Raw genomic sequence first — 115,343 nt, forward strand, 5'->3', positions numbered from 1 at the left:
CCTCATCGCAATCACCCACATCGACAGCGCCGGCCACCTCACCCAAACACAATCCAGCACAGGAACACCCAACTGGTCCCACCTCGTCGCCGTCGGCAACAACCTCGTGTTCTACCGCGACAACGACGGCCTCATCGCAATCACCCACATCGACAGCGCCGGCCACCTCACCCAAACACAATCCAGCACAGGAACACCCAACTGGTCCCACCTCGTCGCCGTCGGATAAGCGCGGGCCTGACCCAACACCCGTCACTCGGATTCTCAGAACCATCCTGTCGCTGAAGCAGAGGCAATGATTACGGCACCGAGCGACCGCCTGAGATTCGGTCCGATTCGGGTAGCGATCGACCTCTGTTCTGAATCCTGACCTGCGGTCTGATGATGTCGACAGCATTATCGGCGGAGCGACGTGCGATATGTGGGTAGCGAAATCAGCGACGATGATGGGCGCCGCCGCCCGGTTCGAGCTGCGGAGGCCGGGCGGAAGGTGCTTCCGCTGCATGCACGACGGGTGCTCGCCTACCCATCGCGGAGGCCGCGGGACTGCTGCTTCGCGAACCTGGGTTGTCCCACCGGCGGAAGGTCGGGACCAGACCGGGCGCCTACCGGTCAGTACCCGGTCAGCGGTATTTCCGGGTGCGCGTCGCAAAAAATGCCCGGCCGCAAGGCACGTCGGCCACGCAGGCTCACGACGGTGCCCTGGGATCCCGAGACCGAGCGGATGGGCACAGCGGCCTGGTCGAGCGCGGCATCATCACCCGCACATGGTTGACGCACAACGATATTCCGCGCCGATTCGGCTGGGGTCGCTGGCCGAAGCATCCGCGAACTTGCGTGGCTGAATCGTCGCCCGCGAAGTCGCCGCGGCCCACTACGCCACCGAGCCCAACTATGCCGCGACCCTGACCAGCGTGATGAGACTGATCGAGAAGGTTCCGTAGGCCGATCGGTCAACAGAAGGCGCTCGGGGGGTTGACAAAGCGCTTGCGGCACGTCACCTTTGGTCGATGGTAACGTTACCAGACCCCGACCGCGACGGTCCGGCGGCGCCGGGTGAGCGGCGTCGGTGGCCGACGATGGCGGATGTGGCTCGCCGCTCCGGCGCCTCGCTGATGACCGTGTCGCGCGTGGTGAACGGTGAGCCCGGGGTTCGGGAGGAAACAGCGCAACGGGTTCGGTCGGCCATCGACGATCTGGGTTTTCGCCGGAACGACGGGGCGCGAATTCTGCGGCAGGGCAACGCGACCGCGAGTATCGGCCTGGTGATGGAGGACCTGACCGGTCCCCTCTACAGCACCATCATGGCCGCCGTCGAGCAGGTGGCACGGCAACGGGACTACTTGTTGCTGGCCGGCTCTGCGCAGGGTGATTCCGCGCGCGCCGCGAAACTCACGAGCGCGTTCCTCGCCCGCCGGGTGGACGGGCTGATCGTCGCGGCCAGTCTGGCCGGTGAGGTAGCGCTGGAAGCCGAGCTGGCACCGGAAACCAAGTGCGTCTTCGTCGACCGGCCGAGTTCGAGTGCGAAGTTCGATTCGGTGGTCGCCGACAACGAAGGCGGCGTGGGTCTGGCCGTGGCGCATCTCGCCGCCGCGGGCCATCGCAGGATCGCCTACCTCGGCGACGACGAGCAGTTCTGGACGGCCGGCCGTCGTCGAGACGGTTTTCTCGCCGCCATCCGTGAACACGGGCTGGACGCGACGAACCTCGTTGGCATGGGCTTGCACAAACCGAGCAGTCAGGCCGAGATCTGGCAGCGGTGGGCCGGCGGGCCCGAACCGGTCACGGCCGTGGTCACCGGAAACAACCGCGCCACCCTCGCCCTCATCCGGCATCTGCGTTCCGCTCCCGAATTGTCGGTCGCCTACGTCGGATTCGACGATTTCGACCTCGCCGACCTGCTGAGCCCGGCCGTCACCACGGTCGCCCAGGACGCCGAGCAGATGGGGGCGCGCGCGGCCGAGATGCTTTTCGACCGCATCGGCGGGCGGACCGAGAGTCCGCGTCAGGTCGTCGTCCCGACTCGACTGATCGTCAGGGAGTCGGGGCACCTCAGATCAAAGGAGATCCCGTGACCCACCCCACGGCGCGCCTGCGCCGCTACTCAACCCTGGTCGTGCTGGCCGGCATTCTGTTGACCACGGGCTGCCGCGGCGGCGAGTCCACCGCGGGCTCGGCGGGTGGCGGATCGGCGATCCCGGACAACTCCGCGATCGTGAACGCGGTGCTGAGCGATCCGATCCTGGCCGGCGAGGTGCCCGCGGCGATCAAGGGCAAGGGCACGCTCTCGGTCGGCTCGAATGTGCAGTCGCCGCCGAACAACTTCTACGGCGCGGACGGCAAGAAGGCCGTCGGGTTCGAGGTCGACCTCATCACGGCCGCCGCGAAGAAGCTCGGCCTCGACGTCGCCTACAGCGACATGTCCTTCGATTCGCTGATCACCAGTCTGCAGACCGGGCGCATCGACGCGACCATCGCGGGCATGAACGACACGAAGGAACGCCAGCAGAAGATCGACTTCGTGGACTACTTCACCTCGGGCATCACCATGATGGTGGCCAAGGGCAACCCCGAGAAGATTCGCACGGTGGATGACCTGTGCGGCAAGGCTATTGCGGTGGTTACCGGAACAAGCCAGCAGGAGTTCGCCAAGTCGCAGAGTGCGAAATGCACGGCAGCGGGCAAGCCGGCCCTCACCATCACCGACACCAGCAGCGATTCGCAGAACCAGCAGCAGTTGCGGTCCGGCCGCATCGCGGTGATCCTCAACGACCTGCCTTCCGCGGCGTACATCTCCCGTACCGCCGGCGACGGAAAGTTCTTCGAGACGGTCGATCAGGCGCCGCTCAACGGCGGTCCGTACGGGATCGGCCTGGCCAAGGACAACAAGGCGCTGACCCAGGCCTTGCAGAAGGCGCTGCAATCCCTCGTCGATGACGGGACCTACACCAAGATCCTCGCGGCCTGGCAGATCAGCTCGGGCGCGCTCCAGCAGGTCACGGTCAATGCAGGCTGATATCCCTACGGCCCGCCACGATCCGCCCGCGGTCGCCCTGCTGCCGAAGGTTCCCCTGCGGCACTGGGGCCGCTGGATATCCGGCGTGCTCATCCTGGTCCTGCTCGGCGCGCTCGGATATGCGATGTCGCAAGGCCAGATCGACTATGCGTCCATACCCTCACTGCTGACCGAGCCCATCATCCTGGAGGGCCTGGTCAATACGATCCTCCTGGCGGTCGTCGCGCAGGCGGGGGCAATCGTGCTCGGCGTGGTCATCGCGCTGATGCGGGCCTCCCGCAATCCGGTGGCCCGCTGGTTTGCCAGCGGCTACATCTGGCTGTTCCGCGGATTGCCCGTGCTGCTGCAGATCCTGCTCTGGTTCAATCTCGCGTTCATCTTCCCGCGCATCACGATCATGATCCCGTTCGTCGACGTCACCGTGCTCGACCAGTCGTCGAATGTCCTGATGACGGTGTTCGTCGCCGCGCTGCTCGGGCTCGGGCTGAACGAAAGCGCCTACATGGCCGAGATCGTCCGGGCCGGGCTGAACAGCGTCGACAAAGGGCAGGTCGAGGCCGCCCAGTCGATCGGCATGCCGCCCGCCACCGTGCTGCGCCGGGTGATCCTGCCGCAGGCGATGCGCGTGATCATCCCGCCGACCGGCAACGACTTCATCAACATGCTCAAGGGGACCTCGATGGCGTCGGTCATCGGCTACGTGGAGTTGATCAAGGCGGCGCAGAACCTGACCTCGCACAGCCTGAATCCGATGGAGACGCTGTTCACGGTCGCGATCTGGTACATGGTCGTGGTCAGCGTGGCCAGTGTCGGGCAGTACTTCCTCGAACGGAGGTACTCGGCTTCGGACCGATCGAACGGCAGCCGAACACCGTGGCGGCGGATCGGGCGATCCCTCGGCACCCCTCCGATGGTCAGGACCACTCCATGAGCGAACGAACTACGGGCACAACAGATCTGACATCGAGCGCAGCCACACAAGAAGACCCCGACGTTCTGGTCAGAGCTGTGTCGGTGCACAAGCGGTTCGGCGACGTCGACGTACTCGAGGGCATCGATCTTGTCGTCCGGCGCGGTCAGGTCGTGGTACTGCTCGGTCCGTCCGGTGCGGGCAAGAGCACGTTTCTGCGCTGCATCAACCATCTGGAATCGATGGATTCCGGGGAGATCTGGGTCGATGGCGACCCGATCGGGTTTCGGTTGCGCGACGGCCGGCTGCACGAGCTCCGCGAGCGCGAGATCGCCAAGCAACGCGCCCAGATCGCCATGGTGTTCCAGCGGTTCAATCTGTTCCCGAATCGCACGGCATTGGAGAACGTGATCGAGGGGCCGGTCAAGGTCAAGGGCATGCCGCAGGCACAGGCCCGGCAGCAGGGGAAAGACCTGCTCGAACGGGTGGGCCTGGCCGACAAGGTCGATGAATACCCTGGCCGCCTGTCCGGCGGACAGCAGCAGCGGGTGGCGATCGCCCGGGCCTTGGCCATGCAGCCCAAGCTGATCCTGTTCGACGAGCCGACGAGCGCGCTCGATCCGGAACTCGTCGGCGAGGTCCTCAGCGTGATGACCGAACTCGCCAAGGCGGGCATGACCATGATCGTCGTGACCCATGAGATGTCCTTCGCGCGGGAGGTGGCGGACCAGGTGGTTTTCATCGACCAAGGGGTCGTCGTCGAACTCGGCCCGCCGGAGCAGGTCATCGGCAATCCGACACACAGCCGGACCCGCCAATTCCTGGCGCGGGTGCACCAATGACCGATCCGCGGGCCGCGTATCTGGCCCAATTCTGCGAAACCACCGGCTATCTCGATTTCGCGCGCTACGGTCCCCCGTCGCGGGCCGTGGTGGCCGCGAGCGCCGCGGCGATGCAGTCCGGTGCGATGGCGGGCCCGGACACGGTCGACGATCTGATGGACGCGACCGACCGGGCCGTCCGGGCCGTGGCGCGGCTGTCCGGCTTCGCGACCTCGTCCGTGGTGCTGGTGCCGAACACCTCGACCGGGCTGTTCCAGGCGGCCTTCGCCATCCCGCCCGGGCCGTCGGCCGGCGAGGTTCTGGTGAGCGGCAACGACTTTCCGGCCAACCACTATCCGTTGGCGCGCGCCGATCAAGCCGGTCGGATCCGGCTGCGCGTGCTCACCCCACCCGGCGGCCGGATGACGCCGGACGTGATCGCTGCGGAATTGCGGCCGGAGACCGCGGCGGTGTCGGTCAGCGCCGTCGACTTCGCCACCGGCTATCGAGCCGACCTCGCCGGTATCCGGGAGGTCATCGGCGATCGGCTGCTGATCGTCGACGGCATCCAGGGCTTCGGGGTGACCACCCAACCGTGGGAGGTGTGCGACATTCTGGTGGTCGGTGGACAGAAATGGCTGCGCGCCGGCTGGGGCACCGGATTTCTCGCGCTGTCGGATCGAGCGCTGGAACGAGTCGATCCGCTGTTGTCGGGATGGACCGGCGCCGTGGATCCCACGCACTATGACGGGCTGATCCACCCGCACGCGCACGGTGCCGCGCGATTTTCGCTCACCAATCTCAGCCCGGTCGACCATGCCGCCTTCGCCGCCGCGCTCGAACTGGTCGAATCCGTCGGCCCGGCCTGGATCGAGCACCGCGTCGGCGAACGCCTCGACGCGCTACACGAAGCGCTACTCCCCTTCGACCCGATGATCCGTTCCGCCCTCGACCCCGCGAACCGGGCCGGAATCCTCTCCTTCGCACTGCCCGATCACCCACCGGCGCAACTGGGCAAGCGTCTGGCCGCCGGGGGCGTCACCGCCACCGTGCACGCCGGCGCCGTGCGGCTGTCGGTCCACGCGACAACCACCGACGCCGCCATCGACGCGGTCACCGCCACGATCCGGGAGTCACGGGCGGTGGGGACACCGGACGTGCGGTGACCGGCTGACGGCAGCGCGAAGAACAAGACTGTTTCTTCGTGAATTGCCGCTGCATGCTGGGGCTGTCTACGCAGCCGAACGGGAGCAGCCGATGTCGTCCACGCACAACGCCGAGGTGCCGTTGCATCTCGCGGGAAACAACGCACCGGTCACCGAAGAGGTGACGGTGGCACCGACCGCGGTGATCGGTGCGATTCCCGCCGAGCTGGACGGGATGTACCTGCGCAACGGTCCCAATCCGCAGACGGGTTGGTCGCCGCACTACTTCGCCGGCGACGGGATGGTGCACGCGGTGGCGCTGCAAGACGGGCGGGCGCGCTGGTACCGCAACCGATACGTCCGGACTCCCCTGTTCGCGCAGCCGGGGAGGTCCCGGTTCGATCTGGCTTTCGACCCGCACACCGGGAAACTGGATTACCGGGTCACCACGGCGAATACCCACGTGGTCGCGCATGCGGGGCGGCTACTGGCGCTCGAGGAAGGCGGCTTCCCGTACGAGATCACCGCCGAACTGGCGACGGTAGGGCCGTTCACCTTCGCCGACGCCCTGGCTACCCCCATGACCGCCCACCCGAAGATCTGCCCGAAGACCGGCGAGCTGCTGTTCTTCGGCACCCGCCTACGCCCGCCCTACCTGACCTACTACCGCGCCGCGGCGACCGGGGAGCTGCTCCAGGCACACGTGGTGCCCATCCCCCGCGCGACGATGATGCACGACTTCGCCATCACCGAGCATTACGCGATCTTCATGGACCTTCCGGTCGTCTTCGATCCGGTCCGGGCAGTATCCGGGATGCCGTGGCGATGGGACGACGACCACGGTGCCCGCTTCGGCGTAATGCCCAGGGACGGTGGACAAGTGCGCTGGTTCGACGTCGAGCCCGGCTACGTGTGGCACACCATGAACGCCTTCGAGGTCGGCCACGCGATCACGGTCACCGGCCCTCGGGTACGCACCCTGTGGCGGGACGGTACCGAGGACATCGGCGGCGGGTTGCCGCATCTGCACCGCTGGCGGCTGGATCTGGAGACCGGCACCGCCACCGAGGAGGCCCTCGATGACGCGGCGATCGAGTATCCCCGAGTCGCCGACGCCGAGATCGGGCAACGGCACCGCTTCGGGTATGTCGCGAGCTTCTCGCTCGAGGCCGAACCGGACCACTCGGCGATCTACAAATACGATCTCGCCGAAGGGATTTCGCGTCAGACCCATCGCCTGCCGCCCGGACACACCTGCGGCGAGGCAACTTTCGTCCCGCGCGAGCGCGCAACCGCGAGCGACGACGGCTATCTCATGACCTTCGTGCACAACCGCGCCACCGCCACCAGCTACCTGGCGATCCTCGACGCCGCCGATCCGTCCGCCGACCCGCTCGCCGAGATACATCTGCCGGTTCGCATCCCCACCGGTTTCCACGGCAACTGGATCCCCCACCACTGACCCCCGATCGCCGGTTCGCGCGGCGATCGGCGGTGCAAGTTCGCCGCATACCCGCGACGATCGCCTGCTCGACTCGGCACTTCCAGCGGCCCCCACTTCCTGGGGCACGGTTCGCGCGGCCTGGCGTTAACACTTCGACCGGAGGCACCGGGAGCAGGGAGTATCGGGCAACTAGACGGCGAACTTCGTTGATCGGCAGCCGATTTCCCAAATCCTTGCCGACGGGTGCCGTAACGGCGACTGCCGCACATCGATGTGCAGCTTGCACACCGAAATGGTGGCAGTATCGAACTCGAGGGGATCTCATGCGAATCAAATCACTGCTTGTCGCCGGCTTCGCGGCCGGCGTCGCCATCACCGCCAGCGGTTGCGACTCGCCGACAACCCCTCAAGCGACCCGAACCCCGCTGCCTTCGGCACAAACCGAGCAGACCACCCAACCGGGGCGACCGAGCGAGCCCGGCGGCAGCGTTCCCGAGCCCGGCGGCGTCCCAGCAACCACCGCCGTCCCTGAGCCCCCAGCCGTGCCCGCGACCAGAACCGCCGCACCGGACCCGGCGACTCCCGCCGACACCGCGCCGCCGAAATGCGTGACCGCCCAACTCCGCCTGGACAAGGGAATCGGCGGCCAGGTGGGCGGGACCTGGTTCCTGAGGTTCATCAACTCCACCTCGCGAACCTGTGTCCTGCAAGGGTTCCCGGGTATCTCGCAAACCAACGGACCCACCGGTGACCCGGTGGGCGAGCCCGCCGTTCGGGACCAGGGCGCAGGGGCGCCGCAGCCCGCCCCGGTCACGCTCGCGCCGGGCGGTGCGGCGCAATTCGAGTTCATCTCCTACCCCAAGCAGATCAACGAATGCGCCGCCGTGCGCACCAACACCCTGCGCGTCTACCCGCCCGACAACACCGAATCACTCTGGCTGCCTTGGGACAGCCTGATCTGCCCGAGCCCCCAGCGCATGCTCGTCGTCCGGGCGATCACGCCGCTGTAGGCGCAGCGCGCGGAATTCCGCGGCGAGGGCGTCAAGGGTGTAGTGGGCGTTGAGGCCGCTGGGGTTGGGCAGCACCCAGAGCGCGGTGTCGGCGATCCGCTCGGGTTGGGGGCCGATCGTGGTGCGCGGGCGACCGAAGGCTGTGCGATAGGCGCCGATACCGAGTACGGCCAGAACTCGGGGTTGGTAGTGCTCGACCCGCTCGACCAGGGCGCGTCCGCCGGCGCGCAGTTCGTCGGCGGTCAGTTGCTCGGCCTTGGCGGTCGTGCGGGCGGCCACATTCGTGATGCCCAAGCCCAGCCCGAGTAGTTCGTGCTGTTCGTCCGGCCGGAAGAGGCGCGGGGTGAAGCCGGATCGATGCAAGGCCGGCCAGAACCGATTGCCCGGACGAGCGAAGTGCTGCCCGGTCGCCCCGGACCACAGGCCCGGATTGATTCCGCAGAACAGCACCCGCAAACCGGGCCCGATCACATCGGGAATCGTCTTGTCCTGCGCCGCGGCCAGGTCCGCAGGCGACGGCCGAGCTGACGAAGCAGAACCCATTCCCCCACCCTCCCACAGCCCAGGTGATGGCCGAGCACGCCCTCGTCCGCGAGGCCCATGCCGAACCGCCTTGCCCCTTAAACCTTGGCTATGGACGGGCACCGGAGGTCCGTTATGATGTCGAAACCAGTGCGGACGAGGTCGGGTGGGGAGTTCTATCGGTGTGGCGTTCACCAAGTTCGGTCGAGTATCGAACCTCCATGCCCACAGCTGCATGTGCCCGCGGCGCTGTGCCGACGCCCTGTTTCCATGTGTTCCGTCATAGAAGGACCAATCGATGGCAGACCCCAGCGAATTCGACCGCCTGACCAAGGCCGCCAAGGACAACTACATCCGGCTGGAGCCGCAGGCCGCGCAGGACTGCGCCAAGATGTGCAGTCAGATGATCACCGAGCTCGACAAGGCGATCAACGATGCCGACCACCTCGCCACCGTCCAGGGCTTCGGCACCAACCTGCAGAACGCGACGGACCTCGCCAAGCGCTACAACGACCGCGCGAACAATGGTGACTCCTCGCTGAAGTACGCGCTGACGAAGCACCGCGAGGTCGTCAACGATATGCTGGAGACCTTCATCGCAGCCGGTCGGGCCTATCTGCGGAATGAAGACGCCACCACCGCTGAGATTTCCCAATACGATTCGGCGGTGGACGTTTTCCGGCCGAAGAAGTCGTAGGATTCCAGCCGTCCATGGAGGTAGCCAATGGGTGACTCGCCACCGCCGAGGAAGCCGAAGTCGTACAACCTGAACGAGTTCAAGCCGAAGGACGGGAACGTACCCAAGAGTACGGTGCTGGGCACCGACGACAAGGTCGGGACCGAGACCGGCGAGATCGCCTGGGAAACCTACGGCAAGACCCTGGAAACCCTTGTCGCCTACCGTGATTCGATCAACTCCACCTCGGTGCGCGGAATGGCGACGAATTGGCGCAATCATGGCAACGCGCTGCAAGCACTCGCCGGTAAATTCTCCAACGAGGTGAAGTCGAAGATCCACGACTCGTGGGATTCCGGCGGCGGTCGCAGCGCATCGGCGGCGGTACAGCGCTACGCCGATCAACTCTCGACCCTGCCCACGGTCATCAACGCGGTCGCGCACAGCCTGGACTACTCGGCGGAGGTCCTGGACAACACGCGAAACAACATTCCGGACGCCAAGGGCAACCTGGTCAACGGGCAGTCGATCATCAAGACCTCCGGCGACTACGAGAACGACCAGACGCGCGCGCAGATGAAGCAGTTGCTCACGCAGCGGGCCAACGACGTCATGAATCAGATCTTCGTTCCCGGCGGGAAATCCGCGGACGGGGCGATGCCGACTTTCCCGCTGCCGCAACCGGTGACGACCGGGCTGCCGGACCCCAGGTCACCGCAGCAGACCCCGGGACCGCCCGGGCCCCCTGGACCGCCCGGACCTCCCGGACTGCAGAAGAGCCAGCTCCAGGACCAGCAGAAGCTCCAGGAGCAGGCGGAAAAGCAGCGCCAGCAGGCCGAATTGCAGCGCAAGGCCCTCGAAGACCAGATGACGAAGGCGCGCGCGGACCAGGAGCAGCGCGCCCTGGAACAGCAGAAGCAGGCCCAGCAACAAGCCGCGCAGCAGGCCGCTCAGCAGGCTGCCCAGCAAGCGGGGCAGGTGGCGTCGCAGATCGGCCAGCAGCTCTCGCAGGCCGCCCAGCAGATCGGGTCGCAACTGGCCAGTGCGGCGCAGCAAGCCGCGCAGCAGGCGAGCCTGGCCGGCCTACCCGGTATCCCGAGCCTGAAGGACCTGGAAGAGCAGGCGAAGAAGGCGATGGGTACCGCCGGGTCCAAGGGCGCGGGCCCCGGTCCCGGTGGCGCACCGAAAACCACTGGTATCAACCAGAATCTGGACAAGGCGTCCAAGCTGTTCCCGCGCGCCGAGGCCACGACGACCGGCGCCGCCACCGGCGCACGGGCCGGTCTCGCGTCCAATGCGGGAATGGGCATGGGCCCCGGCCCCGGCCCTGGCGCCCAGGGGCAGCAGAAGGAGCACAAGCGCGCCGACTACCTCGATTCGACCGAGCACATCGAGGAGGCGATCGGTGACGCTCCGGTGACGTCGAAGCCGGTCGTCGAGCGGTGACCGTCCACCGGGGGCGGCTGACGTCGCTCGAGCTCGTCGTGCTGTGGGAGCTGATGTCGGATGACAGCCTGCCGTTTCCGCTGACGCACTGGCCGACGCACCAGTACGAGCATGACTACTACGAGGCGAAAAGGGCGACCGCAGAACGGCTTCTGGCGATTCTTCCGGAGGACGCGCAACAGCTGTGGGAGGCCGTGGTCAAGCCCGACATCGTCATCTGGGCGGCGGGCGAGGCGCCCGACGACGAGACGGACACGGCGGCGGTGACGCGCGTGGTCGGGCTGCGGCGCGAAGGGTTCGCCGTGGTCCTGGTCCAGGAGCCCGGCGAGACCGTCGAGCGCGGCGGGGACATCCATGTCTACGAGACCGATGTCCCCGGACTGGCGAAGGCCGTGATCGACCAGCTGCCCAAGGTCGGACCCGGTAGGCGCGGCGAAATCCCGATCCTCTCGGAGAAGCCGGACGGCATGGACTACAGCTACGGCTCCTCGCAGGTGCTCGAGGCGGCCGACTCGACGGAGCAGCGCTCCGACCGCTGGCGCAACGCGAAGGCGAGCCAGCTCGGCGAGCTGAAGGTCGAGCCGGGCAGCGCGGTGCACTGGATCCAAGACCGCCGTGGCTATCTGCTGCGCTGGCGCGACCTCGTCGACGACGGCCGCTACGTCATCGAGCCGAGGCCGAATCCGGTCGCGATACCGGTGGACGACAACGCGTTCGAGCGGCTGGTCAACCAGCGAGTCGTCGAACTGGTCCGGCGGATCCGGGAGAACCGGCCTACCGAACGCGAATTCCGAGTCGTCTGAGCATGCTGGACGAGATGGCCTGTGACACACTCGATTTCGTCCTCGAGACGCAGTTCTACGAGCACCGGCTGCCGGGGCTCGGGGCGGTCGTCGAAGTGGGTGATCAGCGGTGGGAGCTGGCGCTCGGCGTCTCGGACCTGAGCACCGGCGAGCCGTTCCGGATCGGCGACCACTATCGCATCGGGTGCGTCACGAAGTCGTTCACCGCGACGGCTGTTCTGCGCCAGATCGACCGGGGGCGACTCGGTTTCGACGACACGCTCGAATCGTTCGTCCCCGGGATCCCGAACGGTGAGCGCATCACGATCGAGCAGCTGCTCAATATGTCCTCCGGCGTCGCCAACTTCGTCGGCCTGCCGGACTGGCTGCCGACGCGCGACGAGCTGTCCTTCGACACCGCCGACGCGGACTGGCCGCAGGAGCGCAAGGTCGACCTGATGCGCAGCGGGCCTGCGACTTTCGCGCCGGGGGCGAAGGCCGACTACTGCGACAGCAACTACATTCTGCTCGGCCTCGTGCTCGAGCAGGTGACCGGCGAACGCGCCGCCGACGTGCTCAACGGCGATGTGGTCGCCGCGCTGCCCGGCTTGACCGCCACCGAATTCCCCTCGGCCGCAGCACTTCCCGATCCGCGTCCGACGATCTACACCCGCCTGCCCGACGGCCGCACGCTGCGCGAGCTCGGCGACATGAACCCCAATGTCCTGTGGACGACCGGCGGGATGATCTCCACGGTCGACGACCTGCTGATCTGGGTGCGCGAGCTGGCCGAGGGCACGCTGCTGTCCCCCGAGTCGCAGCGTGCGCGATTGACGCCGATCCACCTGGACCGCCGCCGCGCCTTTCATCGATACGGGCTCGGGGTGCAGCGCCTCGGCGCGCTGCTCGGCCACAACAGCGTCATGCCCGGTTCGTCGTGCGCGGTGTACCGCTATCCCGCCGAGGACGCGTCGATCGCGGTCGTCACCAACATGTCCGCGAACGTGGACGCGATCAGCATGGAGATCGCGCTCGAGCTGATGCGGACGCTGTATCCGAGATTCGTCGATGGCTGAGCCGGTCCCCGCCGCCGACCCGATCGCGATCGTCGGCATCGGTTGCCGATATCCGGGCGGCATCGCCTCGTCGGCCGATCTCTGGCGCTTCGCGGCCGAAGGCCGCAGCGCCACTTCGGAATTCCCGGCCGACCGGGGTTGGGATCGGAGCAGACTCCCGGCCTCGCTCACCTCGCGGCACGGAAACTTTCTCGACGCGGCGGACGCGTTCGACGCGGGATTGTTCGGCATCGGCCCGAGCGAGGCGCTGGCGATGGAACCACAGCAGCGGCTGCTGCTCGAAACTTCGTGGGAAGCCCTGGAACGCAGCGGCATCGATCCGTTGTCGCTCGCCGGCTCCGAAACCGGGGTCTATTTCGGCGTCGCCGCACTGGATTACGGCGGTCGGGTCGCCGCCGAGGGCATGGGATTGGCGGGCCACCTCACCACGGGCACCGCGCCCGCCGTCGCGTCCGGGCGGATCGCGTACGCCCTCGGGCTGTCGGGTCCGGCGATCAGCATGGACACGGCGTGCTCCTCCTCGCTGGTCGCGATACACCTTGCGGCACAAGGCTTGCGGACCGGCGACTGCACGCTCGCGCTGGCCGGCGGGGCGACGGTGCTGAGCTCGCCGAGTGCCATCATCGAGCTGGCCGAGCTCGGCGCGCTCGCCGAAGACGGCCGGTGCAAGCCGTTCTCGGCCGCGGCCGACGGCTTCGGGATCGGCGAGGGCGTGGGCGTGCTTGTCCTGGAACGACTTTCCGACGCTCGTCGGCACGATCATCCGGTGCTCGCGCTGCTGCGCGGATCGGCGATCAATCAGGACGGCACGTCGAGCGGGCTGACGGTGCCGAGCGGCCCCGCGCAGGAACGGGTCATTCGCAAGGCGCTGGCCGATGCCGGGCTCACGCCCGCCGACATCGACGTCGTGGAGGCGCACGGCACCGGAACGACGGTCGGCGACCCGATCGAGGCGGCCGCCCTGATCGCGACCTACGGCGAAACACGCACGGCCGCAACGCCGTTGCTGGTCGGGTCGGTGAAGTCGAACATCGGTCACGCGCAGACCGCGGCGGGCGTCGCCGGGGTGATCAAGATGGTCGAGGCCATGCGGCACGGGACGGTTCCGCCGACGCTGCTTGCCGATCGGTTGACCAGCGCGGTGGACTGGTCGACCGGAACGGTGCGGGTCGTCGCCGAGCCGACCGAATGGCCGTCGGACTCCCCCGTTCGGCGCGCGGGTGTCTCGGCGTTCGGCATCAGCGGCACCAACGCTCATGTGATCCTCGAACAGGCGCCGGCCGGACCCGCGACCGCGAAGCGGCAAGGCCCGCCCGTCGTGGTTCCGCTCGCGCTGTCGGCGAAGACCGGAAAGGCGTTGGCGGAGCAGGCTTCCCGGTTGTTGACGGTGCTGGATCACGAGCCGGTGGATCTAGCGTGGTCGCTGACGACCGGCCGGGCAAGCCTCGACCGCCGGGCCGTCGTCGTCGGCGCGGGCGGCGACGAACTGCGCTCGGGGCTGACCGCGCTCGCCGAGGGGCGCGCCGCCGAGAACGTCGTCACCACCGGCGGGCCGAGCGGGAGCGCCGTGTTCGTGTTCCCCGGTCAAGGGTCGCAGTGGGTGGGGATGGCGACCGAATTGCTGGACACCGCACCGGCTTTCGCCGAGCACATCGACGACTGCGCCGCCGTGTTCGCCGACCTGGTCGACTGGTCACTGCTCGACGTGCTGCGGGGTCGACCGGGTGCACCCGGCCTCGATCGCGTCGATGTGGTGCAGCCGGTGCTGTTCGCCGTGATGACCTCGCTGGCCCGCCTGTGGCGGTCGATCGGCGTCGAACCGGCCGCGGTGGTCGGTCATTCACAGGGCGAGATCGCGGCCGCCTACCTCGCCGGGGTGCTGTCGCTGGCCGACGCCGCACGGGTCGTCGTCGTCCGCAGCCGCGCGCTCGTCGCGATCGCGGGCCGCGGCGGCATGGTCTCGATTCCGCAACCGGTCGACGACGTCGGCATCCTGCTCGAAAAGTGGCCCGGCCGCCTGAGTGTCGCGGCGTTCAACGGACCGCGGGCGACCGTGGTGTCCGGCGAGGCGGCCGCGATCGCGGAACTGATCGAGCACGGCGAGGCCAATGACCTTCGGATCAAACGGATTCCGGTGAACTACGCCGCGCACTCCGCCCAGGTCGATGTGATCGGCGCCGAGTTGCGGTCGACCCTCGCCGGAATCGGCCCGGCCGCCGCGGAACAGGTGCCGGTACCGTTCTTCTCGACGGTCACCGGCGGCCCGCTCGAGCCGGCCGCGATCGACGCCGGGTACTGGTTCGAAAACCTCAGGCAGCCGGTGCGATTCGAGGCGGCGGTGCGCTCCGCCTACCAGCACGGGTACCGCACCTTCGTCGAGGTGAGCCCGCACCCGGTGCTGACCGTCGGCATCGAGGAAACGCTCGACACCGACCAGGTGACGGTCGTCGAGACCCTGCGGCGCGACCAGGGTGGTCTGCGCCGCTTCCTGCTCTCCGCGGCGCACGTGGTCCCCTCGTGGCGGACCTATCTCCAAGGGCTGCAACCACAACGAGTCGACCTGCCGGTGTATCCGTTCCAGCACCAGCGATTCTGGCTCGCGCCCGACGACGGCGGGGCCGGCGCCGTGCACCCGTTCATCGATGCGGTAGTCGAGCACCCGGAGTCGGGCGAGGTGACGTTCGCCGGTGCGGTGTCCGTCGACCGCCAGCCCTGGCTCGCCGAGCACACCGTCGCCGGAACGGTCCTGTTCCCGGGTGTGGCGATGGTCGAGCTCGTCCTGTCGGTCGGCGCGCGGGTCGGCTGCCCACGGCTTTCCGAGCTGGTTCTGCACGCGCCGCTCGCCATCGCCGAAACCGATGCGGTGCAACTCCAAACAATCGTCGGCCTGCCCGAATCCTCAGGCAGGCGGGCGGTCCGGTGCTACACGCGCACCGACGATTCGGCGCGGTGGACGCTGCACGCCGCCGGCGCAGTGTCGCCCCGCCCTCGCTCGGTTTCACCGGCGGTTGTCCCGGCCTGGCCGCCGACGGACGCGACGCCGGTCGACATCGCCGAGTTCTACGAACGCTGCGCGGCCCACGGCTACGAATACGGCCCGGCGTTTCGCGGGCTGCGTGCCGCGTGGGTGCGGGACGCGGAGTTCTTCGCCGACGTCGTGGTGCCGCTCCCGTCCGGCACGGCGGGCTTCGGCCTGCATCCGGCGCTGCTCGATGCCGCGTTGCACATGTTGATCGAACCGTTCGCCACCCGCGAAACCGGCAGGGTGACAGTGCCGTTCGCCTGGGAGGGCGTCGAGCTGTATGCGGTCGGCGCGACCGCGCTGCGGGCGCACGTGGCGATGCAGGCCGACGATCGCGCGACGGTGACGCTGTTCGACACCGCCGGATCCGTGGTCGCCGCGATCGATACGCTCACGTTCCGGTCGATCGATCGACGGCAGCTGGCAGGTGCGCCGGTGTATGGGATCGATTGGGTTCCGGTCGCGCTCCCGGAATCCGGTTCGGCACGAATCGGCCAGTCGGCCAAGGTGTTACGCTGCCGGACGACGCCGGTGACCGACGGTGATCTCCCCCGGGTCGTGCACGCGCGGCTCGCCGAGGTGCTCGAGCAGATCCAGCGGTGGCTGGCCCGCGAGGACGACACCACGCTCGTCGTTGTCACCTGCCGGGCGGTCGCGGTGCACAGCGGCGAGGACGTGGAAGATCTGGTGCACGCGCCGGTGTGGGGGCTGCTGCGGGCGGCGCAGAACGAGCACCCGGGGCGCATCGTGCTCGTGGATGTCGACGATTGGGTCCACCGCCGCGCGGCGATCGCGGCGGCGTTGGCCGGCGACGAACCACAGCTCGCGTACCGACGCGGAAACACTTACGCGCCCAGGCTGGTTCGCGCCCGTGTCGACATGGTCGACGAACCCGAATTGCTCGAGGCCGGGCCGTGGCAGTTGCGGACCGCCGGTACCGGCACGCTGCAGTCGGCCAACCTGCGCCTGGATGCACCGGAAGAGGCGGACCGGGCGCTGCGGGACGGCGAGGTCCGGATCGCGGTGCGCGCGGCGGGGCTGAACTTCCGCGACGTCGTGATCGCGCTCGGCATGTACGACGAGGCCCGCGCCGACGTCCACGCCGAGATCGGCGCCGACGGAGCCGGTGTCGTGGTCGAGGTCGCCGCCGACGTCACGACGCTCGCGCCGGGCGACCGGGTGATGGGACTGCTGGGTCCGATCGCCTCGACCGCGATCGTCGATCACCGGCTGGTGGTGCCGATTCCGGCGGGCCTGTCGTTCGCCGAGGCCGCCACCACGCCCGCGGTGTTCCTCACCGTCTATCTCGCCCTGCGTGACCTGGCGCGACTGGTGCCGGGCGAGCGGTTACTGGTGCATGCGGCGACCGGCGGGGTCGGCCTCGCCGCGATCGCGCTGGCGCGGCATTGGGGCGCGGAACTCTTCGTCACGGCGAGCCCGGGCAAGCAGCACGCGTTGCGGGCGCTCGGATTCGACGACGCCCACATCGGCGACTCGCGCACGCTCGAGTTCGAGCACGCCTTCCTCGCGACCACCGCCGGGGCCGGCGTGGATGTCGTACTCGACTCGCTCGCAGGCGATTTCGTCGACGCGTCACTGCGATTGCTGCCCCGCGGCGGCCGGTTCATCGAGCTGGGCAAGACCGACCTCCGCGACGCGGCGGCCGTCGCGGCGACGCACCCCGGCGTGACATACCAGGCCTTCGACGTGCTCGACGTCGGCGTCGAGCGGATCCAGCAGGCGCTGGCCGATATCGCCGCGATGTTCGAATCCGGGGTCTTGCGGCCGTTGCCGGTCGGCAGCTGGGACATCCGCCGTGCGCCGGAAGCGCTGCGCTACCTCGGTCACGCGCGGCACATCGGCAAGCTGGCGCTCACGATCCCGGCCGAACCGCCGCGGACGGGCACCGTGCTGATCACCGGCGGCACCGGTGCCATCGGCGCGCTGCTCGCGCGGCACCTGGTGAGCCGGCACGGGGTCCGAAACCTCGTGCTGCTCAGCCGCCGTGGCCTCGAGACCCCCGGCGCGGCACAACTGCACGGTGAGCTCAGCGCGCTCGGGGCGGCCGTGCAGATCGTGGCATGCGATGTCGCGCAGCGTGATTCGTTGCGGGCGGCGATCGCGCAGATCGACCCGCCGTTGACCGGCGTGATCCACGCCGCGGGCGTCCTCGACGACGCGGTGCTCGACACGGTGACCCCGCAGCAGCTCGAGACCGTGCTCCGGCCGAAGGTCGACGCTGCCTGGAATCTGCACGAGGCGACCGCCGCGGCGGAGCTGTCGATGTTCGTCCTGTGCTCCTCGATCGCGGGCGTCATCGGCCCGGCCGGTCAGGCGAACTATGCCGCGGCCAACACGTTCCTCGACGCGCTCGCCGCGCACCGAGGCCAGCTCGGCCTGCCCGCCGTCTCGCTCGGCTTCGGCTTCTGGGCCGCGGCGACCGGCATGACCGGGCATCTCCGCGAGCAGGATCGGACGCGGGTGACCCGCGGCGGGCTCGTCGCGATGTCGTCGGCCGAGGCCCTCGACCTGTTCGACGAGGCCATCGGGCTCGGCCGCCCCTTCGTGCTGCCCGCCCGGCTGAACATCGCCGCCATGCAGTCGGGCGAGATCCTGCCCGCGCTGGCTCGCGGCCTGGTGCGGGCCGCGCCGAAGGCAGGCGGCACGCCGGGCGTGCCCACCCTCGGCCGCCTCGCCGGACTCGATCCCACCCAACGCCGCGAGCAGGTGCTCGCCCTCGTCCGCTCCACCGCCGCCGCGGTGCTCGGCTACGACGGCCCCGCCGCCATCGGCATCGACCAGTCCTTCAAAGACCTCGGCTTCGACTCCCTCGGCGCCGTAGAGTTCCGCAACCGCCTACGCGCCGCCCTCGGCATCTCCCTACCCACCACGATCGTCTTCGAATACCCCACCGCCGCAACCCTGACCGATCACCTCTACACGGCACTGGAATGATCAGCGCGGGTCGAGCAGTCGTACCTGCGGCCGTGGTTCCGGCTACCCCGCGATAAACGCCTTCGGGGGTAGCCGGAACCAGTGTGGCGGTGAGTTACGTGCGGGGAATGAAGGGCAGCAGGACGTATGGGCGCTGGTCGGCTGTTCCGGTGAGGGTTGTCTGACCGGCGAAGGCCGGGTTGTCGCGGTCGCCCGGCAGTTCGTGCCAGTACGCGCCGCTGCCGAGGAGTTCGCGGCCGTAGGCGGACTCTTGTTTGCCGGGTAGGCCGTGGGTGTAGTCCTGGCCGCGCACCGATAGTCCGATCTGGTAGCCGGCCGGGGCGACGATCGAGAAGGGCCAGATTTCGACGTCGGCTTCGTACGCGGTTCCTGGATTCACTTGGGCCGCTTCGGTATGCGCGTGCCACGGGCGGTACGGCAGGGAACGGTCGGCATCGAGGGTGCGCTGTGACAGGCGCAGCCATCCCTGGGCGAGGGGTCCGTGCGGTTCGAAGGCCGTGGGGAACAGGACCTCGGTGCCGGTGGGATCGAAGAGATGCAGGGTGACGAACAGGTCCGCGTCGGTGGTCGTCGACGAGACGAACAACTTCAGCGCGGCCGGTCCGGTGAGTTCCAGTTCTTCTTCGAGGACCGGCAGTTTGAACATGACCCCGGCCGAGCGTGCCTCGAACGTCACGCGCTGATCCGTCGAGGGGACGTCGGGGGTGATCGACCCGGAATCGATATCGAGGTAGCAGCGCGTCCATTCGGTCCGGGCCAGCGGCCACTCGTTCTCCGCGCGGACGAAGAAGTCGTCCGGGGTGCGCACCTTGAGCTGGACCGGGGGCTTGGCGTCCCAGCCGTTGTCCTCCCCCTTGAGGAAATGGTCGAAGAACTGCCGTTGCAGGTCGAGTCCGTAATTCGTGTAGAACTCGGTCCAGTGCTCCAACCCGTGCACTTCCAGCCACTTCTGTTCGGAACCGACTCGGGTGAAGGCCTCGAAGTTTCCGCGTGAATGCAGCCCCATCCCGCCCCAGTTCGACGCGGACAGGACCGGAACGGTGATCTTCTCCAGCACCGCGGAACGATCCTGGTAGTAACTGTTGACCGTCGGGTTCTCCCGAATCACGTCACCGATGGCGATCGCGTTCTCCGCGAGTTCTTCGTCCGTTCGGATCGGCAGCCCGGAGACGCGGCGACCGGTGTGCGGGTTGATTTCGGCGTCGGCGCGGCCGTGCTGGACGCTCTTGACCTGGTACGGCATCCAGCTGGGCAGGAATTCGGAGGGGATGCCGCCGTGGTGGGTGTACTCGCGGTAGTAGTCGGAGGCGCCTTCCCACGGGCAGATCGCGGCCAGATGCGGCGGCGCGAGTTCGGCCACCTGCCACTGATTGCTGGCCAGGTACGAGATGCCGAGCAGGCCGATCTTGCCGGTGCTCCACGGCTGCGCGGCCGCCCACTCGATGCATTCGTAGAGGTCCTGCGTTTCCTGCGGCGAGAAGAAGTCGATAGCGCCTTCGCTGCCGCCGGCGCCGCGGGTGTCGATGCGAACGCAGACATAGCCCGCGGGCACCCAGCGTTCGGGGTCCGGATATTCCCATACCTGGTAGGCGTTGGTGGAATGCTCGGCGACCTCCGGATGCTCGTCGAGCAGGCTCTTCAGCTGACTGGCATAGCCCACCGCGAACGGCAGTCCCTTGCCGTAGGGGCTGGCGGCGAGCAGCACAGGGTGTGGCTGGTCGTCGTCTGGGCGGAAGATGTCCGCGGCCAGGGTGAGGCCGTCGCCCATCGTGATCCGCACGTCCCAATCGACGCGCATGCCGTCGCGCAGCTCACTTTTCGGTGCGTATTGTTCGGTCATGACAAACCTTTCTGTGAAAACACAATGGGTGTCCGGCCCATCGCCGCCATGGCGGCCAAGCCGATGACGGGAATTACCGTCAGTTGGATTATCCCGGCGGTCTGCCAGCCGAAACTGTCCCGCATATGGGCGAAGAAATATCCGGACGCGGCGGCGGGAATATACATCGCCGCGACGAAAAGTCCGCTCACCCGTCCGAGGTATCTGACGTCCACCGAGCGTTGCATCAGCGCGCTGGTATTCGTGTAGACGATGCCGGTGAAGGAAATGCCGAGGAGCAAGGAGAGCACCATTTGCACCGGGAGCGGAGTGGCGAAGCCGAAGATGGCGACGCCCAAGATCATGATGCCGAGAAAACCGCCCACATTGAGCAGGCGCTGATCGACACGGTCCGCGACCGCGCCGCCGACGAGCGCGCCCAGTGCGCCGATGCCGAACATGCTGGCCGCCCAGCCCGCCTGCGCAGCCGTGAACCCGTGCGCCTCACGCAGATACGTCGGGTACAGGCCGAGGTATCCGTAGATGGTGAAACCACCGGCCGCAGCGCCGATTCCGGCACACACCACGCGACGATTCAGAAAGCGCACGGCGTCACCGGCGATCGTCGGCGCGACACTCGGTTGCTGCTTGCGTCCGACCTCGGTAACCGACTCGGGTACCAGCAGCAGAACCAGAATGATGATGACCACGCCGATTCCGCCGAAGACGATCAAGGGTGTCCGCCAGTCGCCGGTCGCGGACAACAGGGCGCCGCCGAGCAGCGGCCCGGTGAACGCGCCCAGGCCGAATGCCGCGTTGATCGAACCGATCGCGAACCCGCGGTGCCGGCTGAAATAGGCGCCGACCGCGGCGAAGAGCGCGGCATTCTGCATTCCTTCGCCGACTCCGGAAAGCACGCGCCACAGGGTCATGTCGGCGATACCGACGGCCACCGCTTGCAGAGCGCAGCTGACCGAGAAGATGACCAGACTGCCGAGGATGATGCGTTTGCGGCCGAATCGGTCCGCGAGATATCCGGCCGGAATGCCGGCCAGCCCCATGCCGAGGGTGAAGATGGTCGCGATGACGCCGGCCTGCCCGCCGGTGAGACCGTAGGTCGCCTTGATGTCCGGCAGCAGGATCGCGAAGACCTGCCGGTCCATCGCGTTGATGAAGTAGGAGAGATCCAGGATGAGCAGGAGAAAGAGCACTCGGCCGCTCAGTGTGGCCGGAATCGGTTGGCCGGTCGGCGCCCGCGTGGCCGAGGCCTCGGCATGGTCGAAGGGGGACATAGGAAACTCCTGAAGCAAAATGATCATGGGTAGTGCTGGTGCGTTTTCTGCGCGGCCGACCGGTCGTCGGATTCAGAAAAGCGTCAATAATTTGATGCCGAATTCCACTTCCCGCAATCTTTGTGCTCGGAGTTTTCTGGCTGCCATCGCTTCGCTCAGGGAAATCTGCACGAAACGAATGGCGTCGGGCGCCTTCATCTGCGCGATGAGGTCTAGATCGCCGTTGATGACGGTGCCGATGGTCGCGTAACCTCCCCCGGTCACCGCGTCACGGAGCAGGCAGATCGGTTCTTCGCCATTGGGCACTTGGATCGATCCCATGGGATATCCGAGATCCACCACATTGCTCGGATTGTCGCCCGCGCCGAACGGGGGTTCGCGCGCGACGAAACTCAGCGCCGGACCGGTCAATCGGTAGCCGGTGCGGTCCGATACCGGCGACACGGTGTACGTCGACGAAAAGAATCGGTCGACGCTGTCCTGATCGAACCGGTAGTGGCACAGGCCGGCCACCACGCGAATCCGATAAGCGTCGGCGAGCCGCGGACGCAGGCGTTTCTCGACGGTGCTGCCCGGGCCCGGGCACTCGCGCGACTCCGCAGGACCGATCGGGAGCTCGTCGCCGACCCTGACCGGCGAACCGCGCAGGCCGCCGATCGCCGAGCTGACATAGGTCGATCGGCTACCGAGGAAGGGCGGTGTGTCGATGCCGCCGCGGATCGCGATATACGCACGACACCCGGTGCTCAGGGTCCCCACGGTCAGCGTCCGGCCGGCGGCAATGTGCACGGTCGTCCAGCTGTCGTGGCGCACGTCATCGATCCAGATCGGCACCTCACCGCCGGTCACGGCGACATAGGCCGGCGAATCGAAGCGCAGTTTCGGACCGACCATCGTCACTTCCAGCGTTGCCGCCGAATGAGGATTGCCGACCAGCAGATTGGCGCAGCGATGGGAGAACTGATCGAGCGCGCCGGACGGCGGCAGGCCCATGGCGTAATGGCCGTTCCGGCCCAAATCTTGTACCAGCGTATGGGCGCCGGCGTATTCGACGGTCACCATCGGAGTTCTCCCGTCAGCTCCGCGGCGTACCCGAGCGGATCGTCGAGGAACCGAGACAGCACGAAGGTGACCGGGTGCCGGTTGTATCGGTACGTTCCCTTTTTCGACGAGGCCCGCATATCGCGGTACTCGTCGCCATCGATCGAGCGGAACAGAATCAAGCTCGAGACCGTCGTGAGCACCTTCGAATCCTCGAATCCAGGAATGGTCTGGTCGAGATCGACGACGGGCACCGGCGACCGGCCCAGCAGCTGATACCCGCCGACCCCGCTGGTCGGATAGACAACGGTGAACGCGCCGCCGTGCGCCACCGCCCGCGCGGGGGTCTCCGTCCGTGGGCGCAGATACTTCGGTGCCTGGATCTGCCGGTTCCGCGGCACCAGCTGCATGCTCTCGGTGTTTCCCGGTTTGAAGCACGGGAACGTGACGATGAACGGCGCGGACGAATGCGCGGCGACGAGTTCGTCGACGGACGACAAGTTGTTCACCCGCGCGGTGTACTGGATATCGGTCTCGGTCGATGATTGATGCCGGTCGCGAAACTTCATGCACGTCTCGGCCGACCAGGGGTCGTCGTACCAGACGGGTATCTCGACGATGTCGGTGTCGAGGGTTACGGCATAGGAGTCGGCGAACTGTTGGTGCAATCCGTCGAGAATGCGGATCAGGTGCCGCGGGTCGAGGACGTCCGGGTCGAGCCGAATCATGTAGCTAGCGTTCGCCGGTGCGATGTCGAGGATCCCGGCCAGCGCGATCCGGGTGAGCCCGGCGGTGATCGCCTGAATGCGCAATGCTTCCGCGAGATCCATCGCCTCGCCGAATTCGACGAAGACGAACTCGTCGCCGCCGAAACTCACCCGCGACTCGTCACACAGGAACTGGTAGGGCGTCGGCGTCATTGCTCGTGCGCCTGCCGGAAAGGCGAGCGAACACCAACGCCTGCCTCGGCCAACCGGGTGCGGACCGTTGCGGCGATGTCGACCGCGTTCGGCCGATCGCCGTGCACGCAGATCGACTCGACGGGCATGGCGATCGTCGTCCCGGCCGTGGTTCGCACGGAACCGAAAGCCAGCTCGACCGCGCGCGCGGCCACCGTTTCGGGATCCTTCCACTGCGGCCGCGGCTCGACGATGTTGATGCCGTCCGGGTCGAAGTCCAGGTCCGCGGCGTTCTCCGGGATGGCGGGCAGCCCCTCGTTGCGGACCGCGGCGAAGGCGGCGGTCGGGGCGAACATCAGCGGAATCCCGGGCCGGATGCCCTGCAACTGCGCCGCGATGGCGACGGCGAGTTCGGGCGAGCGGCAGATCCGGCCCATCAGCGCACCGTGCGGCTTGACGTGGGTGAGCTCGACGCCCTCGGTGGCGGCTATGCCGTGCAGCGCACCGACCTGGTACGCGATGTAGTCGACGACGTCGGAGTCGGTAGCCGGAAGCGCGCGGCGGCCGAACCCGAGCAGGTCCGGATAGCCAGGGTGGGCGCCGACGGCGATACCGGCATCGCGCGCCAGCGCGACGGCGGTCCGCATGGTGGCGGGGTCGCCGGCGTGATACCCGCAGGCGATGTTGGTGGTCGTGACGAACTCGAACAATCTGGCGTCGTCCCCCAGCGACCATCGTCCGAAACTTTCACCGGCGTCGGCGTTGATGTCGATTACTCGCGCACTCATCTGCTTACCTTCTGACTGGACCTGAACCCCGCGGCGCGGATTTCATTGCGGCCGGAGCCGCTCGAATGACCTGGACAATGTGTCGAGCAAGCGATCCGCGTCCGCCCGCTGGAAGACGAGCGGTGGCCTGATCTTCAGCACGTTGGCGTCCGGCCCCGAGGCGGAGATCAGGACGAAATTGCGGCGCATGTCGTCGACGATCGCCTTCGCCAGCACACCGTCGGGTAGCCCGGAATCGGGATCTACCAGGTCGATTCCGAGGAACATCCCCGCTCCGCGCACCTCGAACACCTCGGGCCGGGCGGCGGTGATCCGGCGCAACTCGTCGAACAGGTAGGTGCCGACGAGGTGCGCGTTGTCGATCAGGTGCTCGTCTCGAACAACGTCGAAAACGGCGCGGGCCGCGGCGATCGGCACCGTGCTGCCGCCGAAGGTATTGAAATAGCGGACGTTCTCGCCGAAGGCTCTGCCGATCTCGTTCTTCAGCACCGCGGCCGCGACCGGAATGCCGTTTCCCATCGGCTTTCCCATGGTCACGAGGTCGGGGACGACCTGATGCCGCTGGAACCCCCACCAGGCGTCGCCGGTGCGGCCGAAACCGGATTGCACCTCGTCCGCGATGTAGACCCCGCCGGCCCGGTGGACCTCCTCGGCGAGAGCGCCGAGCACGGTCGTCGGGTGGGCGAACACCCCGTCGGAGGAGAAGATGCTGTCGGCGATGAACGCAGAGAGTCCGTACCCGTGCCGGTTCAAGTCGGCGATCGCGGCGCGGATCTGTCTCCGCATGAACTCGGTGAAGTCGCCCGGACCACCATGACGGGAACTGTCCGGCGCGGCGATGACGCGCACCTGCGGTCCGAGGGGTGAGGTCTTCCCCAAGGACGGGGAGCAGGCGGCGACCGCCTCGGTGACCCCGTGATACGCGTTCGCGGTCACGATGATTCCGGCGTTGCCGGTGTGCGCGTGGGCAATTCGAATCGCGAGGTCGTTCGCTTCCGAGCCGGTGCAGGTGTAGGTCACCCGGTTCAGCTCGGCGGGGAACGTCGACAGCAGGTCTTCGGAGTAGTCGAGGATCTGGTCCTGGAGGTACCGCGTGTTCGTGTTGAGGATGCCGAGTTGCCGCGCGACGGCGTCGGTCACGGTGGGATGACAGTGTCCGATCGACGCGACGTTGTTGTAGGCATCGAGGTACTGGTTGCCTTCGTCGTCGTACAGATGGACACCCTGGCCGCGGACGACGTCCACCGGGTCGGTGTAGAACAGCTGATACCCGGGTCCCAGCAAGCCTTTTCGGCGTTCGATCCGCGCGCGGTTGTGCGGTGGCTGGCGTTGGAGGTCGTCGTCGGAGAAGCCGTTCACCATCTCCGGTTTCCGGGTCACGGCGGCCGGCCGTTCCGTGGCGATCGAATGGATGCGATCGACCACCGGCGACCATTCGGTTCCGATGGCGCGCAAGGCAATCCAGTCGTGTGCGGCATGGGACAGGACGTAGTCGGCGCGGGCCGGGTCGCGCTGTGCGCGCCATTGCGCGATCAGTGCGCGTTGCAAGCTGCGGGCCGCCGCCGCGATCGGCAGCATCGCGAGTTCGTCGCCGTCGACGGCGCGCGCGGTGAGATACCCGGTCAGCAGGTCGAGTCCGCGGCGCCAGGGGTCGTCGGCGCCGCCATCGAGCTGATTCGACACCGCGATGGCGATATCGAAGATCTCGGCGGTGCGACCGGTATCGCCGAAATCGATGATCCCGCAGACGTATTCCGGCCGACGGCGGTCGACGAGCACGTTGTGCGCGCTGAAGTCTCCGTGCACCACCTGGTGCCGCAGCTGCGGGATCCGATCCTGCACGCGTTCGGCGTAGGCGTCGAAGACCCGCGTGCCCAACCGGCGGTTGTCGGCATCGGCGACCTCGTCGAGCAGCGAACGGAGAGCGGGGAAATACCGTAGATCCCACACCAATGCCCGGTCCTGTCGCGGATGGGTGAATCCGGCCAGTGCCGTGGAGATGGCCGCCTGCGCACGGCCGACCGCGGCGAGTTGTGCTGTGGTGGGCTGGTTTTCGCTCAGTGCGGATCCGGGTAGGAACTTCATCACCCGCAGTACGCGTGCGGCGGAGGCGTCCTCGCTCGCCAGTTCGTACTCATATCCTCCGTCGACTCCGGGCCGGACCGTGGGGATCGGTAAGGCCGGAGCCGCCTCGGCGAGATGGAGCAGCACAGCGGTCTGCAAGTTCACCACATCCGGCTCTTCCTGCGCCCCACTGACTTTGACCAGGAGACGCTCCCGGTTTCCGTCGAGGACGAAGGTGTCGTCCTTCTCGGTCGGAATCCGGGTGAGCGTGCCGGTGAGCCCGAAGTACTCGCGCAGCGCCGCGCGAACGGATTGCTCAGGCAGTGCCCGCGTGCCTGCGCTGAGCCCGCTGGCCGCCATGAGGGCGTCGAACGGGGACCGCGCCGATGTCTCGTCGGATGACGTCGGAGCGGGAATCCGGTTGGTGCTCACCATGTTTCACTCCTCGGAGAAGACTGGATCGGTTCCGCTGAACGGCCACGGCGGCTAGGACGCGACCCAGCCGCCGTCGATCAGCAGGCTCGAGCCATGGATGTACGCGGCCGCCGGCGAGGCCAGGAAGGCGACCGCGGGCGCGATATCGCCGACCTCGCCGACGCGACCGGCCGGCGTCGAGTCGAGCATGCTTTTCTCGTATTCCGCGTCGGCGAGGAGATGGGCGTTGATGCTGGTCCGCACGTTGCCCGGCGCGACCGCATTCACCCGGACTCCCCTGGGCGCGAACTCCGCGGAAAGCGACTTCACCAGGAGTTCGACCGCGCCCTTGGTGGCGCAGTAGGCGGTCGAGTTGGGGAATCCGACGTAGCCGCAGATCGACGAGACGAAGATGACCGCGCTGCCGTCGTGCAGGTGTTCCGCGACGGCTCGGGTGAGGCGGAACGGGGCCCGCACATTGACCGCCAATTGAAGATCGAGTTCGGCGTCCGGCGTCTCGACGAAGGGCGTCGGCAGGAAGACGCCGGCGGCATGGACCAGGATGTCGATCGATCCGAAGCGCGCGAGGGCCTTGGCGACGATCTGCTCGGGAGCCTCGTCCGCGGTGAGTTCGATGCTCAGCCGGTCGGTTTCCGCGCCCGCGTCCGCGAGTTCGGCGCCGACGGCATCCAGGCGCTGTTCGTCCCGGCCGACCAGGAGCACCGAGGCGCCCCACCGGCTGAGTTCGCGCGCGATTTCCGCGCCGATGCCCGAACTGGCGCCGGTGACCACCGCGACCTTGCCCGCGAGTGAGGTGTTTGTCGGGGTCATTCTGAATCCTCTTCTGTGCGCCGGTAGTTGCGAAAACATATGCAGGAGTTGATGATCCGATCTAAATCGGGGCAGGCACGGACCGCGAAGGAGGGTTGCCGCGGACTTGCCCTGCATCCTTAATGTAATGATTCCTGCATTAACAGAAGTATGGCCCGCGACACTCACTAATGCAAGAGTTCTTGCAAAACTCGCTGCGACGGATGAACACTGTGGTGCGGCCAGGCGGACAAATCGGCCGCACCGGGCTTCGCGACCTCACGTCCGAAGCCCCCGGTCAGCACCCCTCAGAGGAAGGTCGGTCCCCATGACGGCAACAGAGAACACCAGCGCGTTTCCCCACAGTGCCGATGCCGCGCCGACGGTGTATCCGCCGAGCCCCGAGTTCGCCGCGGCCGCCAACGCCGGTCCCGAGCTTCAGGTCGCCGCGGACGCGGACCGTCTCGCGTTCTGGGCGAAGCAAGCCGAACGCCTGCACTGGCACGCACCCTTCACCGACGTGCTCGACTGGTCCGACGCTCCGGTCGCGAACTGGTTTGCGCACGGACAACTCAACGTCGCCTACAACTGCGTCGACCGCCACGTCCTGGCCGGCCACGGCGACCGTGTCGCCATCCACTTCGAAGGCGAACCGGGCGACACCCGCGACCTCACCTACCGCGACCTGCTCACCGCAATCAGCAAGGCCGCCAACACCTTTGCCGACCTCGGACTCGTCGCCGGCGACCGGGTCGCGATCTACCTGCCGATGATCCCGGAGGCGATCGTCACGATGCTGGCCTGTGCCCGGCTCGGCCTGACCCACTCGGTGGTGTTCGCCGGGTTCTCCGCCGACGCGCTGCGCTCGCGCATCGAGGATGCCGAGGCCGAGCTGGTCGTCACCGCCGACGGGCAGTGGCGTCGCGGCCAGGCCGCTCCCCTCAAAGCGGCCGTGGACGAGGCGCTCGCCGGAGCCACCTCAGTGCGGCACGTCCTCATCGTCCAGCGAACCGGCATCGACGTCGATGTCGTCGACGGCCGCGACCTGTGGTGGCACGAGACCGTCGAGCGGGCGTCGGCCACCCACGAGCCGCAACCGTTCGACGCCGAGCATCCGCTGTTCATCCTCTACACCTCCGGCACCACCGGAAAGCCCAAGGGCATCTTGCACACCTCCGCCGGGTACCTCACCCAGGCGTCGTACACCCACCACAACGTCTTCGATCACAAAGCGGGACAAGACGTTTACTGGTGCACGGCCGACATCGGCTGGATCACCGGGCACAGCTACATCGTCTACGGACCGCTCAGCAACGGCGCCACCCAGGTGCTCTATGAGGGCACGCCCAACTCCCCCGACGAGCACCGCCATTTCCAGATCATCGAAAAGTACGGCGTCAGCATCTATTACACCGCCCCCACGCTGGTCCGCACCTTCATGAAGTGGGGCAGGCAGATTCCCGACGGACACGACCTGTCCTCGATTCGACTCCTCGGCTCGGTCGGCGAACCGATCAATCCCGAGGCCTGGCAGTGGTTTCGCGAGGTGATCGGCGGAAATACGGCGCCGATCGTCGACACCTGGTGGCAGACCGAGACCGGGGCGATCATGATCTCCCCGCTCCCCGGAATCACCTCGACCAAGCCGGGTTCGGCAATGGCCCCGCTGCCCGGTATCTCCGCGAAGATCGTCGACGACGACGCGAACCAGCGCGACGCCGGCGCCGTCGGCTACCTCGTGCTCGACCAGCCCTGGCCGGCCATGCTGCGCGGCATCTGGGGCGACATGGACCGGTACCGCGAAACCTACTGGTCCCGCTACGCCGAGCAGGGCTGGTACTTCGCCGGCGACGGAGCCAGGTACGACGAGGACGGGGCGGTGTGGGTGCTCGGCCGGGTCGACGACGTCATGAATGTCTCCGGGCACCGCATCTCCACCGCCGAGGTCGAATCGGCGCTCGCCGGGCATCCCGATGTCGCCGAGGCCGCGGTGGTCGGCGCCGCGGACGCGACCACCGGGCAGCGCATCGTCGCGTTCGTCATCCTGCGGCAGGGCGTCGAGGACACCGGCGACACCCTGCTCGCCGACCTCGCGGACGCGGTGTCCCGGCAGATCAGCCCGATCGCCAAGCCGCGCCGGATCACGATCGTGCCCGAACTACCCAAGACGCGCTCGGGCAAAATCATGCGCCGCCTGCTCCGCGACATTGCCGAAGGCCGCGACCTCGGCGATATGTCGACGCTGGTCGACCCGCACGTTTTCGAGGCGATCCGCAAGCGCAGTTCCCCACGGCGACAAGGGTATTCGGTCAGCTGCCCGCGGTGAACGCACGGTCGACGAGGGCCTCGAGTTCGACGTCGGCGGCCGCGTACCCGAAGATCGCGCGGAGGTAGATCGGCGCGAGGACGATGTCGAAGATCCGCTCCACCGTGGGCGGATTTCCGCCCTTCTCGGCGCGGTGATGGTCGATCGCCTGCTGGATCTGCGCCATCCGCCTACCGAGGTAGGCGGCCGCATCAACCGTGGAATCGCCCTCGCCCTCGATGAACAGCGGCGATCGAGCCATGGCCAAGGCGCGATAGAAGGCGAAACCCTCCCGCGTCTGCACCTGTTTCGCCACCGCGTTCGCCCAGTCCAGCAGATCGCGCCGCAGATCGCCCGAGTCGGGAAACGGCGACTCCTCGATGAGCTGAGTGACCGCGACGTCCAGCACGAGCGACTCGATCGTGCCCCAGCGACGATAGAGGGTGACTTCATGCACGCCGGACCGCTCGGAGACCTCTCGGACCGACAGGGCGTCGCGGCCCTCACTGAACAGCGACCGCACGGCCTCGTGCACCTTCTGGCGGGTCTTCGCGGTGCGCCCCCCTGGACGAGCCTGACCGGCCGGTATCTGGGTCATATTCGAAGATTAGACCAGATTTGCAAGTTTAGCTGCATTAAGCTCGGGGGCAGCTGCCTACATCAGGACAGTTTTGCTGTGGGGGCGAAGGCGGGCAGTTTGTCGAGGCTGCTCTGCACGGCTTCGGTGCCGTAGTCGAACATCTGTCGTTCGTAGTCGTCGACCGCGGTGTGCAGGTCTTGGCGGCCTTGGTCGGTTTCGATCAGGCATCGGCGTAGCAGGTCGGCGTCGCGCAGCGCGGTGTTGGCGCCGTTGCCGCCGGTCGGGGAGGTGGCGTGGATCGCGTCGCCGAGCAGCGTGACCGGGCCTGGCGTCCAACGCTTTGCGGGTTTGACCACGCGGATGGACAGCAACGTGCTGTTGTCCGGGTCGGCTTGCTCGATCAGCGCGCGTAGTAGCGGGTGCCAGCCTTGCATCCTGGACAGCACGGCGTCCTGCGCGCTCAGATCCTCGAGCGAGCCGTGCGGCGGCAGGATCATGGCCCAGCGCACGTAGTCGCCGATATCGGGCAGGTCGACTTCGGGGGCCAGTTGTTCGGCGGCCTGCTTGGGCGGGGTACGGAACCGCATCGCGCCCAGTAGCAGGCTGACGCCGTCGCCGGCGATCTTGGAGCCGTAGGCCTTGGACAGGTCGGCGAACTCGTCGGTCAGCGGCGTGCGGCCGATGACGAACCGGACACCGGTGTCGGTCGGAACGGTCTGCGGCGACAGCACGCCGCGGACCGCAGACGTCACGCCGTCCGCGCCGACGAGCAGATCCGCGGTGGCCGGGTCGCGGCGGGCGAACCGGGCTTCGACGGTGCCGTCGGTCTGGATGTCGTAGCCGGTGAGCGCGGCGTCGGTGTGCACGGTGAGCCCGGTCAGCAGCAGGTGTCGTAGTACCTGGCGGTCGACGACGATGCCGGTCCGGCCCGCGCCGAGCTTGCCGATCTCGTTGAGCTGCGGATCCAGGATCAACTGCTCAGCGGAGGCGTCCATGACGATCTCGTCCAGCAGTGGGTGCCAGCGCTCGGGCAGGCAGTTGCGCACCGCCTGGAAACCGGTCGGGTTCAACACCAGCCGGTAACCCTGAAATCGGGCGACGATCCCCGGGTCGCGCTCGAATACCTCGGCCGCGATCCCGGCGCCACGCAGACCCTGCGCGAGAGCCAGACCTCCCAGACCGGCTCCGACAACGGAAACTCGCATCACACACCTCCACACCATCGAAACGAACTAAGTTCTTCGTAGTGATCTTAGTTCTACTGAACGAACTTAGTTCGTGTCAAGCGCTTGTGGCCGAGGAACCAGTTCTTCGACCACCACCCGGTTTCGTTCGTTCTGCCCGTGCCAGAGCTGGATCGTCACCCGGCCGTCCGGCCCGACACCGCCTTTGGATCCGCCACTGCATTCCGCCGAGACCAGGCCCAGCGCCATCGCGGCCCCGCCGCGAAGTGCAGTGCGACGAGTCAGCGTGGTCACCGAATTCACCTGCGGCAGGTTTCGCGGATATATTCGCCGCTATTGGGCGCGGTCACATTCTTGTCGCGCCGCACAATACTCAGCCGTTCCTTGAAACCCGCACACGCATCCCGCAGACCCTTGGCGGAATATTCGATGACGACCCGTCATACGGGGGCAGCGGGCCGGAATCAGCGCGAGCGGGCGCCGAGCGATGGTCAGGATCGAGGAGCCGGACCGCGGGAGCGTGACGATCACCGTGGCCGGCAACCGATCGGTTGGCGGACCTCATCGAGGTATCCCTGAACTCCGCTCGGCGGTGTCCGCCGGGCACTATCGACAGACCGCTACTTCCAGTGCTTACCGTGGTCCGGGCAGACCAGACCGTCACTGCACTGGCCGCAATTCAGGCGATTGCCGAAATCGGATCCACCGCCCATTCCTTTGCACGCCTGGCAATTGACCAGCGGGCGATGACATTTACACTCGAGACGGGCCACGACAATTCTCCTTCGGTTATTCGACTTGCCGGAAATGGTATCGGGTCCGCCCTGGCCTGTCCGTCCCCTCAACGACCGACAACCGCGGCCGATCTGTCTACCGAACAACCGATAGCGGAGCCTTATCCGGGCTGTCACAGTGATGAGCAATCGCCGCCGTGCGATGTTCTTCCTACTGAAGCGATCGTTCGCCGCAGTGGGTGCTTTCTGCAACCGATTTGGAGTAAGCCAGTGACCGTGCAGGTCGATTATTACGATCTTCTCGGCGTCGCGCGTGATGCCACCGAGGACACCATCCGTGACGCCCACAAACGCCAGACGCGCATTTGGACCAAACGGACCGCGAGCGCAGATCAGAGCACCCGCCAGGAAGCCGAGACGAAGACCAGTCTGCTGCGTCAGACGTTCGACATCCTGCTCGAGCCCTCGAAGCGACAAGCCTACGACCGCGACCTCGACGCCGGAGGTGTCGCGGCGCCGGCGGCGGTCCAGGCCGGCGGCGACTGGCTCGCCCAGGCCCGCGCGGCACTCGGCCGCGGCGACTATCGCAATGCCTCCTACGCCGCCAGGGAAGCGACCCACACCGCCGGGAACTCGCCCGAGGCATGGATCATCCGCGCCCGCGCCAACGCCGGTCTCGGACAGTTGCAGGACGCGATCTACGAGGCGAAGCAGGCGACGACGATCGCGCCGAACAACCCCGATTTCCTCTTCCAGACCGCGCTCATCCAGGAGCAGATGGAGCTGTGGCCCGACGCGTTGACCAGCTATCAAGCGGCCGCGCGGCTGGCGCCGAACGAGTACATCTATCAGATCGCGATCGGCGGGGTCTACCTGCAGCACGGCCTGGTCGACAAGGCGCTCGAAGTGCTCGAGCCGGTCTACGCCCGCCATCGCGACGTGCCGCTGGTCGCGTTCTACCTCGCCAGCGCACTGCTCGACCAGGCCGAGCAGACCCCGCGCGTGCAGAGTAACGACTCCTACGTAGCGACGTCCGAAGCCGAGATCGCCACTATGCGTCAACTCGTCGACCGTGCGAACAGTCTGCCCAGCGATGATTTCGACATCGCCAATCGCGTGCGCGACATCGTGAAATACCTCGACCGCATGGAGGAGATGACCTGGCAGGTTCCCGGCCTGTTCGGTTTCTCGAGCCTGCGCGCGGTCGGAATTCCCGTGGCCGCCGTGGTCCTGGCATTCATTCTGTTCAGCTCGGGAGCGCCCGGTGTGGGCTTTCTGCTGCTACTTGCGGCCTGCGGCATCGGCTTCCTCGTCTACAAGAAATGCTGGGTGCCCCGCTGGAAAGCGGCAAGTCAGTTGGCGCGATGAGCGCACGCGTCATAGGCATCGATCTCGGCACCACCTATTCGGCCGTCGCCGCGATAAACCAGTCGGGCATCCCCGAGATAATTCCGAATCGCGATGGCGGAAGCCTCACGCCGTCGGTGGTCTTGTTCGACGGTTCCGACATCGTCGTCGGAAACAGCGCGAAGCGACAGTTGAGCGCTTTCCCACTTGACGTCGTCCAGTTCATCAAACGGCATATGGGAAATCCCGACTATCGATTCTTCCCCGAGTCGACCGACGGCGAATATCGGCCGGAGGAGATCTCGGCCTTGATTCTCAAATCCCTGGTCTCCAACGCGGGGCGCGAACTCACCGAATACGTCGCCGACGCGGTCATCACCGTGCCCGCCTATTTCAACGAAGCGCAACGCACCGCGACGCGGCAGGCGGGCGAGATCGCCGGGATCAATGTCATCGGCATCGTGAACGAGCCGACGGCCGCGGCGGTGAGCTTCGGGCTCGGTCGCGACTACACCGGCACGCTCCTCGTCGTCGATCTGGGTGGCGGCACCCTCGACGTCACTGTAATGCGTTGCGGCAAAGACACTTTCGATGTACTCGCGGTCGGCGGCGACCCGCAGCTCGGCGGCTACGATTTCGACAACGCGATCATCACCTGGGCGCTGGCGGAATTCGAGCGCGCGGGCGGTGCGCGGTTCGAGGAGGATTCCACCGCCGGAGCACAACTGCGCGAACGCGCCGAGGACGCCAAACGGCGACTGTCGACCGCGGAGTCGGCCACGATTTTCATCACCCACCAGGACCATTCCGCCAAGCTCCGGCTGACCCGGACCGAATTCGTCGAACTGTCACGACATCTGCTCACCCGGTGCGAGTACCTCATCGAGGAGGCGGTGGAGCTGGCCGGGCTCACCTACCGCGACCTCGACAAGGTGCTGCTGGTCGGCGGGTCGACCCGGATGCCGATGGTGCGCGACCTCGTCGAACGCGTGACGGGCAAGCTCGCCGACCACTCGATCCACCCCGACGAGGCGGTCGCGCTCGGCGCCGCGATCATCGGCGAACTCCGGCACGCGGAGGCAGCGGGCCGGGCGCCGTCGTTGGCCGGCCGACGGAATGTGGCGATTCGCGATGTGGTGTCGCACGGGCTGGGGGTGGTGGCCGACAACGAACACGGCGTGGCGTCCAACGCGATGGTCGTGCGGCCGAACCTGGCCGTACCGTGCCAGGTCACCGCTGATTGGTTCGCGACCGTCATCGATCGCCAGAAGTCGCTGCTACTCCAGGTCACCGAGGGTGACGAGGACGGCGTCGACCCCAAGTACGTGCGCATCCTCGGCACCGCCCAACTCACCCTCGCCCAGCGCCCGGCCGGTTCCCCCATCCGCGTCGTCTTCTCCTGCGACCTCGACGGCACCCTGCACATCGAGGTGGTCGACCTGGTCGACGGAACCAACCTGGGCGAAATGGAGATCGACCGTGACGCCAACCTCACGGCGACCGACGTCGAAGCCAGCCGTTCCGAACTGATCTGGGCGAAGGTCACATGACCGACAACACCGTCGCCGACCAACTCGTCAGCATCCGAACGGAATTGGCCGGCCTGTCCGACCTGTTCAAACGCCGCCTCCTCGATGACCGCGGCTACCGCCAACTCGTCGAATCCCTCCAACTCCGCGCCGCCGCCGCCGAGGCGGGCCTCGGCGCGGAGTACCTCCTACCGGTCGTACTCCAACTCGCCCGCCTGATCGACCGAGCCGAACAGAACTCCCCCGACCCCTTCGTCACCTCGCTGATCGAGGAACTCCACGCCATCCTGGAAACCTGCGGCGTTCGGCCCTTCGGACACCCCGGTGAACCGGTCGATCCCGACACCCACGAAATCCGTTCGATCAGTGGCGAACCCGGCGGGCCACTCCAGGTGGACACCCTGATCCGTCGCGGTTACACGTATTCGGGGAAGGTGGTGCGCCCGGTGCTGGTGGACGCGGTATACCAGTCGGCATCCGCCCAGACCTACTGATCCCCGCCCGGCAGTAAGCCCGCACCGTCGATTGCCTCTCGAATGCCTTGTGCGGCGGTAGATCCGCGAACACGATGGTGCACGCGGACGGCATGCGTTCTGTCCACAAGAAATGCAGCCGACTCGGTTGGAGATCCTGATAGTGACGGCGACATCGTTGGAGACAGCCCTGCCGCTGTCCCCTTTACAAGAGGGCCTGTTCGTTCATGCTCTGGTCAACCGGGACGGCGTGGACGAGTACATCAGCCAGGTCGCGCTGCAGCTGGATGGCGAGATCGACCAGGAACGGCTGCGGTCCGCGTGCGCGGCCCTCGTGCGTCGGCACGCTGTCCTGCGGACCAGCTTCCACCAGCGCAAGTCCGGCCAGACCGTGCAGCTCGTGCACAAGGACGTGACCGTGCTGATCACCGACCTCGACCTGACCGCCGAGCCGGAATCCGAGCGCCGGTCCCGCCTGCGCGGTTACCTCAGCGGCGAACGCCTGCGCGGCTTCGACCTGGGCACGCCACCACTCATCCGATTCGGCATCGTCCGGATGACTCCCGACCGGCAGGTGCTGGCCCTGACCCACCACCACATCTTGATCGACGGCTGGTCGCTGCCGATCCTCGTGCGCGACCTGATCACGCTCTACGCCACCGGTGACGATGCGGCGCTCCCGCCGGCCGTGTCGATGACCGGCTATCTGAGCTGGCTGTCCAAACAAGATCCAGACGCGGCTGCCGAAGCGTGGCGGCAGGCCCTGGCCGGACTCGGCACACCCACCCTGGTCGCGCCGGAGGGCCCCGAGGTGCCGCGGCGGATGCCCGCATCGGCGACCGCTGAGCTTTCCGAGGAACAATCCGCGGCACTGATCGGTCTCGCACGGAACGAAGAACTGACCCTCAACACGATCGTTCAGGTGGCGTGGGCGTTGGTGCTGACGGTGCTCACCGGTGACACCGACGTCGTGTTCGGGCAGACGGTCTCCGTCCGCCCGGCCCAGGTGCCCGAGATCGGGGATGCGGTCGGACTGCTGATCAACTCCACCCCGGTACGGGTACGGCTGGATCCGGCCGAGACGGTGACGGCGCTGCTGCACCGGGTGCAGCACGAGCAGGCCGCCCTCGCCGAGCACAATTTTCTCGGCCAGGCGGAGATCAAACGGCTCGCCGGGCACGGCGCGCTGTTCGACACCGCCGTGGCCGTCGGCAACCCCGGGGCAGACCGGGATGCGACCATGCGGCCCCTGCCCGGCGTACAGCTCACCATGATCACCGCTGATGGCGACGGCGCCGGGCAAGACTCCGCCGAGGGCTATACGCACTACCCGTTGAGCCTGCTGGTCGTGCCGGGCAGACGGGTGCTACTCGAGCTCAACTACCGAACCGAGTCCTTCACTCGCGCAGCGGGCAACCGCGTGCTGAACCTGCTGCGGGCCGTGCTGACCACGATCGCGTTCGCGCCGTCGGGCCTCGTCGGCCGGATCGAGTCGCTCGACGCCGCCGAGCGGACCACCGTGCTGGGCTGGGCCACCGGCCCGAAGCGGGCGCTGACCGGCGACACCCTGCACTCCTTGTTCGAGACCCAGAGCAGGCGCACACCGGATGCGATCGCGTTGTCCGACCGCACCGGGGATATGACCTACGCCGAACTCAACGCGGCGGCCAATCGCTTGGCTGCCGAGTTGATCGGGCGTGGGGTGGGCCCGGATGACCGTGTCGCGGTGCTGTGGCCGCACAACGCAGAGCAGATCGTCGTGCTGCTGGCCGTGCTGAAGGCGGGCGGCACCTACCTGCCGATCGACCTCGCACTCCCACCGGACCGTATCTCGTTCCTGCTCTCCGACGCCGCGCCGGTGATCACCCTTGCCGCCGCTGGAGTCGACGCGCCCCAGGGCGCCCTCAGGCTCGACTCGATGGACCTCGATCGGCATCCGGCCGTCGATATCACCGACGAGCAGCGCCACCGACCGCTGCGCCCGGAGCACCCGGCCTACGTGTGCTACACCTCCGGATCGACGGGTCGCCCCAAGGGCGTGCAGACGCTGCATCGCTCGGCCGTCTCCTATCTCGCGTTCGCGCGGGCGACCTACCCCGGCCTGGGCACCCTGGTCATGGTTCACACGCCGACCTCGTTCGACTTCACCATGACCGGGGTGTACGGCACGCTCAGCGCCGGCGGTCGGGTGTACATGATTCCGCGCGAGGAGACCGAGCCGTCCGGGGTCGGCCTGGCGCGGTTCGGCAAAGTCACGCCGGCCCACCTGCCGCTGCTCACCAGCACCCACCCCTGGATCGCCGCCACGGAGAATCTGGTGCTCGGTGGCGAACAGCTCGTCGGCGAATCGCTGCGGGACCTGCGTACGGCCTTCCCGACCGTGACCGTGACCAATGAGTACGGCCCGACCGAGACCACCGTCGGCTGTATGGACTATCGCATCGAGCCGGGCGACGACATCGGCCCGGGCGCGGTACCGATCGGCCGCCCGCTGCCCAACAGCGAAACGTACGTGCTGGACCCATGGCTGCGGCCGGTCGCCCCCGGTGTGCCCGGCGAGTTGTACATCGGCGGAATCGGCCTGGCCCGAGGGTATCTCGGCCGGCCCGGCCTGAGCGCCGAGCGGTTCGTGGCGAACCCCTTCGGCCGACCGGGCGAGCGGATGTACCGCACCGGAGACATCGTCTGGTGGTCGGACGAGGGCCAGATGGTGTTCGGCGGCAGGCGCGACGACCAGGTCAAGATCCGTGGGCACCGGATCGAACTGGCCGAAATCGAGGGCACGCTGGCCCAGCACCCGTTGGTAGACCAGGTCGTGGTGGTCGCCCAGCACGGTCGGCACTCGCGCAGGCTTGTCGCCTACGTGGTGCCCGCGGCCGACCAGGTCGATCTCGCGGAACTGAACCGGCACGCCGCGTCGCAATTGCCCGAGTACATGGTGCCGGAAGCGTTGCTGCTGCTGCCCGAGCTGCCACTGACCTCGTCCGGCAAGGTCGACCGGTCGGCGCTACCACCGATCCCCGCGGACCACACGCTGCACCGGGCGGCGCGCAACGAGGTCGAACAGCGGCTGTGCCTGCTGTACGCCGAGGTGCTCGGCGTCGACCAGGTCGGTGTTCACAACGGCTTCTACGAGCTCGGCGGCGACTCGATTCTGTCGCTGCAACTGGTGGCCAAGGCGCGCAAAGCCGGCCTTCTACTCACTCCGACAGAGGTTTTCGTCCACCGGACGGTGGCCGCGTTGGCCGCGTTGCCCACGATCACCGACGGTGCGGAGGCCGGCCCCGCCGCAGCCGATGACGGCGTCGGCGAGTTCCCCGCGATGCCGATCGTGCACCGATTGCGTGAGCTGGGCGGGCCGGTGGACTCCTTCAACCAGTCGGTGCTGCTCGCGGTGCCGCCCGACCTCGGGCTGACGCCCCTCGTCACCGCCGTGCAGGCACTGCTCGACCGGCACCCAGCGTTGCGGATGCGGCTGGCCGAAGACTGGTCCTTCGTCGTCGGGCCCGTCGGTAGCGTCGCTGCGGCCGACCGCGTGCGCCGGGTGGAGGCCGACGAGGACACGTTGGCCGCCGTCATCACCGAGCAGTCGACCCATGCGGTGGCGCGCTTGTCGCCGCGGTCCGGCCGCATGGTCGAAGTGCTGTGGTTCGATGCGGGCCGCGCGCCGGGCCGGCTGCTGGTCGTCGCCCACCACCTCGCGGTCGACGGTATGTCCTGGCGGATTCTGCTGCCTGATCTGTACACGGCCTGGCAAGCCGCCCGCGACGGCAGGCCCGCCGCCCTCGACCCGGTGCCCACCTCGTTGCGTACCTGGAGTCGCACGCTCACTGCAGTGGCCACGCGACCGACCTGGCAAGCCGAGCTGGACCAGTGGCGGCGCACCCTCTCCGCCGAGCACCCAGGCCTGACGAACCGAGAGTTGGATCCGGTCCGTGACGTGCACGGGACCGCCGGCACGCTCACCATCCGACTGTCGTCGGCCGACACCGTGCCGCTGCTGACCACGCTGCCCGCCAAGTTCCGGGCCGGGGCCAACGACGTCCTGCTCACCGGGCTGGCCCTGGCAGTCGCCGGTTGGCGTCGGTCCCGCGGGCTCGGCCAGGGCAGCGAGATTCTGGTGGACCTCGAAGGACACGGACGCGAGGACGTGGACGGCCTGGATTTGTCCCGGACCGTCGGCTGGTTCACCACCCTGCACCCGGTATGCCTCGATCCCGGTGCGGCCGACCTCGACGACGCCTCGCTCGGCCGGGCGATCAAGCGGATCAAGGAACAGCTGCGGTCCACGCCGCACAACGGCATCGGCTACGGGCTGCTGCGGTATCTCACCGACGACGGCCGGGCGGCGCTCGAGGGATGTCCCAGCCCGCAGATCGCGTTCAACTACCTTGGTCGATTCGCCAACGGACCGGACGCGCCGTGGCAGGCAGTCGACGAATCCGTGGTGCCGCCGGTGGATCCGGCCCGGCCGCTGGAGCATCTGGTCGAGCTCAACGCGGTGACGGAGGACAACGGCTCCGGCGCGCACCTGACCGCGACCTGGACCTGGGCGTCGGCCCTGTTGACCGACCAAGACGTGCGACAGCTGAGCGACGCCTGGCTCGCCGCCCTGCGGGCGCTCGCCGCGTACGCGGACAAGAGCGCCGGCGGGCTGACCCCCTCCGACGCCCCGCTGGTGTCGATCACCCAGGAGGATCTCGACCAGCTGACGGTGCCGGTGGCTGAGATCCTGCCACTGTCCCCCACCCAGCAAGGGCTGTTGTTCCACGCCCGGTACGCCGCGGACGCGCTCGACATTCACCATATTCAGTCGGTGTTCGAGCTCGACGGGAGTCTGGACCCGACGCGGTTGCGGATGGCGTGCAATCGGCTCGTGCAACGGCATGAGGCCCTGCGGGCGGCGTTCGTCCTGCTCCGGTCGGGCGAACCGGTTCAGATCGTCGCCGACCAGGTCGACCTGCCCTGGCACAGCCACGACCTGCGTGGCCTGGACCCGGCCGAGCAACAGCGGCGGTTGGCCGATCAGCTCGCCCGAGACCGGCTCGAGCCGTTCGATATGGCGATCGCACCGCTGATGCGCTGCATGATCATCCGGCTGGCGGAGCGCCGGTATTCCCTGGTGGTCACCATGCACCACATCCTGGTCGACGGCTGGTCCAGCTCGATCGTGCTACGGGATCTGGCCCACCTGTACCAGCAACACGGTGACCAGTCCGCGCTGCCGGGTACCACTCCGTACCGCTTCTTCTTCGAATGGCTGTCCCGTCAGGAGCAGGCGACGGCCCGGGACGCGTGGCGCGAAGCCCTGTCGGGCGTGCCGGAACCCACCCTGGTGGCGCCGCGCGTCGACAGCGCGCAGGTGCGAGTTCCACCGGAACGAACCACGATGGAACTGTCCGGCGACGCCACCGCCGCGCTGACCCGGGTGGCCCGCACGCACGGCGTGACGGTGAACACGGTCGTCCAAGTCGCCTGGGCATTGACGCTGCACCAGATCACCGGGCAGTCCGACATCGTGTTCGGCAGCACGGTGTCCGGTCGGCCCCCGAACCTACCCGGCTACGCGGACATCGTCGGACTGCTGATCAACACCGTGCCCGTCCGGGTCCGGTTCGACCCGGACACAAAGCTCGGCACCCTGTTGACCGACGTACAGCACGAGCAGTTGTCGCTCACCGAGCACCAGCACATCGGGCTGAGCGAGATTCGCCGCGTCGCGCAGGCCGGCGAGCTGTTCGACACCTGCGTGGTATTCCAGAACTACGCCGATGCCGGGCAACCGTGGTCGGCGACCGAGACGCTCCGGATCGTCGGGGTGACCGGTCACGACCCTTACCACTTCCCGCTCAAACTGACTGTGACCCCGGAGGATCGGCTGCACCTGGCCCTCAGCCACCGGCCAGACCTGGTGACCACGCGGACCGCCGAGCGGGTCGGTGGCCTGCTCGTCGACCTGCTGCACGCCATCGCGAACCGGCCGCTGGCCGTTGGCGGTGACCTCCTGCCGGACCGCGCCCGGCTGCGCGAGGTGCAGGACACACTCGCCGAGCTGGTCGCGAACGTGCTCGGCAGGGACCAGGTCGGCTTGGACGACGACTTCTTCGCCGCGGGCGGTGACTCGCTACTCGCGCTGCGTCTGTCCGGGGCCGTCGAAGCTGCGCTTTCCTGCACTGTCGACATCCGGGCGATCTTCCAGCGGCGCACCGTGCGGCGAATCGCTCCGCTCTGCCTGCGGGCCCCGATCGGTAGTTCTCCACAACCGTCAACGAGAGGCAATCCTTAAGATGCACAACCCATTCGACGATCCGAACGGCACTTTTCTGGTGCTGTGTAACGACGAGCGCCAGCACTCGCTGTGGCCGTCCTTCGCGGAGGTGCCCGCGGGCTGGACCGTCGTGCATCCCGCCGACACCAGACAGGTCTGCCTGGACTACATCGAGCGACATTGGACCGACATGCGGCCACAGAGCCTGATCGACGCGATGAGCTCGACCTGACCGATGGCGGCGACGTCCCACCCACCAGCTCCGGAAGGGCCCGTTCTCCATGCGACGGACAATGCTGAAATCCAAGATCCACCGAGCGACCGTTACCCAGGCCGAGCTGCACTACGTCGGCTCGCTGACCCTCGACGCGGAGCTGATGGAACAGGCCGATCTGCTGGCCGGTGAACTGGTTCACGTCGTCGACGTGAACAATGGCGCCCGGCTGGAAACCTATGTCATCGAAGGCGAACGCGGCTCCGGGACGGTGTGCGTCAACGGCGCCGCCGCCCGGTTGATCCACCCGGGCGACATCGTGATCATCATTGCCTACGCCTCCGTGGACGAAGACGAGCTGCTGAAACTAGAGCCGCGGGTCGTGTTCGTCGACGCTGCCAACAACGTGGTGCGGGTCGGCTCCGACCCGGCCTCGTGACCGCCGACGACCAGCCGCGTCGAATCAGCCACTCCCGCTGGGCGACTCATCCCAGAACTGCGTCGACGGTGAAGTATTCCCCGCTGGTCCGAAGTCTCTCCATCACCGCCTCGAACGCGGGCAGGTAAGTCTCGTCCAGCAGGGTCCCCGGTTCGAGCCGCTGCAGGAGACGCCGTAGCGCCAGGATCAGCCAGCCCGCGTCCGAGGTCTCCGAACGGTTGTGCAGCCACACCTGCACGCAGGACGAAGCAGCATGAAAGACACAGTGTTCCACCGCGCTGCGCGAACCCCGCACAGTGTTTCCGTCGATACCGCCCTCGCCGGCGATGGTGTCGTAGAGCGCACTGCGCCGGACGTCCAGTTGGGTAACGACCGCGGCGAGGTGCTGAGCCTGCGCGGATCCGCACTGTTCGGCGACGACGCGGCCGAGTTCCGCGATCGCGTCCCGCCAACCGCGGGTGATCTCGTCCCGCCCGGCCGTGGCGAGGCTCAGCGCCGCGCCGTCCGCGTGCCAGACGGGCGCTTCGATGGTGAAGTCGAACAGTTGGCGCAGGACTGCCGGACCGTCGCTCATCGCCTCGTGCGCCACCGGAGCGAGCGCCGAGAGCTGCGCGGCTATGTTGAACAGAACGACGTGGGTGGTGCCCTCGAAGATCGTCGTGATGGCGTGGTCGCGCTGAATCTTCTGCAACGCGCCCGAGGCGACCAGCTCGCGCAGGTAACTGCGGGCACCGAGTACCTTCGCCACGTGCGCCAGCACTTCCTCGCCGATCACCGGCACCAGGTACTTGACCACCGAAGACCACAACGCCATCCGCGCCGGGACGACGCTGAGGGACCGGGCCACCGGGATGGCGACGCACTCGGCGACGAGCAGATCCAGATGTGCCCCGACGAGATGCTCACGCAGGACAGGTAGCTGGTAGATCTCGGCGCCGTACAACCGCCGCCGGCGGGCGTAGTCCAAGCCGATCCGCAGCGCCGCGTCCATGCTGCCCAGGGACAGGCCGCCGATGGCGGTACGGGTGATCTGCAGACACTTGAGGGTGGCGACCACACCGCGGCCCGGCCGGCCGATCACCGCGGTGGCCGGCACTTCGGTGTCGTGCAGCTCGATCCCGCTCAGGTCGTGCCCGCGCAGGCCCAACGTCCGTACCCGCGGCCGAGCCGTCATGGACTCATCGGGCTGCTGCTCCTTGTCGACGAGCAACAGCGAGTGGCCACGGGGACTGTCGGCCAGCACCGTGTAGAACCGGCTCGAACTCGCGTTGCCCACAGGCCATTTCAGTCCGTTGAGCACGTAGTGGTCACCGACCGGTCGCGCCATGGTGACATTGGCGACCAGATCGCTTCCGGCATCCGGTTCGGACACCGCAAAACACACCCGGTCGCCCGCGAGTACGCCCGCGGCGACCAGTTTGCGTTGTTCGGCAGTGCCCCACAGCCACACCGGCTGCGCGCCGAGCAGAGTGCTGCCGAACATCACGGCGAGCGTGAGGTTGCGGCGCGCGATCGACCGGACCACGGTGAGCCCGGTCTCCAAGTTGTACATCCGGCCCTGGTGCTCCGTGGGCACGAGATGCCCAGGCATACCCCATTCCGTCAGCGCCGCTACTGCTGCGGGCGGCACCTGCTCGCGTTCCTCGTGCTCGACGGTCTCGGCGAAGGTGAACGGCCCTGCGGGCGCCAATGGGTCACCGAGCAGCTCTTCCAGCTCGACGATTACGCGCTTGGTGTGTCGGGCAACGGCATTCGGCGTCATGCGGGCAGCTCCTGGGTGCGGATCGGCTACGCGCCGGCGGGCGGTCGTAGTCGTCCACAGTCTCAGCGATCCACCGGCCGCGTTCCCAGGCATCTGACAGGCAATTCGTCATGCCTAGAGGTTGCCGAGCAGAGTGCCTGGAAGTCGGTTCCGGGGTGCAAGAGAGTACGAGTGCGCACCTCTACCACAAGCCGAAAGGTCGCCAGCACCATGATGACCGAGTCTCCCGAGGACCAGGACACCACACTGTTCACCCTGGAACAGACCCAGGCAAGTCTGATGGAAGTGGACGCGTCCTTCCGGGCCAACCTGAACTGGAACTACGGACTGCGCGACAACCGAACCTGGGCATTGTACGAGAAGAACAAGCTCGGCCAGTGGAACGCCGCGACCGACATCGACTGGAGCTACGACGTCAGGTTCGGGGAGCCGCTGGAAGATGCTTACAGCGCCGGGGTGGCCGGCTTCGTGATGGGCAACGACAGCCCGGTGCCGAAGGAGCTGGTCACCGAGTTCCGCTGGGAATATCTCGCCTGGATGATCAGCCAGTTCCTGCACGGCGAGCAGGGCGCGCTGGTCACCACGGCACGTCTGGTGGAGACGGTGCCGGACATGGAGGCCAAGATCTACGCCGCCTCCCAGGTGGCCGACGAAGCACGGCACGTCGAGGCCTACGCCAAGTACATCGACGAGAAGCTCGGCACCTCGTACCCGATCAACCCCGGGCTCAAGGCGCTGCTGCGCGACCTGCTCGCCGAGTCCGAGTGGGACATCGTCTACCTGGGTATGCAGGTGATCGTCGAAGGACTCGCGCTGGCCGCCACCCGGCTGGCCAGCACCGGTTTCGGCGATCCGATCATCACCTCGATCACTCGGCTGGTCGCCCGCGACGAGGCCCGGCACATCGGCTTCGGCGTGGTCTCGCTGACGGGCATGTACGACGACATGACCACTGCCGAGCGGACCGAGCGCGAGGCGTTCCTGATGGAGTCGATCCATCTGATGTCCCGGCGCTTCCTGCTGCGCGAGGTGTGGGAGCGGATGGAGCTCGACGTCGAGCGCGGGATCACCTTCGCCAAGCACGACCCGATGATGTTCGGCTACCGAAAGCTGTTGTTCCAGCAGGTGATCCACATTCTGCGGCAGCTCGGGATCCTCACCCCGAAGCTGCGCGAGCTGTTCCTGAGCGAGTCGCTCGCCCGGCCGGAAGCCTTTCACGGCATGGACTAGGTTGTGCCGCAACGCGATCGAGACCGGCACTATCGGCAGGAATGGGTGGGCGCCACCCAGTGACGCCCACCCGTTCAGGAACCCACAGCGGCCGACAGCGGCCTGATTTCTCCGTCTGTCCGCCCCTCCCAGATAGCGGACCACAGCAGACGACGCCGCGGCTTGCCGCTGGACGTCACCGGGACCTGGCCCCGAGCCACTTCCAGGACGAACAGGTCCGCGTCGACCAGGGCCTTGCTGAGCACACCGTGGGCCACGGACTCCCAGTCCGGACGGGGCTTCTCCAGCACCGCCACCCCCGTCGGACGCCCATCGCGCTGGCCGAGCAGCACGAAGCCCCGGCGGTCGGGGATGCCCAGCGTGCGCAGCTGCATCTCCAGCATCTCGGCAAATACCATGCGGCCGTGCACTTTCAGCCCGTCGCCGAGCCGGCCGAGCACGAACAGCTGGCCGTCGCGCAGAAACGCCGCGTCACCGGTGTGCAGCACGCCGCCGTCCAACGCCGTGCGGGACGCGGAGCCGGGATTGCCGACGTACCGGGTCGCCACCGAGGTGCCGGTCATCACGATCTCGCCGACGGTCCCGTCCGGCACCGGCTGCCCGTCCTCGTCGACCACCGTGACCGTGACCCCCTCCAGCGGCCGGCCACACCCGACGATCCGGCTGTTCTCGGCACCGATCACGCTGTCCTCGGGCACGACCGCGGTCCAGCCTTCGTCCACCGGCAGGCCGGTGATCGCGAGGGTGCCCTCGGCGGCGCCGTACGCGGGCAGCAAGGCCCTGCGGTCGAACCCGTGCGGTCCGACCAGGTTGTGGAACGCCGTCAGCACCTCGGGATCGATCCGCTCGGCGCCGAGGATCAACGACCGCATCGAGTCGAAACGCAACCCCTCCAGCTGCGCCGGCTCGACCCGGCGCACGATGTGGGCGAGCGCGAAGTTGGGGCTCGCGGTCAGGCCGACCTTGTTGTCGCTCATGCACTTCAGGAACATGAGCGGCGACCGGATGAAGTCCTCCGGCTGCATCATCCACGTGTCACAGCTCGTGACCACCATGTTGATCATGCAGCCGATCAGGCCCATGTCGTGGTGTACCGGAAGCCAGGACATGCCCCGATACTCCGGCTCCCACCGCAGCCACCGGCGCATGGCGGTGACATTCGCCTGCAACGCCGAGTGGGTGACCAGAACGCCGCGCGACGCGCCGCTGGACCCGGACGTGAACTGCAGTAGCGCGAACTCCGCAGGCGGATAAGGTTTCTCGGCCGGATCGACACCGGCGATCAGGGTTTCGAACGGGACCGGTGCGGGCAGCGCGAGGTCGTCGGTGATGGCGGCGACCTGCACCAGCGATTCCTCGTCGCAGACGACCATCGCCGGCCGTGCCGTGTCGAAGAGGTGCCGGGTGTGTTTCTCGTACTCACCGGTTCGCTGGAAGGCGAACGGCGGCGGAACCGAGCACGGCGTGGCGCCGGCCGCGATCGCCCCGAAGAAGCTGGCGACGAACCCTGGGCTCGACCGTTGGACGATCACCACGACGTCGTCGCGCCGTACCCCGCTGGCCCGCAGCGCGGCGGCGGCTCGCAAAGTCAGCCTGGCGAGCTCGACATAGCCGTGCCGCGTCCAGGAGTCGTCGGGAGCGGCGAAATACAGGGCGCGTTCGGCAGGTGGCTCCGCCAGCCACTGCAACAGCTTCCGGTCCGGGATGCTCATCAGTCGTGTCCTCTCACCGCAATAGGATCTTGTCCTCGCATCCGCATATTGCTTGCGGTTACTGAACGATTCCAGGCATCGAGCCGGTAACTCGAGGCCGGCAGCTGCCGTTCGGCCAGCAAGTTCGATTGCCGCTCGGTTTCCTGGTCCGGCCGCCGCACGCGGAGAAGCATCACCGACTAGGTCAGGTGCAGGCTCGGCCGCGGCCGCTCTGGGCAGTGTCACCTGCACCACGCCGGAACAACCGCGCATGAGGCTGGAGGGTGACCGCAGATGAGCCGACACGGTCTGATCAATACTGTGGGCCGCTCGATACCGCTCACCGCCGCGGCGCGCAGCGTGTGGCTCGCCCAGCAGTTCGCCCCGGACTCCCCCGATTTCAACCTCGTGCGCCGCTTCGACATGCACGGCGCGGTCCGGCCGGAGCTGCTCGGTCGAGCGATTCGGCAGGCCCAGGCCGAGTGCCAGACCTGGGCCATGCGCCCGGACGAGGACGCCACTGGTCCCTACCAGGAATACCTGGGGCGGACCAACGCCAGCTGGCAGGTCATCGACCTGAGCGACCGGCCGGACGCCGAACAGGCTGCGCACCAGTGGATCCGGGAACACGTGCGGATCCCGTTCGACCTACGCCATGACGTCCTCGCGGTCGACACGGTTCTGAAGCTCGCCGACGATCACTACGTCTGGTACACCTGCTACCACCACGCCCTGGCCGACGCCCAAGGCATGAGCATCCTCACCCTGCGCGTCGAGGCCATCTACACCGCACTGCTGGCCGGCACGTTGATCCCGGACACCCCACTGGGCCCGGTCGCGGTGATGCACACCGAGGAAGCCGAGTACGAGTCGTCGGCGCAGTTCGAGGCCGACCGGAAGTACTGGCTGGAGCAGCTGGCCGGCCATCCGGAGCCGGTCACCCTGGCCACCCGCGGGCAGGGTACGAACGACGACGGCCTGCGGGTCGCGGAGCACTCGCTGTCCACGGCCGGCATTGCGGCGCTGACCCGGTTGGGCAGGCGGTCACGCACCTCGTGGAGCACGCTGATCGTGGCGGGTGTCGTCGCGTACCTGCACGGAATGACCGGGCAGCGCGACATCGTCGTCGGTATCCCGGTCACCGCGCGCCGCACCCATGCCGCGCGCAACACCCCGAGCATGCTCGCCAACGAGTTGCCGCTGCGCATCGCGGTCGGACCGGAGACCACCCTGGGTGAATTGGTCGCCCAGGTCACCCGGAAACTCGCGGAACTCCTTACCCACCAACGGTATCGGCACGAGTACCTGCGCCAGGACCTACTGCTGCGCGGCAGCTCGGAGCGACTGTTCCACGTGATGGTCAACATCCTGCAGGTCGGCGGGCGGCCGATATTCGGCGACGTGCGGTGGAACCAGCGGTTCCTCAATACCGGCCCGGTCCCGGATCTCAATGTCACCGTCCACCCTGCCGACAGCACGGACGAGCACGTGTTGAAGGTCGAGGCCGACGCGGCGCACTACACCCAGGCCGAGGTCGAGAATCATCGCGACCGGCTGGTCCTCTTCTTCCGCTCGCTCACCGAAGCAGGCCTCGAAACCATGGTGGGCCGGCTATCGCTGATCACCGACGCCGAGCGCGCACGGGTCGTGCACGACTGGAACGACACGGCCCGGGAGATCCCGCGCGCGACCATTCCGGACTTGTTCCAGGCCCAGGTCGCCCGCATGCCCGACGCCGAAGCGGTAGTGCACGAAGACGTCAACCTGACGTACGCCGAACTGGGCGATCGGGTGAATCGGCTGGCCCGGCTGCTGTTCGACCGTGGCGTACGGCGCGGCCAGTTCGTCGCCGTCGCCATGACCCGGGGATTGGACACCCTGGTGTCGTTGCTCGCCGTGATGCGAACCGGCGCCATCTATCTGCCCATCGATCCGAATTACCCGCGGGAGCGGATCGCGGAGATTCTCGTCGACGCCCGGCCCCGGCTGGTGCTCGCCAGGCAGCGCACCGGCCTGATCGAACCCGACGGCGTGCCGTGGCTGTACCTGGACGACCCGGCCGTCACGGCCGAGCTCGCCATGGCGGAAGGCGGCGACCTGACCGTCGCGCCGGTACCGATGGACATCGCCTACATGATCTACACGTCGGGCTCCACCGGACGTCCGAAAGGCGTGCTGGTGCCGCACGCCGGCCTGGCCGACTTCGCCGCCACCCAGGTCGACGTGCTCGGGCTGCGGCCTGGCGAGCGGGTGCTGATGATCAGCTCGCCGAGCTTCGACCCGTCCCTCTGGGAGCTGTGCACGTGGCTGATGAGCGGCGGCTGCGCGGTCATCGCCCCGGCGCATCTGCTGCCCGGTGCACAGCTGGCCGATCTCATTGTGCGACAACGAGTCACCTGCGTCGGCACGGTCCCGTCCGTGCTCGCGACGTTCGCCCCCGGAACATTGCCCGAGGATGTGATCATCGCAGTCGGCGGGGAAACCCTGCCCGCACAGCTGGTCCAGGACTGGGGGGCGGTCCAGCACCTGCACAACGTCTACGGGGCGACGGAAAACACCGTCTTCAGCACCATGACCGGTGCCCTGTCCGGCCCCGGCACACCGTCCATCGGCAGCCCGATCCTCAATGCACGCGTCTACGTGCTCGACGACGCGCTACGGCCGGTGCCGCCCGAGGTCACCGGCGAGCTGTACCTCGCCGGGCACGGCGTGTCCTACGGCTACCATCGCCGGCCCGGCCTGACCGCGCAGCGGTTCGTGCCAGACCCGTTCGGGCCCAGGGGAAGCCGCATGTACCGCACGGGCGACGCCGGGTACTGGCGGTCCGACGGCCGGCTGGGCTTCATCGGCCGCACCGACCACCAGGTGAAGATCCGTGGCTTCCGGATCGAACTCGGCGAGGTCGAGGCCAGGCTGAACGCGCACCCCTCGGTCGGCCGGTCGGTTGCGGTCGCCCAGGAGGAACAGCCACGCATTCGGCGGCTCGTGGCCTACGCCGTCGCCACCCGAGGCCAGGTCATCGACCCGGCGGTGCTGCGCGCCTGGGTCGGCGAAGCCCTGCCGGAGTACATGATTCCGGCCGCGGTCGTCGAGCTGGCCGAATTCCCGCTGACGTCCACCGGAAAGCTCGACCGGTCCGCGCTGCCCGCCGCCGATTTCCGCGGCAGCGCGATCGGCCGGAAGCCACGTAACCGCGTCGAGACCCTGCTGTGCGGCCTCTTCGCCGAGGTACTCGGGGCCGCGCAGGTCGGCATCGATGACAACTTCTTCGACCTGGGCGGCGACTCGATCACGGCGGTGCAGCTGGCCAGGCACGCGGTGCGCGGCGGTGTCGCGCTCACGCCGCAGGACATCTTCACGTACCGGACCGCCGCGACCATCGCGGCCGCGGTCGCGGACGCCGACGCTCCGGTCGAGGACCTTTCCCTGCTGTCCGTGGCGGACGCCGCCGAACCCGCGGCGCTGCCACTGACGCCGTTGCAGCAGGGCATGTTGTTCCACACCACCTTCGCGGCGGGCCAGGGGGCGGACCCGTACCTCGGGCAGAAGGTGTTCGAGCTGACCGGCGAGGTGTCGGCGCAGACGCTCGAGGCGGCCTGCACGGCCCTGATCGCGCACCACGACGCGCTGCGGGCCGGGTTCGACCACGACCGGACCGGAGCGGCCCGGCAGTTCTTCGCCGACCCGGTCCCGGCCCCGTGGGCGGAATACGACCTGCGCCACCTTGCCCCGGACGACCGGCAGGCGCGGCTGACCCAGCTGCTGGCCGAGGACCGGGCGACCCGCTTCGAGATGACCGCGCCGCCGTTGCTGCGCTTCACGCTGATCACGATGGCCGGCGACCGGCACCTGCTCGTGTTCACCAGCCATCACATCCTGTTCGACGGCTGGTCCCTGTCGACGATGCTGCGGGACCTGTTCGCCGCCTACGCCGCAGGCGGCGACGGATCGCGGCTGCCCAGGGCCGTATCGTTCGCCGGCTACCTGCGCTGGCTGTCGAAGCAGGATCCGGAGCTGGCCGCGCAGGCGTGGAACCGCACGTTGGCCGGGCTCGAACAACCGACGCTGGTGGCCGGCGGCGCCGCACCGTCCGCCGCGATGCCGGCGCTGGCCGTGCGGACCCTGTCCGAGGACCTGTCCGCGGCGCTGTCGCACGAGGCCAGAGCCAAGAACGTCACCATGAACACGGTGTTCCAGGGCGCGTGGGCGTGCCTGCTCGGCCTGTTGACCGGCCGTGCCGACGTCGTGTTCGGCAAGTCCGTATCCGCCCGCCCGCCGCACCTGGTGGGCGTGCAGGACGTGGTCGGCCTGGTGATGAACACCGTCCCGGTACGAATGCGGCTGGACAACGCCCAACCGGTGGCCGACGCGCTGGTCGCGGCCCAGGCCGACCAGGCCGCGCTCGGGCCTTATCACCACCACAGCCTGATCGACATCCAGCGCGGCCTCGGCCTCGGCGAACTCTTCGATACCACCATCGTCTTCGAGAACGCCCCGGTGGACCGGGCCGCGATCCGCCGGGTCGTGCCGGGTCTGCGCATCGCCATGACCGACGCGGACCGCAGCGGCGTCACGCACTACCCGCTGAGCCTGATCATCTATCCGGACCAGCGGCTACGGCTGGAGCTGACCTATCGCCGCGACCTGTTCACCGCCGAGCAGGCCGAGCACGTGCTGTCGCGCGTGGTGCGGTTCCTCGAGATCTTCGTGCGCCGGCCGGACCTCCGAATGGGACAGGTCGACCTGCTCGGCACCGTGGAACGGCACGACGTGCTGCGCCGCTGGAACGACACCGACGTGCCCGTCGAGCCGACCACGCTGTACACACCGTTCACGGCGCAGGTGCGGCGCACGCCGGACGCGGAGGCGATCGTGTGTGGCGACGAACGGGTGACCTACCGCGAACTCGACGACCGCGCGGCCGGCCTCGCGGGTGTCCTGGCCACCCGGGGCATCGGCCCGGGCGACGTGGTCGCGGTGTCGTTACCCCGCTCGGTGGAGCTGGTCGTGGCGCTGCTCGGGGTGCTCCGGACCGGCGCCGCCTACCTCCCGCTGGATCCCGAGTACCCGGCCGAACGCGTCCAGGCGATGGTGGCCGACGCCGGGCCGGTGCTGTGTATCGACGAGCGCGCGATCGCCGAGCTGACCGGCGCGGACGCCGGCGTGCGGGTCGAGCACCGTCCGGTCGGCGATCAGTACCCGGCCTACGTGATCTTCACGTCCGGATCCACCGGACGGCCGAAGGGAATCGTGGTGGCCCACCGCGGAATCGTGAACTACCTGCGGTGGATGCAGCGTCGATTCCCGCTGGCGCCGGGCGATCGGGTGCTGCAGCGCACCTCGATCAGCTTCGACCCGTCGGTGTGGGAGATCTTCTGGACCCTGCACGCCGGCGCGACCATGGTCATCGCCATGCCCGAGGCCGACCAGCCGCCCGGCTACCTGCCGGACCTCATCCGCACCGAACGAATCCACACCGCACAGTTCGTCCCCGCCACGTTGGCGCTGTTTCTGCTCGAGCCGGGCGCGCGGGAATGCCCGAGCCTGCGGCAGGTGTTCTGCGGCGGCGAGATCATGACCGCCGGCCTGGCCGAGCGATTCCGCCGGACCACGACGGCCGCCCTGCACAACCTGTACGGGCCGACCGAGGTCTCCGTCTACGCCACGTCGTGGCCGGCCGAAACGGACGCCGACACAGCCACCGTGCCGGTCGGGTACCCCGCCGACAACCTGCGGATCTACGTGCTCGACGGTGCGTTGCGCCCGGTGCCGGTCGGTGTCCCCGGCGAGCTCTACATCGCCGGAACGGGTGTCGCACACGGCTACGTCCAGCGTCGCGCGCTGACCGCGGAACGGTTCCTGGCCGACCCGTTCGGGCCGCCGGGCACCCGCATGTACCGCACGGGCGACCTCGGCTTCCGGCGGCTGGACGGCGCGCTGGGCCACCTCGGCCGAGCCGACCACCAGGTGAAGATCCGCGGTCACCGGATCGAGCCGGGCGAGATCGACACCGCGCTGTCGACGGTCACCGGGATCCGGCAGGTCGCCACGATTGTCCGCGAGGACGCACCGGGCCGGCCGCGCATCGTGTCCTATATCGTCGCGCAGCCCGGCGTCGAGGTCGACCCGAAGGCGGCCAGGAACCGAGTGGCCGCTGTCGTGCCCGAGTACATGGTCCCGTCCGCGATCGTGTCGCTGCCTGCGCTTCCGTTGACCCCCAACGGAAAACTCGACCGCTCCGCGCTGCCGGTACCCGAGCTGGACGAGCCGCCGGAGCGGCGCGAACCGCGCGACGACCGCGAGCGCCTGCTGTGCCGGCTGTTCGCCGAGGTGCTCGGCCGGTCGCGGATCGGCATCGACGACAACTTCTTCGACCTCGGCGGCGACTCCATCGCCTCGACCAGGCTGTCCGGCCAGGCGGGTATCGCCGGCCTGGCGCTCACGCCGCGGGACGTCTTCCAGCACCGCACGGTGGCCGCAATCGCCGCCGTGGCCACCGAGATGGCCCCGCAGACCACCTACGTCTCGCCGAGCGAGCCGCTGCTGTCGCTGGACGACGACGAAATCGCCGAACTCGAAGCGCAATGGGAGACCCAGACATGAAGCCGACCTCGTTCGACGCGGTGCTGCCACTGACACCCCTGCAGGAAGGCATGCTTTTCCACGCCCGCTACGACGGCGACGGCGTCGACTTCTACAACATGCAGCTGCCGATCGAGCTGACCGGCGCGGTGGACCCGAAGGCCCTGCGGCACGCCTGCGACCTGATGGTCGCCCGGCATCCCGCGCTGCGCGCGGGCTTTCTGCAGCGCCGCTCCGGCGAGCCGTTCCAGGCCATCGCCAAGCGCGTGCGGGTGCCGTGGAATGAGCTGGACCTCAGTGGCTTTGCCCCGACCGAGCAACACACCCGACTGGTCGGTTTGTTGACCGCGGACCGCAGGCGGCGATTCACGATGACCACGCCGCCGCTGCTCCGGTTCACGTATGTGCGGCTGGCCGCCGAGCGGCACCTTCTGGTGCTCACCAACCACCACATCCTGATGGATGGCTGGTCGATGCCGATCGTCGTCGCCGACCTGTTCCGCATCCTGCGCGCCGGCGACGACACCGGCCTGGAACCGGCGGCGCCGGTCGGCGACTACCTCGGCTGGCTGGCCGCGCAGGACCGCAGCAAGGCCGACGCCGCCTGGACGGCCGCGTTGGCGGGTCTGGACGAACCGACCCTGCTGGGCCGGACCACGAGCACCACCCCGGGGCAGCACAGCCAGCAGCATGTCCGGCTGGAACTGACCGACGACGAGTCGAGCACCCTGGCGGAGACGGCGCGCGGCCGGAATCTCACGGTGAACACGATGGTCCAGGGCGCGTGGGCGCTGCTGCTCGGGATGCTGACCGGCCGGCGCGAGGTCACCTTCGGCTGCACGGCGGCCGACCGGCCACCGATGGTGCGCAATGTGGACCGGATCGTCGGGCTGCTGATCAACACGGTCCCGGTCCGGGTGCGCATCGATCCCGCAGAGCCGGTGGCCGAGCTGCTCGGCCGGGTCCAGGACGAACAGGCCATGCTCGGTGAGTACCGCTACCTGGGGCTACCCGAGATCCAGCGGGTCAGCGGGCATGCCGAGCTGTTCGACACCACGATCGCCTTCGAGAACTACCCGTTGCCGCCGGCCACCGGCACATCATCGATCCCCGGCCTGCGTATCGCGCTCGCCGCGGACGTCGTCGAAGACGTCGCCGAAGGCACGCATTACCCGCTCAGCCTCGCGGTATTCCCTGGTGTGCCAACCAGATTCGAGCTGAACTACCGCGACGACCTGTACCCGGGGGACCAGGCGCGCGCGCTCCTGGAGCGACTGGTGTTGCTGCTACGGACCATCGTCGAGCGCCCCGATGCGGCGGTGTGCAGGTTGCCGCTGCTCACCGAGGTCGAGCAGCGGCGGATCCTGGTGGACTGGAATCCTCCGGCCCGGTCGGCCGAGCCGGGCACGCTGGTCGACCTGTTCGCGGCCCAGGCCGCCCGCACACCGGATCGGCCCGCCGTCACCTGTGGGTCCCGCGGGCTGACGTTCGCCGACCTCGACCGGACGGCGGATCTGCTGGCCCGGCGGCTGGTCGCGCACGGCGCGGGCACCGAGCGGTATGTCGCGATGGCCCTGCCGCGTTCGATCGACGCGGTCACCACGTTGCTCGCGATCCTGAAGGCCGGCGCGGTCTACGTACCGGTGAGCGTCGAGCAGCCCGCCACCCGGATCGCCGCGATATTCGAGGAACTGTCCCCCGCCCTCGTCGTCACCACCCGGGAGTTGGCCGAACGGCTACCCGTCGGCGACATACCGCGGCTGGTACTCGACGAGCCCACGCCGCCCGATCAGGCGGACACCGACCTGGCCGACACCTGCCGTCCGTCGCCGCCGCGACCGGAGAACCTGGCCTACGTGATCTACACGTCCGGGTCGACCGGCCGGCCCAAAGGGGTCGCGGTGGAGCACCGGGCGCTGGTCAACCTGCTCCACAGCCACAACGCCAACTTCTTCGCCCCGGAAACGACGGCGGCCGGCGGGCGGCAGCTGCGCGCCGCGCTGACCAACTCCCTGGTGTTCGACGCCTCCTGGAGCCAGCTGCTGTGGATGGTCGCCGGGCATGAGCTGCACCTGGTCGAGGACGAGGTGCGCACCGACCCGCGCGCGGTGCTGGACTACCTTGTCGCGCACCGCATCGACGTGCTGGACACGACGCCCGGCTTCGCGCGTCAACTGATGGCCGCCGGCCTGCTCGACGGCCCGGCCATCGGCACTCTCGCGCTCGGCGGCGAGGCGATCGACGCGCCACTGTGGACACAGTTGCGAGCCGTCCCCGGACTGTCCGTATACAACCTCTACGGGCCCGCGGAATGCACGATCGACGCGATGTACAGCCGGCTCGCCGAGCATGACCGGCCCGTGCTCGGCCGGGCATCGGACAACCTGCGGGTGTACATCCTCGACGACTTCCTGCGGCCCGTTCCGCCCGGGGTGGACGGTGAGCTGTACCTCGCGGGCGCGGGTCTGGCCCGTGGCTACCTCGGCCGGCCGTCGCTGACCGCGGAACGTTTCGTTGCCGATCCGTTCGGCCCGGCCGGATCCCGCATGTACCGCACCGGTGACCGGGGCCGGTGGCAGGCCGATGGCGCCGTCGCGTTCGCCGGCCGGTCGGACGACCAGATCAAGATCCGTGGCTTCCGCGTCGAGCCGGCCGAGATCGAGGCCGTCCTGGCCGCGGCCGAGGGCGTGGACCAGGCCGTTGTCCTGGCCCGGGAGGACCGGCCGGGCGTCCAGCAGCTGGTGGCCTACGTGGTGGGCACGCCGGGCGCGGCCATCGACGCCGACGCACTACGCGCCGCGGCCGCCGCCGCGCTGCCCGGCTACATGGTCCCCGCCGCCGTGGTCCACGTGCCGGTGCTGCCGGTGACGGCGAACGGCAAGCTGGACAAGGCCGCGCTGCCCGCACCCGAGTTTCGTGGCGGCGACGGCGGCGCGGCCCCGCGCACCGACCGGGAACGCTTACTGTGCCGGATGTTCGCCGAGGTCCTCGAGGTCGAGCAGGTGGGCATCCAGGACAACTTCTTCAACCTCGGCGGCGACTCGATCCTCTCGATGCGCGTCGCCGGCCTGGCGCAGCGAGAAGGCGTGGACATCAGCCCGCGCGACGTCTTCGTCCACCAGACCGTTGCCGCGCTGGCCACGTTGTCCGAGAGCGCCGAGCCGACCGATACCGTCGACACCCCGGACGGCCCGCTGATCGTCCTGACCGACGAGGAGCGGGCCGAGGTCGAAGCCGGTCACCCGGACGCGGTCGAGGTCTGGCCGCTGACCCCACTGCAGCAAAGTATGAGCTTCCACGCCCTGCTCGCGCCCGAACGGATCGACCCGTACATCACTCAGCAGTCATTGCAGCTGACCGGTGCGCTGGCGCCCGCCGGGCTCCGGACCGCGTTCGACACGCTGCTGCTCCGGCACGGCAGCCTGCGCGCCGGTTTCGTCCGGCTGCGGTCCGGCAGGTCCGTCCAGATCGTCCAGCCGGCGGTGCGGATCCCGTGGCGGGAAGTCGATCTGCGCGATCTGGCCCCGGCCCGGCAGCGAACCAGGATCGACGAGCTACAGGCCGAGGAGCACAACCGTCCCTTCGACATAGCCGTCCCGCCGCTGATGCGCGTCCTGCTGGCCCGGCTGGCCGATGACCGCCACCTGCTGGTGATCACCGACCACCACATCCTGCTGGACAGCTGGTCGCTGCAGGTGCTGTTGCGCGAGCTGTTCACGCTGTACGCCCGTGGTAACGACGCTGCCGCGCTGCCGGCCGTCGCACCGTTCCGAGATGTGCTCACGTGGCTGTCCACCCGGGACACCGCCGCCGCGGAACGGGCCTGGGACCGGGCACTCACCGGGTTCGACGAGCCGACCTTGGTCGCACCGAACGCCGACCTGACGGTGGCCGCCGCGCAGGGCACCGTCACCGAGACCCTGGACGCCGAGTTCACCGCGCAGCTCACGGCCGCGTGCCGGGACGCCGGGATCACCATGAGCACCTTGCTGCACGGCGCCTGGGCGATGGTGTTGGGCCAGCTCACCGGGCGGCCGGACATCGTGTTCGGCGCATCGGTCTCGGTGCGGGCACTGGACCTTCCCGGCGCCGATGACGTGATCGGGTTGGTGATCAACACGGTGCCAGTCCGGTTCACCCTCGACTCCGCCGAGCCGCTGGCCTCGGCGCTCGTCCGGATGCAGTCCGAGCAGTCCGAGCTGATCGCCCACCGGCACATCGGTCTGCCTGGGCTGCAACGGGCCCTGGGCCTGGGCGAGCTGTTCGACACCATCGTCGGCTTCGAGAACGCTCAACTCGACGATTCCTGGATCCAGCAGCAGGTTCCAGACCTGGACATCGCGTTGGGGCCGCCGACGGTGCCCGGTACCGCGCACTATCCGCTGCGGTTGCTGGTGTGCCCGGACGACCGCCTGGACTTCACCCTGTATTACCGCACCGACCTGTACGACCCCCCGGCGGTGGTCAGCATCCTCGGCCGGGTCCTGCGGGTGTTGACCACCTTCGTGGCGGCGCCACGGACTCCCCTCGGCCGCATCGACCTGCTGACCGCGACGGAACGCGAGCGAGTCCTGCGCGACTGGGCGACCAGCGCCCCGGCACGCACCGCGGCCACCATTCCCAGCTTGTTCGAAGCGCGGGTGGCCGAGCACCCGAACGCCCCGGCAGTGCTCACCGACTCGGCGCGGTTGACCTACGCCGAGCTCAACCGCGAGGCCAACCGGCTGGCGCGGGCACTGCTCGCCTACGGCGCCGGGCCGGATCGGGTCGTCGCGCTGATGATGCCGCGAACAGTACGGATGGTGGTGACCATCCTCGCGATCTGGAAGACCGGTGCCACGCACATGCCGGTGGACATGGACTATCCCGCCGAGCGGATCGCCGTCATGCTGTCCGACGCCGAGCCCGACCTGATTCTGGTCAGCGGTCCAGCCGCGAAGATGGTTCCCGAGCAGGCCCGCGGCCGAATGGTCGCACTGGACGAGCTGACCGTCGCGGACGGCACGCCGGACACCGACGTGACCGACGCCGAACGGCCCCGCCCGCTCTCGCCCGCGTGTGGGGCCTACGTGATCTACACATCCGGCTCTACCGGACGACCCAAGGGCGTGCTCGTCACCCACACCGGGCTGGCGAGTTTCATTGCCACCCAACAGCAGAGCCTCGACCTCGGGCCGGGCCGGCGGGTGCTCTGGTTCGCGTCACCCAGCTTCGACGGCGCCATGGGCGAGCTGAACACCGCACTACTCAGCGGATCCTGCGTGGTGGTCGGCACCTCCGACACGATGATGCCCGGTCGGCCGCTGTCGGACTGGGTAACGCGCACCGGGGTGCACTGCATGACCGTTCCGCCGTCGTCGCTGGCCGCGCTGCCCGGCGGCGAGCTGCCCGCGGACACGACCGTCGTCGTCGGCGGCGAGGCCTGTAGCACCGAACTGGTCGACCGCTGGGCGGTGGGTCGCCGCATGCTGAACATCTACGGCCCCACCGAGACGACGATCATCGCGACGATCAGTGCGCCGCTCACCCCGGGCGAGCCGCCGACGATCGGCAGGCCGGTCGTGGGCACCGAGATATATGTGCTGGACCAGAATCTGCGCCCGCTGCCGGCCCGGGTGCCCGGCGAGATATACATCGCCGGAGCCGGTCTCGCCCGGGGCTATCTGCGCAGGCCCGCGCTCACGGCCGCCCGATATGTCGCCAATCCGTTCGGCGCGCCCGGGTCCCGGCTGTATCGCACCGGCGACATCGCGCGTTGGCTGCCGGACGGCCGCCTGGACTACGTGCACCGGGCCGACAATCAGGTGAAGCTACGTGGCTTCCGGGTCGAGCTGGGTGAGATCGAGGCGGTGCTCACCGCGGATGCCGGTGTCCGGCACGCCGCCGTCGTGCTGCGCGAGGATATCCCGGGTGTCCGCCGGCTGGTCGGCTACGTCCTCGCCGAACGACCGGGCTCGGTCGACCCGGCGGCGCTACTCGACCGGGTGGCCAGGCGACTGCCGGACTACTTGGTGCCGACCGCCGTGGTTGAACTCGAGGTGCTGCCGACAACCCGGAACGGGAAGCTCGCCGTGGACGCGCTCCCCGCCCCTGACCTCACCTCGGCACGAGGCAGCCGGGCGCCGCGCAACGAACGGGAAGCGCTGCTGTGCCGGCTTTTCGCCGAAGTCCTGGAGACGACCGAGATCGGCATCGACGACAGCTTCTTCCGGCTGGGCGGCGACTCGATCATGTCCATCCGCCTGGTCATGGGCGCGCAGCAGGCCGGACTGAACATCTCCCCACGGGACGTCTTCGTCCACAAGACCGTCGCCGGACTCGCGACCGTCGTCACCGAGACGGCGGGCGCCGACGAACCCGGCGACACCGATGAACCGCTGGTCGATATCGACCAAGCCGAGTTGGCCGAACTCATCGCCGAACGCGGCACCACCGACTGACCGGGCGGAGAACACAGCCGGGACCCTGCTCGGCTCTCCGTTCGTGACCCCACCCGCCTCCTCGGCACACCGTGGCGAGCAGGCACAGGACCGACCGTCCGCATGCGACCGAACCCGGTCGACGCAGTTGAAAGGATCACCATGGCAACCCAATCCCTGTCCGTCGACCCCCAGGACTCGGTCGAGGACCGGCCGCGCGAGTACACACTGAGCCGGAGTGAGGGCGCCGAGCTGCTGGATATCGCGCAGCAGGCCGCCGACACCTACGGGGACCCGCTCACCGACGAGTTCTACGACCAGGCGTGGCCGCATTCCCGGCTGTTGCCCGCCGGCCTGCGCGGGTTCCTGGACGACTTCCGCCGGTTCGAGCCGAGCGCGGCCTGTCTCGTCCACGGCATTCCGGTGGACGACGATCAGCTCGGCGCCACCCCCGCACACTGGCGGGACGCGATCGCCGGGGAGACGGCGCGCCGACAGGAGATCATCCTGGCACTGTGCGGAATGGTGCTCGGCGAGCCATGCGGCTGGGCGACCCTCCAGGAGGGCTGCATCGTGCAGAACGTGCTGCCGATCAAGGGCGACGAAATCAGGCAGAGCGGCTACGGCAGCGAGAGCCTGCTGGAGTTCCACACCGAGGACGGCTTCCACCCGAATCGGTGCGACTACCTGATGCTGCTGGGACTGCGCAACAGCGACCAGGTCCCCACCATCGTCGCGTCGGTCCGCGATACCCGGCTGACCGAGCGTGACCGCCGCATCCTGGCCGAGGACCGCTACTACATCTTTCCGGACACCGAACACATCCGGCAGCTGAGTTCGCACGACGAGAACCACCCGGCGCTGGAGCAACTGCGCCGCAAGCTGGCGAACCCGACACCGACCAGCGTGTTGTTCGGCGACTCGGTGTCGCCGTACATGCGCATCGACCGCCCCTTCATGAGCTGTGTCGACAACGACCAGGAGGCAGCCGCCGCGCTGGACCGGTTCATGGTCGAGCTGACGCGGGTACAGCAGGACGTGGTGGTCGGCCCCGGGTCACTGCTGATCATGGACAACTACCTGGCCGCGCACGGCCGTCGCCCATTCCGCGCCCGCTACGACGGCACCGACCGCTGGCTCAAGAAGCTCACCGTCAGCCGGAACCTGCGCCGGCACCTGGCCGGCGGCAACAGCGGCCGACACCGTGTCCTCGTCTGACCTTCGTCCAACACACAGAGAGGCCTTTCATGCGCACGATCATCGTCTCGGGGGCGTCCAGCGGGATCGGGCTGGCGACCGTGCGGCGGTTCGCCCGCGGCGGTGACCACGTCGTGAATCTGGACATCGCCGAACCCGCGGACGACGACGAGGACTACGGCCCGGGCTCGATCAGCTGGCTGCGGGTCGATGTCGCCGACTGGCAGGCGGTCCGCGCGGCAGTCGACGCGGTCCACGCCATTCGCGATCGGCTCGACGTCGTGATCGCCAACGCCGGTATCAGCGTCCGGTGCGGCGTCTTGGAACTGACCGAGGCGGACATCCGGCGGACCATCGACGTGAACCTGATGGGAGTCCTCGGGCTGTGGCGGCACGCGGCGCCCTACATGCTCGAACAGGGGCACGGCGTGCTGTTGGCGACCGCGTCGGTCAACGGCTCGCGTGGCTACCCGCTGTACGCCCCGTACAACGCGACCAAGGCCGGCATCGCGTCGCTGTGTCAGACCTTCGCCATGGAGCTCAGCCCGATGGTGCGTACCGCGTGCGTCACTCCTGGCGCCGTGCTGACACCGATGCAACGCGCCGAGTACAGCGACGAGATGCTGGCCGAGGTGAACGACCGGATCCCCGGCCGGCGCCACGCAGCGCCGGAGGAGATCGCCTCGGTCTTCCACTTCCTCGCCTCGCCCGACGCGTCCTTCGTCACCGGACAGGAATTCGTTGTGGACGGTGGTGAGACGGCCGGCGCCACCACCGCGTTCTTTCCCGGGCCGACCGCGCCACGGCAACGGCGATGAGAGCCAGGACAGGCATGGAAACTCGAACAGCATTCGACTCGACCGTCCTCGACGAGCTCGACCTCGCCGACCCGGTTGTGCACGCTACCCAGGACCTCTCCGAGGTCTGGCGGTACCTCCGCGACGAGCAGCCGCTGTACCGCCACCGCGAAACCGAACGCGGCGAGGGCTTCTGGGTGATCACCCGTCGAGACGACATGGCCACCCTCTACACGGACAACGTGTCGTTCACCTCCGCGCGAGGCAACATGCTCGACACGTTGCTGGCGAAGAACGACTCGGCGGTGGGCCGCATGCTCACCGTCACCGACGGCCCCGAGCACAGCGCGCTGCGCGCCGCGATCGGCAAGCCGTTCTCGCCGCGCGCGCTCACCGCCATCGTGGACAGTGTCCGGAGCGGGACGCGCAAGCTCGTCCAGGAGGCGACCCAGCGGGCGGAGTGCGACTTCGCCGTCGACGTCGCCGCACATGTCCCGCTGGCCGCGATCTGCGACCTGTTCGTCGTGCCGGACGAGGACCGGCGGCATCTGATCGGGCTGACATCCGGCACGCTCGCCGCTGCCGATGGCCCGCCGACCGCGGAAGGCATGTGGGCGGCGCGCAACGACCTGCTGCTCTACATTTCCCAGCAGGTGGCGCGGCGGCGGGGCCGGTCGGGTGACGACGTGCTGAGTGTCCTGATCGACCAGGAGGTGGCCGGCCGCAGGCTGACGCACGAGGAGATCATCTTCAATTGCTACAGCATCATCATCGGCGGCTTGGAGACCACCAGGTTCGCCATGGTCGGCGGGGTGCACGCGCTGGCACAGAACACCGACCAGTGGCAGTTGCTACGGGATGGCACGGTGCGCACCGGCTCGGCGGTCGAGGAGATCCTCCGCTGGACCACCCCGACACTGCATAGTGGACGGACCGCGACCACCGACCTCCTGCTGTTCGACCAGCTCATCGAGGAGGGCGACATCGTCACGATGTGGAATGCCTCGGCCAACCGCGACGAGCGGGCCTTCGCCGAGCCGGACCGGTTCGTCTTGGCCCGGGATCCGAACAAGCACCTCACCTTCGCCCACGGCCCGCACTACTGCATGGGCGCCTACCTGGCCAGAGCCGAGCTCAGCGCGATGCTGGAAGCGCTGCGCGACTCGGTGTCCGAGATCCGGATGACCGGTCCGGCCCGGCGGGTCTACTCGAACTTCCTCAGCGGATACTCGACCATGCCGGTCCAGCTCGTCCCCGCCGGCTGACTCGCCCCGACGACAGCTACCGGATCACAAGTAGAGCACCACCATGCCGTCCTCGACGGCCACCGCGTAGGTGGCCGCCCGGGATCGACCGAGCCGCACCACGGGCTGACCGGTGCGTACGTCGAACTCGAAGTTATGAAAAGGACAGACCAGCACCCACCGGGTGTCGTCCTGGACATGCCGGCAGTCCGGTCCGGCCTGCCACATCCGTTCCAGCGTGCCCGCGGCCAGCGAGGCGCCGTGGTGCGGGCAGCTGTCCGACAGCGCACGGTATTCGCCACCGGGCAGTCCGACCACGACGATCCGCCGAGTCCCGTGACTGAACAGCCGCCGATGGCCGGCGGGCAGCTCCCCCACCGGACAGACTTCGTGGCGGGTGCGGCCTGCGGCCCGCGCCGAGGCCGTCATCGGGTGCGTTCCGCGAGCCGGTAGAACTTCGCGGCGTTGTCGTAGAGGATCTTCTTCTTCAAGTCGGGCGGAAAGCTCGACGGCAACGACCGTTCCGGGCTGTCGGAGTCCCAGTGCGGGTAATCCGAGGAGAACATCAGGAACTCGTCGGTGCCGACCATCTCGAACAGCTGCAGCAAATGCCGGGGATCCGCAGGCGCGTCCATCGGCTGGGTGGTGAACTTGACCTGCTCCCTGATGTACTCACTCGGTAGCCGCTTGACCCACGGAACCTCACGGCGCAGCGCGCGGTAGTTCCGGTCGAACCGCCACATCAGCGACGGCAGCCAGGTCCAGCTCGACTCGATCATGACCACCCGCAGCGTCGGGAACTTCTCCAGCACGCCACCGACGACCAGGCTGATCAGCTGCGACTGCCAGGCCTGCGGGACCGCGGTATGCCACTCGATGAAGTACGGCGGCAGGCCGACCGCGGTCTCCGAGGTCGAGCCGTGGTGGAACCCGACCGCGAGGTCGTTGCGCACACACGCCTCGTAGATGGGGTGGTAGAAGCTCCGGCCCAGTGTGTCGTGGGATATCGCCGGCAGCATGACCTGCACGATGCGGGGGTTCGAACCGACCCGGTCGATCTCCTCGGCCGCTGCGTGTGGATCCTGGGCGGCGATGTGCATCGACCCGAGGAATCGCTCGTCTTTGCGGAGCCATTCCCGAATCAACCAATTGTTGTAAGCCCGCGCCATGGCCGTGGCGAAATCCGGTTGAGTCTTGAACTCGGTCGGATATATCAGGCCGGTCAGAATGGCATGCTTGATATTGTATCGGTCGAGGTGTTGCTCGCGCATGAGAAGGTAATCCGAGCCTGCCTTCTCACCGGGATGGCGGAATGTGTCCGAGCGGGCGACACCGCCGGTTGTCGGCCACGTGTACGGCAGGTTCACGCCGGTCCAATTGTTCGCGTGGATACGACCTCGATATGGCTCGTCGACGTAAAACATGAATCTCGGCCCGCCGATCATCTCATGCACGTCGGTGTCGATGACGGGCGTCGACCGTGGTGCTGCACCCACTGACTCGACCTGCTCGGAAACGGTCGTCATCAAAGGCCCCCTATCCGTTCTCACGCCGATGATCAGGCCTGTCGGCCGCGCGCACGACGGCCTCAGTTTATCGAAAGAAATGTCCGCAGCGAGACCTTGCCTGCCGATGGCCGGACAAAACCGGGAAGTTGCCGATTTTGCCTGTCCGGCCGGATCACGTCACGCCTATCGGCATATTCAGCATCAATGATCGGTCAATAATTTGTCAGCGCCCGTTGCTAGTCTCGGATTCGCCCGAGCGGCGGATTGCGCGGAATTCCCGAACCAGATGAGGATGAATGACGACGGTAGGATTTTCTGCCCCAGGTGAGGGAAACTCCGCCACTTCGGTAACCGGCGCGGCGAGCATGGCGCCCCTGGTGGACGGCTCGAAGTTGATCAGCGATCCGCGGGACCGCCCGGTGATGCGGGCGGCCCACCGAATCTACGAGCATCTGATCGCGATGTTCGCGCCCGGCATCATCGACGCGGCGTTCGAGCTCGGCGTGTTCACCGTGCTCGCGGAGGGGCCGGCGTCGGCCGGCGACCTCGCGGGCCAACTGGACGCCGATCCGCAGGGCCTGCGGGTCCTGCTCGACGGCCTGTACTCCTACGAGATCGTGCACCGGAAGACCGGTGACAACAACCAGAGCATCTACTGGCTGGTCGACGGCATGGCCGAGTGCCTGTTGCCCAACGGCCTGTACAGCCTGGCCGGACGGATCAGTTACGACCGCGCGACCGGCTGGGCGGCGTGGCAGGACTTCGCCGAACGGGTCCGGCGGCCCGCGGTCGACCAGGGTGGCGAATACCAGGCCAACCAGTTGTCCGCGAAGGACTACGAGACCGTCGCCCGAGGCATCAACTTCTGGGCGCCGCCGATCGTCGAAGCGCTGGCCGAGCGGCTGACCGCCCTCGGCTGGACGGTCGATTGCCCACGATCCATGGTGGACGTCGGCTGCGGGACCGGGATCTACAGTCATTTGCTGTTGCAGCGCTTCGACCGATTGCGCGCGACCGGCCTGGACGACGAGCGCATCGCGCCGATCGCCCGAGAGCAAGGGATTTCACTCGGCGTCGAGGACCGGTTCCGGTCAACGGTCCAGAACTTCTTCACCGGCGACTGGGGCACGGGCCACGACCTCGTGCTCCTGGCGAACATCTACCACTTGCAGACCGCTTCCGGCGCCGCGGACCTGACCCGCAACGCGGCAAAAGCGCTGGGCGACAACGGATTCATCGCGATCGTCGACCACATTGTGGACGACCGGATCGACCCGCTGTCGATCCAGAACCGGTTCTTCCGGCTGTTTGCCGCGTCGATGCTGGTTACCGGCGGCGGCGACGCTTACTCGTTGTCGGACTACGACGGCTGGCTCGCCGAGGCCGGCCTGTCCCGCATCGCGCTGGTCGATACCCCGATGCACCGGATTCTTCTCGCACAGCGCACGTGACCGCAGCCGGTTCAGCCGAGCGGGATGGGCGCGGGAAGTGCACCAAGGTCTTTTAAGGAGGCAAGGACGTGACCGAAAACCTAGTGCTGGCCCCAGCCAGGATGACGACAGCGGACATCTTCAATTCCGCTGTTGCGTCGTCCGCAATCAGTGCGGCGTGGGAGCTGGGCGCATTGGACGAGCTGGCTGCCAATGAGAAATTGGATGTGACCGAATTCGCTACTCGCAACGACCTGGACCAGCAGGCGACCGAGGCCCTGTTCCATGCGTTGGCCAGCGTCCGCATCGTGGAGCGCAGCGGCGGCGCGGTGCTGCGCGACGTGAACTTCGCCGACGTGTACAAGGCCAAGGGATTCTTCCATTGGCTGTCGCGGGGATGTGCCGAACTATTCGCGAATACATCCTCGGTACTGCCCAATGGCAACCGCGTCGGCGAATACTACCGGCGCGATTCGGCCGCGATTGCGGTGGCCTGCCGCGATATCAACAAGAACTTCTTCGACCCGGTGTTCTCCGCCGTGATGGCGCCATTGGAGTTCACCAAGGTCGCCGACCTGGGCTGCGGTAGCGCCGAACGCCTGATCAAAGTGCTCGGCTGGCACCCGACCGCGACCGGGTTGGGCATCGACATCGCCGGTGGCGCGCTGCGCCTGGCCCAGGAGTCGGTGGACGCGGCCGGCCTGAGCTACCGCGTATCGCTGATCCAGGACGACGCCACCGCCCCACGGCCGCACCCCGAGTTCACCGACGTGGACCTGCTGACCTGCTTCCTGATGGGCCACGACATGTGGCCACGGGATGAGTGCGTCGCGTCGCTACGAAAGCTCCGCGCGGCGTTTCCCAACGTCAAGCGGTTGCTCCTGGGTGACACCGCCCGGACAACGTCCCTACCGGACACCGATATCCCTGTCTTCACCCTGGGTTTCGAGGTAGCACACCGGATGATGGGTGTGTATTTGCCGACGCTGGAGGAATGGAGCGGCGTGTTCGCCGAGGGCGGCTGGCGGCTCATTCGTCAGCACCTGGTGCCGCTACCGGCCGACAGTGTCATCTTCGAACTCGAGCCGGCCGATTCGGCCGCATGATCCGCAGCGGTGCGGCCGCGGCCGGTTACCCGCTGGACGAAGGATCGCCGAGCGTCGGCTCCTGGACCAGGATCTCCTGGTAGCGCCTTTGCAGGGACGGGCTGGGCGTCAGGCCGAACTCGTCGGCAAGGTGCGCGCGGACCTGATGGAACACGGCGACAGCTTCGGTTTGCCTTCCGCAGCGGTACAAAGCCAGCATCAGGTGCTCGCTGAGCCGCTCCCGCGCCGGATACTGACTGAGTAGCCAACGCAACTCGGCGACCACCTGACGTTCGTGGCCGAGCGCGAGCCGGGCCTCCAGCAGGTCTTCCAGGGCAGTCAGCCGCCGTTCCTCGAGCCGTTCGGCCGCGGCTCTGGCCCGAGGGCCGTCGACGGCATCGGTAAGCGCTGGACCGCGCCACAGGCGCAGCGCCCGATTCAGCGTCTCGACAGCCTGTTCCGGCTGGTCGCGACGGATCTGTGTAGTGCCGTGATCGGTCAGCTCCAGAAAGAGGTTGGCGTCCACGGCATTGCGGGGAATGTCGAGCAGGTAGCCCGCGCCCGCGGTGACCAGCACCGCAGAGCGGCCGGGCTCGCCGGCAAACGGCTCGAGCAGCCTGCGCAGCCGAGTAGCGTTGGCCTGCAAGGCGTTCCGCGCGTTGCTCAGCGGGCTGTCACCCCAGAGCTCGTCCACCATGTCCTGGTAGGACACGGCTATGCCGGCGTTCAAGGCAAGCAGCACCAACATCGCCCGCACCTTCTTCGCCCGAATCGGGCCGCGTTCCTCGGCCGTGCCGATGGTCGCCGCACCGAGAAGCTCTATTCTCACGATCCCCCCAGAAGCTCACACCTCGACGAGTGTAAGTGAGTCCGGTTGGGAGCCTGAACAATTGCCGGTCTGTTGCCGATCGATTACCGAACTACCCGGGGCGGCGATCCCGCGACCGGAACCGGCGCCCCGCGGTCGGTCACTGATCGAGGTGAGCGAGGACGGCCAGGATGCGGCGGTTGTCGTCTTCGCACTCCGGGAGCTGGAGTTTGGCGAAGATGGCGGCGATGTGTTTGGTGACCGCGCTGGCGGAGATGTTCAGCCGGCGGGCGATGGCGATGTTGGAGCGTCCGGCGGCAATGAGGCTCAGGACTTCGCGTTCTCGGGGGCTGAGGTCGGCGGTGCGGCCGCGCGCGTCGCCACGGGTCAGCAGTTTGGCGACGACCTGCGGGTCCATCGCGGTGCCGCCGCCGGCGACGGATTCGACTGCGCCGATGAACTGTTCGGCGTTGGACACCCGGTCCTTGAGCAGATAGCCGACCGCACCGATGCCGTCTGCCAGCAGTTCGCGGGCATAGAGCTGTTCGACGTATTGGGACAGCACCAGCACCGGCAAGCCGGGCCGTTCGCGGCGTGCCTCGATGGCCGCCTGCAGGCCCTCGTCGGTGAACGAGGGCGGCAGTCGTACGTCGACGATCGCGATGTCGGGCCGCTCCTCGGCCAGTGCCCTGCGCAGGGACGGGCCGTTGTCGACGGCGGCCACAATGGTGAAGCCGTGCTCGGTGAGCAGCCGGATCAGCGCATCCCGGATGAGGAACAGGTCCTCGGCGACGACTACTCGGAGCGGAGCGCGCATGGCACCTCCAGCCGTACGTGGGTCGGGCCGCCGGGCGGGCTGTCGATCGCGACGGTGCCGTCGAAGACCGCCAATCTGCTCCGGATGCCTTGCAGCCCTGTGCCATTGGCCGGGTCCACCCCGCCGTCCCCGTCGTCGGTGACAGTACAGCGCAGCACACCGTGGTGATAGCCGAGGGTGACGTGCACGGCGGCGTTACCCGCGTATTTGCCGATGTTGGCGAACAGCTCGTTGACCGCGAAGTAGACCGCCGATTCGACCGCAGGCGCCGGCCTCCCGGTCAGCTCGGAGGCAACGTCGACATCGAGCAGCGAATCCAGTGCCAGGGCGCGGATCGCGTCGGCGAGGCCGCGGTCGGCCAGGACCGGCGGATGCACCCCGCGCACGAGGTCGCGCAGTTCGTCCAGCGCCTGCGACGACGCTTCTCGGGCCGCCGCCACCAGCTGCTTGGCCGCGTCCGGGTCGCCGTCGAACAGCCGCTCGGCGTTGCCGAGGCCGATGCCGAGCGCGACCAACCGGGCCTGCGCGCCGTCGTGCAGATCCCGTTCGATCCGGCGCAGTTCCGCGGCCTGCGCGTCGACCGTGTCCGCGCGCGTGTCCGCCAATGTCTCGACCCGCTTTTCGAGCTCGGTGGTGCGGGACGGCCCGAGCATGTCGGCGATCCAACTGGCCCGCAGCCGTAGCAGTTCCGGTCCGATATAGAGGCCGAGCGCGATCAACCCGATGCCGACCGGGACGGCCAACAGCGCGGCGGGCGTAGAGGTCACGTGGATGGGACCGTAGGAGTTGGTGCCGCCGGCGTCCAGGTTGGCCCGCCACACCCACGGTTGCACCGCCGCGCCGTACAACCCGTACAGCGGCATGCCGAGCGCCAGCGCGGCGGTCCAGGTGCCGATGATCGGGTCGACGAACGCCCACATCACATCCCGCCAGGTGGCGGGGGCCTTCAACAGCCCGACAGCGCTCGTCTCGGCGCCGTAGGGCCGTTCGATGTGCTCGCCTAGCCGGCCGCACACCCAGCGAGCCGCGTTCGCGACCGTCCGCAGCAACGCGACCGCTGACGGGAACACCAACCGGCCGATGCCGACCACCATCAGCGCCGCACTGACCAGAACCAATGCGGCCGCGGCGATTCCGGCAACCGACAGGCAGATCATGGCCAGCGCGTACACCGGTCCGGCAAGTCTCGCCCGCATCCCTGTCCCCCCGTTCCGTGCCGATGGCACCTTCGCATTCTCATCCGAAGTTTTCATCATCATCCCCGACTTCCGATCCGCCTGAATACCACCAGGGCCACCGAACCCGCAAGGCCCGCGACGCACAGCCACGCGAACAGATCGCCGACCACGCCGTAGACCGTTCGGGTGCCGCGCGTCGGCACGGACACGATCATGCTCTGCTGGGTGGTGCTGAAATAGTTTGTCCTGGCCAGGTTCTGGCCGTACATGTCGACGGTGATGGAGATGCCGTTGCTGGTCTGCCGGACCAGGCTGTAGCCGTTCTCGACGGCACGGAACACCGCGTTCGCCGCCTGCGCACGCTCGATCCCCGGCCAGTCGTTGGACGGGACCAGCATGATGTCGGCGCGGGTTCGCAGGGTGCCGGGAAACTGGGCGTCGAAGCAGATCACGTTGGCGAGCCTGCCGTACGGTGTGGCCGACACCGGCGCGATTCCATCGCCCGGCCGCAGGCTTTCCATGCCGGGGACCGGATGCGCCTTGTCGTAGGTCGACAGCACTTGCCCGTCCGGCGCCACCAGCACGGCGATATCGCGTGAGCGCGGCTGCTGTTGCCCGTCGAGCAGCACGGCGATGCCCACACCGAGATAAATCTGTTTGTCCCGGGCAAGTTCGCGCGCCGTGTGCATGAACTCCGGATAGTCCTCCTCGAGCACTACCGCGGCGGTCTCCGCCCACGTGACGATCTTCGCGCCGCCGTCGGCCTCGATCCGGCTCCGGGCGAACAGGTCCTCGTTGAGCACCGCGAACGCCTGCCGCAGCACCGGTTTCTGTTCGGACAGCACCTGCGGAGTGTGGAAATTGTCGATCTCCCGCGACCGCTCCTCGGCCGCGCGGGACACGCTGATCCCGGCGACGCGCACCAGATTCGGCGCGTCCGAGGCCAGGGCCAACCGTAGCCCGCCGCCGAAGAGCACGAGAACCAGCACCGAGACGTAGGCCAGGGCCACGGTGCGGATCGACGGCCAATGCCACCGGCATTCGAGCGCGACGTTCACGATCGGCGCGAGCCAGGCCATCAGGAAACTCAGACCATAGACGCCGGTGACCGAAACCAGTTGCAAAAAAGGCAGATTCGCCGACTGGGTAGCGGCCAGGGGTCCGAAGACCGTCCCGAACGGGCTCACCTGTGTCACCAGGAACTCCACGGCCACCCGCGCCGCGGGAAACACCAGTGTCGCCGCGATCGGATTCAACCGCCGGAACAGCAGCCGGTCGACCAGCAGCGGAACACAAAGGAGCACACCCGGAATCGCGCAGCCGAGCAGGATCGGCAGGACCGCGAACCGCCCCGCGGCAGCGACCAGAACCACTGCCTCGGCCACCGAGAACAACGCCACCCACAGGAAGCCGGTGACCACCCGGGCCCCTCGGGTGAACCGCATCAACGCGATGGAGAACAACCACGCCGCGACCGGTATCGCCCATTCGCCGCTCGTGCCGACCAGGCTGAGCGCAACGCCCGCCACCAACCAGAGGTACCTCCACCGGCCGGTGGAGAACGCATTGTTTGCCATACATCGAAGCCTCTCCGATCGGAGGCCCGCTGCCATTGGGGCTGAGTTCCCACTTCCCCTGTAGTTATCTCCACCACCGGTCGGTCACAACAGGCGCCGCGAGCGCAGATCGCTGACGTATTTGCCGATCAACTCGGGCCCGATGCGCGGAATGTCCCCGGCGGTCCCGATGCCCGCCTGCTGCACAGCGCGCCGAAAACCCTCGGCGGGCAACAGCGCACCCGGGACCGCCGGTCCCCGGCTGCGGAAGGCGTGCAGCAGCGGCAGCACGGTGTGCGGCGTGTGGTGTTCGGGCAGGGCGCGCAGCGCGGTCTCGAATCGGGTCAGCCAGCGGTCGTAGTCGTCGATCCGCTCGATCGCCTGACCGGCCTCGACGAGCCAATCGATGAAGGTGTCCAACGAGATTCCGTCGTCGTGCGGATTCAGCACGTCGAAGGTCTGGAAGCCCGCGGTGGCCCGCGCGCCGAGGGCGGCGACGGCCGCCGCGGTGAAATCGGCGGGCAGCCCGGTGTAATGGGCGCGACGGCCGTCGCCCGCGTAGAACGATTTCGGGGCGACACCGGTCAGCAACACGCTGAGCAGCAACCGAGTGAACATATCCGCCACATTCAGCTGACCCTCGAAGCGGCTGTGCGCCAAGACCATATCCGAACGGAACACCGCCACCGGCAGCCCGCACAGCTCGTGCGACTCCCGCAGCAACACCTCGCCGGCCCACTTGCTGCTGCCGTACCCACCCGCGTACCGGCCGTCCAGCACGCGCACCGGGCTCATCTCGCGAATATCACCGTCCTCGGCGAACACCGCGGGCGGGATCTGATCTGCCACGGCCACCGTGGACAGGTAGGTCACCGGTTTGCGCCGCGCGGTCAGCGCCAACCGGATGATCTCGGCCGTGCCGACGACATTCGGCCCGAACAGCTGCGCATACGGCAGCACGTGATTGACCAGCGCCGCCGGATGCACGATCAGATCGACGGTCGCCGCCAATCGCCGCCACTGTGGCTCGCGCACACCGAGATTCGGCTCGCCGATATCACCGGCCACCACCTCCAGCGTGCCCGCCGCCAGGTTCCGGTAATGCCGTCTCAGCTCCGGATCGCTGTCGAAGACCCGGTCCAGCCGGGCGCGCGCGGCCTCGGCATCGTCGCCGCGCACCGGACAGATCAGGGTTCCGCCTGATTCATGCAAGCGCTCCAGCCATTCCAGGCACAGGAATCGGCCCAGATACCCGTTGGCGCCGGTCAGCAGTACCGTGTGCGGCGGCTGCGGTGCGAGCGGCAGCGCGCGGGCCCCCGCGAGCAGGTCCGCGTCGATGAACCGGTCCAACCGCAGATCGGTCGCGCGAACCCGTTTCTCGTCACCGTGCACCGATCGCGCGGTCGGCCGCAGCCCACCACGGCGCCGCTCGGCACCGATGTAGTCGGCCAGTCGCTGTAGCGTCGTCGCCGGGCCGACGATCACGCCGACCGGCACGTCGACCCCGAAGGCCTCACCGAGCAGCGTCGAGAACGACAGCGCCGACAGCGAATCGCCGCCCAGATCGGTGAAATGCGTGTCCGGGCCCGCCGCACTGCTCAACAGTGCCCGCGCGGCCCGCACGACCGTATCCAGCACCGGCCGGGTGGCCGCCGCGCCGCGCAGCGCCACCAACTCCTCGGCCTGCCGCCGGTCCAGATCGGCGTGGAGTTGCTCGAGTCGTTCGCCGTAGCGTTCTTTCAGCTTGGGCCGCAACGGTTTTCCGATTCCGGACAGCAGACCGCCTGCCACACTGAACGGCTCGGTCTCGATCAGGAACTCGCGCGGGATCTCGTAGGAGTTCAGCCCGGCCTGCCTGGCCACCTCCCGCAGCGAATGTGCCAGTGCCGCTGCCTGATCCGCGCTGTCGCGGGCGATAACCTCCGGCGTGGGGACGATCACGGCGAGCAGATAGGACCACTCCCCCGAGCCGTGCACATAGATCTGGCGGATCAGCGGACTCGCCGAATACAGCGCCTCCAGCTTGGCTACCGCGACGAATTCACCCTGGGCCAGCTTGAGCACATTGTTACGGCGATCCACGACGACCACCTGGTCCGGCCCGAGTTCGGCCACCACATCGCCGGTCCGATAGAAGCCGTCGGCGTCGAACATCTCGGCCGTGACCTCCGGGCGCTTGTAGTAGCCGGGGAACATGGTCGTGGTCTTGAGCAACAGCTCGCCGCGCGGATACGGTTTGTCGGTGCCGAAGCAGCCGAGCTCGGGCACATCCTCGAGGCGATAGCCCAGCACCGGCGGGCGACGCAACCGATTGCCCACGATGATGCCACCGCCCGCCTCGGTGGAACCGTAGCCGTCGCGCAGCTCCACCTCCAGCACGGACTCCATGAATCGACTCAGCTCAGGCGACAACGGAGCGCTCACACACCAGGCAACCAGGTAGCGTCCGCCGAAAACGCCATGGCGCAGTTCGGCTTTCACCGCGTCCTCGGCGGCCGCCCGATCTTCCCCGGCCGCGACCCGGCGATCGGACTCACTGCGGAAGTGCTGGTAGACCAGCTCGCACACGCGCGGCACGAAGTACAGCTCGGTCGGGCGGCTGAGCGCGAGATCCTCGAACAGGGTGGACAGATCACTCGCGGCCGCGAAATACGCTGTGCCGCCCCGCGCGAGCGCCCCGCCCAGCATCAACCGCCCGGACTGGTGGCTGAGCGGCAAATATTGGAAGACCAAGCCGGGCACCGGGATCTCCAGCGAGAACAGCCACATCGCGGCCGCCAGCCGATCGGTGTAGATCGCCCCCTTGGGCGCGCCCGTGCTGCCGGAGGTATAGATCAGCGCCGACAGCGGGTCCGCACCGGGCGCCGCGACGAACCGCGGCGCGGGCAGCGACGTGCCCCCGCGGGCCAGCGCCTGCGCCAGCGTCTCGATCACCACCGGGACATCGGACAACCGCTGCCGGACCGATTCCAGTGCGGCGCTGTGCCGTTCGTCGTCGTCATGATGGTCGAAGATCAGCAGCCGTCGCACCGTGCGGTCGCCGGCAATCGCCTCGGCCGCCGCTCCAGCCGATTCGGGTGTGGCGGCGAGAATGCGCGGCTCGGTCTCGGCGATGATCGACTTCCACTGCGCCACTGGCGCATTGGCCTGTAGCGGCACCGCCACCGCGCCCACGTGTATACAGGTCAAATCCACCACGGTGTAGTCGCTGCTGGTGAAGCCGAGGGTGCAGACGAAATCACCGGGCCGCAGGGCGATCTCGGCATCGTGGCGCCACGCCGCGGCGAGCGCGGCGATCCGCTCGCCCAGTTCCCGATAGCTGATCGTGGTGTATTCCGGCAGCAGTCGCCGCACGAGCCGCCCGGATTCGTCGCGAGCGAGCGCGGTGGCCCGCTGCGCCAGGGCCGGCCGGTCGGCATAGCCGTCGATGACCGTGGCGAGGATCTCCGCCAACCGCAGATCGGGTTGCCGCAGCCGTTCGGCGATTTCCCGGGACGGCATCGCCGCCCGCACCTGTCGATCGGCCAGCGTCGCGGCTATCCGGCCATCGGACGGGTTCAGCGTTTGGCCTCCTTCCTGAAGACGAACAGCCATACCGGGCCGGTCACGAACCACAGAACGGTGATGATTTCCAACGGATCCATGACCCCGCGCAATGCGGTGGCCTGCTCCGGATTTGCCACGGTCACCGACAGGCCGAAGCACACGACAATGGCGATGGCGGCAGCGATCAGCCATTTCCCGAACGACTTCAGCTCGGCCCGAATACCTTCCGACCCCTGGTCCGCACGCTTCGGCGGACGCGGACCTCCGCCGAACCAATGGGCGAACCACGAGTCGGCCCAGCGCACCGCCGACTTGCCGAAGACAACGGTGACGCCGAGATAGATCCCCGCCAGCAAATGCGCGGCGGTGATTTCCGCACCTCGATGCACGTCGATCGCCACCGCCACGACCAGTACCACATCGATCAACGGAACCAACGCCAGCACAATCGAACTCGCTCGCCGTAGCCGCAGCGCGTAGCGCAACAGCATGCCGAGCAAAATGGTGAGCCAAAATCCCGCCTCACAGGCGAGAATCGTGGCTATTACCGGGTCCACCCCGGTCCCCGCAGTGGAGCTCATACGCACCCTTCCTGGATTCGTCGATCGTTGTCGAGCACACTCAGCAACTGTTCGGCCATAGCATCGAGGGTCGGATAGTCGAAGACGATCGTCGACGGCAACGGACACCCGAACCCGGACTGCAGATCCCGCCTGAGCTGGATTGCCATGAGGGAGTCGAGCCCACGGACGAAGAAGTCCTCGTCGGTGGAAAGGTCCACCGATTCGCCCAGCACATCCGTGACGACTTCCAGCAGAAAGGACGCGACCAGTTCCCGGCGCTGCGCTCCGGTCGTCGTGTCCAGCCGGGTCCGCAGCGACCGTAGGTTCTCGGCGGCATCGGAAAGCCGTTTGTACGGCATATCGGCCAGCAATCCATCGAGGATCGCGGAATCGTGTCCCGAAAAGCGAGGCCAGTCCATCGGCAGGACGGCGACGGCCGGCTCGGTCACTTCCGCTTCGAGCAGCATGCCCAGCAACCCAAGGCCGTCCTTTTTCGGGATGACTCGCTCCCCCGTTCGCTCGAGCACGAAGTCGCGTCCCATCCGCGCGCTCATGCCTGCCTCCGCCCAGGATCCCCATTGAATGGCGAGCGCCCGCTGCCCTAGACCGCGCCGAAAGGACGCGAGCCCGTCGAGAAACGCGTTGGCTGCGGCATAACTGCCCTGACCGGGCGTGCCGAACAGCGAGGACACCGAGGAGAACAGGACGAACATGTCGAGTTCGAGGCCGGCTGTCGCGGTGTGCAGATTCCACGCCCCGACCGCCTTGGATTCCATGACCCGGGCGAAGCGTTGCTGCGTCTGGAGCAGGAGCACGCCGTCATCCAGCACACCGGCCAGATGGAACACCCCGGCCACCGCCGGCCACCGCGGATCGCCCTCGATCTGCGCGAACACCTCGCGGATCCGGCCGGCGTCCGCGACATCAGCGATCACCACCTCGACGACGACTCCGGCCGTGACCAATTCGTCCACCACCCGCCGAGCATCCGGTTCCGGCGGGCGCCGACCGATCAACACGATGTGCCGAGCACCCGCGCGATGCAGCAGTCCCGCGGTTTCGCGGCCCAGTCCACCGAAACCGCCGGTGATCACATAGGTGCGATCCGCGTGAATCGTGCGGTTCGGCTCGGGCGACGGCACGGACCGGCGCGCCAACCTGGCCATCAGCCTGGCCTGGCCGTGGTAGGCGATCTGGCTGGCCCGTGAATCGTCGGCGAGTGCGGCCGACGACGCGAGTTCGGCACAGGCCGTGGATAATTGGGCGTCGAGGTCGACCTCGGTATCGATGTCGACGTGGGTGAGCGCCAGCTCCGGGAGCTCGGCTGCGGCTACCCGCGCCAGGCCGGACAGGCTCGCCTGCGCCGCGGACGTGACCGATCGGCCTGCGACCGAATGCGCACCGCTGGTCAACAGGCACAGCCGCGAGCTGATCGTGCCCAGGCCGATCCGTTGCATCAGCTCGAGCAACTGCTGACCCAGCCGGACAGCGTCGGCGGCTGGATCGACCTCGGCTCGCCCGACACAGCACATGACCACCAGATCGTAATCGGCGTCCGGCAGGCGGATCGAATGGATATCGGTCGTCAGATCGCATGCGACGCCGAGTGTTTCGGCGCGTTCGACCAGTTCCTTCGCCCACTCGGTATCCGACACGACCAGCCACCGGCCCGTGGCGGCGGTCCGTGCGGGCCGGTCGGTCGGCACCCATCGCGTCGTGTACAGCCACTCACTCGACGGACGTCGCCGCGACGGCAGCATCGCGTCCGGAGCGGCGCGTTTCAGCAGGACCCCGGTCATCGTCAGAATCACGTCGCCGTCCGGGGTGAACAAGACCACGTCGGCCTGCAGGGTTTCCGGGTCGTCACCGGCGGGCGGACGCAGCCTGACGTGACACCATCCCTGCGCGGCCGGAGCGTTCTCGAAGCGCAGCAGGTCGCAGCCCAGGGGCACATAGGTTCTGGGGCCGAGCTTTTCCGGATAGGTGACGGTGACTGCCAGCAGACACGCCTCGAGGAGCACCGGATGGATCCGGTGGCGAGGCAGCTCGGCGCGCAGCGCGGAACCGAGCGAGATCTTCGACAGTGCCTCGTGGCCCTGTTGCCACAATCGTTCGGTGACCCGGAACATCGGTCCCAGATCGATGTCTCGCCGCAGTTCGCGGGCGTAGATCTCGGCCACGTCCACCTCGTGCCCATCGAATTCGGCACGGAGCCGGGCGAGCTCGTTCGCGCTGCCCCCCGGCGCATGGGCTGGATCCGCCCTGCGCACGCGACCGGAGGCGTTGCGGGTCCAGGTCTGTCCCGCGGCGCGGGAATGGATCTCGACGATGTCGAAGCCGTCATCGGCCGGCATCCAGGCGGTCTGTAGCTGCCTGTCGGCTCGCGCATCCGGGAAGTCCATGGCGCGGTGAATGACGAAATCGTGCAGCTCTACCGGAATCGCTCCGTAGACCTCCGATGCCGCGGCGAAGATGATTTCCTGATGGGTCACGCCGGGTAACACAATCGTCCGGAAGACCCGGTGATCCGATAGCCACGGGATCGTCGCGGGTCCGGCGGTGCCGTCGAATCGGATTCCCCTTCCGTCCGCGAGGTCGAGCCGATGGCCGAGCAATGACCGGCCGGCCGATTGCGCGGCCGTCGATCGAGGCGCGTCGACCCAATAGCGTTCGCCCTGCCAAGGATAGGTCGGCGCGACCGTCCGTCGACAGCCCTGTCCGTCGAAGACCGCACGCCAGTCAATCGAGAATCCGGCCGCGTACACGGCAGCGACCGACGCCGACAGCCGAGCCCATGGCCGATCGGGCCGCATGGTGGCGATCAGCGCGGTGTCCGGGCCGACGCGCTCGTCGATGTGTTGCAGCAGGGTCGGTCTCGGCGAAACCTCCACCACCGCCCGCAGATCCGCGGCCCGCAACGTGGTGGCGGCGTCCCGGAAGCGGACGGGCCGGACGATTTGGCTCGCCCAGTATCGCGGGTCGGTGATCTCCGGACCGGCGATCTCCCCGGTCACGGTCGACACGAGCGGGATCCGCGGCTCCCGGTACCGAATGGTCCGCGCGATGGTCTCGAATTCGTCGAGCATCGGTTTCATCAACGGCGAATGGAACCCATGGGACACGTCGAGCGTTCGGTAGGAAATGCCCAGGGCGTGCAATTCAGCACAGGTGCGGGCTATTTCGTCGGTACGGCCGGATATCACGGTGGACCGCGCACCATTGATCGCCGACACGGCGCAGTGCGCGCCCAGTAGCGGCCCGACCGTCGCCTCGTCGGTGTTCACCGTGACCATCGCGCCGGCCTCCGGCAGCGCCTGCATGAGCCGGCCGCGGGCCTGAACCAATGTCAGCGCGTCCTCCAGCGAGAAGACGCCCGCCACGCACGCGGCGACATATTCACCCAGACTGTGCCCGACGACGACATCCGGTTCGACGCCCCACGATCGCCACACCATCGCGAGCGCGTACTCGACGGCAAAGAGCGCGGGCTGGGCGTAGGCGGTTTCGGTGATCGAAAACGTCTGTCCCGCAGTGCTGAACAAGGCCGACAGCAGCGGCAGTTCGAGTCGTTCGCGGAGCAGCTCATCGCATCGATCGAGGGTTTCCCGGAAGATCGGCAGGCACTGGTAGAGCTCTCGCCCCATGTCCGCGTACTGGGCGCCCTGCCCGGCGAATACGAATCCCAACCGCGGGGTTCCGATCCCGGGCGCCGGGGTGTCACGACTCAACGCGTCATTCAGCAGTTCGGTCGCCTGCTCGGTCGAATGAGCGGCGAATGCCCGGCGATGCGAAAAGTGCATGCGCCCGGTCGCCGCCGTGTAGCACACATCGCCGAAATTCACCTCCGGGTGTTCGGCGAAGTAGTCGAGATAACGTCGCGACAATTGCTCCAGGGCAGTGCCGGTCCGGGCGCTGAGCGTCAGCACGAACGGTTGGTGATCGACTCGTTCCACGGTCGGCCGCGACGGCGGTTCCTGTAGCACCACCGAGCAATTGGTGCCGCCCATGCCGAGGGCGGTCACACCGGCCGTGCGCGGCAGCGCGGCCCGCGCCCACGGTTTGGTCTCGGTGTTGACATAGAAGGGTGTGCGGGTGAAGTCGATCTCCGGGTTGGGCCGCTCGAAATGCAGGCTGGGCACCAACATCCCGCGTTCGACGGACAACGCGGTCTTGATCAGCGCGGCCATGCCCGCCGCCTCGTCCAGATGGCCGATATTCGATTTCACCGACCCGATCGCGCAGTGCTGCGCCGTCGAGGCCGGCTGGTCGGCGAAGGCCGCGGCCAGGCCGGCCACCTCGATCGGATCCCCCAGCGCGGTGCCCGTCCCGTGCGCCTCGACGTATCCGAGGTCGGCGGGACGCATCCCAGCGGTGTGCAGGGCGGCCCGCACCACATCGGCCTGCCGCTGCACGCTCGGCGCGGTGAAGCCGACCTTGTCGTTGCCGTCGTTGTTGATCGCGGATCCCTTGACGACGGCTATGATTCGGTCGTCGTCCTTCAGCGCGTCGGCCATTCTCTTCAAAACGACTACGCCGCAACCACTTCCGAACAGTGTGCCGGTCGCATTCGCATCGAATGGGCGAGTATGACCGTCGTCGGAGAGAATCATTCCCGGCTCGTGCAGGTAACCCGACTCCTGCGGCGCGACGATGTGCACCGCGCCCGCCAGGGCCATGTCACTGTCACCGGATCGCAGGCTCGCACACGCCAGGTGAACGGCGACCAGCGATGTCGAACACGCGGCCTGGACCGCGACGCTGGGTCCCCGCAGATTCAACAGATACGAGACCCGGGTGGCCAGATAGTTTCCGTCGTTGCCGAGCTTGAGCTGGAACTGCTCCAAATCCGCCTCGGTGAAAGCCTTTTCGACGCCGTAGCCGAAATGCGGCAGCAGGTTGTTGATCAGATAGGTGCTCATCGCCGAGCCTGCGAAAACACCTACCGCCCCGGTGTTGTCGGCACCGGGCACATACCCGGCATGCTCCAGAGCTTCCCACGCGCACATGAGCATGAGGCGCTGCTGCGGATCCAGCAGCGTCGCCTCCCGCGAGCTGAGACCGAAGAAGGACGCGTCGAATCGGTCGATGTCCGGCAGGATCGCACCCATGGCCACGAAATCGGGGTGCGCGGCCAGATCCGCGTCCCGCTGATCGGTGGCAGTTCCGGTCATCGAACGCACGGATTCCACCCCGTCGAGCAGGTTCCGCCAGAACTTCTCGATATCACCGGCGCCCGGAAACCGCCCGGCCATACCGATGATCGCTATATCGTGGCCGCCCGTAGTGCGCTCGGGTCCCGGTCCGCGCTCCCGCCGCGGCACGGTCGTTTCGTCCAAGTAGCCGGCCATCGCCCGGATGGTCGGATAGCGGACCAGATCTACCATGGGGATTTCGCGACCGGTCCGCCGAGCGAATTCCTGCCGCACGGCGCCGAGGAGCATCGAGGTTCCGCCGAGGTCGAAGAAACGGTCATCGATCGAGAGTGCGGATACCCGGAGCACCGACCGCCATACGTCGACCAGCAGCTGCTCGGTCGCCGACTTCGCGGCGACCATACGCGTCGGCGCCAGCCGGTCGAACGTCTCGGGTGGCAGCAGCTGCCGACGATCGATCTTGCCGCTGGCGGTCATCGGCAGGGCCGTCACAAAGCTATAGGCCGCCGGCAACAGCTGCGGCGGCAGCGTCGACCGAAGGTATTCGTCGAGCACCGCGCCCCCGCCACGCGGGTCGAGACCGGCACCGGGCAGCACGTGCGCAACCAGGCGCGCATGCCCATTGATCTCGTGCGCGAGCACCGCGGCGGCCCGCACCCCCGAATGGTTCAGCAGCAACGCCTCTATCTCACCCGGTTCTATCCGTATCCCGTGCACCTTCACTTGCCCGTCGGATCGACCGAGCAATTCGATCGTGCCGTCGGATCGGCGCCGGGCGATATCTCCGGTGCGGAACAGCCGCCCCGCGCCGAATCGGTTCGCCACGAATCTGCTGGCCGTCAATCCCGGCTGCCTCAGGTAGCCCGATGACACCCCGACGCCGGCAACGCACAGTTCGCCGGTCGCGCCGTCGGGTAGCTCCCGTAGCGCGTCGTCCACAATGTGCACCGAGACGCCCGCGATCGGCCGGCCGATCGGGGCGACAACCGGCCAATCATCCGGTTCGCCCGCGAGCGTGTGTGCGGTGGCGTCCTGAAATTCGGTGGCCCCGTAGTGATTGTGCAGGCGCGCGCCGGTGCGGCGGAACAGGTCTCTGATATCGCGGGTGATCCGGAGTTGCTCCCCCGTCGTGACGACCTCGCGCAGAACCAGCCCGGTCGCCGACTCCGCCGCTGCGCGTGCCAGCTGATCCAGCATCGCGACCGGCACGAACAGCCGCTCGATTCGCTCGTCCCGGAGAAAGGCCGCCAGCGCGTACGGATTTCGCCGGACATCGTCATCGCCGAACACGAGCGTGCCGCCGAAGCACAGCGTCGAGAAGATCTCGTGGAACGCGAAATCGAAACTCACGGCACAGATCTGGGCGGTGCGCAGCGCACAGGTGCCCGGCCTGACACTGTCGTGCCAGGTCAACAGGTTGGTCAACGCCCGGTGCGGCATGACCACACCCTTGGGCACGCCCGTCGATCCCGAGGTGAAGATCGCATAGGCCGGATCGTCCGGAGCGGCCGCGATGACCGAATCGCCGCCCGCCACAACGGGTTCGGGGATGTCGGCGCCCGGCCCCGGACGACATTCCGCGTCGAGCGCCACGGTCGGCGCCGACAGTCCGGGCAGGCCCCCGGCATCCGCGTCCACGAATACCCGCCCGATGCCTGCGACCGCGATGATGTGCTCGATCCGGTCGGCCGGATCGGCTACATCCATCGGGACATACACCGCACCGATGCGCAGCACGCCCAGCATCGTCGCGACAGCCGCGGGCGTGCGGGCCATCCGCACACCCACGACATCGCCACGGCCGAAGCCGTCCTGCTGCAGGAGCGCCGCGATCCGCCCGGCCAGCTCGTCGAGTGCCCGATAGCTGATCTGCCGCTGTCCGTGAACGATCGCCACACTCCCGGCGCGCGCTGCTCGCGCATGCCGCGCCACCAGTGCGGGAACAGTCGAGTCGGCGTTCTCGGCACGGTCCTGCATCCGAATCCCCCTAGCCCAACTTTTGATACTTCATCGACGGGAAATAGTCCTCGTCGACATAGTCTCGGCGGATGTCCCAGGTCGCGCAGTGCAGCGAACCACCGTATTCGAAGACGTTCCGGAACGGAACGGTGAACACCTCGAAACCCAAGCTGCACAACAGATCTTGCAGCGGCCGCTCCTGCTCCTCGCAGATGACCTTGCTTGGCGAGATGCTCAGCACGTTCATCGACAGCCATTTCGAGGATTGGCAGTAGGCCGGCATCTGCTCATTGGTCAGCACCGGCTCCGGCGCCTCGATCAGCTTCCATCCGTTGTCGGTGAACATCGCCAGCTCGTCATGGCGGATGGGCCGATCCGGATTCGTCAGAACGAGTCCCGGCCGCAGCGGCACGAACGTGCAGTCGATATGCGAGGGAAAGTAGTCCAGCGGAAAGTGCACCGGATGGACCCGAAAGCCCTTCGGCTCGAGATGCCGCTTGAGCCAGCGAATTCCGGCACGGTTCGTCGTCATGGACTCCTGCACCAGGATGTCGCGACCGAATCTGCTCATATCGGCGGCGTCGAACACCACCTCGGACTGAGTGATACAGAATTCGTGGGCATGCATCTGCTGGTGCCGCTGCTCGATCGACCACTCCCAGAAATCGGGCCGGTACATGCCGTCCGACATCGTCGGCTTCGGCGCCACCGTCCAGGTGACTCGCGGATCGGCCTCCCAGTACTCGTAGACCAGCTTCCGATAGCATTCGTATTCGAAGTATCGCGCCCGCCGGGACATCGGCGCCTCGAGGATCTCGTTCCCCACAGTGATCATCACGTCGCGCGGGCAGACCGCACAGTACTGATTCGCGACCTCGAAATGCGGTGTGCGAAGCGACGATCCGAAGTTCTGGGCAGCAGGCCTGCGAACCACCACGTTCTGCGACTCGAGCAGCTCGACCAAGCCGTCGAGCTCCGCGTTGGCCCGGTCCACCATATCCGCGGATTTACTTCCGGTGGGGAACGGCTCGTCCAGCCGGTTACGCACCTGTGGCCGGTTGCCGGGTTCGGTAGGTTCGAAGCATGCGCTGTCGGCCGAGCCGACCACCATCTCGTGCAGGGCGCCCCATTCGTTCCACGAATCGACGACCGGTTTCAGGGTTTTCGAACTCATTTAGTCAGCTTCCCTCTCGTACTCTTACCATGTGCTCGCCTCAGCTCGGAATCGCCATGAGATCGTGTTCGATCCTGCCCTGCAACAGAGTTCGCAACCGGGTGACGAATACCGATTTCTCCGGGCTTATCACGTCCACTCCTTCGACGCCCGGCAATCCACACAGGCCGTCCATCAGCCGCGGGATACTCGCCGGCTCATACCACTGCTCGATCAGCGTCTGCCGATAATTCTCGGGGTCGCTCTCCATCGGTTTCCCGGTAATCGGAGACAGCACGGTCGACGTGGTGGACAGGAATTCGATATTCTTCGTCAGTACCGAGAACTCCTCGAGGTTCGGCTCGGCATACGGGCAGTGCTGGGCGGCCTCGAGAATATCCACCACAAAGATGCTCAATCGGTTCAGCAGCTTATGCACCGAATCCGTCACCTCGCCACCGACACTGATTCCCACCAGACCGGCACCGAAGTCGATCGACAGCCGCGCGGTATCGTCGACGACACAGATCGTCTCGGCCAACTGGTGCGCGTCACTCGCCGACAGGGCGAGGACGATAATCGTGGAACCACGATTATTCCGGGTCTGTCGGCCGTTTATTTCCCGAATGAGCCGAAAACAGGATTCCATCGTGATCACGCCGGCACCGAGCATGGCCGTCAGGTAGCCCGCGCTCGACCCGCAGAAAACCGTCCAACGACCCTGTTCCCGGCGGAGACGCCGAATCACCGCCACGGCCAGCAACGCCTCGTGCACCGTCGATTCGAGCGGGTCACCGCCCGGCCGGCCGACCACCCGGGCTGGATCGAATTCGCATATCCCGGCGGCCAATTCGAGCGGCTCGTCCTCGACCGCGAGGATTGTCCGGAGATCGTGCGCGGTCAATGGAGCCAGACCAGGAAGGACAACCGCTCGATATAATGCGCTCGACTCCCCGCGATCGGCGGAATCCTCGGACGCACAAGATTCTGTCGCACTGCGATCGTTACGCAACAGTCTCCCCCTTCGATCTATGCAATTCCCGCGCCGCCGTGCTCAGGCAGACAAAGTGTTGACGTACTCGCACATCAGTTTCGGAACCTCGTACACGTAATGGCAACCGCGTTTCACCTGGACCGCCGAGTCGTCGACCAGTCCCGCCAAAACGTTGATATCGCCGACGTCCGCCTGGTGGTCAGCCGACGTCGAGTCGAGCGCCTCATCGATCGAAAATTCCTCCGGCAAGCGCGCGAGCAAATGCAATACCCGCCGCTGGCGGTCCTCCAGCAATCCGTAAGCCCATTCCACGCTCTGCCGCATCGACCGGTGATGCGATAAACCACCGACGCCGTTCTGTTCCAATATCGGCAGTATCGATCTTTTGGCGAGCATCGTCTCCAGTGGAATCGACCGGATTCGGAACGCGGCAGTTTCAATCGCGAGCGGTAGCCCGCCCAATCGACGGCACAGTTCCAGCACGCTCACCATCCGATCGCCGAGATCCAATGTCGGTACCGCGGCCTGCGCCCGGCGGCGGAATAATTCCGCCGCCGCCGGAATGTTCGACGGCCCATCCGGTTGGTCTACCGGCAGCGGCGTCACCTCCCACACCTCCGCGGGAACCGTGGTCGGCGCACGCAGTGACGTCATCAGGATGTGCAGACCCGGATACCGGGTCAACAATCGTTGAACCCAGGGTGTGACGGCGCTCAGCACGTGGCCGACATCGTCGATCACCAGCAGCGTCCGCCGGTCGTCGGGCCCCGCCTCCACCGGTATCGTCGCGTTCAGCACCCGCCCGACCTCGGCCGCGGCGGCCTGCGGGTCGACGATCTCGGGGGTCAGCAACCCCAGTTCGGCGACGACCACGCCGTCCGGGAACTGGTCGAGCAACCGCGCTGCGGCCTCCAGCGCCAGCCGAGTCTTGCCCACCCCTACCGGACCGGTGAGCACGAGCAGCCGACTGCGTTGGACGGCGGCCACGACCTGTGTCAGGTCGCTCCGCCGGCCCACTGTTACGTCCGATTTCGGGCGGAGCCCGACCCAGACCGCGTTCTCGGGAATCTCGACCGCGGTGACGAGCAGGTCCGTCTCGAGAAACGAACCCAGTCGCGACACCGGATCATCGATCGCCCCGATCGAAAGGGAGAATTCGCTATGGGGCGTGGCCGACCGCAAAGCGTTGAATAACAACTCGACCGACGTTCGACGCGGATTCTGTATTGCTCCGGTTTCCAGATTCCGAATTGTCCGGACACTTATACTGGAATATTCGGAAAGTTGTTCCTGACTCCAGCCCACCATTTTTCGCCCACTAGCCAAAGCCACACGAAGCTGGTTTCTATCCATATCTCCCCGCCAATCCTCCCAGAAACTCCTGGAACCACAGGATAGCTCCCCTCCGGTCGCGCGGCTACCAATGGCGGACTGCCAAACAATGGCGGAGCAAATCGTCCGGAATCAGCCTGCGGCGCCGGGCCACTCCCCGCCGAAGCGACTGAATATCGACTGCAGGTGCGCCAAGGTCGGCAAGGTGGCCGCACCCGTGGCGAGCGCCTCCTGCGTAAGGGCAATTATTTCCGCCAGCGTCTCCAGAGACGTGGTCCGTTCCTGGAGTTGCTCGATACCGAACAGGTCCTCGATGGTGAACCCCAGCTCGGCCACGGCTATCGAATGGAAACCGAGGTCGTCGATCAATACGGAGCCGGGGCCGACTTGATCGGATTTGATCGGGGCGATGAGGTGCACCAGTTCGGTGATTACGTCTGGAACCAGCTGGGGGTCCAGCGCGATCGCGAAGTCAGTCATACCTTGATCGTCGCGCCACCGGGAACGACGTTCCAGGCAGCGGTTACGGCAACCCACCCGGCAACATGATCGGACCGCGTGCAATGGCGCCCGCGTTGCCGATTTACTGGATCGACTACTGACACTGCCGTATGCCTGGCCGGTCCTTGTCGTCCATTTCGCGCCATTCCGGGCGTAGTCCGGTAAGGGTGGTGGTGAGGAAGTAGACGGCCGCGCTGGCGAACAGCACCGGAACGAGTCCGGCGAAAGCCACCGAGGCTCCGGCGATCAGCCCGCCGAGCGGAATACCGGCCCAAGACAGCGAACTACCCAGCGCGCCGACTCGGCCCCACATCGGTCGTGGCACTCGCTCGAAATAGATAGCTCCCAGTACCGGATTGAGGAAGCTGGAACCGAATCCACTGATCGCGAACACGATCAGTACCAGCTCCATCGGCGCACCGCAGGCGAGGACAAGAAATTTCGGTGCGCCGGCCACCAGGAATCCGGCGAAGAACACCACCCGGCGCCGCAACCGGTGCGCGATCACCGCGGCAAGCAGGCTGCCGCCGACCGCGGCGGCTCCCATCACACTGCCGAGCAGACCGATCGCGCCCGGCCCGTTGCCGGATTCCTTCGCCCACACAGGCACGACCACCATGAAGAATCCGGCGTCCAGCAGATTGGTGATCGCGATGGTGACGATGACGGTGAGCAGCAACAATTCGCCGCGCAGGAAAGTGAAGCCCTCGCCGAACCGTCGCCAGTAGCCCGGTTCGTTCTCCGCATCCGGTGACGGCGCCACCGCGGGGGAACGCCCCATGTCACGGGGCAGGGTCAGCCCGATGATCACTGATCCGAGGGCGAAGCAGCCCGCGTTGACGGCCAGCCCGGCCATGGGCCCGAGCAGCACAACCAGGGCGCCGCCGGCCGCCGGACCGAGGGTGGACGTGAGTCGCTCGGCCATCTCGGACAGGCCGGTGGCCCGGGCCAGCGGGACCCGGCCGCGTTCGGCCGCCTCCGGGACCATGATCTCTTTGGCCAGGTCGCCGGGACCTCGGATCGCGCCGATCAGCGCGACCAGGGCGAGCAGCAGCGCAAAGGACAACAGATCCAGTGCGTGGAGCACGGGCACCGCGGCCACGGCGGCCGCGCTGGCCAGATCGGTGGTCCAGGACACGGCCCGCGCGCCGATCCGATCGATCAGCGGCCCGCTCAATGCCTTGACCACCACATAGGGCGTCATCTCACAGAAAGCGACCAGCCCGGTCTGGGTAGCGCTGCCGGTCGTGACCAACACGAACCAGGGCAGTGCGAGCGCGGAGATCCGAGTGCCGGTCAGCGCCACCGCCATCGCCGCAAGGACCCCGGCCAGCGGTCGTAAGGACCGCTGGCCGCGTAGGTCGTCGACGTCACGGACATTGTCAGTCACGCCGTCCCCGTTCCCGGTGCAGTTCGAGGATCAGCATGCGGCCCCGTCGCGACACGTTCGATGTCCGTGGGGAGCAACGCGATCGGCGGGCAGAAGTTCACTTCGTGGGCGGTCGATTGAGGGCGTCGACGAACAGCAGGCCGCTGACGATGGCCGCGGGCACGCCGAGCGCGACCGAACCGATCGCTGCGCCGAGCGTGATGCCGATCAGTCCGGTGGCCAGACATCCACCGAGGAATCCGGGTATCGCCAACACCCCGATCGTCGCGACAACCCCGGCCGCCGCGCCGACCACGCCGCCGACCAGGCAACCGATTCCGCCGCCGACGGCCGTACCGAGCAGCGCTCCCATGGTTATAGCCAGATTGACCTGAGTGGAGAATGCCCCCATAGCTCCGTTGAATTCGGGCGATTGCGGGTCGAGGGCGATATGTGAAAGCTGTTCCGCCCCCGCCGGGTCCGCCACCGCATGGCTCGGATCGCGGTCGGGTATCAGCACCGCGTTGTTGCCGGCAATGGTGGCCGAGATAGGCCATCGCTTACCGTCCAGGTGGTAAGACAGCGGAAGCGAAGCCACCAGCTCACCGTCTTCCCCGCGTAACTGGAAGTCGCTGCCATCACTCGTCAATGATCCGCCGGTGGTGGTAAGCACCACCGAGTTATCGACAACCTTTGCCGAGTACCCGATCTCCGCCGCGCCGGTATCGGCTCCGGCCGAAGCGGACGAACACAGCACGGTCGCGGCGAGGCCGACGATGGCCACTGAGGCGTTGCTTTTCAAGGGTCACACTCCGATTCACAGTTCGTGCTATTTCTCGTTGGCTTCTCGTACCCAATGAAATCCGGTCCAGACCGGACTGAAGCCCCCTGGGCCCGAAGGCCAACCCCGCACAAGAATGCCACCGATACCGGGTAGGCGGCAATGCCGTCGTGTTCGATCGTGATACGGGTGCGAATGGGCCTGCGCAAGCCGCTGCGCGCCCAGGAATTGAGAATCATCGATATGCTCGACTGTGTTACCCGAGAAGCTTTCCACCTCGGCTACGACCAGGAGCTGCCGCTACAGATCAGCGCTACCGGCAATTACCGCAGCAGGCACGCCGGCATGCTGGAAATAAATAGAAATGCGCAATTCAAAGAATCGACGCGAGAACCGAGCCGACGCAATCAGCGTTGGTCGAGTATATCTGCCAGTCGCTGCCACTCCCGAGATCGTCGCCGCGCAAGTTCGGCAACGCTGTGCGTGCAGTGGTTCGGGAGGCTGTGCGCAATGGAGTTCCAGTCGATCCCGTCCTCGAAGGGCGTCCCCAGCCACCGCAGCAGTTTCCGCCCGGTTTCGGTGAAACGTAGCGAGGGGTCTCTGCGCAGCCGCTCCAACGTCTCGACAGCGTCGTCCTGCTGTGGCGTATGCGTCCGAACGTGCCCGGCGGTGTCACCCGGTTCTCGGGGGATGGACGCCAGGGCAGCGGCGTCACCGTGCGCGGGGGCCGTCTTCCCGGCCCGCAACTGCTTCCGCACATCTTTGGCCGTGGTGACCGAGATGCCGGCCGCCATTGCCACCTTCGGCGCCGACGCGTTCGGGTCGGCAGTGAACAGTTCGGCAGCACGTTGACGACCCTGCGGTCCGTTGGATCGATGCAGCACACCGTTGCGTGCTATCCGGCCGGTCGACTGGCCGAATTCGCCAGTCGCCCGGCTCCGGATCGCGGCAACGGTCGAGTGCGAGATCCCGGCAATGACCGCGATCGATCGGTCCGACCAGTCCGGATACGACAACAGGATACGGAGCGCGGCAGCTTTCCGATCGGCGAGTGACAACGGCAAGCCGTGTACCGCATTCAGTTTTATCGACAAAACGAATGCCTCGGCGGCGGCGCCGTCGAAAAACACGGCCGCAATGGTTGTTTCGCCGCGCAACTGAACCGCCCGCAACCGATGCCAGCCGTCGATGACCTGCATCGTCTGCCGATGAACGACAATCGGGGGAAACGCGGTCGCGGACTCGGCGAGCATACGTATATGACGCACATCCCACCCCGCCGTTCGCGGCGGCGAATCCGCGGGCAGCACGTCGCAGACCGGAAGGTCGACGATATTCGAACAGAACTGTAGTTCGGAATCGACACTAATTGCCTTGCTCATTAGTTCCCCTGCGAGTCCCTGGCTGATCCCAGTCACCATCCTGCCGCCGACACTTAGGCAGCTCTCTTACGAGAGTCGGGTGCCACCGACGTGTCGACAGCCAAGAGTGTGCAACACCCGCACGCCGAGGGACACTCCTACAGCCGATAACGGAACGGGCTATTGCATTCCGGATAACGATTTGTTATAGAACATCAGCGGAGTTCGGCCTCGATCAGCAGAAATAGCGGTCGTTGGAACCGGGTCCGCCACAGTGGGTCCGCGCGCTGCTGGTCGGTGGTCGGCCGCGGTTCGCGCAAGCCGACTATGACGAAGCCCGCGGTCGTGAGCATTCCGAAGTACTGCTCCAGCGAGTACAGCTTCTGCACCGAGGGTACCGGCGAAATCTGGTCGGCGACATCCAAGTGCTGACGCACGATTCGGCTGTCGAAATAACTATCGACGGTGAGGTCGTCGGCAGCGGGGCTTCGTTCGGCTCCCGCGCCATAGAAACAGGGGTGCTGCCCGACAATCACCAGCCGCCCGCCCGGGCGAAGCACCCGGGCGAACTCGTGATACCGCAGGCCGGCATTGGTCAGGCCATGCGGTAATCGATTGACTACCACGAGATCCACGTTGTCGTCCGGCAGCGGCAGGTGGGCGACATCGGCGTGCACGAACTGACACCGTGGCGTCCCCGCCTCGATCGCGGCGTCGATGAAAGCACGGCAGGTGTCGACCCCGGTCACCCCGGCCGCACCGAGATCGACCAGCTTCCGGGCCAGGTATCCCTCACCGCACCCGGCGTCCAGGATGTGTAATCCGGTCACCTGACCGATCGAATCCAGCAGGGCCGGGTCGGTGATCTGCGTTTGGTAGGGGTCCGCACTCGCGCGGATCATCGAAATCCAGTATCCGGCATTGCGGTCATAGGCCCGCGTAATCGGCTCGTCGCCCAGCATCCGTCAACCTTTCGTTCGGTTCGATCATCCAAGGAGCCGACGATGCAGTGCCGAAACATCGCGGCGCAGTTCAGCATCGGAGATACCAGCGGAGAGCCGCTCGGCAAACGCCGCAGCGAGACGCTTGCGCACCGACGCTTCCAACGGCCGGATCGAGCACAACCCGGGCACCGCGACACTGGTCAGGTACATGAGGTAGCTCTCGTTCAGGGTGACCGCGTCGCGAACGATCTCGGTATAGACACTGGGCGCTATCGCGGGCAACGAGAAGTCCTTCGGTAGCTGCTGACCGCTGCCGAAGGTCAGCAGCGACCAGCGCTCGTTGCGCACCAGTAGCGGATCCGCCTCGACCTCACGGCGGTAGCGACGCATGAGATCCATGTCGTCATCGCGCAGCAACCCACCGATCACCTGGCTGCGGTGGGCGAACGCCGAGTGCATGGTTTGCTCCGAATATTTCCGATCTCCTTCCAGGGCACCGTATTTCGTCAACTTGTGGGCCAGCACCCCGGAGCCGACCATGTCCGAAACCGAGAAGGTCTGCTGCGCCGCCGCCTGCACAGCGGCCGCCTCGGACAGCAGTTGCTCGCCGCCGGTGCTGATCAGGCTCTCCGGTCCCGGATCGAAGAGCGCGTCGATGAACCGGTCATGTCCCAGGTTCCAGCCCAATCCCAACCGCCGGAGCAACTCCCCCCGGCCGCCCTGCGAAATCGCCGCCGCTACACCGAGTGCATTGCTCAGAGCGGTGGTCTCGTCCGCCTCCACCCGGCTCGGAAAGCGCACCTCGATCCCGGCCGCGGCCAGCACGCGAAGGTGGCGCTCGGCCCTCGCGGTAAACCCCACTCCGGCAAGGTACTCCGCCAGCAATGGCACCACCGCGACCAGCTGATGCAGCGTCGCACCGCTCGCCTTGGCATTCCAGCCAGGATCTTTCCACAGGCGGTTGAGCGTTGTCGCAGGTACTTCGGCAAGGGCGACGACGTCGGAGAAACCCATCCCGCTGCGCTGCACAAGATCCCGCAGCGCGACCGGCTCGACGGGGAACAGCACCGCCCCCCGCGGCGGTTCGTCGCGCACGACCAACCGCCCAGGACGCCACACTCGACGTCGACCACCCATCGCAAAGCTCCCCCCAGACCGATCCCGCGCCGCCGAACCTCGGTGCGCCACGAGCGCCGGGATGGAACCGGACTGTACCGGCAACCCAATTGCGTTGCTATGCCAAGTTTTCCGCCACAACGCTGCCGCGGTCGTATCTATAGACCCCGAGCGAGGTCGACGGCAACTGAACCGCCCGCACCCGATGCCCCTGCCCATCCAGAGCCGCGCAACCACCTATCCCGCCCGCGAATCAGCTCGGGCTACTAGTTGATCGTGTGCCGTAGCTCGTGATCAACTGCGGAACAAGCGCGGCAGGTAGTGAAGTATCAGGATCGACCACGTCAAATGGGTCAGTAGGGGTGCCTGGATCCCGCCGGTAGCTCGGCGTTGCACGCCGAACAGCGTGCCCATGAGGACCGAGGCCAAGACCAGCGCGGGGTTGCGGGTCGCCGCGGTGGAGCAGGCGTAGATGCCGGTCGAAACGAGCACCGGGTGCCGGCCGGCGACCGAGTACACCGCGCCGCGGAAGAAGATCTCCTCGGCCGCGCCGTTGGCCAGGGTGATCAACAGCACCGGCGGGGTGGGGCCGCGCTCGGCGTATTGCAGGACGCCGGCGATTGCCTTGCGCAGGAATGGGATTCGACGGGCGATCAGGGCACATCCATAAAAGACCACGAAGGTGCCCGCACCGATCAGAACCGGAGCGAGGACCGGACGTTCGGGTTTGTCGGTGTCAGTACCGAGTGCGCTACCGCCCAGGGTCCAGGTTGCCGCCGTGGCCAGGGTGAGCCGGTAGAACTCGGCAGAATCCGGTTCGGCCGCGAACGAGGCGCCGAGTAATCCGGTTCCCGCGACCGCGATCGCGGCCACCCGCCGTCGACGTGCGGCCAGGGTTCGAGCGGAGGCGAGTCTGCGGGTCATGAAGCGTGACTGGCTTTGGCGCGCTCGCCGAGTGCCTGCAGGACGGCATCCGCGTAACTCAGCGGTTCGAAGGGGACGAAATCCCGAATGCTGGTGTCATGGACGACAACTTCGTTGGACATCGAGTCGACGAGCGTACGTCCGGTGGTGGTGTCGACATCGGTTACCAGGGACAGCCACAACGACGAAAGCCGCGGCGAGAGCAGCGGAACGGGCACCACGACCAGTGGGCGTCCTTCGATCCGCGCGACTCGGCGCAGCATGTCGACGTACTCGAGCACGTCGGGGCCGCCGATCTCGAAGGTGCGCCCGGCAGTGTCGGGCTCGGCCAAAACCCCGACCAGATAGCGGACTACATCGTCGACCGCGATCGGCTGAGTTCGGGTGCGCACCCAGCGGGGTGTGATCATGGCGGGCAGGTGTTCCACGAGCTGGCGGGTGATCTCCCAGGAGATACCGCCGTGGCCGACGATGATCCCCGCGCGCAGCGTGGTCACCGGTACCCCGCCGGCCGCGAGCAGTCCTTCGACTTCGCGTCGGCTGCGCAGATGCGCGGACAGATCGTCGTTGTCCTCGCCGAGGCCTCCGAGGTAGATGACCCGCTGCACGCCGGCCGCTGCGGCGGCGCGGCCGAAGTTGCGGGCCGCTTCGGCATCACGGCGCTCGAAATCTGTTTCCGCGAGTGAGTGGACGAGATAGTAAGCAGCGGTGCAGTCGGCCATGGCGGTGCGCAACGAGTTGACATCGGCAACATCTGCGCCGACCGGGACACCGCTGCCCTGGTAGGACTCGGGATGTCTCGTCATCGCACGGACCTCGTGGCCCGCATCGACTAGTTCGGGGCATAGTCTCCGGCCGACGAAGCCGGTCGATCCTGCAACGAGCACTGTCATCGGACCATCCTGTCCGTAGTTCGCGTGTCGAATCGACTGTCGCCAGGAGTAGTGCCCAGCATTCGCCAGGCTACTCAGGTCTCCGGTCGGCGAGTCGATTCTGCACCGTTTGTGAGAGGTTAGACATAGCGAACCGGGTCACGTTCGAACCGCGGACGTGCATGCCCGGCTTCCGTCGCGGCCGTGGCGCATCTCGCGATCCAGCCCGGCGCGCCCGCCGACTCGACGCACAAAACATGGCCGCCACAGTCTCCGACTACAACGCCCCCGCTCCGGGACCGAAGGCGGTCCATCCGCCGTCTAGTTCGATCACCCCAGGCCCGTGCGGAGTAAGTTCCTCGGGCCCATTTGCTGGACAGGCGCTCTCGGTCGCCCACTCAGGACTGCAGTGTCGCCCTCGGTCGCCGCTCCTCGGCGGATCACATCGCGCCTACCCGCGGCATCAGGCGGCAGCGGCGTCGCCGGCACCGGATCAGCTCGCCACAGTACCGCCCCTGGTCCCTGGGTTTCGGGCTGGCTGAGGGAGGGTCCGTGGGATTTCCCCAGTTGCGGCATCGGTGACAGAGACTGCACCCGCATGGGACTCTGAGCGCACGCCAGCTAGGGACTGGCAATCAAATATGAGGGGGGAAGCAGGATGACGCGTTCATCGATTTCGCTGTCTCGGCGGCGTGGGGTGAGGCATCGAATTATGTTGCGCGCCAGTGTGGCTGGCGCCGCGGTGCTGCTACTCATGGCAGGGGCGCAATCCGGGATCGCGGATCCGACAACGAGCCCGCCACCAACATCATCGTCAGCGGCGCCGAGCACCTCGCCATTGCCGCCGCCTTCACCGTCGCCGGGCAAGACCACCACGCCGGGCACCCGCGTGCCGCAATCACCCTCGCCCACAACGCCGTTACCTTCGCCGGCCACGTCAACACCGTCGGTGCCGACCACACCCTCGGCGCCGCCCAACACACCGGCGAGTCCCGCGTGCGCTCCCGGGGCTCGCTCTGCGGCTCCGCAGAAATGGGAACCCACCAGCAATCCCCAGTCGAGCGTGGTGCCGGGGCGGATGCGTTCGGACTGCCAGCAGGTCCCGGGCGGGTTCAGCAAGGAGCAGGCGGACAAGGCCGAGACCATGGAGGCCGCGCTCTTGGCCCGCCCGCAGCAGCGTTCGGCGCGGGTCACCGACGGGTGTCAGGTGTATTGGCCGGCACCGTATGAGGTGTGTGGCGCGATTCGTGACAAGTACAACGAACTCGGTGGTCCGAACAGCTTCCTGCTGTTTCCGACCTCCAACGAGCTGACCAATCCCGACGGTGCCGGTAAACGCTCCACCTTCCAGAACGGGCCCATCTACTGGTCCGCCTCAACCGGCGCACACCCCGTGGTCAACAGCTTCCTCAACCGCTGGGGCATCCACCAGTACGAAGCCGGATGGCTCGGGTACCCCACCACCGACGAGATCGTGCTTCCTGACGGCGGCCGCCGGCAGGAGTTTCAGCAGGGTGCGATCTACGTCGCATTCCAGAACGCCATCGGCTCCGCCATCCAGAACGGTCCACTGCGCGACAAATACAACTCGGTTGGCGGACTAACCCCTGGCAGCAGTTTCCTCGGCTACCTCACCGAAGACCACAAACGCACTCTCCCTGATGGCCTAGGTCAGATGGCGCGCTTCCAGAACGGTGTCATCTCCTGGCATCCCACCTATGGCGCCTGGCCAATCACCGGTTCGATACTGAATTCCTGGGAGTTTTCTGGCTACGAAACCGGTTCGTTGGGCTATCCGAGCTCAGATCAGTACGACGAAAATGGACAGCCGCAACAAGTTTTTCAACACCATGTAGTGACCGTCGAACGAGATTATGCACAACCCAACACCTCAGGTGGAAAAGCAGCACGCAACAACGGCCAGATCGAGTTCTATTCGGGCGATGAGTACAGACACAACGTTACTCGCGGAGAATTCGGAGCCAGGAGGGCTGCGGATGGAATGGACACCCGACTACTTACCTTGGATTGGTCTCTCAGCGAAACGTACATTCTCACAAAGGCCGCGTACGGACTGAATACGAAAAAAGACTGCGTCGCCTACTCGTTTGCACCTAGCACGGGACGCTTCTTGTTCAAGGACAACAGCGAGCGCCATAAAGGCCTACCGATCACTTATCGATACCATCTCGCTCCGACTGGACACGACGACAACAAGGACTATCAAATGATGATGGGGTGCTCATTCGAGAACCAGACACGACAAAAGGCAGGCAATGGAACACTTGCTTACGGCATCACAATCGCGGAGTACTACATGACTTACATCTTCCGCATCCGGTAGCCGCATCGTGTGTGCTCGGCGCATTTTACACCGAGCACACACAGCCGTTCCGATGCTCGAAAACTACCAATTGGTTCCCGCTTCGCACAACATCCCGATGTTGCTGATCACCGACCCGTCAGATGAATCAATCCACACAGGCAACTCGTCGATCAATTGCGCGGTCAGCAGATTCCAACCCCTACTGGGCCAATGCACAACTTCCAGGCCACCGACGAGTTCAGCCTGAGCCACACCAGCCGCCCATACGGCCGCTACCGCATATGATGCATCCATCGATATGCCTTCACGCTTGACCCAGTAATCGCTCCCACCGGGGCGTAGCCATCCCAGTCCAACGGTGTAGCTACCGTCGACCGAGAGTTCCCAAACCAAATCACCGCTGTCGAATCGGCCCCCGTACTGCAGGCATCGAATGTCCCGCGAAACGGCATGCAGCGCCTCCACCCAAGCTCCGGGCGGGCTGATACCCTCAGCGTCAAGCACCGGCATAGCACCGGATTGCATCGGTATATGCCACACCAGCATGTCTGCGTCAGAAAAGTTCCCAAAATCCGGCCACACCATCAGGCCATTGTCGCATCAGAGTGTCAGGAGCGGCCGCATCCGGGATGCCCTCCACTCATGAAGACAGACTGTGCAGGCCACCACGCTGCTCGATACCCACGCAGGCCGATACAGTGCGCTGCTCGAACAGATCGGACCCGACCGAGACCTCGCCGACGAATCCGAGCACCACCGCTTCGAAGCTACTGGCACGCAAACGGCCTCGCCTGCTACCGATCTGGGACAGCGTCGTCGCCGGAGTGTTCGGCACCCGCAATCATCATCTCGTGCCGGTATGGGAGGCGTTGCGCCATCGGGGATCCTCGTAGTGGCCGTAGCCCCCAGATCCGGTAGACCCGTGTTTCACGGTCCGCCGAATTACAATCCCCACGAAATCCGGTGTAATAGATTCCGCTGCCGGACATCAGATTCGATCGGGCTGCAATACGCCCACGATCTCCTCGGCGAGTAGGAAGCCGGCCAGGCCGTGGCCGTGTTTGGTCCGGCGCACGAGAGAGACGATGTTGTCGCTGAAAGCGTCACGAACCTTGCAGAAGGCCAAGCGACCGTCGCGCAGTTCCTCCGCGATGTCGAACTCGCTGAGAAAGGCGATAGCCTCGCCTGAGGTGGCGAGCCGTTTCATCGTCTCGATCGAATTGGTGTGAAACGCCGGTTCGATGTCGAGGTCGGCCTTGGCGAAGGCTTCGGCGACAATGCCGTGAATCACCATGGAGCGGTCGGCGAAGATCAGTGGATACGGCGTGCATTGAGCCAGCGGGATCGTGTCCATATGGGCGAGCGGGTGTTGCGGGGAGACAACGACTCCGAGGCGGGTGTTCGTCTGCCAGCAGACCTCGATCTGCGTCGATGCCGGGATGTTGAAGCCGAGACCCAGATCGACCTCGCTGTTCTCGACCGCCCGCAGGATGTCCAGCGCCGTCATGGTGCGGATCGATATCCGGACCTGCGGGTGCCGGGCGCGGAAGATCGTCGCGGCCGTGGCGACGACGCTGCTGGCCAGACCGGTCATGGTGGCGATCACGACCTCACCGCTGCCGAGGGCGTGTAGATCGCGGATGTCCGCGACCGTCTCGCGGTATTGCTGAAGCGTCCGCCGAATATGCGCGAGCAGCGCTTCGCCGGCCGGGGTGGGGCGCATACCGCGGGGTAAGCGCTCGAACAGTGGTTGGTCGAGTTCGGCTTCGAGGAGCAGGATCTGCCGGTTGATCGCCGATGGTGCGACATGCAACCGGGCGCCGGCCGCGCGGATGGACCCGAGCCGGGCTACCTCGTCGATGTACTGCAGCAACCGCGAGTGGAGCACCGCACCTCCTGGGCAATGTGTACGAAAAAAGAGTACATGTCGTGCGAAAACGGATGCTTGTCAGCAACGGTGCCGATCGCGTTCTATCAGTACCAGGCAATGGGCCGCCGTATCGGCCGCCTTCACCTGCAAGTACTTGAACATCGACGTGAGGACCGCAGTGCTCAAACAAGATTCGACGACCGACGCGCCACGCACGGACGTAGCCGCCCAGGACGATCACGTACGGACGATCTTCGGCATCCTGGAGGGCGAGCGGGAAGCCGACCTGCTGCTGCGCAACCTCAATATCCTCGATGTGCACAGCGAAACCGTCTATCCCGGATCGCTACTGGTCCACGGGCAGCGCATCATCGCGCTGAACCCGGACGAATCGATCGTGCGGTTCCGCGAAACCTTCGACGGCGAGGGCCTTTACGCCATCCCCGGCCTGATCGATGCCCATCTGCATTTCGAATCCCAGCTCGCGCACCCGGCGGCGTTCGGCGAAGCCATCGTGCCCAGTGGAACGACCACGGTGTTCGGGGAGACCCTCGACTTCGCCAGCGCGGCAGGCGCGGAAGCAGTCGACGCCGCCCGCGCGCTGTTCGCCGACCACGACAAGCTCCCGTACCGGCTCTATGCCTTCGCACCGGGAAAGAAGACTTCGCCCGAGGTCACGGAGGCGATGCTGGCGATGGACCCGGTCATCGGACTGGGGGAACTGGCCCACCTGTCCTATATGACCGGCAACGCCGACGATTTCCGCAAGTCAGCGCTCGGACGAGCGAACGCGGGATTCGTGAACTGCCACTGGGGCGTCACGTCCCTGTCGGACATGCTGCTCAACTACATGCCCGCGATCGGCGTCGACAACAACCACGACGTCTGGAACGAAGACGACATCGAGAAAAGCATCCGCTATGGCCTGAATACTCAGATCAAGTTCGGCGTCGGTAGTCCCGAGGTCATTCGAACCATGCTGCGCGCCATCGTGAAACGCCGTTGGCCCGCCGAGAACTTCGCGCTCTGTGCCGACAATATCTCGGTGGATCGCGTCCTGCGGCAAGGCCACATCGACTGGGTCGTGTCCTTGGCTGTCGAGATGGGCATGCCGCCGATCAAAGCCATCAAGATGGGCACGCTGTACGCCGCACGCTCTTTCCACAAGGATCGGGATCTCGGCTCACTCAGCCCGGGACGATTCGCCGACATCGTCCTGACCGACAGCCTCTCCAAGATCAACCCCCGCTACGTGTTCAAGGGCGGCGAGCTCGTCGCGAAGGACCGTAAGCTGCTCGCCCCGGTCCGCATCGACTACTCGGTGCTGGCCAAGCAACCGAAACCCGGCCTCGGCGACCTGCGTGCCGAACAGCTCGATCTCGCTCCGCTCGAGCTGTCCGACAACGGAACTCAGGCGAAGGTGCTGCTCTTCGACGTGTACGGGCGCGGGCATCTCGCGTTCGCACAGGAGGTGTGGGTTCCGTACCGTGACGGCGCGGTCGTACCCGAACACGAAGGGGTGCGGCTCAACCGGATCTCCATCGTGCAGCGCTACGCCGATGGTGCGCGGCATATAGTCAACGGCCTGTTCAAGGGTGTCTCGATCGACCGCGGCGCGGTCTCCACGTTCTGGCCCGCGCCGTCGGCCTACTTCGTGGTGGTCGGCACCGACAGCGCCGAGATGTGCGACAACCTCGAGCGGCTGGACGGTCTCGTCGGCGGCTGCGTCGTGACCGCGGACCGGCAGGTGAAAGCCACTCTGCCGCTGGACTTCTACGGCGTGATGGCCGATATGGACCTCGCCGAACTCGTCGAGGCGACCCGCTCGATCGACGACGCCTTGACGAAGCTGGGCAATCACAACGAGGGCGAGCCGGTGGTCAACAAACTGCTGACCCTGTTCATCTCGCTCGACCGCTTCGGATTCATGAAATAGCTCCGAGATTTCCCCATCACCGCAACAGAGATGCGAACGTCATGCAGCACGACAAAGACGCAGGAGTCGTCGACACCGGAAACAAGGTGCGGCGCTGGATCACCTACGTTGCCGGAATCTATATCCTGACGCTGGGCCTCAGCCTGGCCATCCGGGCGGGGATCGGCATCTCGCCGCAGAGCAGCCTCACCCGCACGATGACGCTGGTGCTTCCCCCGCTCAGCCAGGGCACTTTCAATCTCCTGCTCGAGGTCATCATGCTCGTCCTGACCTTCCTGGTCTGGCCGAGGGCATTCAAGGCAGGCAACCTGTTCTCGATGATCCCGGCACTGGTCCTGGCCTTTTTGCTCGACTTCAACCTGATGCTCACCGAATGGATCGAACTCGAGCCGTACCTGGCCGATCTGGCGCTGTTGTTCGTCGCCGACGCGATGCTGGCATTCGGCCTCTTCCTGATGATCCGCGCCAATCTGGTGCTGATGCCGATCGACCTGTTCGTCAACACCATTCAGCGGAAGACCGGTCGGAAGTGGGGAAACATCAAGACCGTGTTCGACTGCACCTTGCTTGCCCTTTCGGCGAGCATCGGGCTGATGTTTCTAGGCGCGCCGCATTTCATTCGCGAAGGCACGATCATCAACGCCATCCTCGTCGGAAAGTACGTGAAGGTGTACTTCTTTCTCTACAAGAAGTTCGCGGCGCGGAAGGCGCTCGCCCCTGCTGTCGCCGAACCCGTGGCGGAATAGTCTTGTTGTGACGCACAGTGTCCGGTGTCCTCCGACCCGCGGCGCCTCGGTGCTTCCGCGACGGAGGACGCCGGCAGCTGGTGATCGAGAACCATTGCCGCCGTTACCATTCGTACGATCAGCCGATAAATCCCGGTGGGCCGGGATCAGATCTTCGTCCATTCCTACAGCTGTCCCCGGTCTCCGCGAATCCGCTTGACCGATGGCTTTCCGCGACGTAATTTTGAGCCAACCGAGTCCTGAGCCGCCGGAAGGGAGCGAAGTCGGATGTCGACCATCTCTGACCTGCGTCGCCTCGCTCACCGGACCGCTTGGACTCCGGGTCGCGTAGCCCACGGCTGCTGAGCAGACCTTTCCCGGTGCCCGATGGTGGCCCCGGCACCTTCCGATCTCTGTCAGCACCCGCAGCACGTCGATCCGTGCTGATTTGCGCTCCGGCTTCTCCGGGCTGCGCTAGCGAAATAGAAAGCTGTTGAAATGGCGAGTTGGGTATTCACATCGACCGACCACCGAAATGATCATGTGTCATGGTAGCGGCGCGAATCACGGTCAATGGAAAGGCTGTACCGATCGCACCGGCCGCACCTCACACGACCGTCCTGGATTTCCTGCGGGAAAGCGGCCTCACCGGAACCAAGGAAGGCTGCGCCGAAGGCGAATGCGGCGCGTGTTCGATCATGGTCGCCCGCCCGGGCACACAACAACCCACCGATTGGGTCGCGATCAACTCCTGTCTGGTCCCGGCGGCCGCCTTCGATGGTCAGGAGATCGTCACCGCCGAGGGACTCGGCGTCGCCGGCGCACCGGGGACCGCCGCCGCGCTGCATCCGGTGCAACAGGAGATGGCCGTGCGGGGTGGCTCGCAATGTGGTTACTGCACACCGGGATTCATTTGCAGCATGGCCTCCGAATACTACCGTCCCGACCGCTGCGCTCCCCCGGATCCGGCCGGCGCCGAGCCGGATACCGACGCCGCCGAGCACGGCCCCAATGGCTTCGACCTGCACGCACTGAGCGGAAACCTGTGCCGCTGCACCGGATATCGCCCGATCCGGGACGCGGCGTATGCCGTCGGTGCGCCGCGCGCCGACGATCCGCTCGCGCGCCGCCGCGCGCTGTCCCCGCCCGAGCCGGTTGCCACCGAATACACCACGCACGGCCGCACGTTCCGGAGGCCGGAATCCCTGCGCGAAGCAGCGCGGCTGTTGCGGGATCGGCCCGACGCGGTGCCCGTCGCGGGCTGCACCGACTGGGGTGTGGAGGTGAATATCCGGGCCCGGCGGGCGGATTACGTGATCGCGATCGATCGTCTCCCCGAGTTGCGGGGTCTGCGCGTGGAGCCCAATCGAATCGATATCGGGGCCGCTCTGTCGCTCACCGAGATCGAACGACGCCTCGGCGGCCGAGTACCGCTGCTCACGGAGTTGTTCCCGCAGTTCGCCTCCCGGCTCATCCGCAACGGCGCGACGCTGGGCGGCAACCTGGGTACCGGCTCGCCCATCGGCGACAGCCCGCCCGCGCTGCTCGCGCTCGGCGCATCGCTGGTGCTCGCCGACGCCGACGGTGAGCGAGAGGTCGACCTCGCCGACTACTTCACCGGCTACCGGCGCACCATACGCCGGCCGGACGAGCTGATCCGCGCCGTGCGCATCCCGCTGCCGCTGGCGCCGGTGGTGGCGTTCCACAAGATCGCCAAACGCCGCTTCGACGACATCTCCAGCGTGGCAGTGGCTTTCGCCCTGGACATCGAGGACGGGATGGTCCGGGCGGCGCGCATCGGCCTGGGTGGCGTCGCCGCCACTCCGATCCGCGCCCGGGCGACCGAAGCGGCGCTCACGGGCCGGCCATGGTCGGCGGACACCGTTGAATCCGCCGCCCGGACACTGCGTTCGGAAGGCACGCCGCTGGGCGATCATCGTGCCAGCGCCGAATACCGCTCCGCCATGCTCGGTCAGAGCCTGCGAAAGCTGTACGCACAGAGCACGATCGAGGTCGAGTCATGAGTCACCTGTCGCAGCGGCCGGACAACCCGGTCGTCGGCGTCCCGATGCCACACGAGAGCGCGTCTCTGCACGTCACCGGCGCCGCGCTGTACACCGACGATCTGGTCCACCGCACCAAGGACGCGTTGCACGCCTACCCGGTGCAGGTGATGCACGCGCACGGACGGATCACCGCACTGCGCACCGAGGCCGCGCTGGCCGTACCGGGCGTGGTGCGGGTGCTCACCGCCGCCGACGTACCCGGCGTCAACGACGCCGGGATGAAACACGACGAGCCGCTGTTCCCGGACACGGTCATGTTCTACGGTCACGCGGTGTGCTGGGTGCTCGGCGAGACCCTGGAATCCGCCCGCCTGGGTGCGGCCGCGGTCACGGTCGAGCTGGACGAGCGACCCGCGTTGATCACTGTGACCGAGGCCATCGCGGCCGAGAGTTTTCACGGCGCCCAGCCGACGGTGCACAGCGGCGACGTGGAGGCCGGTTTCGCCGAAGCGGCGCACGTGTTCAGCGGCGAATTCCACTTCGCCGATCAGGAGCACTTCTATCTCGAGACGCACGCCGCACTCGCGCACGTCGACGAGAGCGGGCAGCTGTTCGTGCAGAGCAGTACCCAGCACCCCTCGGAGACCCAGGAAATCATCGCCCACGTGCTCGGCCTGCACAGCCACGAGGTGACCGTGCAGTGCCTGCGGATGGGTGGCGGCTTCGGCGGCAAGGAAATGCAGCCGCACGGTTTCGCGGCGGTCGCGGCGCTCGGCGCCCTCCGCACGGGGCGTCCGGTTCGCTTGCGGCTCAATCGAACTCAGGATATGACGATGTCCGGCAAGCGGCACGGGTTCCATGCACGGTGGCGGGTCGGGTTCGATGCCGACGGGCGGCTGCGCGCATTGGACGCGACCTTGACCGCGGACGGCGGTTGGAGCCTGGACCTGTCCGAACCGGTGCTGGCCCGCGCGCTGTGCCACATCGACAACATCTACTGGATCCCCAACGCGCGGATCGCCGGTCGCATCGCGAAGACCAACAAGGTGTCCAACACCGCTTTCCGCGGCTTCGGCGGCCCGCAGGGGATGCTCGTCATCGAAGACATCCTGGGCCGGTGCGCACCACTGCTCGGCCTGGACCCGACCGAATTGCGGGAGCGCAACTTCTACCGACCGGGTCAGCACACGCCCTACGGGCAGGAAGTCCTTGATGCCGAACGGATCTCGCGGACCTGGCAGGAGGTGCACGAACGGGGCGACATCGCCGAACGCCGCAGGGAGATCGCGGTATTCAATGCCGCACACGCGCACACCAAGCGCGCCTTGGCGGTCACCGGGGTCAAGTTCGGGATTTCGTTCAACCTCACCGCCTTCAACCAGGGCGGCGCCCTCGTCTTGATCTATAAGGACGGTTCGGTGCTGATCAACCACGGTGGCACCGAGATGGGCCAGGGTCTGCACACCAAGATGCTCCAGGTCGCCGCGACTACCCTCGGCATACCGTTGGACAAGGTTCGCCTGGCGCCGACCCGGACCGATAAAGTGCCCAACACCTCGGCCACCGCGGCGAGCGCGGGCGCCGATCTCAACGGTGCCGCGGTGAAGAACGCCTGCGAGCAGCTGCGGGCGAGGTTGTCGCAGGTCGCCGCCAGTCAACTGGGTGCGGGCGCGACCGATATCCGCATCGTCGACGGCGTCGCGCGTGCGCTCGGCAGCGACCGAGAGCTGGACTGGGACCGGCTCGTGCACACCGCGTACATGCAGCGAGTTCAATTGTCCGCGGCCGGTTTCTACCGCACCGAAGGGCTGCACTGGGATGCGCGGGCATTCCGGGGCACACCGTTCAAGTACTTCGCCTACGGCACCGCCGCGTCCGAGGTGGAGGTGGACGGCTTCACCGGCACCTACCGCATCCGGCGGGTGGACATCGTGCACGACGTCGGCGACAGTCTCTCGCCGCTGATCGACATCGGCCAGGTCGAGGGCGGATTCGTGCAAGGCGCAGGCTGGTTGACCCTGGAGGACCCGCGGTGGGACACCGGCGACGGGCCCGGCCGCGGCCGGCTGCTGACGCAGGCGGCCAGCACCTACAAGCTGCCGAGCTTCTCGGAGATGCCCGAGGTGTTCAACGTGACGCTGCTGGCGAACGCCACCGAACCGGGCGCGGTGTACGGGTCGAAGGCGGTGGGCGAGCCACCGCTGATGCTGGCGTTCTCGGTGCGCGAGGCGTTGCGGGCGGCCGCCGCGGCGTTCGGACCCGCCGGGATCAGCGTGTACCTCGGCGCCCCCGCCACACCGGAGGCGGTGTACTGGGCGATCGAAGCGGCCAGGGCAGGCGCCGGGACACCCACCGTAACCACTCGGAGCACTGGCGAGATCCACACCGACGCAAGCACTTTGAGCCGTGTCTGACTCGACCTGGGTGGCCGCGGTCGCCCGGTTGCGTGCCCGCCGCGAACCCGGCGGGCTGCTGACCGTCGCGGCCGTGCGCGGCCACGCGCCGCGCCGGGCCGGCGCCAAACTCGTTGTGGGACAAACCGAGACCTGGGGATCGATCGGCGGTGGCAATATCGAGGCAGTCGCGATCGACCGGGCCCGTGAGCTGATGGGCACGCCCGCGCCGGAGCCGGAACTGATGGAATTCGCCCTGACCGACAAGGTCACCAACCGGCACGGCGTGCAATGCTGCGGCGGCGCGGTCACCGTTCTGCTCGAACCACTGCCGGTCGGACCCGTGGTGGCGATCTTCGGCGTCGGCCACGTCGGGCTGGAGCTGGCCCGGATCCTGGCGCGTCACGACCTCGATCTGCACCTGATCGACACCCGCCCCGATGTCCTCACCGACGAACGGCTCGGGGTGCTCGGGGACGCGGTGGCCCAGCTACATGTGCACCACACCCCGCTGCTGCCGGAGGAGGTGCTCGCGGAGCTCCCGCCCGGCGCCCATATCCTGATCATGACCCACGATCACGCCGAGGACGCCGCGCTGTGCGACGCCGCTTTGCGCGCAACCGATCTCGGCTCGATCGGCTTGATCGGCTCGGCCGCCAAATGGGCGCGGTTCCGGCAGCGCCTGGCCGGCGAGGGCGGTCACGCGGCCGCCGCCATCGACCGGATCACCACGCCGATCGGGCTGGCTGGGATCACCGGAAAGGAACCCGCCACGATCGCGGTGAGCGTCGCGGCGAACCTGCTGCTGGCCTTCGAACAGCAACGCCACTGAGCCGGTGGCCGGACCGCGTTACCACGGTCCGGCCACCGGCTCGCACAGAACGGGCCAGCACCGAAAGCGCTGGCACGTCCGGTGAGTGGACGAAGAATTACGACGCGAGGCAGGACCGCAGGCCGCGGGTGAGTTCGGCGCGGTCGAGGTCACGGCCGATGAAAACGACCTTGCCGGTGTGGTTTTCGCCCTGCCACGGCGCCGACGGCCGAATCTCGAAGGAGGCGTGAATGCCTTGCAGGACGAAGCGGCGGTTATCGTCCTCGACCGCGAACAGTCCTTTGAGCCGGTACACGTCATCACCCCGTTCGGCCAGATGGGTGGCGAGCCACGACTCCAGCGCGCGATGATCGACCCGGCCGTCCAGTTCGATGCCGACCGAGGTCAAGTCGGGGTCGTGCTGATGGGTGTCCTCGTCGAGCCAGTGCGGATCGCCGGCCAGGGTGCGGGCCATGTCGAACGCGCCGATACCGAGCACATCGGCGAGGTCGACCGCGGCGTACTCGGAGGTGATGATGTCCGCGGTCGCATTGATCGCCCGCACCGAATCCCGCACTGCCCGAACGGCTTCGGCATCGACCAAATCGATCTTGTTGATCACCACCCGGTCCGCGAACGCGATCTGGTCGAACACCTGGGAGCCGACACCGTGGTGATCGACCTCCGCGAGGTGCGTGCGCACGTGCTTGGCGTCCACCAGCGTGACGATGGCGTCGAGCGCGAAGTGCCGCGCGATCTCCTCGTCCACGAAGAAGGTCTGTGCGACCGGGTTCGGATCGGCGAGCCCACTGGTCTCGACGAGTATGCGATCGAAGCGATCACTGCGCGCCAGCAGCGAGTGCAGGATATCGATCAGGTCGGTGCGGGCCGTGCAGCACAGGCAGCAGCCGTTGCTCATCTCGATGATCTTCTCGTCCGCGTTCAACACGAGATCGTGGTCGATGGGGATCTCGCCGAATTCGTTCTCGATGACCGCGATTCGATGGCCGTGGTTGGCCGTCAGAATGTGATTGACCAGGGTGGTCTTTCCCGAACCGAGAAATCCGGTCAGGACGGTCACCGGGATTTTGGCGTGGTCAGGCATGAATTCCTCCGGTTGGTGTGCTCAGCTCGAGGATCTTTCGCGCATGGGCCAGCGCGTCCTCCGAGATTTCGATCCGCCGGCCCTCGAAGTCCGGCCCCCGCGTCGCGTCGAGTCCCATCCGGGATGTGGTCCCGTCGCTGGTCGAGGACGGATCCAAGGGTGATCCGGGCAGTCCGTCGGCGGTCAGGATGTCGCGATGCGGCTGAAAGTGGGTGGCGAGCGCCCACAGCACCGCCGCGTCGTCGGTGATATCGATGTCGCTGTCGACGGCGACGACCGTTTTGACGTACGGGTCCCAGCCGAGCAGTCCCAGCATCACCTGCCGCGCCTGCCCCGGCCTGCGTTGCCGCAGCGCCACATAGCAGTGGAAGTGGGTTCCCGACGTCGGATAGTGCACGGCGGTCACGTCCGGGAATCGTGAGATGAGCTTCTCCGCCATCTCCGACTCACGCGGAATTCTGGCCAGGTTGAGGTGCTCGGCGGTGTTGCCGCCTTCGACGTCGAACAGGATCGGGTTCCGCCGGCGCATGATCGAGGTGACCCGAATCAGGTTGTTGGTGGACCGATTCGAGGAGTAACCGGAGAATTCACCGAACGGGCCCTCCGCTGCGTGCGCGCCGGGGTCGATCGTGCCCTCCAGCACGAAATCGGACCAGGCCGGCACCGCGATGCCGTGCTCCGGAGTCGGTACGACCTCGAGTGGTTCACCCAGCAGGCCACCGGCGATCGAGCGTTCGTCGACCTCGTAGCCGACCCGCGCGGACGCGGCGAGCATGAACAACGGATGGCCGCCGATCACCATGGCGACCGGCATCGGCTCCCCCCGGTCCGCGTAGCGCGCCAGGATCCGCCACAGGTCTCCCCGTGAATGCAGACTGGTCGCTAATTCGTTGGGCGAGTGGACCATCGAGCGGTGATAGCTCAGGTTTCCGGTACCGGTATCGGGATCCGCCGCGACGATGATGCCGCTGGTGATGTAGGGCGCCCGGTCCGAGGCGAAGTGCCGCAGCATCGGCACCGTCGCCAGGTCGACGTCCGCGCCGGTGTGCACGACCTCGAGGATCGGCCCCGAATCGACGCGCCGCGGGGCCAGCGGCCGGGCCGCCCGCGCCGCGAACGCCTGGTGCAGACTCTCCGGTCCCACCTCGAGCAGGCGCGCGATCCGGCGGCGCGAGGCGAACACGTTGCTCACCACGGGGACCGAGACGCCATTCACCTTGCGGCACACCAGCATTTCGTCCCGGCCCCGGGCGGCGAGGGCATAGATCAAGCCGGTGACGCCCTGGTCCGCCGAGATCGCGTCGTCGACGGTCAGTACGTCGTCGGGATGTGCCGCGAGGTATTGCTCGAGAAAAGCGTGCGGGTCCTGTCGTGGGGACAGTTCGGAATACGTCATCGGACGGCCCCTCCGGTCAACTGGGCGGCGGATCCCGCTCCGCGCCAACGGCGATACAGGTCGTGCTCGAGGCCGAATTGGTCGAGGATTTTGCCGCTCACGTGCGCGAGCAGGTCCTCGATGGACGCGGGCCGCGGATAGAACGCGGGCACCGGCGGCAGCACGATCGCCCCCGCTTCGGTCACCGCCGTCATGTTGCGCAGGTGCACGAGGCTCAACGGTGTCTCGCGGGTGACCAGCACCAGGCGGCGGCGCTCCTTGAGACAGACATCGGCGGCTCGGGTGAGCAGATCATCGGAGTAGCCGTGCGCGATACCGGCCAGCGTCTTCATCGAGCAGGGCACCACGACCATGCCCATGGTGAGGAAGGATCCGGAAGCGATGGTCGCCGCGATATCCCCGCGTTGGTGGTAGACGTCCGCGAGCCCGGCCAGGTCGTCGGCGCGCAGGTCGGCCTCGAGATCGAGGGTGCGATGCGCCGCGCGGGAAACCACCAGGTGGGTCTCCACGGTGTTCAACCGGGCGAGGGCCGTGAGCAGATGGACGGCGAGGTGCGGTGCGCTGGCGCCGGTGACTCCGATGATCAGTCGAGGCCGGCCGGGCGGGCCTGCGCCGTCTAGGTATTCGTCGGTCATGACGGTCTCTCTGTGGGCGGGCTGGCGGTGAAATGGCGTGTGCGGGGGCCTAATCGGCCGGAATACGCGCGGTGTTCCGATCGCGGCGACGGGCGTGGAAGACGAGATTGAGCACGACCGCCAGCACTGTGCCGGTGGCGACGCCACTCTTGAAGAACACCTCGGCCATGGTGGGCAGTTGCTGATAGAAGCGCGGCGCGTACGCGGGAATCACCCCGATGCCCAGCGACAGCATGACGAGCATCAAGTTGCTGGACCGATCGAAATCCACCCGCGACAGGATCCGGATGCCGGAGACGGTCAACGCTGCGAAAGTGACCACCGCGGCCGCCCCGATCACCGGCTCCGGGATCGCGGCCGCCACCCGCCCGACGGGCTGAATAATGCCCAGCACCAGCAGCAGCACACCGACGAGCGCCACCGGATACCGGCTCCGCACCCGGGTCAGCGCGATGAGGCCGATGTTCTGACCGAAGGTGGTGTAGACGAAGCCGTTGAACACACCGCTCAATGCCGTCATCAGGCCGTCGACGCGGAGCAGCCGGGCGATGTCGTCCGGCCCGACCGGCTTGCCCACCACCTCGCCGACGGCCAGTCCCTGCCCCGCGCCTTCGACCATCAGCACGAACACGATGACGAGAAAGAGCAGGATCGACGGAAGGTGGAATTGCAAGGCGCCGAAGTGCATCGGGCTCATCATTCCCACGATCGGCCCGGCGCCGGTGTGGGCGAGGCTGCCCACACCGGTCGACCATCCGACGATCGCCCCGGCGACCAGTGCCAAGAGAATGGACAGCTGCCCGGCGATGCCACGGAACAGTCGCCGGAACACCACCATCGAAGCCATGGTGAAACCCGCGAGCGCGAGATGGCTCAGCCGGCCGTAATCGGGATCGCTCGGATCGGACCCCGCGATGAGGCGTACGCCGACCGGGATGAGCGTCAGGCCGATGAGTGTGATGACCGTGCCGGTCACCACCGCGGGAAACAGTCTCAGCAGCTTGCTGAAGTAGGGGGCGACCAGCACCCAGATCACGCCGGCGACCAGCAGTGAGCCGTAGACGGTCGGGAGTCCCTGGTTCTGGCCGATCAGCACCATCGGGACGATGCCGCTGGATGCCGCACCGACCACCAGCGGCATCCGGATGCCGAATTTCCACAGCCCCAGCGCTTGCAGCAAGGTGCCGACTCCGGCGAGCACGAGGTCGGTGCTGACCAGGTTGGCGATCTCCGCGGCGGACAGGCCAAGGGCCGTGCCGACCACGATCGGGACCACGATGACGCCCGCGTACATGACCAGCGCGTGTTGCAGCGCCAAGAGCATCATCGACGTAAAGGGCAGCCGCTCGTCGACCGGGGACGCTTCGGCCGGTTCGGGCGATTGTTCCGCTGTCATGACGCGTCCCGACCGGTGGGCTGGGCATCGGGCGCGGGTTCGCTTGCGGTCGAACCGTTCTCGGCGGTGCCGACCGTGTGGCCGGCCTCGGTGGGGTCCGGGTCCGTTCGGCTGGACTCGGACTGGCCGGGCTGTGCGTCGTCGAGCTCCGGATGGTCGAGCTGGTCCCGCGGGATCCCGTTGAGCAGCAGATTCAGCAGGAACGCGGCGATGCCGCCGGCGGCGATGCCGCTGGTGAGCACGGTCTGTAGCGGGCCGGGCAACTGCGCGTAGAAGTCCGGATTTCCGACCGGCATGAGTCCGAATCCGAAAGGGATGGCGACAATCAGATGGTTTCGCGGTTGGGTGAAGTCCGCCGCCATCATGAACTTGATGCCGATCGCGCCGACGGTGCCGAACATGACCATCCCGATCCCGCCGAGTACCGGCCCCGGCAGGGAGGCCACTACCGCGCCGAGCTTGGGCATCAGGCCGATGATCACCAGGATCGCCCCTGCGGTCGCCACGACATAACGGCTCATGACCCGGGTGATGCTGACCAGTCCGACGTTCCCGCCGAACGTCACGAAGGTGAAGCTGCTGAATACACCCGCAATCGCCGTACCCACACCGTCCGCGCGCAGTGCGCGAGCGATATCGGGTGGGCCGACCGCGCGCCCCACCACCACGCCGGTGGCCAGCGTGTCGCCCGTCGACTCCACCATGTTGACCACCTGCACGACGAGCATCGGCAGAATCGCGGCGAGGACGAAGGTCGGCGTACCGAACGAAAATGGTTGCACCACACCGAATATGGGCACCTCGGCAGTCGCGGAAAAGTCGGTCAGCCCGAGTGGCCAGGCCACCGCGGTCCCGACGATCAGCGCGATGAGAATGGCGAAGCGGCCGACGGTGGGACGAGCGACCCGCTCGAGCAGCACCACCAGCACGATGGTGCCCAGGGCGAGCAGCAATCGTTTGGCTCCGCCGTGGTCGGCCGCCGTCGCGGATCCGGCGATCAGGGTCGCCGTCTTCGGCACCAGGGAGAAGCCGATGATCGCGATGGTCGTGCCGGTCACGATGGGCGGGAAGAACCGGGTCAGCTTGGCGAACCAGGGTGCGATCACCCAGGTGAGCAGGCCGACCACGATGGTCGCGCCGAAGACCGCGGGCAGGCCTGCGCTCGTGCCCACGATAATGGCCGGCGCGATGCCGGTGAAGGTGGAGCCCATGACGATGGGCAGCTTGACGCCGACATTGAACAGGCCGAGGGTCTGTAGCAAGGTGGCCAGGCCGCTGACGAAGACGTTCGCGGTGACCAGCGTGGTGATCTGGGCCGGCGACAAGCCGATGCCCAATCCGATGACCAGCGGTAGCGTGACCATGCCGGAATAGGCGACGATCACGTGCTGCACAGCGAGCGGGATCAGGTGGCGTAGTGGCGGGACCGTATCGACGGGGTCTCTCGACCCTGCGGTCGAACCACGGGCGGGGAATTTCATGACTGCTCCTGGCCCCACGGCAGGCGCAGTGCCGTCATGCCCGCGCGGGTGACCAGTCGTTCGGCGCGGTACTGCGCCTGTGCCATCGCCGCTTCTTCGTCGACCAGCAGGCACCGGCCCTTGTCGTAGACGACTCGCCCGCCGACGATCGTGGTCTCGACGTCCGAGCCACGCGCCGAGTAGACCAGCGAGCTCACCGCGCGATGCAGCGGGCGCAGATGCGGCCGGTCCAGGCCGACGACGATGATGTCGGCGAGCCGGCCCGGTTCGAGCACGCCTGCGTCGATACCGGCGTACTGCGCGCCCTCGCGGGTGGCGAGCACGAGCGCGTCTTCGGCGCGTGCGGCGGTAGGGTCCAGTGTGGCCAGCCGCTGCGCGAAGATCGACAGCTTCATCGCCTCGAACAGGTCTTGCCGGTGCCCGCAGCTGGGCCCGTCGCTGCCGAGAGCCACTGTGGCGCCGTGCTTTCGGAGTTCGCGCAGCCGGATTGTGCCCGAGGCGAGATAGGCGTTCGAGGCCGGATTGTGCGCGACCCCGGCGCCGGCCGCGCCGACCCGTTCGATTTCGTGCTCGTCGAGCCAGAGGGCATGGGCCAGGGTCGCCCGGTGGTCGAGCAGGCCCTCCTTGTCCAGCCATTGCACCGGCCGCAGCCCGTACTCCTCGACGTAACTCGTTGGGTCACCGCTGCTTTCGCAACAATGGGTATGCCATCGAGTGTCGAACTCCGCGGCGAGCTCGACGCAACCGCGCACCACCTCCTGATCCACATAGGTGAGGTTCAGGGGCGCGGGCCATACCTCGACCTTCGAGCCGCGCGGGCGATGCTGCATCGCTTCGCGAGTGATCGCGAGTTCGTCGGCGTTGCCGTACCGGAACAATCCCGACGGCTGGCCACGCCGGGCCGCGATCGCGGTGCGGTCGCCGATCACTCCCCTGGCGACCGCACCGCGCAGCCCGGCGTCCTCGATGACGTCGGCGACCGCGAGCGTGGTGGCCGAATCGCTGGGCGCGTAATGGTTGTCGATGACGGTGGTGGTGCCGGCGCGCAGCGCCTCGACCGCGCCGAGGCGGGCCGCCGCGACCGCGTCCTCGCGGGTCATCGCGATCGAGTAGGGCCACATGAACTCACACAGCCAGGGCACGATCGACATGCCCTCGCCCAGCCCGCGGGCCAGCGCCTGGGCTAGATGGCTGTGGCCGTCGACGAAGCCGGGCAGCACGGCCCGGCCGCCGCAGTCGATGACGGTGTCCGCGCGCCAGTCGGCGAGGTCGGACGCGGTGCCGACCGCGACGATCCGCGAACCGGAGACCGCGACGGCGCCGGGTAGATGGACGTTGCGGGCGTCGTCGACGGTGATCACCGTTCCGCCGGTGAGCAGAAGATCGCAGCGTTTGGGGGATGGAGGTGCCATGGCCGCCTCTGCCTTTCCCAGGCGGCCGAGCCGCCTCAAATCCGTGAGCGAAGGGAGCTGACTCCCGGCCAGGGCAGAGCCCTGGCGATCGCCGAACGGTTTAACCCAGGATCGGGAGGTCACCGGCAGTGCGACTCGGCCGCTAGGGCCGTCGCAAATACATGTAAACCTGGCAGGCCCGCTGCTGTCAACCCTCGATTTCGCCGCCGACCCGGTGCGAGGCGCAGAATGATAGCCCACCTGAGCTGGGAAAACATGAAAATCGATCGATCAAAGATTACATGCAATCTGTTGACACCCTCGCGGCCTTGTGCTGAACTCGGAGCCATCGAGTCGGCGTCGGGCCGGCTCGCCGCCGCGTCCATGAAGCGGCCCGTAGGTGCGGTATCTCGCGGCCGGGGATCTCATCCCGACCTGATCAAGGAGAGCCACGATGATCATCGATACGCACGTCCATCCGACAAATCTCGTCGACGAGGCGTGGCGTCATACCGGTGAACCATTCACCGGTGAGCGCACTCTCGCCATGATGGACGGCCCGTTGTGGATCAATGGCAAGCCGCGCCGGGTAGACGTCAGTTGCATCATGCCGCCGCCCGGAAATACGGCCTGGCGTGAGGGTAATCGCAGCGGCCGCGAGGGCATCCGGGATTACCAGGCCTATATCACGTCGCTGGTGCAGAACTATCCGGACCGTTTCGTCGGAAACTTCATCTACAACCCGCGCTTCGGACCGGAGAACGGCGCCGCCGAATTGGCGTTCCATGTGCGCGAACACGGCTACAAGATGATGAAGCTCCATGCCAACATGCACTCGTACCGCCCGGATCGGGCGCTGGATTGGCTGCGTCCCGCCCTGCGGGTCTGCGACGAACTCGGCGTCACGGTGCTCATCCACACCGGCGACGGCCCGTATTCGATTCCGACCCAGTTCTATCCGATCATCCGGGAATT

Annotated in this window: 78 protein-coding genes (1 of these 78 running past the window's edge); 36 read left to right on the forward strand and 42 right to left on the reverse strand. The window is 67.1% G+C overall.

The window, feature by feature from the left end; all coding sequences use genetic code 11:
* The 8 genes from AB0M22_RS22475 to AB0M22_RS22510 all read left to right on the forward strand — a co-directional run.
* Positions 1-229 (forward strand): hypothetical protein (locus AB0M22_RS22475; protein ID WP_364730030.1); only part of this gene is annotated, 229 nt, incomplete at its 5' end.
* Between the two features lie 850 nt (positions 230-1,079).
* Positions 1,080-2,075 (forward strand): LacI family DNA-binding transcriptional regulator, encoded by a 996-nt coding sequence (locus AB0M22_RS22480; RefSeq protein WP_364730033.1) that lies wholly within the window; start codon positions 1,080-1,082, stop codon positions 2,073-2,075.
* Positions 2,072-3,016 (forward strand): ABC transporter substrate-binding protein, encoded by a 945-nt coding sequence (locus AB0M22_RS22485; RefSeq protein WP_364730036.1) that lies wholly within the window; start codon positions 2,072-2,074, stop codon positions 3,014-3,016. Before AB0M22_RS22480 ends, AB0M22_RS22485 begins: the two co-directional genes overlap by 4 nt.
* A complete protein-coding gene (locus AB0M22_RS22490; RefSeq protein WP_364730039.1) occupies positions 3,006-3,947 on the forward strand; it encodes an amino acid ABC transporter permease in 942 nt (313 codons plus the stop codon). The genes AB0M22_RS22485 and AB0M22_RS22490 overlap by 11 nt, the downstream gene beginning before the upstream one ends.
* Entirely contained in the window at positions 3,944-4,768 is an 825-nt protein-coding gene (locus AB0M22_RS22495) for an amino acid ABC transporter ATP-binding protein (RefSeq protein WP_364730041.1), read from the forward strand. Before AB0M22_RS22490 ends, AB0M22_RS22495 begins: the two co-directional genes overlap by 4 nt.
* Positions 4,765-5,913, forward strand: coding sequence for an aminotransferase class V-fold PLP-dependent enzyme (locus tag AB0M22_RS22500; protein WP_364730044.1), 1,149 nt, complete (start codon positions 4,765-4,767; stop codon positions 5,911-5,913). Before AB0M22_RS22495 ends, AB0M22_RS22500 begins: the two co-directional genes overlap by 4 nt.
* 91 nt (positions 5,914-6,004) lie before the next feature.
* Positions 6,005-7,354 (forward strand): carotenoid oxygenase family protein, encoded by a 1,350-nt coding sequence (locus AB0M22_RS22505; RefSeq protein WP_364730046.1) that lies wholly within the window; start codon positions 6,005-6,007, stop codon positions 7,352-7,354.
* Positions 7,355-7,659: 305 nt separating this feature from the next.
* On the forward strand, positions 7,660-8,346 hold the full coding sequence (locus AB0M22_RS22510) for a DUF4232 domain-containing protein (RefSeq protein WP_364730049.1): 687 nt from the start codon (positions 7,660-7,662) through the stop codon (positions 8,344-8,346).
* Here the strand turns inward: AB0M22_RS22510 and mug are convergent.
* Positions 8,266-8,889, reverse strand: coding sequence for a G/U mismatch-specific DNA glycosylase (gene mug / locus AB0M22_RS22515; protein WP_364730052.1), 624 nt, complete (start codon positions 8,887-8,889; stop codon positions 8,266-8,268). The two genes, AB0M22_RS22510 and mug, sit on opposite strands and share 81 nt — an antisense overlap.
* Before the next feature lie 277 nt (positions 8,890-9,166).
* On the opposite strand from mug, the gene AB0M22_RS22520 reads away from it, so the two are divergent.
* Genes AB0M22_RS22520 through AB0M22_RS22540 form a run of 5 tightly spaced genes read left to right on the forward strand, consistent with a single transcriptional unit; the run spans position 9,167 to position 18,825 of the window.
* Positions 9,167-9,565, forward strand: a complete 399-nt coding sequence (locus AB0M22_RS22520) for a hypothetical protein (protein ID WP_364730055.1) — start codon at positions 9,167-9,169, stop codon at positions 9,563-9,565.
* Between the two features lie 27 nt (positions 9,566-9,592).
* The gene (locus AB0M22_RS22525; protein WP_364730058.1) at positions 9,593-10,990 is read left to right on the forward strand and encodes a hypothetical protein; all 1,398 of its coding nucleotides are present in this window, start codon (positions 9,593-9,595) and stop codon (positions 10,988-10,990) included.
* Entirely contained in the window at positions 10,987-11,793 is an 807-nt protein-coding gene (locus AB0M22_RS22530) for an ESX secretion-associated protein EspG (protein ID WP_364730061.1), read from the forward strand. The genes AB0M22_RS22525 and AB0M22_RS22530 overlap by 4 nt, the downstream gene beginning before the upstream one ends.
* 14 nt (positions 11,794-11,807) lie before the next feature.
* Positions 11,808-12,848 carry a serine hydrolase domain-containing protein gene (locus AB0M22_RS22535; RefSeq protein WP_364730064.1) on the forward strand — a complete coding sequence of 347 codons (1,041 nt, stop codon included), beginning with the start codon at positions 11,808-11,810 and terminating at the stop codon, positions 12,846-12,848.
* Positions 12,841-18,825 carry an SDR family NAD(P)-dependent oxidoreductase gene (locus AB0M22_RS22540; protein ID WP_364730067.1) on the forward strand — a complete coding sequence of 1,995 codons (5,985 nt, stop codon included), beginning with the start codon at positions 12,841-12,843 and terminating at the stop codon, positions 18,823-18,825. Before AB0M22_RS22535 ends, AB0M22_RS22540 begins: the two co-directional genes overlap by 8 nt.
* Positions 18,826-18,919: 94 nt before the next feature.
* Here the strand turns inward: AB0M22_RS22540 and AB0M22_RS22545 are convergent, their stop codons facing one another.
* The 7 genes from AB0M22_RS22545 to AB0M22_RS22575 form a co-directional block, all read right to left on the reverse strand.
* Positions 18,920-20,665, reverse strand: coding sequence for a CocE/NonD family hydrolase (locus AB0M22_RS22545; protein ID WP_364730070.1), 1,746 nt, complete (start codon positions 20,663-20,665; stop codon positions 18,920-18,922).
* Positions 20,662-21,936, reverse strand: a complete 1,275-nt coding sequence (locus AB0M22_RS22550) for an MFS transporter (protein WP_364730072.1) — start codon at positions 21,934-21,936, stop codon at positions 20,662-20,664. The genes AB0M22_RS22545 and AB0M22_RS22550 overlap by 4 nt, the downstream gene beginning before the upstream one ends.
* A 72-nt stretch (positions 21,937-22,008) precedes the next feature.
* The gene (locus tag AB0M22_RS22555; RefSeq protein ID WP_364730075.1) at positions 22,009-22,998 is read right to left on the reverse strand and encodes a biotin-dependent carboxyltransferase family protein; all 990 of its coding nucleotides are present in this window, start codon (positions 22,996-22,998) and stop codon (positions 22,009-22,011) included.
* Positions 22,992-23,897, reverse strand: a complete 906-nt coding sequence (locus AB0M22_RS22560; RefSeq protein ID WP_364730078.1) for a carboxyltransferase domain-containing protein — start codon at positions 23,895-23,897, stop codon at positions 22,992-22,994. The genes AB0M22_RS22555 and AB0M22_RS22560 overlap by 7 nt, the downstream gene beginning before the upstream one ends.
* Complete coding sequence (locus AB0M22_RS22565) at positions 23,894-24,664, reverse strand: 5-oxoprolinase subunit PxpA (protein ID WP_364730081.1); 771 nt, start codon at positions 24,662-24,664, stop codon at positions 23,894-23,896. Before AB0M22_RS22565 ends, AB0M22_RS22560 begins: the two co-directional genes overlap by 4 nt.
* Before the next feature lie 42 nt (positions 24,665-24,706).
* Positions 24,707-27,163, reverse strand: coding sequence for an aminotransferase class III-fold pyridoxal phosphate-dependent enzyme (locus AB0M22_RS22570; protein ID WP_364730084.1), 2,457 nt, complete (start codon positions 27,161-27,163; stop codon positions 24,707-24,709).
* Between the two features lie 51 nt (positions 27,164-27,214).
* Positions 27,215-27,973, reverse strand: coding sequence for an SDR family oxidoreductase (locus tag AB0M22_RS22575; protein WP_364730086.1), 759 nt, complete (start codon positions 27,971-27,973; stop codon positions 27,215-27,217).
* A 307-nt stretch (positions 27,974-28,280) separates the two neighbouring features.
* Here AB0M22_RS22575 and acs point away from each other — a divergent pair, with 307 nt between their 5' ends.
* Entirely contained in the window at positions 28,281-30,278 is a 1,998-nt protein-coding gene (gene acs / locus AB0M22_RS22580; protein ID WP_364730089.1) for an acetate--CoA ligase, read from the forward strand.
* Here acs and AB0M22_RS22585 read toward each other — a convergent pair.
* The 3 genes from AB0M22_RS22585 to AB0M22_RS22595 form a co-directional block, all read right to left on the reverse strand.
* Positions 30,262-30,855 (reverse strand): TetR-like C-terminal domain-containing protein, encoded by a 594-nt coding sequence (locus AB0M22_RS22585; RefSeq protein WP_364730092.1) that lies wholly within the window; start codon positions 30,853-30,855, stop codon positions 30,262-30,264. The two genes, acs and AB0M22_RS22585, sit on opposite strands and share 17 nt — an antisense overlap.
* A gap of 62 nt (positions 30,856-30,917) precedes the next feature.
* Positions 30,918-32,042 (reverse strand): FAD-dependent monooxygenase, encoded by a 1,125-nt coding sequence (locus tag AB0M22_RS22590; RefSeq protein WP_364730095.1) that lies wholly within the window; start codon positions 32,040-32,042, stop codon positions 30,918-30,920.
* 66 nt (positions 32,043-32,108) lie between these two features.
* A complete protein-coding gene (locus AB0M22_RS22595) occupies positions 32,109-32,315 on the reverse strand; it encodes a hypothetical protein (protein WP_364730098.1) in 207 nt (68 codons plus the stop codon).
* Positions 32,316-33,025: 710 nt separating this feature from the next.
* Here AB0M22_RS22595 and AB0M22_RS22600 point away from each other — a divergent pair.
* The 6 genes from AB0M22_RS22600 to panD all read left to right on the forward strand — a co-directional run bounded on the left by AB0M22_RS22600 (position 33,026) and on the right by panD (position 43,025).
* Positions 33,026-34,123, forward strand: coding sequence for a tetratricopeptide repeat protein (locus AB0M22_RS22600; protein ID WP_364730101.1), 1,098 nt, complete (start codon positions 33,026-33,028; stop codon positions 34,121-34,123).
* Entirely contained in the window at positions 34,120-35,652 is a 1,533-nt protein-coding gene (locus tag AB0M22_RS22605; RefSeq protein WP_364730104.1) for an Hsp70 family protein, read from the forward strand. Before AB0M22_RS22600 ends, AB0M22_RS22605 begins: the two co-directional genes overlap by 4 nt.
* Positions 35,649-36,125: a nucleotide exchange factor GrpE gene (gene grpE, locus AB0M22_RS22610; RefSeq protein ID WP_364730107.1), complete on the forward strand. Its 477-nt coding sequence runs from the start codon at positions 35,649-35,651 to the stop codon at positions 36,123-36,125. Before AB0M22_RS22605 ends, grpE begins: the two co-directional genes overlap by 4 nt.
* Before the next feature lie 142 nt (positions 36,126-36,267).
* Positions 36,268-42,390: an amino acid adenylation domain-containing protein gene (locus AB0M22_RS22615; protein WP_364730110.1), complete on the forward strand. Its 6,123-nt coding sequence runs from the start codon at positions 36,268-36,270 to the stop codon at positions 42,388-42,390.
* Position 42,391: 1 nt separating this feature from the next.
* Complete coding sequence (locus AB0M22_RS22620) at positions 42,392-42,604, forward strand: MbtH family protein (RefSeq protein WP_364730112.1); 213 nt, start codon at positions 42,392-42,394, stop codon at positions 42,602-42,604.
* Between the two features lie 49 nt (positions 42,605-42,653).
* Positions 42,654-43,025 carry an aspartate 1-decarboxylase gene (gene panD, locus AB0M22_RS22625; RefSeq protein ID WP_364730115.1) on the forward strand — a complete coding sequence of 124 codons (372 nt, stop codon included), beginning with the start codon at positions 42,654-42,656 and terminating at the stop codon, positions 43,023-43,025.
* A gap of 46 nt (positions 43,026-43,071) precedes the next feature.
* Here panD and AB0M22_RS22630 read toward each other — a convergent pair whose 3' ends face one another.
* Entirely contained in the window at positions 43,072-44,787 is a 1,716-nt protein-coding gene (locus AB0M22_RS22630; RefSeq protein WP_364730118.1) for an acyl-CoA dehydrogenase family protein, read from the reverse strand.
* Positions 44,788-44,997: 210 nt separating this feature from the next.
* On the opposite strand from AB0M22_RS22630, the gene AB0M22_RS22635 reads away from it, so the two are divergent.
* The gene (locus tag AB0M22_RS22635; protein WP_364730121.1) at positions 44,998-46,017 is read left to right on the forward strand and encodes a ferritin-like domain-containing protein; all 1,020 of its coding nucleotides are present in this window, start codon (positions 44,998-45,000) and stop codon (positions 46,015-46,017) included.
* Positions 46,018-46,091: 74 nt separating this feature from the next.
* Here the strand turns inward: AB0M22_RS22635 and AB0M22_RS22640 are convergent, their stop codons facing one another.
* A complete protein-coding gene (locus AB0M22_RS22640) occupies positions 46,092-47,729 on the reverse strand; it encodes an AMP-binding protein (protein WP_364730124.1) in 1,638 nt (545 codons plus the stop codon).
* Positions 47,730-48,002: 273 nt separating this feature from the next.
* Between AB0M22_RS22640 and AB0M22_RS22645 the strand changes: the two genes are divergently transcribed.
* From AB0M22_RS22645 to AB0M22_RS22665, 5 genes are all read left to right on the forward strand, one after another.
* Positions 48,003-54,311: an amino acid adenylation domain-containing protein gene (locus AB0M22_RS22645; RefSeq protein ID WP_364730127.1), complete on the forward strand. Its 6,309-nt coding sequence runs from the start codon at positions 48,003-48,005 to the stop codon at positions 54,309-54,311.
* Positions 54,308-60,730 carry an amino acid adenylation domain-containing protein gene (locus tag AB0M22_RS22650; RefSeq protein WP_364730130.1) on the forward strand — a complete coding sequence of 2,141 codons (6,423 nt, stop codon included), beginning with the start codon at positions 54,308-54,310 and terminating at the stop codon, positions 60,728-60,730. The genes AB0M22_RS22645 and AB0M22_RS22650 overlap by 4 nt, the downstream gene beginning before the upstream one ends.
* A gap of 141 nt (positions 60,731-60,871) precedes the next feature.
* On the forward strand, positions 60,872-61,927 hold the full coding sequence (gntD, locus tag AB0M22_RS22655; protein ID WP_364730133.1) for a guanitoxin biosynthesis L-enduracididine beta-hydroxylase GntD: 1,056 nt from the start codon (positions 60,872-60,874) through the stop codon (positions 61,925-61,927).
* A gap of 29 nt (positions 61,928-61,956) precedes the next feature.
* Complete coding sequence (locus tag AB0M22_RS22660; RefSeq protein ID WP_364730136.1) at positions 61,957-62,724, forward strand: SDR family oxidoreductase; 768 nt, start codon at positions 61,957-61,959, stop codon at positions 62,722-62,724.
* Positions 62,725-62,738: 14 nt separating this feature from the next.
* Positions 62,739-63,968 carry a cytochrome P450 gene (locus tag AB0M22_RS22665; RefSeq protein ID WP_364730138.1) on the forward strand — a complete coding sequence of 410 codons (1,230 nt, stop codon included), beginning with the start codon at positions 62,739-62,741 and terminating at the stop codon, positions 63,966-63,968.
* A gap of 24 nt (positions 63,969-63,992) precedes the next feature.
* Here the strand turns inward: AB0M22_RS22665 and AB0M22_RS22670 are convergent, their stop codons facing one another.
* Both AB0M22_RS22670 and AB0M22_RS22675 read right to left on the reverse strand, forming a co-directional pair.
* Entirely contained in the window at positions 63,993-64,376 is a 384-nt protein-coding gene (locus AB0M22_RS22670; RefSeq protein WP_364730142.1) for a Rieske (2Fe-2S) protein, read from the reverse strand.
* The gene (locus tag AB0M22_RS22675; RefSeq protein ID WP_364730145.1) at positions 64,373-65,473 is read right to left on the reverse strand and encodes an amidohydrolase family protein; all 1,101 of its coding nucleotides are present in this window, start codon (positions 65,471-65,473) and stop codon (positions 64,373-64,375) included. Before AB0M22_RS22675 ends, AB0M22_RS22670 begins: the two co-directional genes overlap by 4 nt.
* A gap of 359 nt (positions 65,474-65,832) precedes the next feature.
* Between AB0M22_RS22675 and AB0M22_RS22680 the strand changes: the two genes are divergently transcribed.
* A complete protein-coding gene (locus AB0M22_RS22680) occupies positions 65,833-66,906 on the forward strand; it encodes a class I SAM-dependent methyltransferase (RefSeq protein WP_364730148.1) in 1,074 nt (357 codons plus the stop codon).
* Between the two features lie 68 nt (positions 66,907-66,974).
* The gene (locus AB0M22_RS22685; RefSeq protein WP_364730151.1) at positions 66,975-67,991 is read left to right on the forward strand and encodes a class I SAM-dependent methyltransferase; all 1,017 of its coding nucleotides are present in this window, start codon (positions 66,975-66,977) and stop codon (positions 67,989-67,991) included.
* Between the two features lie 25 nt (positions 67,992-68,016).
* Here the strand turns inward: AB0M22_RS22685 and AB0M22_RS22690 are convergent, their stop codons facing one another.
* From AB0M22_RS22690 to AB0M22_RS22780, 19 genes are all read right to left on the reverse strand, one after another.
* Entirely contained in the window at positions 68,017-68,799 is a 783-nt protein-coding gene (locus AB0M22_RS22690) for an AfsR/SARP family transcriptional regulator (protein WP_364730155.1), read from the reverse strand.
* A gap of 139 nt (positions 68,800-68,938) precedes the next feature.
* On the reverse strand, positions 68,939-69,595 hold the full coding sequence (locus tag AB0M22_RS22695; protein ID WP_364730158.1) for a response regulator transcription factor: 657 nt from the start codon (positions 69,593-69,595) through the stop codon (positions 68,939-68,941).
* The gene (locus tag AB0M22_RS22700) at positions 69,574-70,791 is read right to left on the reverse strand and encodes a sensor domain-containing protein (RefSeq protein WP_364730161.1); all 1,218 of its coding nucleotides are present in this window, start codon (positions 70,789-70,791) and stop codon (positions 69,574-69,576) included. The genes AB0M22_RS22695 and AB0M22_RS22700 overlap by 22 nt, the downstream gene beginning before the upstream one ends.
* Positions 70,792-70,850: 59 nt before the next feature.
* The gene (locus AB0M22_RS22705; protein ID WP_364730164.1) at positions 70,851-72,350 is read right to left on the reverse strand and encodes a nitrilase-related carbon-nitrogen hydrolase; all 1,500 of its coding nucleotides are present in this window, start codon (positions 72,348-72,350) and stop codon (positions 70,851-70,853) included.
* 84 nt (positions 72,351-72,434) lie between these two features.
* Positions 72,435-75,923 (reverse strand): carboxylic acid reductase, encoded by a 3,489-nt coding sequence (gene car / locus AB0M22_RS22710; protein WP_364730166.1) that lies wholly within the window; start codon positions 75,921-75,923, stop codon positions 72,435-72,437.
* Positions 75,887-76,456, reverse strand: coding sequence for a hypothetical protein (locus tag AB0M22_RS22715; protein WP_364730169.1), 570 nt, complete (start codon positions 76,454-76,456; stop codon positions 75,887-75,889). Before AB0M22_RS22715 ends, car begins: the two co-directional genes overlap by 37 nt.
* The gene (locus AB0M22_RS22720) at positions 76,453-83,568 is read right to left on the reverse strand and encodes a type I polyketide synthase (RefSeq protein WP_364730172.1); all 7,116 of its coding nucleotides are present in this window, start codon (positions 83,566-83,568) and stop codon (positions 76,453-76,455) included. The genes AB0M22_RS22715 and AB0M22_RS22720 overlap by 4 nt, the downstream gene beginning before the upstream one ends.
* Positions 83,569-83,578: 10 nt before the next feature.
* Complete coding sequence (locus AB0M22_RS22725; RefSeq protein ID WP_364730175.1) at positions 83,579-84,724, reverse strand: serine/threonine protein kinase; 1,146 nt, start codon at positions 84,722-84,724, stop codon at positions 83,579-83,581.
* A gap of 40 nt (positions 84,725-84,764) precedes the next feature.
* Positions 84,765-85,607, reverse strand: coding sequence for a hypothetical protein (locus AB0M22_RS22730; protein WP_364730178.1), 843 nt, complete (start codon positions 85,605-85,607; stop codon positions 84,765-84,767).
* A 150-nt stretch (positions 85,608-85,757) separates the two neighbouring features.
* Positions 85,758-87,005 (reverse strand): helix-turn-helix domain-containing protein, encoded by a 1,248-nt coding sequence (locus AB0M22_RS22735; RefSeq protein WP_364730180.1) that lies wholly within the window; start codon positions 87,003-87,005, stop codon positions 85,758-85,760.
* A gap of 156 nt (positions 87,006-87,161) precedes the next feature.
* The gene (locus AB0M22_RS22740; protein ID WP_364730183.1) at positions 87,162-87,509 is read right to left on the reverse strand and encodes an acyl carrier protein; all 348 of its coding nucleotides are present in this window, start codon (positions 87,507-87,509) and stop codon (positions 87,162-87,164) included.
* Between the two features lie 115 nt (positions 87,510-87,624).
* Positions 87,625-88,920, reverse strand: a complete 1,296-nt coding sequence (locus tag AB0M22_RS22745; protein WP_364730186.1) for an MFS transporter — start codon at positions 88,918-88,920, stop codon at positions 87,625-87,627.
* 97 nt (positions 88,921-89,017) lie between these two features.
* Positions 89,018-89,701, reverse strand: a complete 684-nt coding sequence (locus AB0M22_RS22750) for a hypothetical protein (RefSeq protein WP_364730189.1) — start codon at positions 89,699-89,701, stop codon at positions 89,018-89,020.
* Between the two features lie 386 nt (positions 89,702-90,087).
* Entirely contained in the window at positions 90,088-91,062 is a 975-nt protein-coding gene (locus AB0M22_RS22755) for a ParB N-terminal domain-containing protein (RefSeq protein WP_364730192.1), read from the reverse strand.
* Between the two features lie 194 nt (positions 91,063-91,256).
* Positions 91,257-92,003 carry a class I SAM-dependent methyltransferase gene (locus AB0M22_RS22760; RefSeq protein ID WP_364730195.1) on the reverse strand — a complete coding sequence of 249 codons (747 nt, stop codon included), beginning with the start codon at positions 92,001-92,003 and terminating at the stop codon, positions 91,257-91,259.
* Between the two features lie 24 nt (positions 92,004-92,027).
* Positions 92,028-93,080: a hypothetical protein gene (locus AB0M22_RS22765; protein WP_364730198.1), complete on the reverse strand. Its 1,053-nt coding sequence runs from the start codon at positions 93,078-93,080 to the stop codon at positions 92,028-92,030.
* Positions 93,081-93,395: 315 nt separating this feature from the next.
* On the reverse strand, positions 93,396-94,025 hold the full coding sequence (locus AB0M22_RS22770; protein WP_364730200.1) for a CPBP family intramembrane glutamic endopeptidase: 630 nt from the start codon (positions 94,023-94,025) through the stop codon (positions 93,396-93,398).
* On the reverse strand, positions 94,022-94,918 hold the full coding sequence (locus tag AB0M22_RS22775) for an NAD(P)H-binding protein (RefSeq protein WP_364730202.1): 897 nt from the start codon (positions 94,916-94,918) through the stop codon (positions 94,022-94,024). The genes AB0M22_RS22770 and AB0M22_RS22775 overlap by 4 nt, the downstream gene beginning before the upstream one ends.
* A gap of 600 nt (positions 94,919-95,518) precedes the next feature.
* Complete coding sequence (locus AB0M22_RS22780; RefSeq protein ID WP_364730205.1) at positions 95,519-96,043, reverse strand: hypothetical protein; 525 nt, start codon at positions 96,041-96,043, stop codon at positions 95,519-95,521.
* Between AB0M22_RS22780 and AB0M22_RS22785 the strand changes: the two genes are divergently transcribed.
* Entirely contained in the window at positions 96,042-97,241 is a 1,200-nt protein-coding gene (locus AB0M22_RS22785; RefSeq protein ID WP_364730208.1) for a hypothetical protein, read from the forward strand. The genes AB0M22_RS22780 and AB0M22_RS22785 overlap by 2 nt on opposite strands.
* A 63-nt stretch (positions 97,242-97,304) precedes the next feature.
* Here AB0M22_RS22785 and AB0M22_RS22790 read toward each other — a convergent pair whose 3' ends face one another.
* Positions 97,305-97,808: a hypothetical protein gene (locus tag AB0M22_RS22790; RefSeq protein ID WP_364730211.1), complete on the reverse strand. Its 504-nt coding sequence runs from the start codon at positions 97,806-97,808 to the stop codon at positions 97,305-97,307.
* A gap of 44 nt (positions 97,809-97,852) precedes the next feature.
* Here AB0M22_RS22790 and AB0M22_RS22795 point away from each other — a divergent pair, with 44 nt between their 5' ends.
* Entirely contained in the window at positions 97,853-98,116 is a 264-nt protein-coding gene (locus AB0M22_RS22795) for a DUF6308 family protein (protein ID WP_364730214.1), read from the forward strand.
* Between the two features lie 95 nt (positions 98,117-98,211).
* Here the strand turns inward: AB0M22_RS22795 and AB0M22_RS22800 are convergent, their stop codons facing one another.
* Positions 98,212-99,111, reverse strand: coding sequence for a LysR family transcriptional regulator (locus tag AB0M22_RS22800; RefSeq protein WP_364730216.1), 900 nt, complete (start codon positions 99,109-99,111; stop codon positions 98,212-98,214).
* Between the two features lie 160 nt (positions 99,112-99,271).
* Here AB0M22_RS22800 and AB0M22_RS22805 point away from each other — a divergent pair, with 160 nt between their 5' ends.
* From AB0M22_RS22805 to xdhC, 5 genes are all read left to right on the forward strand, one after another.
* A complete protein-coding gene (locus AB0M22_RS22805) occupies positions 99,272-101,029 on the forward strand; it encodes an adenine deaminase C-terminal domain-containing protein (protein ID WP_364730218.1) in 1,758 nt (585 codons plus the stop codon).
* A gap of 86 nt (positions 101,030-101,115) precedes the next feature.
* Positions 101,116-101,775: a DUF6198 family protein gene (locus AB0M22_RS22810; RefSeq protein WP_364730221.1), complete on the forward strand. Its 660-nt coding sequence runs from the start codon at positions 101,116-101,118 to the stop codon at positions 101,773-101,775.
* A 527-nt stretch (positions 101,776-102,302) separates the two neighbouring features.
* Positions 102,303-103,778 carry an FAD binding domain-containing protein gene (locus AB0M22_RS22815; protein WP_364730224.1) on the forward strand — a complete coding sequence of 492 codons (1,476 nt, stop codon included), beginning with the start codon at positions 102,303-102,305 and terminating at the stop codon, positions 103,776-103,778.
* Entirely contained in the window at positions 103,775-106,174 is a 2,400-nt protein-coding gene (xdhB, locus tag AB0M22_RS22820; RefSeq protein WP_364730227.1) for a xanthine dehydrogenase molybdopterin binding subunit, read from the forward strand. Before AB0M22_RS22815 ends, xdhB begins: the two co-directional genes overlap by 4 nt.
* Positions 106,167-106,985 carry a xanthine dehydrogenase accessory protein XdhC gene (gene xdhC / locus AB0M22_RS22825; protein WP_364730230.1) on the forward strand — a complete coding sequence of 273 codons (819 nt, stop codon included), beginning with the start codon at positions 106,167-106,169 and terminating at the stop codon, positions 106,983-106,985. Before xdhB ends, xdhC begins: the two co-directional genes overlap by 8 nt.
* A 97-nt stretch (positions 106,986-107,082) precedes the next feature.
* Here xdhC and AB0M22_RS22830 read toward each other — a convergent pair whose 3' ends face one another.
* From AB0M22_RS22830 to AB0M22_RS22855, 6 genes are read right to left on the reverse strand one after another with little or no spacing between them, the layout of a single operon-like run.
* A complete protein-coding gene (locus AB0M22_RS22830) occupies positions 107,083-108,069 on the reverse strand; it encodes a GTP-binding protein (RefSeq protein WP_364730231.1) in 987 nt (328 codons plus the stop codon).
* Positions 108,062-109,465, reverse strand: a complete 1,404-nt coding sequence (locus AB0M22_RS22835) for a UbiD family decarboxylase (RefSeq protein ID WP_364730234.1) — start codon at positions 109,463-109,465, stop codon at positions 108,062-108,064. Before AB0M22_RS22835 ends, AB0M22_RS22830 begins: the two co-directional genes overlap by 8 nt.
* A complete protein-coding gene (locus tag AB0M22_RS22840) occupies positions 109,462-110,100 on the reverse strand; it encodes a UbiX family flavin prenyltransferase (RefSeq protein ID WP_364730237.1) in 639 nt (212 codons plus the stop codon). The genes AB0M22_RS22835 and AB0M22_RS22840 overlap by 4 nt, the downstream gene beginning before the upstream one ends.
* 49 nt (positions 110,101-110,149) lie before the next feature.
* A complete protein-coding gene (locus AB0M22_RS22845) occupies positions 110,150-111,496 on the reverse strand; it encodes a nucleobase:cation symporter-2 family protein (RefSeq protein WP_364730239.1) in 1,347 nt (448 codons plus the stop codon).
* Positions 111,493-112,977 carry a nucleobase:cation symporter-2 family protein gene (locus tag AB0M22_RS22850; RefSeq protein WP_364730242.1) on the reverse strand — a complete coding sequence of 495 codons (1,485 nt, stop codon included), beginning with the start codon at positions 112,975-112,977 and terminating at the stop codon, positions 111,493-111,495. The genes AB0M22_RS22845 and AB0M22_RS22850 overlap by 4 nt, the downstream gene beginning before the upstream one ends.
* Positions 112,974-114,389, reverse strand: coding sequence for an amidohydrolase (locus tag AB0M22_RS22855; protein WP_364730245.1), 1,416 nt, complete (start codon positions 114,387-114,389; stop codon positions 112,974-112,976). Before AB0M22_RS22855 ends, AB0M22_RS22850 begins: the two co-directional genes overlap by 4 nt.
* Before the next feature lie 433 nt (positions 114,390-114,822).
* On the opposite strand from AB0M22_RS22855, the gene AB0M22_RS22860 reads away from it, so the two are divergent.
* On the forward strand, positions 114,823-115,343 hold the 5' portion of the coding sequence (locus tag AB0M22_RS22860; RefSeq protein ID WP_150401778.1) for an amidohydrolase family protein. 475 nt of this gene lie beyond the right edge of the window; 521 of the gene's 996 nt are visible here — the first part of the coding sequence; its start codon is at positions 114,823-114,825; its stop codon lies beyond the right edge, outside the window.

This window comes from Nocardia sp. NPDC051756 (assembly GCF_040681495.1).
Taxonomy (GTDB): Bacteria; Actinomycetota; Actinomycetes; order Mycobacteriales; family Mycobacteriaceae; genus Nocardia.

Excerpts from the sequence above, each read along its gene's own strand:
- AB0M22_RS22480 (WP_364730033.1), top strand. The coding sequence starts at position 1,080 with ATGGCGGATGTGGCTCGCCGCTCCGGCGCCTCGCTGATGACCGTGTCG.
- AB0M22_RS22490 (WP_364730039.1), top strand. The coding sequence starts at position 3,006 with ATGCAGGCTGATATCCCTACGGCCCGCCACGATCCGCCCGCGGTCGCC.
- AB0M22_RS22495 (WP_364730041.1), top strand. The coding sequence starts at position 3,944 with ATGAGCGAACGAACTACGGGCACAACAGATCTGACATCGAGCGCAGCC.
- AB0M22_RS22500 (WP_364730044.1), top strand. The coding sequence starts at position 4,765 with ATGACCGATCCGCGGGCCGCGTATCTGGCCCAATTCTGCGAAACCACC.
- AB0M22_RS22505 (WP_364730046.1), top strand. The coding sequence starts at position 6,005 with ATGTCGTCCACGCACAACGCCGAGGTGCCGTTGCATCTCGCGGGAAAC.
- AB0M22_RS22510 (WP_364730049.1), top strand. The coding sequence starts at position 7,660 with ATGCGAATCAAATCACTGCTTGTCGCCGGCTTCGCGGCCGGCGTCGCC.
- mug (WP_364730052.1), bottom strand. The coding sequence starts at position 8,889 with ATGGGTTCTGCTTCGTCAGCTCGGCCGTCGCCTGCGGACCTGGCCGCG.
- AB0M22_RS22520 (WP_364730055.1), top strand. The coding sequence starts at position 9,167 with ATGGCAGACCCCAGCGAATTCGACCGCCTGACCAAGGCCGCCAAGGAC.
- AB0M22_RS22525 (WP_364730058.1), top strand. The coding sequence starts at position 9,593 with ATGGGTGACTCGCCACCGCCGAGGAAGCCGAAGTCGTACAACCTGAAC.
- AB0M22_RS22535 (WP_364730064.1), top strand. The coding sequence starts at position 11,808 with ATGGCCTGTGACACACTCGATTTCGTCCTCGAGACGCAGTTCTACGAG.
- AB0M22_RS22540 (WP_364730067.1), top strand. The coding sequence starts at position 12,841 with ATGGCTGAGCCGGTCCCCGCCGCCGACCCGATCGCGATCGTCGGCATC.
- AB0M22_RS22545 (WP_364730070.1), bottom strand. The coding sequence starts at position 20,665 with ATGACCGAACAATACGCACCGAAAAGTGAGCTGCGCGACGGCATGCGC.
- AB0M22_RS22550 (WP_364730072.1), bottom strand. The coding sequence starts at position 21,936 with ATGTCCCCCTTCGACCATGCCGAGGCCTCGGCCACGCGGGCGCCGACC.
- AB0M22_RS22555 (WP_364730075.1), bottom strand. The coding sequence starts at position 22,998 with ATGGTGACCGTCGAATACGCCGGCGCCCATACGCTGGTACAAGATTTG.
- AB0M22_RS22560 (WP_364730078.1), bottom strand. The coding sequence starts at position 23,897 with ATGACGCCGACGCCCTACCAGTTCCTGTGTGACGAGTCGCGGGTGAGT.
- AB0M22_RS22565 (WP_364730081.1), bottom strand. The coding sequence starts at position 24,664 with ATGAGTGCGCGAGTAATCGACATCAACGCCGACGCCGGTGAAAGTTTC.
- AB0M22_RS22570 (WP_364730084.1), bottom strand. The coding sequence starts at position 27,163 with ATGGTGAGCACCAACCGGATTCCCGCTCCGACGTCATCCGACGAGACA.
- AB0M22_RS22575 (WP_364730086.1), bottom strand. The coding sequence starts at position 27,973 with ATGACCCCGACAAACACCTCACTCGCGGGCAAGGTCGCGGTGGTCACC.
- acs (WP_364730089.1), top strand. The coding sequence starts at position 28,281 with ATGACGGCAACAGAGAACACCAGCGCGTTTCCCCACAGTGCCGATGCC.
- AB0M22_RS22585 (WP_364730092.1), bottom strand. The coding sequence starts at position 30,855 with ATGACCCAGATACCGGCCGGTCAGGCTCGTCCAGGGGGGCGCACCGCG.
- AB0M22_RS22590 (WP_364730095.1), bottom strand. The coding sequence starts at position 32,042 with ATGCGAGTTTCCGTTGTCGGAGCCGGTCTGGGAGGTCTGGCTCTCGCG.
- AB0M22_RS22605 (WP_364730104.1), top strand. The coding sequence starts at position 34,120 with ATGAGCGCACGCGTCATAGGCATCGATCTCGGCACCACCTATTCGGCC.
- grpE (WP_364730107.1), top strand. The coding sequence starts at position 35,649 with ATGACCGACAACACCGTCGCCGACCAACTCGTCAGCATCCGAACGGAA.
- AB0M22_RS22620 (WP_364730112.1), top strand. The coding sequence starts at position 42,392 with ATGCACAACCCATTCGACGATCCGAACGGCACTTTTCTGGTGCTGTGT.
- panD (WP_364730115.1), top strand. The coding sequence starts at position 42,654 with ATGCGACGGACAATGCTGAAATCCAAGATCCACCGAGCGACCGTTACC.
- AB0M22_RS22630 (WP_364730118.1), bottom strand. The coding sequence starts at position 44,787 with ATGACGCCGAATGCCGTTGCCCGACACACCAAGCGCGTAATCGTCGAG.
- AB0M22_RS22635 (WP_364730121.1), top strand. The coding sequence starts at position 44,998 with ATGATGACCGAGTCTCCCGAGGACCAGGACACCACACTGTTCACCCTG.
- AB0M22_RS22640 (WP_364730124.1), bottom strand. The coding sequence starts at position 47,729 with ATGAGCATCCCGGACCGGAAGCTGTTGCAGTGGCTGGCGGAGCCACCT.
- AB0M22_RS22645 (WP_364730127.1), top strand. The coding sequence starts at position 48,003 with ATGAGCCGACACGGTCTGATCAATACTGTGGGCCGCTCGATACCGCTC.
- AB0M22_RS22650 (WP_364730130.1), top strand. The coding sequence starts at position 54,308 with ATGAAGCCGACCTCGTTCGACGCGGTGCTGCCACTGACACCCCTGCAG.
- gntD (WP_364730133.1), top strand. The coding sequence starts at position 60,872 with ATGGCAACCCAATCCCTGTCCGTCGACCCCCAGGACTCGGTCGAGGAC.
- AB0M22_RS22660 (WP_364730136.1), top strand. The coding sequence starts at position 61,957 with ATGCGCACGATCATCGTCTCGGGGGCGTCCAGCGGGATCGGGCTGGCG.
- AB0M22_RS22665 (WP_364730138.1), top strand. The coding sequence starts at position 62,739 with ATGGAAACTCGAACAGCATTCGACTCGACCGTCCTCGACGAGCTCGAC.
- AB0M22_RS22670 (WP_364730142.1), bottom strand. The coding sequence starts at position 64,376 with ATGACGGCCTCGGCGCGGGCCGCAGGCCGCACCCGCCACGAAGTCTGT.
- AB0M22_RS22675 (WP_364730145.1), bottom strand. The coding sequence starts at position 65,473 with ATGACGACCGTTTCCGAGCAGGTCGAGTCAGTGGGTGCAGCACCACGG.
- AB0M22_RS22695 (WP_364730158.1), bottom strand. The coding sequence starts at position 69,595 with ATGCGCGCTCCGCTCCGAGTAGTCGTCGCCGAGGACCTGTTCCTCATC.
- AB0M22_RS22700 (WP_364730161.1), bottom strand. The coding sequence starts at position 70,791 with ATGCGGGCGAGACTTGCCGGACCGGTGTACGCGCTGGCCATGATCTGC.
- AB0M22_RS22705 (WP_364730164.1), bottom strand. The coding sequence starts at position 72,350 with ATGGCAAACAATGCGTTCTCCACCGGCCGGTGGAGGTACCTCTGGTTG.
- car (WP_364730166.1), bottom strand. The coding sequence starts at position 75,923 with ATGGCTGTTCGTCTTCAGGAAGGAGGCCAAACGCTGAACCCGTCCGAT.
- AB0M22_RS22715 (WP_364730169.1), bottom strand. The coding sequence starts at position 76,456 with ATGAGCTCCACTGCGGGGACCGGGGTGGACCCGGTAATAGCCACGATT.
- AB0M22_RS22720 (WP_364730172.1), bottom strand. The coding sequence starts at position 83,568 with ATGCAGGACCGTGCCGAGAACGCCGACTCGACTGTTCCCGCACTGGTG.
- AB0M22_RS22725 (WP_364730175.1), bottom strand. The coding sequence starts at position 84,724 with ATGAGTTCGAAAACCCTGAAACCGGTCGTCGATTCGTGGAACGAATGG.
- AB0M22_RS22735 (WP_364730180.1), bottom strand. The coding sequence starts at position 87,005 with ATGGTGGGCTGGAGTCAGGAACAACTTTCCGAATATTCCAGTATAAGT.
- AB0M22_RS22740 (WP_364730183.1), bottom strand. The coding sequence starts at position 87,509 with ATGACTGACTTCGCGATCGCGCTGGACCCCCAGCTGGTTCCAGACGTA.
- AB0M22_RS22755 (WP_364730192.1), bottom strand. The coding sequence starts at position 91,062 with ATGAGCAAGGCAATTAGTGTCGATTCCGAACTACAGTTCTGTTCGAAT.
- AB0M22_RS22760 (WP_364730195.1), bottom strand. The coding sequence starts at position 92,003 with ATGCTGGGCGACGAGCCGATTACGCGGGCCTATGACCGCAATGCCGGA.
- AB0M22_RS22770 (WP_364730200.1), bottom strand. The coding sequence starts at position 94,025 with ATGACCCGCAGACTCGCCTCCGCTCGAACCCTGGCCGCACGTCGACGG.
- AB0M22_RS22775 (WP_364730202.1), bottom strand. The coding sequence starts at position 94,918 with ATGACAGTGCTCGTTGCAGGATCGACCGGCTTCGTCGGCCGGAGACTA.
- AB0M22_RS22785 (WP_364730208.1), top strand. The coding sequence starts at position 96,042 with ATGGAGGCCGCGCTCTTGGCCCGCCCGCAGCAGCGTTCGGCGCGGGTC.
- AB0M22_RS22780 (WP_364730205.1), bottom strand. The coding sequence starts at position 96,043 with ATGGTCTCGGCCTTGTCCGCCTGCTCCTTGCTGAACCCGCCCGGGACC.
- AB0M22_RS22790 (WP_364730211.1), bottom strand. The coding sequence starts at position 97,808 with ATGGTGTGGCCGGATTTTGGGAACTTTTCTGACGCAGACATGCTGGTG.
- AB0M22_RS22795 (WP_364730214.1), top strand. The coding sequence starts at position 97,853 with ATGCCCTCCACTCATGAAGACAGACTGTGCAGGCCACCACGCTGCTCG.
- AB0M22_RS22815 (WP_364730224.1), top strand. The coding sequence starts at position 102,303 with ATGGTAGCGGCGCGAATCACGGTCAATGGAAAGGCTGTACCGATCGCA.
- xdhB (WP_364730227.1), top strand. The coding sequence starts at position 103,775 with ATGAGTCACCTGTCGCAGCGGCCGGACAACCCGGTCGTCGGCGTCCCG.
- AB0M22_RS22830 (WP_364730231.1), bottom strand. The coding sequence starts at position 108,069 with ATGCCTGACCACGCCAAAATCCCGGTGACCGTCCTGACCGGATTTCTC.
- AB0M22_RS22835 (WP_364730234.1), bottom strand. The coding sequence starts at position 109,465 with ATGACGTATTCCGAACTGTCCCCACGACAGGACCCGCACGCTTTTCTC.
- AB0M22_RS22840 (WP_364730237.1), bottom strand. The coding sequence starts at position 110,100 with ATGACCGACGAATACCTAGACGGCGCAGGCCCGCCCGGCCGGCCTCGA.
- AB0M22_RS22845 (WP_364730239.1), bottom strand. The coding sequence starts at position 111,496 with ATGACAGCGGAACAATCGCCCGAACCGGCCGAAGCGTCCCCGGTCGAC.
- AB0M22_RS22850 (WP_364730242.1), bottom strand. The coding sequence starts at position 112,977 with ATGAAATTCCCCGCCCGTGGTTCGACCGCAGGGTCGAGAGACCCCGTC.
- AB0M22_RS22855 (WP_364730245.1), bottom strand. The coding sequence starts at position 114,389 with ATGGCACCTCCATCCCCCAAACGCTGCGATCTTCTGCTCACCGGCGGA.